The organism is Neobacillus massiliamazoniensis (assembly GCF_001048695.1).
In the GTDB taxonomy this organism is placed as follows: Bacteria; Bacillota; Bacilli; order Bacillales; family Cytobacillaceae; genus Neobacillus; species Neobacillus massiliamazoniensis.
The window spans coordinates 230,687-314,173 of the sequence record NZ_CVRB01000005.1 but is presented as its reverse complement, the minus strand read 5'-3'; the positions used below and the strand labels follow the sequence as shown (position 1 = coordinate 314,173).

74 protein-coding genes, 2 tRNA genes, 1 rRNA gene and 9 pseudogenes are annotated in these 83,487 nt (G+C 35.4%); 69 read left to right on the top strand and 17 right to left on the bottom strand.

Translation table 11 applies throughout. From position 1 onward, the window contains the following. Positions 1–5 precede the first annotated feature (5 nt). The 3 genes from rrf (at position 6) to BN1082_RS23800 (ending at position 325) form a co-directional block, all read left to right on the top strand. Positions 6–122 (top strand): 5S ribosomal RNA (rrf, locus tag BN1082_RS23810). Positions 123–171: 49 nt separating this feature from the next. After that, positions 172–245, top strand: a tRNA-Met gene (locus tag BN1082_RS23805). A gap of 9 nt (positions 246–254) precedes the next feature. After that, positions 255–325, top strand: a tRNA-Ile gene (locus BN1082_RS23800). A 223-nt stretch (positions 326–548) separates the two neighbouring features. Here the strand turns inward: BN1082_RS23800 and BN1082_RS23795 are convergent. After that, positions 549–728 (bottom strand): annotated as a pseudogene (locus BN1082_RS23795) (helix-turn-helix domain-containing protein); the annotation flags it as partial. Between the two features lie 97 nt (positions 729–825). Between BN1082_RS23795 and BN1082_RS23790 the strand changes: the two are divergent. Then, the gene (locus BN1082_RS23790) at positions 826–1,362 is read left to right on the top strand and encodes a sugar O-acetyltransferase (RefSeq protein ID WP_090639172.1); all 537 of its coding nucleotides are present in this window, start codon (positions 826–828) and stop codon (positions 1,360–1,362) included. Positions 1,363–1,497: 135 nt separating this feature from the next. Here BN1082_RS23790 and hcp read toward each other — a convergent pair whose 3' ends face one another. After that, positions 1,498–2,607 carry a hydroxylamine reductase gene (gene hcp, locus BN1082_RS23785; protein ID WP_090639169.1) on the bottom strand — a complete coding sequence of 370 codons (1,110 nt, stop codon included), beginning with the start codon at positions 2,605–2,607 and terminating at the stop codon, positions 1,498–1,500. A gap of 640 nt (positions 2,608–3,247) precedes the next feature. Between hcp and BN1082_RS23780 the strand changes: the two genes are divergently transcribed. Continuing rightward, positions 3,248–4,867 (top strand): ABC1 kinase family protein, encoded by a 1,620-nt coding sequence (locus tag BN1082_RS23780; RefSeq protein WP_090639167.1) that lies wholly within the window; start codon positions 3,248–3,250, stop codon positions 4,865–4,867. A gap of 386 nt (positions 4,868–5,253) precedes the next feature. Here the strand turns inward: BN1082_RS23780 and BN1082_RS23775 are convergent. Further along, positions 5,254–6,996, bottom strand: a pseudogene (locus BN1082_RS23775) (ABC transporter ATP-binding protein). A gap of 374 nt (positions 6,997–7,370) precedes the next feature. Between BN1082_RS23775 and BN1082_RS23770 the strand changes: the two are divergent. The 5 genes and pseudogenes from BN1082_RS23770 to BN1082_RS27880 all read left to right on the top strand — a co-directional run bounded on the left by BN1082_RS23770 (position 7,371) and on the right by BN1082_RS27880 (position 10,537). Continuing rightward, on the top strand, positions 7,371–7,787 hold the full coding sequence (locus BN1082_RS23770; protein WP_090639165.1) for a hypothetical protein: 417 nt from the start codon (positions 7,371–7,373) through the stop codon (positions 7,785–7,787). Between the two features lie 99 nt (positions 7,788–7,886). Then, a complete protein-coding gene (locus BN1082_RS23765) occupies positions 7,887–8,426 on the top strand; it encodes a P-loop nucleotide/nucleoside kinase family protein (RefSeq protein ID WP_090639163.1) in 540 nt (179 codons plus the stop codon). Between the two features lie 197 nt (positions 8,427–8,623). Beyond that, positions 8,624–8,947: pseudogene (locus BN1082_RS23760) on the top strand (NUDIX hydrolase); the annotation flags it as partial. Positions 8,948–9,098: 151 nt separating this feature from the next. Continuing rightward, positions 9,099–9,566 (top strand): DUF3291 domain-containing protein, encoded by a 468-nt coding sequence (locus BN1082_RS23755; protein WP_090639158.1) that lies wholly within the window; start codon positions 9,099–9,101, stop codon positions 9,564–9,566. Between the two features lie 575 nt (positions 9,567–10,141). Further along, positions 10,142–10,537 (top strand): hypothetical protein, encoded by a 396-nt coding sequence (locus BN1082_RS27880; RefSeq protein ID WP_090639156.1) that lies wholly within the window; start codon positions 10,142–10,144, stop codon positions 10,535–10,537. Between the two features lie 286 nt (positions 10,538–10,823). On the opposite strand, the gene BN1082_RS23745 is transcribed toward BN1082_RS27880, so the two are convergent. Next, the gene (locus BN1082_RS23745; protein WP_245640543.1) at positions 10,824–11,300 is read right to left on the bottom strand and encodes an ECF transporter S component; all 477 of its coding nucleotides are present in this window, start codon (positions 11,298–11,300) and stop codon (positions 10,824–10,826) included. Here BN1082_RS23745 and BN1082_RS28630 point away from each other — a divergent pair. Then, the gene (locus tag BN1082_RS28630) at positions 11,248–11,376 is read left to right on the top strand and encodes a hypothetical protein (RefSeq protein ID WP_281177057.1); all 129 of its coding nucleotides are present in this window, start codon (positions 11,248–11,250) and stop codon (positions 11,374–11,376) included. The two genes, BN1082_RS23745 and BN1082_RS28630, sit on opposite strands and share 53 nt — an antisense overlap. Positions 11,377–11,915: 539 nt before the next feature. Further along, positions 11,916–12,251 (top strand): hypothetical protein, encoded by a 336-nt coding sequence (locus tag BN1082_RS23740; protein ID WP_245640535.1) that lies wholly within the window; start codon positions 11,916–11,918, stop codon positions 12,249–12,251. A gap of 171 nt (positions 12,252–12,422) precedes the next feature. Here the strand turns inward: BN1082_RS23740 and BN1082_RS23735 are convergent, their stop codons facing one another. Continuing rightward, on the bottom strand, positions 12,423–13,727 hold the full coding sequence (locus tag BN1082_RS23735) for a glycosyltransferase family 2 protein (RefSeq protein ID WP_090639150.1): 1,305 nt from the start codon (positions 13,725–13,727) through the stop codon (positions 12,423–12,425). Between the two features lie 467 nt (positions 13,728–14,194). Between BN1082_RS23735 and BN1082_RS23730 the strand changes: the two genes are divergently transcribed. Continuing rightward, entirely contained in the window at positions 14,195–16,117 is a 1,923-nt protein-coding gene (locus BN1082_RS23730) for an LTA synthase family protein (protein ID WP_090639147.1), read from the top strand. 24 nt (positions 16,118–16,141) lie between these two features. On the opposite strand, the gene BN1082_RS23725 is transcribed toward BN1082_RS23730, so the two are convergent. Both BN1082_RS23725 and BN1082_RS23720 read right to left on the bottom strand, forming a co-directional pair. Continuing rightward, a complete protein-coding gene (locus tag BN1082_RS23725) occupies positions 16,142–16,420 on the bottom strand; it encodes a hypothetical protein (RefSeq protein WP_090639145.1) in 279 nt (92 codons plus the stop codon). A gap of 302 nt (positions 16,421–16,722) precedes the next feature. Continuing rightward, a complete protein-coding gene (locus BN1082_RS23720; protein WP_090639142.1) occupies positions 16,723–18,396 on the bottom strand; it encodes an alpha-keto acid decarboxylase family protein in 1,674 nt (557 codons plus the stop codon). A 166-nt stretch (positions 18,397–18,562) separates the two neighbouring features. Between BN1082_RS23720 and BN1082_RS23715 the strand changes: the two genes are divergently transcribed. The 3 genes from BN1082_RS23715 (at position 18,563) to BN1082_RS28975 (ending at position 20,002) form a co-directional block, all read left to right on the top strand. Further along, positions 18,563–18,994: a MarR family winged helix-turn-helix transcriptional regulator gene (locus tag BN1082_RS23715; RefSeq protein ID WP_090639140.1), complete on the top strand. Its 432-nt coding sequence runs from the start codon at positions 18,563–18,565 to the stop codon at positions 18,992–18,994. Positions 18,995–19,108: 114 nt separating this feature from the next. Further along, positions 19,109–19,366 (top strand): DUF3291 domain-containing protein, encoded by a 258-nt coding sequence (locus tag BN1082_RS28765; protein ID WP_342666676.1) that lies wholly within the window; start codon positions 19,109–19,111, stop codon positions 19,364–19,366. A gap of 576 nt (positions 19,367–19,942) precedes the next feature. Beyond that, on the top strand, positions 19,943–20,002 hold the full coding sequence (locus BN1082_RS28975) for a hypothetical protein (protein ID WP_425412215.1): 60 nt from the start codon (positions 19,943–19,945) through the stop codon (positions 20,000–20,002). A gap of 121 nt (positions 20,003–20,123) precedes the next feature. On the opposite strand, the gene BN1082_RS23705 is transcribed toward BN1082_RS28975, so the two are convergent. Beyond that, positions 20,124–20,927: a CsxC family protein gene (locus BN1082_RS23705; protein ID WP_090639137.1), complete on the bottom strand. Its 804-nt coding sequence runs from the start codon at positions 20,925–20,927 to the stop codon at positions 20,124–20,126. 468 nt (positions 20,928–21,395) lie between these two features. Between BN1082_RS23705 and BN1082_RS28970 the strand changes: the two are divergent. Both BN1082_RS28970 and BN1082_RS23690 read left to right on the top strand, forming a co-directional pair. Beyond that, positions 21,396–21,989, top strand: a pseudogene (locus BN1082_RS28970) (DUF3885 domain-containing protein). Between the two features lie 174 nt (positions 21,990–22,163). After that, positions 22,164–22,730, top strand: coding sequence for an MOSC domain-containing protein (locus BN1082_RS23690; protein WP_090639132.1), 567 nt, complete (start codon positions 22,164–22,166; stop codon positions 22,728–22,730). A gap of 160 nt (positions 22,731–22,890) precedes the next feature. Here the strand turns inward: BN1082_RS23690 and BN1082_RS23685 are convergent, their stop codons facing one another. Continuing rightward, the gene (locus tag BN1082_RS23685; protein ID WP_090639130.1) at positions 22,891–23,307 is read right to left on the bottom strand and encodes a VOC family protein; all 417 of its coding nucleotides are present in this window, start codon (positions 23,305–23,307) and stop codon (positions 22,891–22,893) included. 469 nt (positions 23,308–23,776) lie between these two features. Between BN1082_RS23685 and BN1082_RS23680 the strand changes: the two genes are divergently transcribed. Then, positions 23,777–24,190, top strand: coding sequence for a VOC family protein (locus tag BN1082_RS23680; protein WP_090639127.1), 414 nt, complete (start codon positions 23,777–23,779; stop codon positions 24,188–24,190). A gap of 126 nt (positions 24,191–24,316) precedes the next feature. Here BN1082_RS23680 and BN1082_RS23675 read toward each other — a convergent pair whose 3' ends face one another. Beyond that, entirely contained in the window at positions 24,317–25,429 is a 1,113-nt protein-coding gene (locus BN1082_RS23675; RefSeq protein ID WP_090639124.1) for a site-2 protease family protein, read from the bottom strand. A gap of 493 nt (positions 25,430–25,922) precedes the next feature. On the opposite strand from BN1082_RS23675, the gene BN1082_RS23670 reads away from it, so the two are divergent. From BN1082_RS23670 to BN1082_RS23650, 6 genes are all read left to right on the top strand, one after another. Beyond that, positions 25,923–26,414 (top strand): hypothetical protein, encoded by a 492-nt coding sequence (locus BN1082_RS23670; protein WP_090639122.1) that lies wholly within the window; start codon positions 25,923–25,925, stop codon positions 26,412–26,414. 448 nt (positions 26,415–26,862) lie between these two features. Next, on the top strand, positions 26,863–27,228 hold the full coding sequence (locus BN1082_RS23665; RefSeq protein ID WP_090639120.1) for a putative zinc-binding protein: 366 nt from the start codon (positions 26,863–26,865) through the stop codon (positions 27,226–27,228). Positions 27,229–27,581: 353 nt separating this feature from the next. Beyond that, complete coding sequence (locus tag BN1082_RS23660; protein WP_090639117.1) at positions 27,582–28,691, top strand: lactonase family protein; 1,110 nt, start codon at positions 27,582–27,584, stop codon at positions 28,689–28,691. Positions 28,692–29,021: 330 nt separating this feature from the next. Next, the gene (locus BN1082_RS23655) at positions 29,022–29,732 is read left to right on the top strand and encodes a DUF3159 domain-containing protein (protein WP_176699926.1); all 711 of its coding nucleotides are present in this window, start codon (positions 29,022–29,024) and stop codon (positions 29,730–29,732) included. 186 nt (positions 29,733–29,918) lie between these two features. Next, entirely contained in the window at positions 29,919–30,083 is a 165-nt protein-coding gene (locus BN1082_RS28430) for a DUF2935 domain-containing protein (RefSeq protein ID WP_245640534.1), read from the top strand. A gap of 15 nt (positions 30,084–30,098) precedes the next feature. Next, positions 30,099–30,728 carry a DUF2935 domain-containing protein gene (locus BN1082_RS23650; protein ID WP_245640533.1) on the top strand — a complete coding sequence of 210 codons (630 nt, stop codon included), beginning with the start codon at positions 30,099–30,101 and terminating at the stop codon, positions 30,726–30,728. Between the two features lie 262 nt (positions 30,729–30,990). Here the strand turns inward: BN1082_RS23650 and BN1082_RS23645 are convergent, their stop codons facing one another. Further along, positions 30,991–31,740 carry a M15 family metallopeptidase gene (locus BN1082_RS23645; RefSeq protein ID WP_090639113.1) on the bottom strand — a complete coding sequence of 250 codons (750 nt, stop codon included), beginning with the start codon at positions 31,738–31,740 and terminating at the stop codon, positions 30,991–30,993. Between the two features lie 390 nt (positions 31,741–32,130). On the opposite strand from BN1082_RS23645, the gene BN1082_RS27875 reads away from it, so the two are divergent. From BN1082_RS27875 to BN1082_RS23625, 5 genes are all read left to right on the top strand, one after another. Next, positions 32,131–32,301, top strand: a complete 171-nt coding sequence (locus BN1082_RS27875; RefSeq protein ID WP_176699925.1) for a hypothetical protein — start codon at positions 32,131–32,133, stop codon at positions 32,299–32,301. Between the two features lie 427 nt (positions 32,302–32,728). Beyond that, positions 32,729–35,044 (top strand): xanthine dehydrogenase family protein molybdopterin-binding subunit, encoded by a 2,316-nt coding sequence (locus BN1082_RS23640; RefSeq protein ID WP_245640532.1) that lies wholly within the window; start codon positions 32,729–32,731, stop codon positions 35,042–35,044. A gap of 145 nt (positions 35,045–35,189) precedes the next feature. Continuing rightward, a complete protein-coding gene (locus tag BN1082_RS23635; RefSeq protein ID WP_090639107.1) occupies positions 35,190–36,017 on the top strand; it encodes an alpha/beta fold hydrolase in 828 nt (275 codons plus the stop codon). A 224-nt stretch (positions 36,018–36,241) separates the two neighbouring features. Continuing rightward, positions 36,242–37,015 carry a DUF2935 domain-containing protein gene (locus BN1082_RS23630; RefSeq protein ID WP_090639105.1) on the top strand — a complete coding sequence of 258 codons (774 nt, stop codon included), beginning with the start codon at positions 36,242–36,244 and terminating at the stop codon, positions 37,013–37,015. A gap of 237 nt (positions 37,016–37,252) precedes the next feature. After that, entirely contained in the window at positions 37,253–37,483 is a 231-nt protein-coding gene (locus tag BN1082_RS23625) for a Rieske 2Fe-2S domain-containing protein (RefSeq protein WP_090639203.1), read from the top strand. A 558-nt stretch (positions 37,484–38,041) separates the two neighbouring features. Here BN1082_RS23625 and BN1082_RS23620 read toward each other — a convergent pair. Beyond that, positions 38,042–38,182 (bottom strand): YjcZ family sporulation protein, encoded by a 141-nt coding sequence (locus tag BN1082_RS23620; RefSeq protein WP_090639102.1) that lies wholly within the window; start codon positions 38,180–38,182, stop codon positions 38,042–38,044. A gap of 23 nt (positions 38,183–38,205) precedes the next feature. Then, the gene (locus tag BN1082_RS23615) at positions 38,206–38,760 is read right to left on the bottom strand and encodes a hypothetical protein (RefSeq protein ID WP_090639100.1); all 555 of its coding nucleotides are present in this window, start codon (positions 38,758–38,760) and stop codon (positions 38,206–38,208) included. Positions 38,761–39,360: 600 nt separating this feature from the next. Between BN1082_RS23615 and BN1082_RS28420 the strand changes: the two genes are divergently transcribed. The 8 genes and pseudogenes from BN1082_RS28420 to BN1082_RS23575 all read left to right on the top strand — a co-directional run bounded on the left by BN1082_RS28420 (position 39,361) and on the right by BN1082_RS23575 (position 45,585). Beyond that, positions 39,361–39,576 (top strand): hypothetical protein, encoded by a 216-nt coding sequence (locus BN1082_RS28420; RefSeq protein WP_245640531.1) that lies wholly within the window; start codon positions 39,361–39,363, stop codon positions 39,574–39,576. A gap of 29 nt (positions 39,577–39,605) precedes the next feature. After that, complete coding sequence (gene speC / locus BN1082_RS23605) at positions 39,606–41,813, top strand: ornithine decarboxylase (protein ID WP_090639096.1); 2,208 nt, start codon at positions 39,606–39,608, stop codon at positions 41,811–41,813. A gap of 87 nt (positions 41,814–41,900) precedes the next feature. Continuing rightward, positions 41,901–42,152, top strand: a pseudogene (locus BN1082_RS28415) (SunI/YnzG family protein). A 459-nt stretch (positions 42,153–42,611) separates the two neighbouring features. Beyond that, the gene (locus BN1082_RS23595; protein WP_090639094.1) at positions 42,612–43,106 is read left to right on the top strand and encodes a DUF1572 family protein; all 495 of its coding nucleotides are present in this window, start codon (positions 42,612–42,614) and stop codon (positions 43,104–43,106) included. 72 nt (positions 43,107–43,178) lie between these two features. Next, on the top strand, positions 43,179–43,376 hold the full coding sequence (locus tag BN1082_RS23590) for a DUF5320 domain-containing protein (RefSeq protein WP_090639091.1): 198 nt from the start codon (positions 43,179–43,181) through the stop codon (positions 43,374–43,376). Between the two features lie 296 nt (positions 43,377–43,672). After that, positions 43,673–44,029 (top strand): annotated as a pseudogene (locus BN1082_RS23585) (MarR family transcriptional regulator). 195 nt (positions 44,030–44,224) lie between these two features. Further along, positions 44,225–44,641: pseudogene (locus tag BN1082_RS23580) on the top strand (DUF7832 domain-containing protein); the annotation flags it as partial. A 476-nt stretch (positions 44,642–45,117) separates the two neighbouring features. Beyond that, positions 45,118–45,585 (top strand): UPF0158 family protein, encoded by a 468-nt coding sequence (locus BN1082_RS23575; RefSeq protein ID WP_090639201.1) that lies wholly within the window; start codon positions 45,118–45,120, stop codon positions 45,583–45,585. A 186-nt stretch (positions 45,586–45,771) separates the two neighbouring features. On the opposite strand, the gene BN1082_RS23570 is transcribed toward BN1082_RS23575, so the two are convergent. Together BN1082_RS23570 and BN1082_RS23565 are read right to left on the bottom strand one after the other, a co-directional pair. After that, on the bottom strand, positions 45,772–46,167 hold the full coding sequence (locus BN1082_RS23570; protein WP_090639089.1) for a DUF3224 domain-containing protein: 396 nt from the start codon (positions 46,165–46,167) through the stop codon (positions 45,772–45,774). Between the two features lie 445 nt (positions 46,168–46,612). Further along, positions 46,613–47,398: a GDSL-type esterase/lipase family protein gene (locus BN1082_RS23565; protein ID WP_176699924.1), complete on the bottom strand. Its 786-nt coding sequence runs from the start codon at positions 47,396–47,398 to the stop codon at positions 46,613–46,615. Positions 47,399–47,661: 263 nt separating this feature from the next. Between BN1082_RS23565 and BN1082_RS23560 the strand changes: the two genes are divergently transcribed. The 7 genes from BN1082_RS23560 to BN1082_RS23535 all read left to right on the top strand — a co-directional run bounded on the left by BN1082_RS23560 (position 47,662) and on the right by BN1082_RS23535 (position 55,277). Then, positions 47,662–48,066 carry a hypothetical protein gene (locus BN1082_RS23560; protein ID WP_176699923.1) on the top strand — a complete coding sequence of 135 codons (405 nt, stop codon included), beginning with the start codon at positions 47,662–47,664 and terminating at the stop codon, positions 48,064–48,066. A 159-nt stretch (positions 48,067–48,225) separates the two neighbouring features. Then, positions 48,226–48,759, top strand: coding sequence for a prephenate dehydratase domain-containing protein (locus BN1082_RS23555; protein WP_090639082.1), 534 nt, complete (start codon positions 48,226–48,228; stop codon positions 48,757–48,759). Positions 48,760–49,310: 551 nt separating this feature from the next. Further along, positions 49,311–50,501, top strand: coding sequence for a cytochrome P450 (locus BN1082_RS23550; RefSeq protein ID WP_090639079.1), 1,191 nt, complete (start codon positions 49,311–49,313; stop codon positions 50,499–50,501). Between the two features lie 511 nt (positions 50,502–51,012). Continuing rightward, complete coding sequence (locus BN1082_RS23545) at positions 51,013–52,302, top strand: spore germination protein (RefSeq protein ID WP_090639077.1); 1,290 nt, start codon at positions 51,013–51,015, stop codon at positions 52,300–52,302. Positions 52,303–52,308: 6 nt separating this feature from the next. Continuing rightward, positions 52,309–53,382, top strand: coding sequence for an SLC5/6 family protein (locus tag BN1082_RS27870; protein ID WP_176699922.1), 1,074 nt, complete (start codon positions 52,309–52,311; stop codon positions 53,380–53,382). 26 nt (positions 53,383–53,408) lie between these two features. After that, complete coding sequence (locus BN1082_RS23540; protein ID WP_176699921.1) at positions 53,409–54,470, top strand: Ger(x)C family spore germination protein; 1,062 nt, start codon at positions 53,409–53,411, stop codon at positions 54,468–54,470. A gap of 363 nt (positions 54,471–54,833) precedes the next feature. Beyond that, entirely contained in the window at positions 54,834–55,277 is a 444-nt protein-coding gene (locus BN1082_RS23535; RefSeq protein WP_090639070.1) for an SRPBCC family protein, read from the top strand. A 317-nt stretch (positions 55,278–55,594) separates the two neighbouring features. On the opposite strand, the gene BN1082_RS27865 is transcribed toward BN1082_RS23535, so the two are convergent. Then, positions 55,595–55,762, bottom strand: a complete 168-nt coding sequence (locus BN1082_RS27865) for a hypothetical protein (protein ID WP_176699920.1) — start codon at positions 55,760–55,762, stop codon at positions 55,595–55,597. Positions 55,763–56,064: 302 nt separating this feature from the next. Here BN1082_RS27865 and BN1082_RS23530 point away from each other — a divergent pair, with 302 nt between their 5' ends. The 4 genes from BN1082_RS23530 (at position 56,065) to BN1082_RS27860 (ending at position 60,055) form a co-directional block, all read left to right on the top strand. After that, positions 56,065–56,619 (top strand): MarR family winged helix-turn-helix transcriptional regulator, encoded by a 555-nt coding sequence (locus BN1082_RS23530; protein ID WP_090639067.1) that lies wholly within the window; start codon positions 56,065–56,067, stop codon positions 56,617–56,619. A 279-nt stretch (positions 56,620–56,898) separates the two neighbouring features. Continuing rightward, positions 56,899–57,915 (top strand): serine hydrolase domain-containing protein, encoded by a 1,017-nt coding sequence (locus BN1082_RS23525; protein ID WP_090639064.1) that lies wholly within the window; start codon positions 56,899–56,901, stop codon positions 57,913–57,915. Between the two features lie 215 nt (positions 57,916–58,130). Further along, complete coding sequence (locus BN1082_RS23520; RefSeq protein WP_090639062.1) at positions 58,131–59,603, top strand: C39 family peptidase; 1,473 nt, start codon at positions 58,131–58,133, stop codon at positions 59,601–59,603. 302 nt (positions 59,604–59,905) lie between these two features. Then, complete coding sequence (locus BN1082_RS27860; protein WP_176699919.1) at positions 59,906–60,055, top strand: hypothetical protein; 150 nt, start codon at positions 59,906–59,908, stop codon at positions 60,053–60,055. A gap of 136 nt (positions 60,056–60,191) precedes the next feature. Here the strand turns inward: BN1082_RS27860 and BN1082_RS23515 are convergent, their stop codons facing one another. Continuing rightward, positions 60,192–61,679 carry an amino acid permease gene (locus BN1082_RS23515; RefSeq protein ID WP_090639060.1) on the bottom strand — a complete coding sequence of 496 codons (1,488 nt, stop codon included), beginning with the start codon at positions 61,677–61,679 and terminating at the stop codon, positions 60,192–60,194. 583 nt (positions 61,680–62,262) lie between these two features. Here BN1082_RS23515 and BN1082_RS23510 point away from each other — a divergent pair. From BN1082_RS23510 to BN1082_RS23415, 20 genes and pseudogenes are all read left to right on the top strand, one after another. Further along, positions 62,263–62,922, top strand: coding sequence for an ArsR/SmtB family transcription factor (locus tag BN1082_RS23510; protein WP_090639057.1), 660 nt, complete (start codon positions 62,263–62,265; stop codon positions 62,920–62,922). Between the two features lie 20 nt (positions 62,923–62,942). Beyond that, positions 62,943–63,263, top strand: a complete 321-nt coding sequence (locus tag BN1082_RS23505) for a DsrE/DsrF/TusD sulfur relay family protein (protein WP_090639055.1) — start codon at positions 62,943–62,945, stop codon at positions 63,261–63,263. A 42-nt stretch (positions 63,264–63,305) separates the two neighbouring features. Further along, positions 63,306–64,256 carry a thioredoxin-disulfide reductase gene (trxB, locus tag BN1082_RS23500; protein ID WP_090639053.1) on the top strand — a complete coding sequence of 317 codons (951 nt, stop codon included), beginning with the start codon at positions 63,306–63,308 and terminating at the stop codon, positions 64,254–64,256. Positions 64,257–64,540: 284 nt separating this feature from the next. Next, entirely contained in the window at positions 64,541–65,851 is a 1,311-nt protein-coding gene (locus BN1082_RS23495) for an MFS transporter (protein ID WP_090639051.1), read from the top strand. Positions 65,852–66,078: 227 nt separating this feature from the next. After that, a pseudogene (locus BN1082_RS23490) lies at positions 66,079–66,272 on the top strand (hypothetical protein); the annotation flags it as partial. 136 nt (positions 66,273–66,408) lie between these two features. Further along, positions 66,409–66,546, top strand: a complete 138-nt coding sequence (locus BN1082_RS27855) for a hypothetical protein (RefSeq protein ID WP_176699918.1) — start codon at positions 66,409–66,411, stop codon at positions 66,544–66,546. 216 nt (positions 66,547–66,762) lie between these two features. Further along, entirely contained in the window at positions 66,763–67,188 is a 426-nt protein-coding gene (locus BN1082_RS23485; protein ID WP_090639048.1) for a hypothetical protein, read from the top strand. An 89-nt stretch (positions 67,189–67,277) separates the two neighbouring features. After that, a complete protein-coding gene (locus BN1082_RS23480) occupies positions 67,278–70,547 on the top strand; it encodes a DUF5724 domain-containing protein (protein WP_090639045.1) in 3,270 nt (1,089 codons plus the stop codon). Then, on the top strand, positions 70,471–72,198 hold the full coding sequence (locus tag BN1082_RS23475) for a DUF4132 domain-containing protein (RefSeq protein ID WP_176699917.1): 1,728 nt from the start codon (positions 70,471–70,473) through the stop codon (positions 72,196–72,198). The genes BN1082_RS23480 and BN1082_RS23475 overlap by 77 nt, the downstream gene beginning before the upstream one ends. A gap of 638 nt (positions 72,199–72,836) precedes the next feature. After that, positions 72,837–72,968 (top strand): annotated as a pseudogene (locus BN1082_RS28755) (SDR family NAD(P)-dependent oxidoreductase); the annotation flags it as partial. A gap of 208 nt (positions 72,969–73,176) precedes the next feature. After that, on the top strand, positions 73,177–73,539 hold the full coding sequence (locus BN1082_RS23465) for an iron chaperone (protein ID WP_090639039.1): 363 nt from the start codon (positions 73,177–73,179) through the stop codon (positions 73,537–73,539). Positions 73,540–73,948: 409 nt separating this feature from the next. Next, entirely contained in the window at positions 73,949–74,365 is a 417-nt protein-coding gene (locus BN1082_RS23460; protein ID WP_090639036.1) for a VOC family protein, read from the top strand. Between the two features lie 522 nt (positions 74,366–74,887). Further along, the gene (gene opuFA / locus BN1082_RS23455) at positions 74,888–75,844 is read left to right on the top strand and encodes an osmoprotectant update ABC transporter ATP-binding subunit OpuFA (RefSeq protein ID WP_090639033.1); all 957 of its coding nucleotides are present in this window, start codon (positions 74,888–74,890) and stop codon (positions 75,842–75,844) included. After that, positions 75,837–77,372, top strand: coding sequence for an osmoprotectant update ABC transporter permease/substrate-binding subunit OpuFB (gene opuFB / locus BN1082_RS23450; protein ID WP_090639031.1), 1,536 nt, complete (start codon positions 75,837–75,839; stop codon positions 77,370–77,372). Before opuFA ends, opuFB begins: the two co-directional genes overlap by 8 nt. Before the next feature lie 221 nt (positions 77,373–77,593). Then, positions 77,594–78,190 carry a class I SAM-dependent methyltransferase gene (locus BN1082_RS23445; protein ID WP_090639028.1) on the top strand — a complete coding sequence of 199 codons (597 nt, stop codon included), beginning with the start codon at positions 77,594–77,596 and terminating at the stop codon, positions 78,188–78,190. 827 nt (positions 78,191–79,017) lie between these two features. Next, positions 79,018–79,506 (top strand): DinB family protein, encoded by a 489-nt coding sequence (locus tag BN1082_RS23435; RefSeq protein ID WP_245640542.1) that lies wholly within the window; start codon positions 79,018–79,020, stop codon positions 79,504–79,506. 166 nt (positions 79,507–79,672) lie between these two features. Beyond that, positions 79,673–80,038, top strand: coding sequence for a VOC family protein (locus BN1082_RS23430; protein ID WP_090639022.1), 366 nt, complete (start codon positions 79,673–79,675; stop codon positions 80,036–80,038). Positions 80,039–80,684: 646 nt separating this feature from the next. Continuing rightward, positions 80,685–81,305, top strand: a complete 621-nt coding sequence (locus BN1082_RS23425) for a class I SAM-dependent methyltransferase (protein WP_090639020.1) — start codon at positions 80,685–80,687, stop codon at positions 81,303–81,305. Between the two features lie 299 nt (positions 81,306–81,604). Continuing rightward, positions 81,605–82,099 carry a hypothetical protein gene (locus BN1082_RS23420; RefSeq protein WP_141650908.1) on the top strand — a complete coding sequence of 165 codons (495 nt, stop codon included), beginning with the start codon at positions 81,605–81,607 and terminating at the stop codon, positions 82,097–82,099. A 191-nt stretch (positions 82,100–82,290) separates the two neighbouring features. Continuing rightward, entirely contained in the window at positions 82,291–83,085 is a 795-nt protein-coding gene (locus tag BN1082_RS23415; RefSeq protein WP_090639015.1) for a DUF6560 family protein, read from the top strand. Positions 83,086–83,487 lie beyond the last annotated feature (402 nt).

Genomic DNA, 83,487 nt, shown 5'->3' with positions numbered 1-83,487 from the left:
AATAGTCTGGTGGCGATAGCGAGAAGGTCACACCCGTTCCCATACCGAACACGGAAGTTAAGCTTCTCAGCGCCGATGGTAGTTGGGGGCTATCCCCCTGTGAGAGTAGGACGTTGCCAGGCTGTTAGTTTATTTTTCTTGTTATTGTCAATAGACAATACTTATTATCGTCGCGGGGTGGAGCAGTCTGGTAGCTCGTCGGGCTCATAACCCGAAGGTCGCAGGTTCAAATCCTGCCTCCGCAATTTGGTTTGGTAGTTCAGTTGGTTAGAGCGCACGCCTGATAATCGTGAGGTCGATGGTTCGAGTCCATTTAGGACCACCATATTTTTATAACTATAATCCGCCTTATTTTTGGATTTATTGGATTAATCGTTATTTTTAGCAATTAGGTCAGAAAACGAAAAACAAGCCCACTCGTTAATGAGTGGGCTTTTATTGCTTTAATGCAACTGTTTGCAACTATTTTTTACGTTTTAGGCCCAGTACAGCGTTCCTGTAACCAGAGGCAAAGTAGACATTGCACAAGTACCTCTTACCCCTAGATCCTAGTTAGTCTCATTATTGTTTTGTATCTTACGATACAGAGTCATTCTAGAGATACCAGCTTTCTCTGCAGCATCCGTACGATTTATCCCTTGTTCCAGAAGATACAATGCATAATTAACCTTTTCCTCATCGGTTTTCGGTCTTCCAGGATGTTTCCCTCGTTTCCTTGCAGCCTGAATCCAAGACTGTTTATGAAGTGTTTCACTTAAACTGACTGGGCAGGTTACTTGAAGAAAATGTGATATTTTATAAATAACTGAAGAAAGGAGACTAGATATGGAGGATAAAGAGAAAATCTACTACGAACAAGGTACGGATGAACTAAGGTTGAAAAATATCATTGCCCATAAACTTGTTCAAGAGTTTAACAATTGTCCAATCGAAGATTCAGAAAGAAAAGATGAAATTATAAGGGAAATATTCGGAAGTGTCGTAGTAAATCCGAGTATTGAGCATAATTTCCACTGTGACTTAGGATACAACATCCACATTGGAGACAACTTCTATGCTGGATATAACTGTACTGTATTAGATATGGCAGAAGTAAGGATTGGTGACAACTGTATGATTGGTCCTAATGTTGGACTATACACGGCGGGTCATTCAATTGAACCTAAAGATAGAAACAAGAGTGGTTATGCGATTCCAATAACAATAGGAAATGATGTGTGGATTGGGGGCAGTTGTGTTATCTTACCTGGAATCACTATTGGTAATAATTCAATTATTGCTGCTGGTTCTGTTGTTACGAAAGATGTACCTACTAATTCAATAGTGGCGGGGAATCCAGCGAAGATACTGAAAAGTATATAAAGTTCTAATGTTCCAAGAAAGATTGTGAAATATTGTACTTAAAGTAACGGGTGCAAGAGTTGAAGATCACCAGCTGCTTCGGCGGCTTTTTTGCTTGTTCCACTAACGAGGCAGTTTTGTTCAACAAACTCATTATTAAGTGTTTTTAAATATAAATAAAAAAACCACATTCCTTGATGCTTCGTTAAGAATGGGTTTAACACCGCTAAATCTATTGTCAGTTGTTTTAGGAATATAGGTTACACCCTCAACAGCAGTTGCCCCAGTTGTATACATTCTTCCTTTATAAGATTCCTTTGGTGGTACAATACAGTTTGTTGTCATTAAAATCGGACCGTTAAAGCTCTCGAATTCACGAGTTTGTTCCCACCATGCATTTCCGTAGTTACCGACAAAGTGATCATATTTTTTGAATGCTGGATAATAGTGCGCTGGAAGCATTTCACTATGTGTATACACATCTACTCCCGTGCCTTCCGTTTGTTTTAATAACTCTTCCATATCTTTCAGGTCATGACCGCTAACTAAAATTCCCGGATTTTGACGTACACCAATGTTTACTTTCGTCATTTCAGGATGACCATATGTTGATGTATTTGCTGTATCTAAAAGCTCCATAGCATGAACGCCGTACTTTCCACATTCCATTGAAAGTTCAATCAATTGTTCCATACTTACTGAATCATCTGTGATCTTTGCAAGTGCTTTTTGCATAAACGCAGATAGCTCTTCATTTTCATAGCTAAGATTTGCCGCATGCTCTAAATATGCAGCCATTCCTTTCAAACCGTAAGTCACTAACTCTCTTAATGAACGAATATCTTCATCTCTTGTAGCTAAAATACTAACTTCTTGAGAAGCAGATTTCATTTCAAGCTGATTATTTGTTTCACCATACCAAGTGACAAAATCGCTATTGTTGTCTAAAGTGTACCCTGCATTTCTGATTGCCGCTTTAATTTCTTCCCGGAGCTTTAATCCTTCTCTTACTGTATTAAAAAATTCATTTTTATCCCAATTTGCATTTGTAATCGTCATAAAAAGACCATTTATGATAAACTGATCTGTTTTCTTTTGATTAATCCCGATTTCACGAGCCATTGTATTCACAATCGCTACTCCCTTAATCGTGTAAATCAATAAATCTTGCATATTTGCTAAATCATCTTTTTTTCCACATACTCCAACAACAGTACATCCTGTTCCTTTTGAGGTTTCTTGACATTGAAAACAAAACATACTCATTTATAATTTCCTCCAGTGAATGATTTTTGATTTCTAATTTTTCTACAATAAACACTTTCTCTTATTTAATGTGAATTATTGAATAAGTATCATAAGCAATTAACAATATAATCAACTAATTTACATTGTTATTATAAATTCATTAATTTTAAATTTGGAGTTCTTTATGAATCTGTTCATAAACAAGTCAAAAAGATTTGAACACTTCTTGACAAAAAGGACAAGTGGATACGGTTTGAATTAAACACCTAGTTGAATACAAAATATTTGGTTTAAATTGAGCTATCAGTAAGATTTAGGACCTTATTTGAATATAAATTTGAGCTTGTGAAAATTTGTACTTAAAGTAACGTGGCAGTTTAATTGAATAATCGTCATTAGTTTTTTTTAACAATCAGGCCATTTAACGGAATAACTTATTGCACGAATAAAGTTAATTTGAAATAATTGGTATTAACGCTAAGAAGGGAGATGAACTTTTGATTAGCTTTTTGGAAAACATATATGAGGCATCAAATGCAATCCTACTTTCATGTTCATTTTTTTATGTTTGACTGTTGAAAAAACTGAAGCGAGAAAGGAAACTTTGTATTTTTGAATTAACGATAGCAGAATAGTTAAAAAAATGAGAGGATTAATAATGAAAATAAAAAATAAGCTGGTTCGAATGTCAAAGGTGCTTTCTGTGTTCTTTATTATTTTCCTTCAAATTTATTGGTATAAAATTCGAAGGAAACCTAAAGCTGAGTGGGAAAAACTTTGGGAGGAAATAGGAGATCGGTTTCGAAAAACACTGTTTGAATTAGAAGGTTTGCTAATCAAAATCGGACAGATTCTGAGCACTCGTGCCGATTTGCTGCCTAATGCGTTTATACGTCAAATCGAAGATCTTACAGATAAAGTTCCCCCTTCTAACTGGAATGAGATACAGGAAATTCTTGAAACTGAATGGGGAAAGTCTCTTCATCAACACTTTCTATCTATTGAAAAAACCGCAATTGCTTCCGCATCTATTGGTGAAGTATATAAAGGTGTGATGCAAGATGGAACAGAGGTTGCGATTAAAGTAAAGCGTCCTAATATTGATTCGATTGTACAAACGGATTTCCGTATTTTAAGTATCATTATTTGGTTTGCTGATCACCTAGTTCCTATTCCTAAAGGGTTTATTAATTTTAAAGTCCTATTTAAGGAACTAAAACAAGTGATTGAACGAGAACTTGACTATTCAAAGGAACTAAATACCATACTTTTTTTTAGAGATCGATTTAGAGATATGGATGTCGTACAAATTCCTTCTGTGTATTCTGAACTTAGTACTTCAAATGTACTGGTGATGGAGTGGGTAGAAGGAATACGGCTCACTAATATGGAGGCATTAGATCAGTTAGCAGTGAGTCGGCAGGAGCTGGCTCAAAGGCTTTTCAAAGTGTTCCTTCCCCAATGGATTGAGCCTGGTATGTTCCATGCTGACCCGCATCCAGGAAACGTTCTTATATCAAAGGAAGGAAAAATCATTTTACTTGATTTCGGAATGATAGGGGAAATCACCAAAAAAGATTCAGCTTATATTCAAGGGTTAATTGAAAGCTTTCTTTCTAAAAATTATGCTAAAGCCGTTGATTGCATGTCTCATTTAGGATTTTTGCTCCCTGAAGCTGAGTCAAGAACGATTGAACGGCTGTTAGCTGAATACATGTTATTCCAACCTACTCAATTAAAGGAAATGGATTTGATTGCATTAAAAGTGGAAATGAATGATATGATTCGAGCCCTACCCATTCAGGTCCCAACAAGATTTGTCTTTTTAGCCCGTTCTATCGTAACAATGGAAGGGAATATCCGCAATCTGGCTCCAGAGTGGGAACTCGTGGACTTAGGAAAACCAGTTTTCATGGAGTGGTTGAGCAAACAAGGAAATAAATGGTCATTCGTGTGGCAATGGATTCAATCACAACCTGTCTTTAAGATCATTCATTCTGTTACAGAATTTTTAAATGCACCACAAAAAATAGAACATTTAAAGGAAATCGAACAAAGAAGACAATTTCAATTTATGATTTATGAAAATACTAAAAAGCAGTTATTTCAATTAACACTACTTGGATTTATAGGAATAGCAGCAGGTATCTATACCTCTCAATCACTCATTTCGACCCTGTCAGTTGGAGTAACAGTCGTCACTTTTATTGGGTATTTTATTTGTAGTTATAAACTGAAAAAATGGATGAAGTTCATGCATGAAAAACGTAGAGAATAGGATAAATGTAAAGCTATCCTTAACATTTCGACTTTGTATGATAGATTTTTGACAAGGTGAAATAAGCAATTGTTCAGTAGCTTATTCAAGAATCGGGCGCTTTTCTTGAATAAGAAGGCGTCTTTTTGTATTGTACAGGATTCTGGAACAACACTTATTAGGGATTGGAGTAATATTAAGGTGTAGAAAAGACTGTGAAGGATTCCACTTAAACTATCGGGTGGCGTTACTTGAAGATCCAGCTGCCATAATTGGTGGCTTTTTTGTTACAGTTTAGTTCAACAGTGAAATAGTAAATATAAAATATTATGGATTATAGGATAGTCACGGAAGAAATAAAAAAACGGCTCCACCTTTAGGAGGGGGCCGATTTTCATTTATAGTGTTTATACTTGTAAATCAAACTGTTTCGCATACAGTTTAGCATATGTTCCGGCGTGTTTAAGTAGAGTATCGTGTGTTCCTTGTTCTACAATACCATTCTCTGTTAAAACGAGTATTCTCTCAGCATTGCGGATTGTAGAAAGGCGATGGGCAATGACGATGGTTGTTCGTCTTTTAGCTAACATTTCTATTGACTCCTTCACAATACTTTCACTCTCGTTATCTAATGAGCTTGTTGCTTCATCTAGAATGAGAATTGGTGGATTCTTCAAAAATACACGTGCGATACTTAGTCTTTGCTTTTGCCCACCCGATAGTCTGACACCTCGTTGCCCAATTTCTGAATGATAGCCGTTTGGCAAACTCATGATAAACTCATGCGCGTTTGCATGCTTAGCTGCAGCAATAATTTCTTCATCACTTGCACTTAGGTATCCGTAGCGGATATTTTCCATCACGGTGCCTGCAAAAAGGTAAACATCTTGCTGGACAATCCCAATCGCTTTTCTTAATGACTGAAGATCGATATCCCGTACATTGATGCCGTCAATTAACAATTCCCCCTCTGTTACATCATAAAAGCGAGGGATTAGCGAACATAATGAAGTTTTTCCGACACCGGACGGACCAATTAGGGCAATGTACTTACCTGGTTCTACTCGAAGCGATAAGTTTGTAAATACATCTTTCGAATGCTCTTCATAACGAAAAGAGACATGCTTGAACTCTAGTTCTCCATGTATCTCTTGTAAGGTCACGGCGTTTGGTTAGTTTTCAATTGCAGGTTTCACATTCATGATTTCAATAAAACGCTGGAATCCCGTGAATCCGTCTTGATACATCGTGCTCACTTGAATCAGTTTTTGAATTGGTTCGATCAAATGGTTGATATACAATAAAAAAGTTATTAAATCTGCTAAATCTAATTTGTTACCTGCGATGCTAGCACTACCGAAGATGATTACGGTGATTGTAATCAATTGGATAATGGTTTCTAGACTATTATAAAAGTATGCTTCAGCTTTATATGTTTTCTTTCTGCTTTCAAAGAAACGATCATTTTCGCTGTTAAACTTCTCGATCTCTACCGATTCATTTGCAAATGATTTTACTACTCGGATTCCTGATAGATTATCCTCTATTTGTCCGTTTACGTCCGCAATTCTCTCTTTGTTTCTTGTATAAGCTTTATTCAATACCTGGTTAAAATACAACCCGAAAACAGCCAAGAGTGGTACAAAGCAAAATACTGTATTTGTTAACGGTGCATTAATAAAGAACAAAATGATAAATGCCCCAATTATGCGAACGAAATGTTTGATAAGGTCTTCAGGCCCGTGATGGTACAGTTCAGAAAGCCAAAGTAGATCGGTTGTTAATCTTGACATGAGTTGACCTGTCTTTTCCTTATCGAAAAAGCTAAAAGAAAGCTTTTGTATATGCATAAACAGATCTCTTCGCAAATCACTTTCCATTCGAGCGCCAAGTTCATGCCCTTTGTAGTCGGCATAAAAGTTCCCTATATTCTGGATAGCGACTAAAACGAGCATTAGCCCACCAATCCAATATACTTCAGTAAGCGCATTGGACAAGTCATCAATAAGAATATCTTTTGTAATGTACCGAACAAGTAACGGATACACCAAAGATATCATTGATGCGATTAAAGCGCATGCCAATATCGAAACAAACAATCCTAAATACGGTTTATAATAGGATAGAAATTTTTTAAATGAGAAACTCATGATTTACCCCTTTATTGTGTTATTTAAATAAACACATACAAGGGCGACACTGGTTATTTTATAACTCTATTCCACCCTTATATGTTTTTGTGGTTTTATTTGTCATGTTTTTCATGTAATTACCTCCTCATATTTGATATATATATTGTAAACTATTTCCAATATATTGAGCAGTGTTTTTAGTAATAAATCAGTAATTAATTTTTTATAAAAGTTTGTGAACTAATGTACTTAAAGTAACGGGTGCAAGAGTTTAAGATTGGTATGGCTGCCGCGATACTTTTTCTTGTTGAGCTAACGTGGCAGTTTTGTTTAACAAGGATTCCCCCAAAATATGTTTCCTTTGGTAAAGTTAAGGTATAGGAGGGGTTGGGATGAACAAAGAAATTGAAGAAGCTATTGTTAAATCCTTTTTTAATAAAAATAAACAACAAAGGGTTTTATTTGAGCTTTTTTCGCCCCAAAAAAGAAGGGATGCTTTGTGTCGATTAAATCATAATTATTCAATGATGCTCCGTAAGGAATTTATGATTCAAATACCCAAGTCAAACTTAGATCGGAATGAAATCGAAAGATTATTAACTGAGAAAGGTGCTGGTAATATTTGCTATGTCATGTCGATAAATGAAGATATCGATGGTAAAGAGATGGCTTTAAAGACAGCCATAGATCAAGTATATGGTTATGGTTTGTCTTCAATTATTTCTTGCATAAATGGAAAATTAGCCTATTTCCAAGCTGAACAAGAATACGGAGCACCACCACGATTTATCATAAAACGAACTTTATAACAGTCCTTCTTCAGCTAACGGATCAGATTAGTGTAAGGAGGATTTATCACCAATACATTGAATTAATTATAGGTACTTATTTTCTGGAGGATCTACAAAATGAAAAATTATGAAGAGAATAAGGTTTATATATTATCGGGTCCAGCAGGAGTTGGTAAATCAACAATTTCAAAAGAACTTGTCAATATATTACCTCAAAGTGCTTATATTTCTGGTGACTATATAAGTCATATGCATATTAATGGAAGAAAAAAACCTTGGGAAAGCAGGGAGGAAGTGGCTTTGATTTGGGATAATATTTTAAGTCTTACAAAGAATTTCCTTAAGTATGGCAGTGATGTTGTTGTGGATTATATAACCTTCCCACAAGAAGCAAAATGGTTTAGTGAAAAACTAAATGAATTAAATATAGAAGTTATTTATGCGGTTCTATGGACTGATAATGAAACATTAATTAAAAGAGATAATATGAGAAAGCCTGAGTATAGAATGGGAGAAAGATGTTTAATCTTAGTCAATGAGTTTAAGGAATCAAAATTAGATGAAAAGCATTTTTTGGATATAAGTAAAAATACAACTCATGATATTCCTCATGTGTTAAATGAAATAATAAACAATCCAAAATATAAAATATTATAATTTCGTCTTTAACGAACGGGTGCAAGAGTTAAAGATGGGGACGCTGCGGCGATCTCCTTTCTTATTGAACGTGGCAGTTTAGCTTAATACGGGATAGTATCAGTATCCACTTCCATTTATAATAAAATTAGGTATTTTCTACAAAGGAGTTAAATAGATTGTATCCTATTTTTCAATTGGAAAAATAACTGTGAACCAGAGGTTGGGAAATGCCTGGTGGACAAGTTGAAGAAGGAGAATCCTTAAAAGATGCTGCGATAAGGGAAACTAAAGAGGAAACAGGTATAGATATTGAGGTAATAAAGTTTTGTGGAATATTCCAAAATGTGAACAATTCAATATGTAATACGTTGTTCCTAGCTAAGCCAGTTGGAGGCAAATTAACAACTTCACCAGAGAGTTTGGAAGTAGGATTCTATCCGATTGAGCAAGTCTTGGAAATGGTAACTTTTATGAATTTCAGACAAAGAATCGAATACAGTTTGGATGAAGACACCCAACCATTTTATATAGAATTTTAGAGATTTAGTGTTCCGTAAAAAGGTGCGTTTCTTCAAAGCTGTAAGATAAGTATATGCAAATACTTTGTAACAATTGCTTGACCAAGATTAGTTATGAGAACCCATCTTACTTGAATATAAATAGGTAAAAACTATAAATGGAGGGCTGTTTATGGCTTTAGTTTCAATCTATACGGTTGGTAGGCTAAATCACCCCTATGACCACCCTGCCTCTCGTGATTTTTTTAAAGTTGGAAATGAAGTATATCGGCAAGCAACTAAATCAGGACAACTTATAGAGGCGTTTTCACCTGATGGAGTCCCTTTTCCTGAAGAAGCCATAAAGGGGGATGGTTTTCCTATTCTTACACTAACGGTATGGAAAAGCCTTCAATCCTTATATCGTTTTACGTATTCAGGTCAGCATATGCAAGCGTTAAGAGATAGGAGTAAATGGATAGAGCCTTATCAAGAGAAACACCTTTCATATGTAGTATGGTGGACTGAGAAGCTGAAGGATGTTTCATGGGAGGAGGCTTTCAAGAGATACAGATATTATATTCAGTATGGACCCACGCCTTTTGCGTTTGATTTTAAGCACGCGTTTGATGAAATAGGGGAGACGTGCTTGGTTAAGTAGCAGTGAGGTCTCTTGGGTATTGTGAAATTATCATTTAAACAAAAGATGGCGTTGATCCATGAAGGATTGACGGCTTTTTTTATGTACCTTATTAAGCTCTAAAGGGGCAGGGTAATTGAAAAAAGATTTGTGAAAAATTGGAACTTTGTGCATCATTAATCGTATTTAAAATAAGAAATGAATTTGGAATAAAATAGCTTGGAAATTCATCCTATTAAAATTGTAAAAGGAGGAGTGTATATAGAAGGGGTTCACTAAAATTAAAAAGGAATAACAAGTATACTTGGTGGATATTTATTGCCCATATAATTTTAATCCCTTTAACATATATAGTTACCTTTTATTTAATTGTGTCTTTTTATATGTAAGTGCACCACAAGGGTAAATTAATTCCAAGATAATAGCTTATCTCCTTGAATGCTATTAACCTAGTTCAATAAAAGATAGCGTTAAATTCGACTTTAACTAACGAGTGAGGTAATCCAATAGCAAAGGAGAGGGAAATGACGAAGAGCAAAAAAGAAATTTTGGAAGAGATATAAAAACTCTATCGAATTAAGCCGATAACTGCGGTTATGGTTTTAATTGTAATTACTTTCATCTTCTTGACAATTATTGGTTCGGTTAACGAATTCGGAAGAAAACTAACTTCAGATTTTTTTAGCGCTTTATTAAGTTTGTTCTTCGCATGGAATTTGGGATTTGGGCTCTATCAAGGAATTTGGCAATTTTCGAATTCTCGAAAGATAAACAAAGTGCTTTTTCCCAAACTTGAGCAGTTTATAAATGAAAGTGAAGACAAAAGTTATGATGAAACTGAAACAGAAGCTTATGAAAAGGTCAAATTGGCATATGCGGTCTACACAGAGAAGTATAATAAGCTCAATAAAATTTACTGGACAAGCATCAAAATAAGTATTGCTTTCCCACTTATTACACTCGTTATTTCGTTTGTTTACCATCAGCTTTAGTAGGAGCAAAAGGAAGTTAGACTTGCCAATACAAATTTTTAGTGTGCTATTTAACTGAATGGGCATTACTAGAAAAAGGGTAATACTTTTAGACCTGGTTGTTGTTGAATAGGCGTCTTTAGACGGAAAAATGCAATTTCCTCTTGAAGAAAGGGTCAATAAGAGATAACTCTTTTATCTCCATAAATGAAAAAAAGAGAGGAAATATCCTCTCTTCGTGATTTATCTTGAATAGAAACTTCTCTTAATATTTTTATAATAAAAAATCACTTTTTATTTTTATCTATCAAACTCTTTTCTGTAAACGTCCTACAAGAGGTACTACAATTATACCTGCTATAACTACCTGTAAAATGTTTCCGGGGATGGAGCCGAATGGCTGTATCCAGTTACCGTAAAGGATCACTTCGGCAAAATAGTAGCCAACAACTTTTATTATTAGTGCAGTTGCAATTGCTAGAGAGTTAACAAGGTATCTATTACCGGGTACTTTTTCCGCAATAAGTCCCACTACAAAGCCCATTGTACCTACGATGATAAATGTAAACGGTGCCCATACTGCCCAGCCAGAGATAAGATCGAATAAGCCCATTCCGAAGGCACCTGCTATTGCCCCTGTTTTTTTGCCGTAAACCAAGGCTGCTATAAAAAGAGGAACGTTACCCAGATGGATTAGACCTCCGTTACCCATTATTGGGAGCCTTATGTTGATGAACATCGTGGCTACGAAGGTTAATGCGATAAAAAGTGCATTGATGACTATGGATCTTGTTTTAGTTGTTTCTGTTGTGGATGAGAATGTTGAATTCAATTTAATAACCTCTTCTGTTTTTTTTTAATAATATCATAGAATCAGGGACTTAATAAATACGTAATTCTATTTATTACCGTGATACAGATAAATATTATGTTATCACAAAAGAAATACCGTGTTTTGTAGAAAGTATGAACAGAATTCTACATTTAGATTGAGGAGACATATTTGCATTTTTATACCCTTATGTACTACGAACGGTTAGGTTAGTAAGTAAGGGTATTTTTATTATTACTGTTGGTGTAATTAGCGTGTTGTCACTTTTGATCTTAAGCCAGGGATTTGCTGCATCAGTTGCTCAGCATTGAGAGAGAAAGAGCATATCTAAGATTCGAAGGAGAGGGAAGTTCTTCATTCTCTTTATTTTTGGTAAAGGCTGTATGGAAAGTCCTTAATTTTGTAATTAATGTTAGTTTAAAGTCATTTTGGTAAAGTGTGTACATTCCCTTTTTTCCATTATAATGATGGCAGAAAGATAGTTCATGGTAACAAATATTGATGAAGATAAATTAGAGCTGAAAGAAGAAATTAAAGTGTCTTTAAGAAAACTAAGTTCCCAAACCCTTGTACAAAAAAAATGGAGATTACTTTATCTTCCTTACAGATGATGAACAAGACATTAATCGAGAAATAAAAGCAATCAATATTGATGAAGATTTAATAAAAAGAGAGCTTGCAAATTATATTTTCCAAGATCTTCATGATGAAAAGAAATATCGCTATTCCAATGTTTATTCATTTTCCTATAATCAAAAAATGGATGAAAAGAATTATGGAAATCAAACAGCAAGCATAGGAATCAATATTCTTTCGCCATTATTTGATCACTACACAAAATCTGAACAAGAATTGATGATGATGTCGTCTGGAAATGATGAATTAATCATAAGACTATTATAATTGCTATGTTTAAATTGTTTAATTTGAAAAATGAGAGGTTCGAATCCTGGCAACATTTCGATACATCGGGATGATGGCAGGAATTAAAAAGGATACCCTTATTTCTGAAGTTTCATTAAAAGCAAACGTAAGGGCAGTCCCAAAAAGGGACTGCCCTGCCTATTTAAGTTTTCAAGTTATATCATTGTCGAATCGAAAATCGTCAATCGACTTCGCCACTGTATGAGTAATTGGTTTCCATTCAACATTCTTAAATAGGGCTACGACAGAAATAGGTATATAGGTAATCATAAACAACGGAAAAGTAAGTGTATATAAGATTTTTTTCCAGCCAGAGCAATGAATTTTTTTCCACTCCGTCAAGGTTGTAATCAAGCCACGAATAAATAGTACACTATAATTCCAACCAAAGGATTTTAACAATGTCATCGTTATTGCATAAAAAGTAACTTTCCCATAATTTGTTTCAAATAAACCCGCTAAATAAAATAATACATTTACCATAATACTCATTACTGAAACGAGCATGACTGGCATGATCGTCATTGTCATATCATAGCAGGAAAACTTGTTACGTTTTCCATGGAGAAAACCTTTAATCAATTCCCAACCATATTTAGCGAACACTTGATAAAATCCCTTCGCCCAACGTAATCTCTGATGCCAAGACTGGTTGAAGGTGACTGGCTGCTCGTCATAGAACATCGCGCTTCGGCAGTATCCGATCTTTTCGCCATTAATGATATTAGAAACGGAAAACTCTATGTCTTCTGTAAGGAGATGATGGATCCACCCCCCATTTTTTTTGATTAAATCAGCATGTACCAAAAATCCTGTTCCAGAAATGGCACAACTAGAATGAAGGAACATTCTTGGTAAGTTAAGAAATTCAGCTTCATGAAGGAACCAAAGTCCATAACCTGCAGAAATCCAATTTTGGTCGTAGTTCTTTGAGTTTCTATAACCCGTAATAATCCTGTATCCTTGATTGAATGTTTTATTCATCTCCAATAAATAATTCTCATCAAGGAGATTGTCGGCATCAAAAATAAAATATCCTTCATAATTTCTTGATGAATATTCCTTTTGAATGATTTTTAACATAAAATCGAGAGCATACCCTTTTCCAATTTGAGTCTTATTGATGCGCTCCCTCACAATAGCGCCCGCTTCCCCCGCAACCCGAGCTGTATTGTCAGTACAATTATCCGCTACAACAAAAATATCAATCAATCCCTGGGGATACTTCTGGTTTTTTATACTTTTGATTAATTTTTCGATTACGAGTTCTTCATTTCTAGCTGCGATTATCACTGCGTATTTGCGAGGGTGAACGATCTTCATATCTTGCATATTGTTCTTTTTTGCCTTAAATGCAACAAATATGTATACAATCTGATACGAATACATTAATGCAAGAAATATAAATAAGAAAATATTAAAATCATTAATAAAAGTTGATATGGTTAAGTCCACGCTGACACCCCTACGATTTTATCAATTTTTGGATCACATTCTTCCACAGCTTTCACATAACCTGCATGAGTCAGTTTATGATATATTGCCTATACTATAACCTCAAAAGAAGTAAATCTTGCCTCCCTTTGGCCTATCAAATAGATAAAGACTTCAGTTTAAGTCTCTAATAATTAATTATATAAATAATATCTAAATAATTTATTAAGATTTAGTTAAGCCAATATAAATTTTTATACCAAATTACAGCAAATGCATTAGAAAAAAAAAAAACTTCGTTTGCAACAATAAATGAAGAGGGGCGAAGTTTGGTGATTACATCCACAAAGCCGGCTACTGAATCAAAGAAATCCTGTTTTTTTTTAATAAATATAGATTAGCTTATTAGTCAAAAGTGATAAGTCGAGTATTTTCTTATAAAAACCATCATGATATATTTATTGTGTTCGGCTTGTAAGGAGAATAATATGAAAAAAAATGCTTACAACCATTTTGTTTTTTTTGTCATTGCTGTGTTATTGTTTTGGTTCAAAACGTATATCGCTTATCACCTAGATTTTAGATTGGGAACAGACAATAATCTTCAAAGGTTTTTATTATTTATTAATCCATTGAGCTCCGCTCTTTTCTTTTTAGGGTTTGCTCTCCTTTCGAAAAAGTATTTTAAGCGTGTATTAATCGGTATCCACTTTATCTTGTCATTTTTATTGTATGCCAATATTGTTTATTACCGTTTCTTCAACGATTTTATTACTGTTCCTGATTTGCTTCAGGCAAAATCCAATGCTGGAGGATTAGGGGATAGTGTTGTAGGTTTGATGGCTTTTTCTGATATTTTTTATTTTACGGACACGATCATCTTGATTGTTCTTGCTTGTACCTTATTTAAACAGGCAACTGTCAAAACCTGGAAATTATATAAATTTGTTTTTTTGATTTCAATCATTATTTTTTTAATGAATTTAAGTCTAGCGGAAAAAGACAGGCCTAACCTTTTATCCCTCAACTTTGACAGGAGCTATATTGTTAAATATTTGGGCGTTTACAATTTTACTATCTTTGACATTATTCAAAGTATTCAATCATCAAGTGAGCGTGCCTTCGCGTCCAGCAACAATCTTACAAAAGTAGAGAATTACCGAAAAGCAACCTATACCACTCCTGATCCAGTTCTTTTTGGAAAAGCGAAGGGGATGAACGTCATATTTGTCTCAATGGAATCATTCCAAAACTTCATGATTGATTTAAAAATGCCGAACGGAGAACTTGTTACACCTTTTTTGGATTCATTGGCACATGATGGCGACACCTTTTATTTTGATCATTTTTATCATCAAACCGGACAAGGCAAAACGTCAGATGCGGAGTTTTTAATGGAAAATTCGCTTTATCCCTTAAATCAAGGATCTGTGTTCATCAGCAAAGCTCAAAACACCTATCAAGCAACTCCTGGGATTTTAAAAGGATATGGTTACAATTCGGCTGTTTTCCACGGAAACTATAAGACTTTTTGGAACCGGAATGTTATGTACAAGTCATTGGGCTACGACCAGTTTTTTGACGCTTCGTATTACAACCTGACGCCACCAAATATAAAGAACTTTGGAATGAAGGATAAGCCGTTTTTTGCTGAAAGTATGCCAATGCTCGAAAATTTAAAACAACCTTTTTATACGAAATTCATCACCCTATCTAACCATTTTCCATTTGAGATAGATCAAGGCGATACAAATTTTCCAAAAGGAAATACTGGAGACTGGGCTGTCGATCAGTATATGCAATCTGCCCACTATATGGATGAGGCACTGCAACAATTCTTTGATTCCCTTAAAAAGGATGGATTGTACGACAAATCGGTGATTATTCTTTATGGTGATCATTACGGACTTTCCAGTAACAATTATCCTGCAATGGCAAAAATGCTGGGAGTGAAACAAATTACTCCTGTAATGGACTCAAATCTTCAGCAGGTACCATTGTTCATCCATGTTCCGGGCGTTAAAGGCGGAGTAGAGCATCAAGTCGGCGGGGAAGTTGACGTTCGTCCTACTCTTCTTCATCTTCTTGGAATTGATACAAAAGATTACATTGAATTTGGTTCCGATCTTTTATCGCCACAGCATCGGAATTGGGTTGCATTTAGGAATGGAGATTACGTTTCAACTGATTTGATTATGTCCAGTGGCAAATGCTATAGCGTCACTACAAGGAATCTCGCTACTGATCAAAAGGCTTGCAATAACTTAAGTAATAAAGTGAAAAATGACCTGCAGATGTCTGATACGGTCGTGAACCAAGATCTGCTTCGCTTTTATCATCCAAATGGTTTTAAACCAATCAATCCAAGTGATTATCAATATTTAGGTCCGACAAAGAAAAAGGGAGCATAGCTCCCTTTTTTTTATTTTCTTCTCTTATACCATTTCTTCTACCTGTGATTGAGCATCTTCTCTTTTATTAAGGCGGTAGTTAACCTCAGCATAGCTACCTAAATATGGTCCCTTATAGGCACGTTTTGCGAACGTATAATACAGCAGGGCAACAGCTGCAATAATCACTAAAAAAGCTTTTCCTGTTGTATAGTGCATCGTATAGCTACCAAATGTAACATCGAGTACAATCAAAATATCAAAAAAGACGATCCATAATAAGGAAATAATGTTTACAGGAACACTCCACTTCCCTAAATGCAATGGTCATTTATCCTCATCTGTCCAGACACCCCGTGAAATCGCACGAAGCTTATAAGTAATCGGAAGAAGATAGGAAGTGTGCAGGGAGCTTGACTTGGAGAAACTGATCAAACGCCTATTAAAAATTAAATCAATTGTGGGATAATACTGAGGGAGCAAGTTTCAATTCGGAACAGCTCCTCATTTCTTTTTGTATATGTGTTGCAAAATATAAATAGTTTGTTTACTAATGTGTCACCCTCTTTGTGCGACTAGAAGATAGAAAGACTAAAAGGTTGCCACGAAGGCAACCTTTTTATTTATTAATAAGCGTTTTGTTTAGCAAATATTTTTCCAAGGGCACCAAGTAATTCTGGAACATCTAACCGATCCATTATCACTTCAATAAAAATAAGCTTATCTTGACTATTAGCTAGATTGAATGCATCATCTAATTCCTTTTCATTTGTAGCTACTATGCTTATGCTGTTTTCTTCCATATCAAGAACTTTAGGTAATTGACTATATTTCCACATGTTAATATCATTATATTCCTCATTTGGTCCATGAATAGCACGTTCTACAGAATAACCATCATTGTTAATAAGAATAATGATTGGTTTTAATTTATTTTTTAGTATGGTTGATAGTTCTTGTGCAGTTAGTTGAAATGACCCATCACCGATAATTAAAACATTACGACGATTTGGATTCGCGATTTGCGTCCCAAGTAGAGATGGTAATGTATAACCGATTGACCCCCATAATGGTTGTCCTACAAAAGTTGTCTTTTCAGGAAGAAGCATATTAGATGCGCCGAAGAAGGAAGTTCCTTGTTCTACTATAAGGACATCCTCTTGATTTAAAAAACAGTTAATTTGCTTCCAAAATCGTTCCTGGCTAAGCGCTTGAGTCGTTGGAACCAAATTTATATCTTCTTTTCTTTTATAGAAAGGTTTAATGTTCTGTGTTTCATTGTCTCGATGTTCAACACTTTCACTTAATAGTTCCAATATATCACTCATAGAAACCGTATTATAGGTTTCTTGATTTATTTTTGCATAAGAAGAATGAATCTCAATTAACTTACTTTCATCTAGATGATGACTAAAGCCTCCCGTAATAGAATCAGTTAGCTTTACCCCGATACTTAATATACAGTCCGCCTCTTCAATCCGACTTTTAACATATGGATCACTCAATGAACCAGTATAAACACCAATAAATTGAGGATGAGTCTCATCTATTACACCTTTTCCCATGCTTAAGGAAGCAATAGGGAATCCGGATTTATTAACAAGATTTCCCAACTTTTCATTTAGGTGATAACGATTAACCTCGTAATCTGCTAAAATAACAGGAAACTTTGCTTGATTTATTTTCTTTAATGTATGGTTGAGAAATGTGTTCAATTGATTGATTTCACTTTTAAACTCAGGCAATTGTATTGGGCTTTTTGGAGCTTTAATTTCTTTGTAGCTTATATCAGAAGGAAGATTGATGTAAACCGGCCTTTTATATAGCCAACATTCTTTAAGCACGCGATCAATTTCATCAGCTGCATTCTCTTCTGTTAAGGTTGTTTGAGCCACAGTTACTTCTTTAAATATTCTACTAAAATGTTCAAAGTCGCCATCACCAAGCGTATGGTGAACATAAGCACCTGAATTGGCAACACTTGTTGCTGGCGAACCAGTAATTTTGATAACAGGTAATTGTTCTGCATAAGAACCTGCAATCCCATTAATTGCACTTAATTCTCCAACACCAAAAGTCGTTACCAATGCCGCAATACCATTGATACGTGCATAACCATCTGCTGCATATGCGGCATTTAATTCGTTACAGTTACCTATCCATTCCAATTGATCCATTGCTTCGATTTGATCTAGAAATCCAAGGTTAAAATCACCAGGTACACCGAAAATATGTTTAACACCCATTTCTTTTAGGCGTAAAAGTAAGTAATCACCAACTGTACATGTTGTTGAATTCATGATGTAACACTCCTTAAAAATATTAGGTCAATAAACTTGACCTTTATTAATATATAACACCAAATAATAAAATAGGTCAATATAGTTTACCTATTTTTAATTTTTTACTACTGATTTTAAAAATGCTGATACTTTGATATTCTTTTATTAGGGGGTCATAAACCAAATGGATAAAAAGCGTGAAGAACAATTAAATGATATACACGTCCTTTTTTATTTTGCTTACCGTGCGTTCATAAAAGAACCTGATCGTATTCTTGAAAAACATGGTATTCAGCGCGTTCATCATCGGATATTATTTTTCATTGCACGAAAACCGGGTTTAAGTGTTAACGAACTTTTGACAAGTTTAGAAGTAACTAAGCAGGCTATAAATGTTCCGATGCGGCAATTGATTGAAATGGGATTTATTATTAGTAAACCTGCGGAATACGATCGCCGTGTCCGGGAATTGTATTTAACAGAAAAAGGCCAAAATCTTGAAAGGCAATTAAGTGGCGTTCAACGAGGTAAATTGAATCCGATTTTTGAAGAGGTTGGATCCAAAAACGAAGAGATTTGGAAAGTGATTATGAAAAAAATCATTGATAGTGAATAATTAAGAAAGGATGTCTTTATTATTGAAGAGCATCCTGTTTTTTATTATTAAAGTTATGATATCGAAACTTACTTGAATATAACTAGGTAAAAAATTATGGATGGAGGGCTGTTTATGGCTTTAGTTTCAATCTATACGGTTGGTAGGTTAAATCACCCTTATGACCACCCTGCCTCTCGTGAATTTTTTAAAGTTGGAAATGAAGTATATCGTCAGGCAAATATATTAGGACAACTTATAGAGGCGTTTTCACCTGATGGAGTCCCTTTTTCTGAAGAAGCCCTAAAAGGGGATGGTTTCCCTATTCTTACACTAACGGTATGGAAAAGCCTTTCAATCCTTATATCGTTTTACATATTCAGGTCAGCATAGGCAAGTGTTAAGAGATAGGAGCAAATGGATAGAGCATTATCAAGAGAACACCTTTCCTATATAGTGTGGTGGACAGAGAAGTTGAAGGATGTCTCATGGGAGGAGGCTTTCAAGAGATACAGCTATTATATTCAGAATGGACCCACGCCTTTTGTGTTTGATTTTAAGCACGCGTTTGATGAAAAAGGGGAGACGTGCTTGGTTAAGTAGCAGTGAGGTCTCTTGGTTAATGTGAAATTATCATTTAAACAAAAGATGGCGTAAATCCAGAAAGGATTGACGGTCTTTTTTTATGTACCTTATTCTCTAACATGTGCGATTCTTCAATAACGAAGGATCGCCTTTTCCTTGTTCAACTAAAGGTTCAGGTTGAAGAAGGACTATTTTTATGGACTAAAAAAAGCTAAGATTTAATCCCCTAGCTTTTTGTGCGTAAGAATATCATTTAAATAAAACGAACATCTCTATAAATAAAATCACCGTTTGGATTTGTTTCATAATCAAAACAGATTAACTGAAAAGGAATACTGTCTTTTGTTTGAATTGAACCTAATATTTTTATCCCATTTTTAAAAAATATTTCTTCAACTTGTTGAAGCGTTTTACCTTCTTCAGAAAAATTTAATTCGATTATGATTTCTTCTTTATCCTGTGCATCTTTAGGACTATTTGAGTGTTATACAAGGATTGAATTGGAGGAACGGCTCTGTTTACAAGAAACAGAACCCTTTTTCTTATATATGCTGAAGAACATCCATTAAAGTGGAGGAGTAAGACCAGGAAGCACAGGAACTACTGAAGTTGCAGCAATTGCAAGTTGCTGAGTTTGTAATACTTTCACTGTAAGTTCCAAGACGATTTTTTCAGTAAACGTGGAAAAAGTAAAAGTTGCCTCAGGTGCTGGTTCCGGTGACGCAAAATCAAGTTCAAAGAAGTTTGCTGCTACTAACTCACCAAATGGCTGTTCATTGAATTTGACAAGATTGTTGAAGAAGAATTTATCCAAGCGAGCATTTAAGTTGTTTGTATCACTATGGAAACTAGACTCGGAAGTTTCATTGATACCGAGGATTGGTAAATTAATAAGCGTTCCAGCCGTTGTACTAAGTTCTGTAAATCCAGTGAATGGAATATCGACAACTTGATCTATAAGCGATACAGTACATCCCACAATCGAAGACCCAGCCGAAGTATATTCAATATTTTTGCGAATATGCCCTGCTATAAATAATTTAGCTCTTGAAAAGGTAAAAAAGTCAGTGCCGTCAACACGCGTAAATGGTGCAACCGGAACAAGTTTCACTTGATCCAAAAATACATTTTTTTTCACTCGTTTAATTTCAGTTGCTAAAGCTCCAAGCGTAATTGTTGTCTCTATAGGAATTTGGATCGTTGGCTCTGCTAGGACAACAGGAACTTTAATCCTATTAACAAGTGGTCCAGCTACTGTTGCGGTATTTGCACTCGTAAATGAACTCAGTGGTGTTGGTGTTACTGGACAAGGACCTGGGGGGTCGGATTGACTTGCTTGATTGGGTTGAAGATTATCATTACATCCCATTAAAAACACCTCATTTCATTATTATTTTTTTAGGTTTTACTTTATTAAAGTATTCTTTGTACAAGTTAAAGAATGGACAAGCATAATGGTCATTCACATATTTTTATAGAAATGGGCTTTTTGGGCGAGTAGCCAAGTCAAACGGAACAACCAAAAGAGAAAGATACGATTAATAGAGAACTGATAGCCACTACAATCCAAGAGAAAACACGAAATGGGAGGATTTCGTTCGTTACCAACGGCATGTATCCTTACCGTTCTATCATTTTACACATCACTTATCACAATTAAATGGACTCGAGTAAAGTCAAGAATTGTGAAGAATTGTACTTAAACGAACGGGTGCTAGAGTTCAATAATGGATAACTCAGTTAGCTCGTTTTTCCCATTCAGCAAAAGAATGTTGTTTAGAGAATTTGAAGAAAAATAAAGAGAGTTAGGTACTTACTATTGAATATTGATGAATATATGATGAAAAACTTTCCTAGTTTATCTCTTGAGCCTCCATTATTTTATAACTGGAATATTGGAATTCGTTTCGAGTTAGGGGATCCCAATGAGGAAAATGATGAAATATATATGGATCGCGTTTTAAAAAGAGGTAAAACTCTTTTACATACTTTGCATAAAAAAGGTGATGAAATTTTTATTGTATGCTTTTTTGATCAACTCCATCGAAAACCATTTAAGTAATTAAATGTTTTTACTCCATTCCTAACTAGGAAAAATATCAAGTACCAAATAAAACATCACCTATTTCCGTTTCGTGACCCCGAAGAGGATGAAGTAAATGAGTGGAGAACTCAAAGGTTATTATTAAAATGTGAGGTAGCTGACATCAATCTTACAAAAATAATCCGGGCATTTTTTTATAGCGATATGCCTCGCCTCTATTTTATTAATATAAAAAAGGAAACAATTTTTAGTATTTACGATGGTCGAGGCTGTGATTTAGTAGCAACTAATAAAGAATCTATAGAAGAGATTAATCACTTTTTTAATGATTGGATTTTGGATTATGATAGGTCCCGTATAAATCAGTTATTCAATGTAAAAGGATAAGTCAACTTTATCGGATTCACAATCACCAAATGGAAATGGTATGCTGATTCTCTTATATCGTCGCGGTTTCTGGCGGATTTTTATTGTGCTAACGGGGAGTGGAGGAAGGAATAATTAATCCTTGATTGAATATGAACAAACAGGGAGTTAAAAAAGGAAGGCTGTGAGGATTGAATGTTTGATGAAAAAAAAGAGAGTTTAATTTTAGGGACAGTTATAGCAGTTAGTTTAAGTAAGAAGCATACGTTTAGTAAGGAAAATCAAGAGACTATAAAATTAGTGAAGGGTTTAGGGGTCGAAGGCGATGCACACTTTGGTTCAACGGTTAAACATCGCTCCAGAGTGGCACAAAATCCAAACCAACCGAACCTAAGACAAGTGCATTTAATTCAAAATGAGTTATTCGAAGAGTTAACAGACCGTTTTAACATTAAACCTGGACAATTGGGTGAAAATATTACAACTGTCGGAATAAATCTTCTTGAATTACCAACTGACACGATATTATCTATAGGTGAGTCTGCAATTATTAAAGTAACAGGCTTACGAAATCCTTGTACTCAAATTGATAATTTTAAACCGGGTCTTTTAAAGGCTGTTTTGGATAAGGATTCGGATGGAAATCTAATAAGAAAAGCAGGAATAATGGGAGTTATATTGCAGAGTGGAGAAGTGAAACCAGGTGATACCATCCGTACTGAATTACCTCACAGACCATTTAAAAAGCTTGAACGTGTTTAAACTAGCTGGATGCGAATTTGTACCTTTAGCAATCTTGTTTGTGAATAAACGTATTTAAACTATAGAGTGCGTTAGTTACATAAGAAGCAAAAAAGGATCTTCAATTGAAGATCCTTTTTTTATTCCCGATAACGGGGATTATTGTATCTTGTAGCAATTACTAAAGATGAGTGTCATTGAGTTTTGAAACTTTTTTACCATCTCTATAGTCAATGCAAGAAACTTCAATTAATAAACCATTAAATACTGTGAAATAAAAACCATAACTATTACCTCTCAATGTATAAGGTTCCTTGTCTATTTCAATGCCACCAGCTACTAAACGATCATATGCTTGATCAACCTCACTTGAAGTTTCCACCAAAAAACCAATATGAAAAGCTTCAGGATATCTAATATCCTTTTTTCCCTTAAATGCTTTTGGATCACTTAACACGAGAATAAATCCATTCTCATCACTCAGCACTACAAGAGCTTTTCCTTTTTGTTCCAAAAATTGAAAATCAAAATATGTTTCAAAAAAATGTCTAGCTTCTGATAAATCATCAACAAATAGATTTAAATGATTCAACCTCATTCACTAATCTCCTTTTTAACAATGATTATTCAGAAATAAACGTTTTGACCTATATCTATAACACTTGTGTGTTTTCTTCTATCGTGCAAATATTACTGATATGGGTTTCTTGTTCCTTTTCGTTAGGTCAACCAGATTATTTATATGCCACATAACATCACAATTATTCTTTTCTTACCTTTTGATATTTATCGGTAAAACCAAACAATTAAATATTTTCTTGCGTTAGTTGTTCAATGAAAATTGAATTCAAAAAGAATGAGTGGGCAGATTCTCTTATTTTTTTCTTTTTCAACTGAACGAACTACAACTATGGATTCTTTTTTTGAACAATTCTGGGAATCCAAGTTGTCTGCTCATTGGAAGCCGATAATGAATAGTACTTCGTTTTTAGGTAAATTCATGGATACAGACAAACCGAATAAAGAATTGTATAATTTTCAAATAGAATAACAGGAGGAATACTTGTATGATACGAAAAATGGGAAATATCACGATTCTGGTAGAGGACCAGGACGCAGCCATTAAATTTTACACGGAAAAACTGGGATTTGAGCTTACTGCAGACAATCAGTTTGGGGACTTCCGCTGGGTAACGGTCGCACTTTCGAGTCAACCTGATATAGGCATCGTATTTGTTAAAGCCGATACGGAAAACAAACGAAATCGTGTAGGTTCCCAAGTCGCAGATCACGTTTTCATTACACTTGAAACCGACGATGTTGACCGCGATTACAAGACCATGAAAGAAAAAGGTGTCGTATTTTACGGCGAACCGAAGGATATGCCATATGGACGAGAGGTCGTATTCGAAGATTTGTATGGTAACCGCTTTGACCTGATTACAGTTCGGCAGATGCCATCTGATTGGAACAAAAACTAAGGGGTGTAGAATAAACCTCCTATTCCATGTTCGACATGAAATAGGAGGTTTTTACTTATTATTTGTTGTCTATAGTTCTATAAAAATCCTCTGTTACCTAGGAAAAACAATGATTAGGTTATGTTTTTATCTATTCATGACTTTTTGTATTTCTGGATGGTTCATGAGAATTTCATTGCCATAATAATAACTAATTGATAGTGCAATGACTAGGCCAATATAAATTAAAAATAATTGCACTTTCGTATTTCTATCCGTTTTATAGTAGGTTTCCGTTGTCTGTACTTCTTTTTTTAAATCTGATAGTTTTTCATCTAAATTGTTGAGAATACCTGCAATAACTTTTTGATGGTTATTCTTATCTTCTTCACTCAATGTATGGCCACCTGATAATTGCTGAAGATAAAGATCTTTTTTCATTTTTTCAATTTCCGAATTCAGTGTATTTAATATTTCAGTTATTTCTCGGTTTGTGATTTCCCATTTTGCCTTTCTAGTCATTTCTTGAACTGAATCTAAATCAGGTGATTCTTGTTTTAATTTTAATATCAAGTGTTCAAGTTCTTTGATTTCCATTTTATCATCATTTAATCTTTTTTGTTTTTTAAACAATTTGTACCATTCATTTGAACCTAGGATGACAATTAAAAAACCTATAAAACTAAGTTTTATTACAGAATACGCAAACAATAATACAATCCCTAACCCCCATAGCTTAGTACTGATCCCTGCTGCAATTCTTCCACCATCTAATGGAGTAATTGGAATTAAATTAAATAAATTAATCATCCCGCCCAAAATAATCAGAAGTGCCCAGAATGGTTCATGTGTATATAGATACAGTGGAAAGGCAGGCAAAAAGGATAACAATCCAAATAAGGGACCCATATATGCTACAAATCCCTCATCTTTTGCACTTTTAGGCATTTCTTTAAGGCCAATAACCGCACCAACAAAAGGAATAAATATAGCAGGGCCAACAGGCAGTTTAATCCTTTTAGCAGCATACGTATGTCCCATTTCGTGTACAAACAATAGATAGACTAGAGCTACTGCAAACTTCCATCCAAAAATAGAGGCATAGGTTGCTAGAAAAATAAACATGCTTAAAAGTGTATGAAGTTTAAGGAATTTAAAAACTACTAAAACATATTTTAATTTACCAATTAATACCAATCCAATTGCACCTAATACTCCCCAGGAGGTCTTCTTGCCACCCTCTATTATCTTTTTTTCCAAATAAACATCCCCTTTATAAAACAACATCTTTTGTAAAAGAAAAAAATTAGTCGTATATCTATTATACAAGAAATAATTGGAAAATAACTTAAGAAATAAGTAAATATACATAATTTTCAAAATTTGTGAGGGAATTTACATAATATTCCTGATGGTGTTGTAACTATTACTAAGTTGTTTTAATGGAAAAATGAGGTTGTCGGAATATACACAAATCAAGTGTCAGGCACCATAATTGGATTATGAAAATATTACTTTTGTCACCTGATATTTGTGACAATGCTTACTAAAATCTTAACCTTCTAAAACCGTACAATGAAAAGGAATAAAAATGAATGTTGTAGTTGTTACCAACGAGAAGGAAGAGCAATGAAAATGGAACGTGTAAAGGAACCAAAATTACGGTAAAAGTAGGTTTGGGAGGGTTAGACGTTTTTGATTGGTCAACCATTCATTAAATTGCTTTACATAAATCAATGAAGGAGAAGGAAATATGTCTATAATCATATTAGTTTGCGGTCTTGTTTTAATGAGTTTGTTAATTGCAATAAAAAACGATGTAATAAAAAACGTATCTTTTCGTGATGTCAGAGGGAAAAAGCGATTAGACCGAATTTTAAAGTTTGTGAGATTAGCTCCTTTTCTTGCCATCGTAGTGATTGGGATTCTAATCGTGACTTACTTAAAGACAAAGTATTATATCCGTTTATCTCACGCCTGGTTAGTTGTCCAATTTTGGATGCTTAGTGCGATTTATTACTATTTATTTATGATTTCAAATAGAAAATCAAAATTATCAATTATAGGGTTGGTTCTATCTTTTGCAATCGCTTTTTATATTACACCATTAAATCATTATGAATCTGTTTTTAACCATATCTACACTTTGATCCCGAATATTTTTGCTTTGATAATGTTGTCGATTTCATATATTATAATTGGAGATTTATTAAACACAGATACGAAAGAAAAAAACAAGACATAGCTAATGAGGTAACAGATACAAACGATAATGATGGCGTTGCTAAAGTTTTGGAAAGAATTATTTAACCCTAGACAACTAATTTAGTAGTCAAATAAAAAAGTTTAAGAAAACCGTAATTGTTATCTAAATATATAGAATCAAAATGTATTCAACGCTTGTTTTTAAACAATAGGTTTCTTATAAATATTCTTCTTCAAAGGAGGCGTTTCCGTAAAAGAAGAAACGCTTTTTTATTGCGCTAAACCGGGTAGGTTAATAGAATAAAGAATTGATCAAAGGAGAAGGGAAATTCTTTTCCTTTCCTATTTTTTAAATTAATAGAAAAGTGACATTATTCACGGAATTTAAATAACAATTAAATTAAAATGAATTTTAGTTATTCAGCTTAGGCTGTTTCAATATAAACACATATTTTAGTTAATCAAAAGAAGAATAGGGGGATAGAACGGTGAAAAAAAATGACTTACCTATTGTATATTCATGCTCTGGATGTTCATCAGCTGCACAAACTGCTAACATGATTGCTATAAAAATGGATCGAGAAAAATTAGCTGAAATGTCCTGTATCGCTGGTGTTGGAGGTGATGTCAAATCACTTGTCAGAACAGCAAAATCAGGAAGAGAGATTATTGCAATTGATGGTTGTCCCTTATCCTGTTGCAAAAGTTCTTTAGCTAGACATGAAGTTCAGCCCAAATATCATTTTGTACTTTCTGACTTTGATGTACCAAAGATAAATGGTAAAGATCCTGACCCTAATCTTTATATAAGTGCATACAATCGTATTTTGGAACTCATTAATAATCATTTTTAATCGTTGATTTTATTTCTGAACAACATTATGGGGTCAAGAGAGAACTGCATCGCTATTTAGCCATTGCCCTTATTTACTTGTTAGTTAATTTTATAAAAAACAAATCATTCTTTAGTAGGAATTTTTAATATCTGTCCTTATTGCTCCTTTTTCTGTTTCAAAAGCAATCTTGTGAAATGATGAACGTACGGACTGTTTCGACAGTCCTTTTTCATTATCGCTATTTAACTTACGAAAGGTTAGTGAGATAAGTGGATGAAAATCCATCTTTCTTTTAAATCATCTTACATCAATTTGGGGAATTGAATTGACAAAAGCACCATATAAAATTATGAAAGGAGGAGAGTCATAAAATGCAGATAATGAACAAATATTTTCGTGCGCGTACGAGTATGGTTTACATTATGACCAACAATGATTTAATGAATCAAGTCGTTGCCTTTAATAGGGACATGAATGGAATGCTCACCTTTGTCGGTTCCTACCCAACTTATGGTATAGGTACTGGTACAAAGGAAGTCTCCACGGCAACGGCAAACGATGGTGTCGATCCCCTTACGTCACAAGGAGCCCTAACTATTTCCCGTGATGGACGTTTCCTTCTTGCAGTGAACGCAGGCAGCCATAGTATCAGTAGTTTTATCATTACCGACAGCGGAGTACCTGTTTTCGTGGATGTAAAGCCATCAGAAGGTACTCAGCCCAATAGTATCGATATGTTTGGTAATCTTGTTTATGTCTGCAATGTAGGAAATGCCGCAAACAATTTTTCATCCAATATCACTGGTTTTCACATCGATGATAACGGACGCCTTACTCTTATTCCTGGATCCTCCCGTTCTCTCAGCACTTTCAATGCTCAGCCCGCTCAGGTTCTTTTCACTCGTGATGGTAGTAAAATCCTTGTATCCGAGCTTACTTCAAATCATCTCAGTGTATTCCATGTAAATCAAAATGGTACGGTTACAGAACCAATCGTTAATAATTCTTATGGCAAAAGCCCATTGGGTGTTTATTTTCTATCCACTGGAATCCTCCTAGTTACTGAAGCAGAATCAAATGCACTGTCATCCTATTCAATGAGCAATGACGGGATCCTTCACGTGATCAGCGGTTCTATACCAAACGGATATAAGACAGCTTGTTGGGTTATACCAACGAGGGATGAACGGTTTGCATACGTTACCAATACTTTAAGCGGCACCATCTCCACCTACCGAATTGATCCCAATGGAGCACTATCAGTGGTAAGACATATTACCAGTACACCGCCAGGTACAGCACCAGGTTTGCCGATGGATGTTGGAGTTAGTAAAGATGGACGGCATTTTTACACCCTTAACGGAAATCAGGGCACAGTCTCAGTGTTTAACATCCAAGATGATGGTATTCTGGTTAGATTGCAGGTTGCTGCTTGGACCAACTTTCCTTATTTCGGATCGCAAGGTTTAGCTGTTCTTTGATTCTATTGAGTTCGCTATATTTGGTAGAATATCACATTTTAATTACAAAATTTAGGTAATATATGCAAGCAGGAGTGTTGAATAGAGGAAAGGAGGCTGGGGGGAATCCTGCCGAAGCGATAGCCAAATAAGATACATACCACTATGGACAAGTACTTCTAATGCCAATCTTAATGAAATGTTGGAAGTTTTGTCATAGCGATTAGTTCGCATAAGAACCGGACGCACATGACGTTGCAGAGGGTTGTAAGGTTGTTCTTTTTATTCAGGTTGGGCCATATATATTGAATGATTGAAGAAAGTACGGTGAAAAATTTGAGTCCAACCTTAATGCTGATAGTAGATTTTGTACTGTTTTTTATCTTCCCTTTGGTATTTTGGGAGCTGTGTCGGGAGGTTGTAGGTGACTATCCCGCCATGATTCTCACCACTATACCGGGGATCATTTATAGCTTTTACCGATTCAAAAATAATGCAAGTCTTAATTATACAGGAATATGGATCATCCTAAATTTAACTGCTGGATTATTAGTGGATTTTTTGTCTGGGTCTGCCTTGCAGCTGTTATGGAATAATGTTTTTTACTCAGCCGCCTTATTATTTATATATTCTTTAAGCGTTGCAGCCAAAAAGCCGCTTTATTTATACTTTACATTGGATCTGATGGCGATGGACAGATACGACAGAAAAATAACAAAAGAGTTGTTTTTTGAAAAGAAGACATACAAGTTTTTTCAACTGATAACGCTAATTTACTGTGCAAATGAACTTATATATATTGTGTGTTTATCAAGATGGATCATGAAATACGGAGTAGAGGCATACCGTCTTGATATTATACTGGATAAGTCCCTTGATATTGTTTTATCGGGAATCTCATTGGCAATCTTCTTTTTAATCCATCAGGCAGTAAACGAAATAACTACCGTAAAAATAAATGCTATAGCAAAGCCAAGAAGAAAATTGCAGTCTAAATCATCATACAGGACTTCCTATCATTTTGAACGGGCATACTTTTATTTTAGCACCCATAAGCGATAGCAGGAGTATTTTTTTTGGGCTTAAATGCCTGGCTTTTCCATCGTACGACAAATAAACATCGGAGCGACGGAACGTTTTTTATCGATCCGAGAAAGGACGCCGTGCATTAGATAGGCATCTGAGAAGGCGACACCCACATATAGTGATAAAAGAATCGGATGTCATCTGAAAAGGGAGCTGTGTAAAATGGTGGGAATTAGCTTTGAGGAAGGCGCGCTCTTTGAGCTCCGATTTTGGCTGCAGATTTTGGGCGATCATGCGATGTTAATTCGGGATGACATTGCTCCAGGAGAGGCAGCGGAAATATCCAGAGCAGAGCAGTTCATTCAAGCCTTTGACAAATTGTTGTAATCAGCACGGCTGGACTTGGATGACGAGAGCATCGCTGCCTTGCTTCAATCTGTAAATCCTTGGACTTCACAATTGCGCACCTATACGCTTCATTTGCTGCAACGGTCGCTAACGGAGGATATTATCTTGACCCCGACGTTTTTTAATCATATGGTCAATGAGACCGAGGAAGCGATGCGCGTTTTTGCTGCACTCACAAGTAGCCAACTGCCTTCCCCGGGACCAACGATTCACCAGCATTTATTATGGCTTCAAACCGCATACGGCCATGCAGCCGGCTTAACAGACGAATTTGATCTGGTAGAGAAGAGCTGGAAAAATAAGAGCTCGGAATTCGAATGGTATTTTCAGACCTTTTATATCAAAGCTGTCGGGCTTGCGGGATATATGCGTACTCAATTGGCGGAGTTCCCTGCTTTGAGACGGTTTAATCAAGAAGTTAATACCATTTTGCTCCTCTTCATGAAATTTCTGTCCGAAGTAGAGGAGCTCTTTGCCGGTAAAGAATTGCAGGCAACGTTTTCACAGCTGATTCTCGATCATATGTACCGGGAAGAGTGCTATTATTTGACCAAACTCTCTCAAGCTGCTGCAGGCGTGCCCTGCCCTAATTGCGACCCTACCAAACCTAGAGCCGGTTACTAATTTAACTATGCTTCCCGATAGTTCAACAATACGCCATCCGTCGAAGTCTAGCATTCGTATCCTTCACAGAAAACAGGCCTGAAGACACCAACATGTTTTTTTATTCAACGTTGTGTTCTCATAGTCCTTGCTGTCGATATAGCTGAACCACGCCAGGAAATGCTCCAAATACTTAGTTGCTTCCCCGTTGAAGCGGTCCATCCATTTCTCCAGTCGGCTCTGTTGTCGTTCTGAATATGGTAAACGCTTTTGACGCAAAAGGTTAATGAAAATCTTTTTTGTATTTTGATACGTCGGAAACAGGAACAACGTGTAAGTATTCTTCTAGCGTTATCCCACGACTTTGAATGGCTTTCGAATCACTACTACCAACATAACGTATATGCCACGGTTCATATTTATAACCTGTAATGTTTTCTTTTCCTAACGGATAGCGAACGATAAAGCCGTAGTTGGAAGCATTTTTCTTTAACCAAGCAGCCTCTTTCGAATTGGCAAAACAAGATTCAGCAGCACATATTCCGTTTATTCCGCTAACATCAATTGCTAAGCCTGTCTGATGTTCACTGGTACCGGGAATCGCACTATAGGTTCTCGCTTTTGCAAAACCGTCTCGTTTTACATATTGGTTAAATAAAGCTTCTTGTGTAGCATAGGATCGATAGGCAGAAACTCCGCTTAAATAAATTCCATCGTTTTTAGCAGCGGCGAATAGTTTTTCTAATGCTTGTGCCGCTTCCATTCTCATTTCACGTTTTTCAATTTTTTCTTTAAATAAAAAAGGGACATTAGGATAGACTAAATCTTTTGGTACATAGTTAACAGGCATATAATATTTCTTATTCACCACAACTGCTATCGACGTAGGATAGGGCGTTAAAGTAACTGCACTTATCTTGGTAACATTCGAGATATCAATTTTATTTAATTTGTTTAAACTTCTGTTACAACCAGAAATGTTTATCAGCAAAAGAGCAAAAAGAAATGCATAAACGGTATATAATTTAAACATTCACTAATCCTCCTTTTTCTAATGCTTTTATATTTTCCTTTTAGATTAGGGGCTTTATTCATGAATTAAATACCAAGATTTCCTAAAAAATGATACTAAAAGTGATTGTAAATTGTAAAACATTACACTTATAGTATTTGGGGCATGAGTTGAACAATGGGGTTGCCGTAGCAATCCCTTTATTTATTAAACTAACTGGCAGTTGAAGAAGGATTTCCTTTTTTTGTTGGAGAAGTAAATAAGAAATACTGGGGATTTATTGATAATAAAAATTACTTTAAATAATTTTATCTAATAAAGTGAAGTTGTGAATGCTTTCACTTAAGTAATGTGGGCTTTTCTACAATAAGTGGAGACGCGGTACTATAAAGAAGAGACGGGGGTGAGTTTATGAATACATTTAAAGAGAAAAGAAAAGCCCGAAGAGAAAAGAGAAAAGAGGAAGGGAAGGAATCCAAATGGTGGGACATCCTTGATATCTTTTTGGATATAGCAGAATTAGTTGGACCAAGTCTTGTTAGGTCTATTCGGACAGCAATTAAATTCCTTGAACATCATTAGTTATATACTTGAAAGTTCTTAAAAGGTGGATGGCTAACGGATGCTAATATTGGAGATTCAGCTGCCATTGAGGCAGCTTTTCTTTTTTACGAGGGCATTACTTCAATAATGGAGTAATGCCATTTTCGTATTATAGTAATGTCTTAGTTCAGTGAATCAAGGATTAGCAATTGATATAAAGAATTTAGTAGCCAGGCAGACAAAAGCGAATGATTGCTGGAGATGACAATGTGGTTGTCCATAGTCATTTTACAACAATTCTCAACAACCCCATTTTTATAAGGTACGAGCCAATCTTGCAAACTTCATCTACATAATTATTCATTTGTTTTATTTCTACGTAGCTGTATTTATCTTTATGTACACGAATATTAATATACTGGGAATCGAAAGGTTATATGAAAACCGAGAGTTAGGAGTGAACGACTTGGATGTAATCGGAAAAAGTGTCATTCGTAAAGACGCGTGGGATAAAGTGACAGGCAGGGCGAAATACACAGATGATTACCAATCAGTCGGGATGCTTTCTTGCATTAAGGTCATCAGTCCTTATGGGCATGCCAGGATCACTGCGATTGACACGACAGAGGCGCTAAAAATTCCAGGAGTTAGGGCGATTATCGCGGGAGAACATTTTCCACTCACAGGTGAGTCCATCCGCGACCGACCGCCGATTGCTGTAGATAAGGTCCGTTATCATGGAGAAGTAGTTGCATTAGTTGTCGCTGATACTCCAGCACAGGCTAAGAAAGCAGCTAACCTGGTTCATGTCCACTATGAACTATTGCCAGTAGTAAATTCACCTACACAAGCGTTCCAAAAGAATGCTCCCCTCGTCCATGAAAGGTTAGACGAATACAAAAAGGAGAAAGATTCACACCCGGTTCCGGGAACAAACATTGCAACCCTTACGAAAATTCGCAAGGGCAATATGGAAAAAGGATGGTCTGACAGTGAGGTAACAGTAGAAGCTAGTTATTCCTTTGCACCTTCGGACCATGCCGCAATGGAAACAAGATGTTCATCGTGTGAGATTTTACCAGATGGAACAATCAATATAACGACCTCGTCTCAGGCGCCTTTTATGGTCAAAACACTTATAGGTAATTACTTTGGTGAGGATATTGGGAAAATTGTTGTTCACACGCCGTTTGTTGGAGGAGGCTACGGTGGAAAGGCACCCGTTCAGCTTGAAATACTTGCCTACTTGGCATCAAAGGCTGTTGGCGGCCGACTTGTAAGGGTTTTCAATACACGTGAAGAGGATATCATTACATCTCCATGTCACATTGGTTTGGATGCAACAGTTAAAATTGGGGCCGATCGTAACGGAAAAATTAAAGTGATGGAAATCCTTTATTTGTGGGATGGGGGTGCCTATTCCGATAAAGCCATTGATGTAACAAGATCAGGGGCAGTCGACTGTACAGGTCCCTATAATGTTGAGAATGTCTGGTGTGATTCATACTGTATGTATACCAATCATCCGTATGCATCCCCATTTAGAGGATTTTCTCATTCTGAGCTTTCCTTTGTGATTGAAAGGACATTGGACTTACTATCACAAAAACTGCAAATGGATCCCCTTCAACTCCGTTATATAAATGCCATCAGACTAGGAAATACAACACCGACAAGGGTTCCTTTAAATAAAAGCAATTTAGGAGACTTACCACATTGTATTGAGAAAGTAAGACATTTAATCAAATGGGACGAAGGGGCGATTAAAGAGATAAATGAACGCTTTGTTAGAGTAAAAGGCGTAAGCTGTAGCTGGAAAACGTCAACGATTGATGCCAACTCACCCTCAGGCGTTATTTTAACATTTAATCGGGATGGAAGTATCAATTTAATGTCAGGTCTTATCGAAATTGGAACTGGGACTAAGACTGTGCTAGCTCAAATTCTCGCCGAGAGACTTAAAATGGACGTCGATAAAATTCATGTACGAATGGAAGTCGATACCCAGACCACGCCAGAACATTGGAAAACCGTTGCAAGCCGGGGAACGTTTATGGCAGGTAGGGCTACCTTAAATGCCGCTGAAGATGTCATTACCCAATTAAAAGAAGTGGCATCATGTGTGTTAAGAGCACCAAAGGAAGATCTTGAAGTGGCAAATAGTCGGGTATTTTTGAGGGATGATCCATCCATTGGGCTTGATTTTAAAGATATTGGATATGGTTATAAGTATCCAAATGGTAACGCTATTGGGGGTCAAATCATTGGCAGAGGAAATTATATATTACGTCATATAACGAATTTGGATCCTGAAACAGGAGCTGGGAAGCCTGGTCCAGAGTGGTCTGTTGCGGCATATGGAGTAGAGGTAGAATTCGATCGCAGAAATTATACTTATCGACTTGTTAATGCTGCATGCGTGGTGGATGCAGGCAGGGTGATGAATGAAAAAACAGCATTAGGTCAAGTTATGGGGGCAATGAGTATGGGGTTAGCATTCGCAGGGAGAGAAACATTTTATTTTGATGATTTAGGGAGGGTTTTGAATCCGCAGCTTCGGACGTATCGCCCGCTCCACTATGGGGAGAATCCTAATTACTTGGTTGGTTTTGTTGAAAATCCACAGATTGATGCACCATACGGAGCCCGTGGAATAGGAGAACTAGGGTTAATGGGAATGCCTGGGGCTCTCGGAAATGCATTGTCCGTGGCCGCTGGTGTTTCGCTTCATAATCTTCCCTTAATTCCAGAATTAATTTGGAGAGCAAAGGAGAGGCAATAAAGGATATCTGGTAGAAAGGAATAACGGGTGTGATTGTAGAATTAAGCAATTGCTTTTTTTCTTCTTGAGCTAAGGTTCAGGTAAGTTCAGAAATATAGTGTAATTTTATATCTAAAAAGGTTAAACCAGAAAATAGGAGGGTACTATGTCGTCACAAAAAATTTTTTCAATAGGGAATATAACCTCTAATGATGGAACCATGCTCGGTTTTCGTAGAATCGGTATGGGGCCATCCCTCGTCATTGTTCCTGGCACTGCCCGAACTTCCGCACATTACATCCGACTTGCTGAAAGTCTTGCTGATCAATTTACCGTATATATTATAGATCGTCGAGGCCGGGGAAATAGTGGACCGCAAAGTACGAACTACAGTTTGAAAAAGGAGCAGGAAGATGTTGCTGCCGTTCTAAAAAAGGCAGAAGCTACTTTTCTTTTTGGACACAGCTACGGTGGATTGGTAGCACTTGATGTCGCCCTTGAGTATCCTCTTATGAAGCTTGCCATCTATGAACCGGGTGTTTCTATCAATGACTCACTTCCAATCATTTGGATATCTGATTACGAGGACGCGCTTGTACAAAAAAATTACTGTGAAGCTCATAAGATATTTCTTAAAGCTATGGGAGTAGATATTCCTGATGAACAGTTAGAGGAAATTATTCAAGCGATGTCCCAAAGCCCTGAATGGGAAGAAACCGTCATGCTTATGCCAACAATTGCAAATGAATTCAAAGAGGCTCATCGAGTAGACTCTACTTTCGAGAAATACAAAGGAATTGAGGCTGAAACGTTAATGTTGACTGGCACCTTGGGTACCGAAGGCTTTATTTTTTTCAATAAGATGGCCACTCAAGCATTGGAATCCGTCATTCCGAATCTAAACACCTTGACCCTACAAGGTCTCGACCATAATGCACCAGATATTCATGCACCGGATCAGGTAGCTCAGGTACTTAAAGATTTCTTTTTATAAAGCCTATTTATTATTCGTTGATATTCCTATAAAGGATTTCCTACCAAGTAGATATTAAAGTTGGACTATGAAAATGAATTAAAAGTATTTTTGAAAAGTAATTGGACCTTAAATTTAGAGTCTTTTTTTTCTTAATTGCATTATCTTCATTTCAACACTTGTCATATTCAAATTATCTAAATAATATATTTATCTTGGTGAGAATAATCGAAAGGGGTGTAATTATGGGGTATACGGATAAATACGAAAGGGATGCCTATGGGATAGTAGCCTTTTGGTTGCGAAATAATTTAGAGCATGGTCAATTTTTTGACAGGGAAATAAGTCATCATGAACTGGAATTAGCCCGTGCAAACCAGAGTATGGTTCAGAGTTTGGGAGGGATATGGCAGAGGGCGGAAGCGAAACAGGGGGATCTTGGTATTTTAATTAATGAATCTTCGCAAGCTATAAGCGAATTTCGTAATTTCCTTATAGGTGGAATGAATAAGGCATTACACTGTGAATTGATTGTTTCGACGCAAGTAGCACTTATGGATCATATGATAAGAGAAGCCGAGGAGTCACAGAAAGTATTTAATTTAATACAAAGTGGCAGTCAAGTTTTCGTAGCGGATGCGGTCATACATGAAAGTACGTTTTGGTTAAGACAAATGGCTGATCATCTTGCTTTTGTTCAGCATTATTTAGATACATCAAATTATGAACTACAAGATAGGGTTAGAAGAATGACACAAAAGTTTGAACGATTTTTACTCCAAGCAAATGCACTTAGAACAATAGTACGAAAACCACGTACTGAGATGCTACCAGTTTTAAATGCTTTTAGGCAAATGATTATTCGCGAAGCTAAGGATTTAGAAGCATTTAAATTAGAATTAGACACTCTAATCAAGCAGTGTGCCGCTATTACAACTGCACCGCCAGATTTATTAGAGCATCTTGCCAGAGAAGCCCATCACCTATGGAGAAACTTAGAAGAGGGAATTATAACATAACTCCACTTTGGAGATTGTAATAGCGGAAAAGTCTTGATTTAATAGGGAAGCCCGATTACCTTAACATATTTATGGCGTCTCTTTATTATTAGAAAAGCGTTGGGTAAATATTATTGCCATAATTGTCATATAATTCTTTTTGAACTAAAGGGGGCGATGCTTAAATAAGGCGACGCCTTTTTCTAGTTCGACTAACGAAGCAAATTGTGAAGAATTGAAATACACCCTTAAGGTTCAATCGTTAAGTATAAAGGGAAAACAGCAGGTGCATACAAGGATGAGATTGGCAACCTATATATTGTAGATACAACCTGTACCCACTGTGGTTGTGAATGTCTATGGAATGAAGCTGAAAAGTCATGGGATTACCCATGCCATGGTTCCCGTTATACTTATGAAGGTGATGTGATTGATGGTCCTGGTGTTCATGGATTAAATAAATTGGTGCCAACACTAGAATTAATCTGAAAAACCGTAGAGTTTCTATGATAGAGGAATTGGGAAGCAGCATTTAACCCTATTTCTGTATTTCACTAACGAGGAGCAATAATAAATATAAATGGATATGAAGGATCTTATAGATGAGTGCATTATTTCAACAATGAACTAATCTGAATTTTTATGGGATTGTGAAGAAGTGTACTTAAAGTAACGGGTACTTTTCTTAAATAACTAGCTTGCGAATGCGGCAGCTTTTTTCTTATGCAGCTTTCTTATTTAGCCGATGATTCAGTAGCGTTTTCCGCTGGTTTAGGCTATTTTTTACATTTTTCTTTTATCATTAAGCTTTTTCTATTTTGGAGGCAAGAAACAAATGTTTAGTTTTCAAAAAGAAAAAGAAGGTTGGGCGGTCCCTTCTTTTCTGGAGGTTATGTGTAACTGCATAATATGGCTTCACAATAACATATGGCTTGCCTTATTTTTTGGCATGGGCATTCTTTACTTTTAGTAAAAATAAGGAAGTATCCTATATAAAAAGAAAAAGCCTATGAAAGTCTTTTTTTCGTAAAAATTTGTGTGAATTATTTAATACCAAGGTGTTCCTACAATGATAAGCAGGATAAATAACACAACAATCAAAACGAAAGCGCTACCGCCATAGAAAACGCCGCCGTAGCCAAAGCCGCAGTCACCCCATCCCCAAAATCCAAGGTATCCCCAAAACATCATAGCTGCCGTTTTAGTTTGCCTTAAAAAGCGGCGACATCTGGATCAGCAGTATGAGATTGTTTTGGGAATAGGAATCCTGTGGTGTAGGGTGACGATTGACCTTTTAATCGAAAAGCTTTTTCAATTTCAACCGCAGCACGTCGTGCATCTTCTACGGTTCGCTTACCAGTAACAATTTCGTTCATCAAGTTTAAAGCCATAAAATTCGCCGCTTCTTGATCGCATTTAGCTGTAGCTTCACCAGCCGTTCGGTCTGGATATAAACTACCATCAAACTCTGCTAATTCATCAAAAAATTGAACAGGAACTTTATAATCAATGGTTTGTTCTAAATAATCAAGATGGGGTGTTGGAGAGTTATGAGGTACTGTATCAAGGTGAACAATCGTACGCTTCCAAGGACCATTGTTATACCAGATAATTCTTCTTGAACTTGCTTCATTAGGTAAACCATATTTATTGATTAACAAATAAACTGTATTTTTTGGTTCCCCAGTCCAACTCTCCAAAATTTGATCTAAAATTGGATGAATACTGGGATGTTGACGATAAAAACCGCTAAGTCTATAATCCATATAAAATCCCTCCTGACCTATTTTATACTGGTAATTTGTCTATTGTTACAGTGGGCAGATTTATTCCCTCCCACCATCGAACTGTTGTCATCCTATAGTTTTTAAATATTCCCCGTACTATGACTCTTAAAATTAACACTAAATTAAAGAGTGATGATTCCCTAGTTGTTTTCTATTTAAATCGAATTGTGAGAATTTTCACTTAAACTACCATGGAAGTACAAAACAGTGAAAATCTAAAAATGATAATGCTAAAGTAGACCCAGCTAAGATAGGATCTAAACAAAAAGCTATGGAAGAAGAAATCGAGTCTCTAAAAACTAGATTTATAGAAATTGAAAAGAAATTAAATTTATTATCTTAAATAGGGTTTGAAATCATTAAATTTCAAACCCTATTTACATTGAAATTTAAAGTATGGACCCATTAAGGTTTTTGTTTTTTTATCAAAATCAACAGTATCATTAACATTGCGTTAAAAATATAAAAAGTGTGTGAATAAATTCACTTAAAGAAATGCCATTTTCTTTTTCAAATAACTGATCAGGAAGAAGGAATTCCAATCTTTTTATTGAATTATTATAAAAATCAAATTTCAAAATGAGTATCGAAGCTAAAAAATCATTATGGAAAAATTGTTTTTTAATTAAACCATTTATTCCTCCAATGGTTAACGGAAACAAAATGGAAGAGTTCGATACAGTGGAAATTGCTAATAAACTAGAATTCTTCAAGTTCCATCCAGGTGAAAATGGCATTCATTTGAAGGCTATGGCGAGAATCAATATTTTGTTGACCCAAAAAAACTCTTGTTAACTACTCCACAGAAAGAAAGGGGAAAAATTATGAAACAATTAAAGATTGCTTGCAACCCTGAATCAATGAATTTCTTTTCAACAACTCGAGAAACTATTGGATTAGGATGCACTGATTATACAGATGTAGCTGCAGTGGTTGTAACTGATGAAGAAACAAGCTTCATTAATGAAGTAGATAGCACAAAATTTGGTATTCCAGTATTTGTGATTAAATCAAGTTTAACTAAACTTGCAGATGACCTCGTTGGTAAAGTTTACCGCATTATGGATGGCAATCATTTTGACACAAACCTTTATAGCAGACAAATTGAAGAAGCAGCATCCCAGTATGAAGCAAATTTACTGCCACCATTTTTTAAATCATTAACAAGTTATGTGGATCAAGGAAATGTTCAATTTGCCACCCCAGGACACCAAGGTGGACAATTTTTCCGTAAACACCCTACTGGACGAGCTTTCTATGAATATTATGGAGAAAACCTATTCCGTTCAGATCTTTGCTGCTCCGATGTGGCATTAGGAGATTTATTAATTCATGAAGGTCCTCCAGTGGATGCTGAACAACATGCTGCAAAGGTGTTTAATGCTGATAAAACATACTTCGTTATGAATGGTACTAGTACTGCAAATGCCGTTGTGGCGAATGCTGTCGTAGCACCTGGCGATTTAGTATTGTTTGACAGAAACAACCATAAATCAGTTTATAATAGCGCTTTAGTGCAAGCAGGTGGTATTCCTGTTTATTTAGAAACTGCCCGCAACCCATTTGGATTTATCGGCGGGATTAATGACCACTGCTTCGATGAAGATTATTTAAGATTACAAATTGCTAATGTTGCACAAGACAAAGTAGACGCAAAAAGACCATTTAGGTTAGCCGTTATTCAATTAGGAACTTACGATGGTACCATTTATAACGCACGTCAAGTTGTCGATCGAATTGGACATCTTTGCGATTATATCTTATTTGACTCTGCATGGGTTGGTTATGAACAATTTATTCCAATGATGAAAGACTGTTCACCACTATTGTTAGAACTTAATGAAAATGACCCTGGAATTTTTGTTACACAGTCTGTTCACAAACAACTAGCTGCATTGTCACAAGCATCACAAATTCATAAAAAAGATAGTCATATTAAAGGACAAAAACGTTATGTAGATCATAAACGTTTCAACAATTCCTTTATGATGTATGCTTCAACAAGTCCGTTATATCCATTGTATGCAAGTATGGATGTAAACGCTAGAATGCACGATGGCGAGGCAGGAATTAAGATATGGGCAGACTGCGTTAAGCTTGGCGTTGAAACAAGAAAATCAGTATTAAAAAATTGTTCTTTAATTAAACCATTTTTTCCACAAGTAATTAACGGTAAGAAATGGGAAGAACATGACACAGAAGAAATTGCTAATAATCTAGAATTCTTCAAATTCCATCCAGGTGAAAAATGGCATTCATTTGAAGGCTATGGCGAGAACCAATATTTTGTTGACCCAAATAAATTGTTGTTAACTACTCCTGGTATCAATGCTGAAACAGGTGAATATGAAGATTCTGGTATCCCAGCTACTATTCTTTGCAACTTCTTAAGAGAAAATGGAATTATTCCTGAGAAAAATGATTTGAATTCCATTGTATTCTTACTAACTCCTGCTTCAACTGAAACAAAAATGCAAAACCTAGTATCACAATTTGTCCGTTTTGAACAATATGTAAGGGAAGATGCACCTTTAATTGTTGTACTTCCAAAAATTTATAACAAGAATAGAGATCGTTATAAAGGCTATACGATTGGAATGCTATGTCAAGAAATGCATGACTTCTATAAAACTAGAAATGTTAAAAAATATCAAAGACAATTATTTAGTAAAGCTACATTACCAGAATCAGCAATGCTCCCTCAACAAGCTAGATATGAGTTAATCCGCAACAACTCTAAATTGGTGCCATTAACTGACATTGTAGGAAAGGTAGCTTTAGAAGGTGCCCTACCTTATCCTCCAGGAATCTTCTGTGTTGTTCCTGGTGAAAGATGGAATGAGACAGTACAACAATATTTCTTAGCTTTAGAAGAAGGAATTAATAATTTCCCTGGTTTCTCTCCTGAAATTCAAGGCGTTTACCTTGAAGAACAAGAAGATGGCAAAGTTAAAGCTTTTGGATATGTTTTAGACAAAGAACCTGCGTCTGAACAAACCAGTCAAGAGGAGAAAGTAACAGCACGAGTATAAAGATTAAAAAAAGATCAAATTTGGATAATCTTAAGTGAAAAATTCATGCGATTTTATTGATTGAGGAGAGAAAAGTGATGTTGGGAAATAAATGTAGAAAGATTAAATGAAAATATCGTTATTAAATAACAATTAGCTAAGGTTGAAATTCCTATTTCTGATATTCTAGAAGTAACTTTAGATGATACATATGGTGGAAGAGATAAGGAAGCTATAAGAATCGGTACTCCATTTGGGACTACTGACAGAGTTTTTATTAAAACGAAAACGATCAACTACATCTTGTTCACGACAAATTATATTTCTATTATGAATAAAATAAATTCAGCTATTGCGTAATTTGATTAGTAACGAGTGTTTTAAATTGGTTAAATAGGGGTTGTCATACAACTCCTTTTTTATTGTTTGGCTGTGTTAAAGGTCATTGTTGATTTTTGAAACTATGTTGATTGGAGCGGAAGGCGCGAGATCCTCGAAAATGCTATCGCATTTCCTTCGTGAGGTGTTGATTCAAGGATGCTGATTCAACGTCCTGCGGGAGTACGGGGCAGGGGAGACCCCACAGGCGCTAAAGCGCCGAGGAGGCTCCCCGGAACGCCCGCGGAAAGCGAAGCGCCTGGAGCGCAAATCAACAGACAAGTTTAACACAGCCTATTGTTTAATAGGATAATATTGCAGAATTAAAAAAACTCTTTTTACGCTAACGGTTCAAGAAAGTTAAACAAATATCTGAAATAAAGGGATTCACTAATAATCTAAAGAAATAAATAAAAAATACTTTATGATGAGCTGAATTGAATGAACATAGGTGGAGAGTACTTGAAAACAGTTATCCAACGGTTTAGAGAAACAAAAATAACAGCTGAAAAGGCAATACAACAATTAACCGAAAGTGAATTATTTTGGTCTCCGAATGAAGAATCCAATAGTGTCGCTATTATTGTAAAACACATGAGTGGTAATATGGTCTCTCGCTGGACAGATTTCTTCACTACAGATGGCGAAAAACTATTTCGAAATCGGGATGATGAATTTGGGGGAGATATACAAACCAAAGAACAAGTTATGGAATTGTGGGAGCTGGGGTGGGAAACTTTTTTAACTGCATTGAAAGATATTCACGAAGACGATCTCTTAAAAACAATTATCATCCGAAATGAACTCCATACAGTTATAGAAGCGATTGAACGCCAAATGTACCATTATTCCTATCATGTTGGTCAAATCGTTTATATAGCGAAAAATTTAAAATCAAGTAATTGGAACACACTAACTATTCCTCGGAAAAAGTAACGAATGTGTTGTTTATTAAACTACGAACGGGGGATTTCTTAACTATGGGGGTCCTAAAGGTGGTGGATGCATTTGGATATAGCAGTGTTCTTTTTGGTTTTAGTAGTTTTATTATTACTCATATTGGCTATTTGGATGATATTTCGTGGAATTAAAGGAGGATATTCAATTTACCAAGATATGAAAGGCTCTAAACAAAAAGCTGTGGAAGAAGAAATCGAGTCTCTAAAAAATAGATTGGAAGAAATTGAAAAGAAATTAAATTTATAATTTTTAATAGGGTTTATAATCTTAAATTTCAAACCCCATTTACATTGAAATTTAAAGTATTGTTCCATTAAGTTTTTTGTTTTTTATCAAAATCTACAGTTTCATTTACATAGCCTTAAAATTATAAAATGTGTGTGAATAAATTCACTTAATGTACGAACGGGGGGCATTACTTCAACAAGGAGGTAATGCCATTTTCTTTTTTAAATAACGGATCAGGTCAATGGAAAAAGGAAATTCCAATCTTTTTATTGAATTATTATAAAAAGTAAATTTGAAAATTAAGGAGTGTTAGTGTGGGTGCTTGGGGAACAGGATTATTTGATGATGATACGACTTGTGATGTGAGAGATAGTTTTATTGACTACTTGGATGAAGGAAATACACCTGAAGAAGCTACGCAGTTAATCTTAGAGGAATATTTGGACTAGTTTGATCCCGAAGATGATTTGGAGGTAATGTCTTTAGTTTATATCGGTCTTTCATCCATACAAATGAAGAAAAAATGCCTTCAAGAACAAGTGCGTAAAACAGCTATAGACTTAATTGAACGTGGTGCAGACCTTGAGCTTTGGGAAGAGGCTGATACCAAAGACTATGAAAAACGGAAGAAAATTTTAAGAGAATTTAAGGAAAAACTAATTAACTTTTAAAGCCGGTTATTCAATAGACAGGTGCTTTACAAGAATATATGACTGCCAAAAATGGTAGTCTTTTTCTTATATTTTTCTTATAAAGCTAATGAGGATGATAATTAAAGAAGGTGAGTAGTCTTTGTTTATTGAAATAATAAGGCAAGAATGTAAAGTGAAAATTACCAAAAAACCACAGAAAAGGAGTGGGATTTATTGTTAAAAGTAATTGCTTATGATAAAGCAAAATACCACTATGAAGGTGATTTCCCAAAAAAATTATCAATTAATTAAGCATTTGTACATACAGGAATGTTCTTAGGGTGGATAATTGATAATAATTTATTCAGTAAAGAGTTTGAAGAAGAAACTATAATGGTGATAAAAAGGTTTAAACATAGAGAACTAACTGGTACTCAAATATATATGAATTGGGATGGTGTTTTAGCTAGTGATATGTTAAATGATGAAGGAAATGAGTTTGCAAAAAATTATTTTGATTTTGATACTGGATTATTTCTACAGGATTATGAAGAAACATTTCCTGAAATAGAAACAATTTATCATGTGGAAGACACGTGGGAGAACTACAATAAAATTAAAAACGTAATTGATAAAAGATATTTGGAATGGGTTAATCAACGACCAAAGTTTGGTTCAGGGAAGAGAAGTATTATCTTTGAATACGAATTTAATAATGAATCAAAGAAACTTGAAAATCCAACTCTTGAAATGATTTTGGAAAACCTAAACGAAATCAATCCTCGTATTAAGTCATTTTTCATCCTCACTAATGAATCAGGTGACTTTATTCAATGTGCTGGTGCGAAATCAAGACTTACCATAGAATATAAGCATTCGAACATTATTTCGATATTGGGTTTAGAAAAAGAGAATAAGGAAATAATTTCAATAAATTATAGTTGAGGACCAATTACTATTCAAAGAAACGAAGTTTTAACTATTATTGATGCAATTAAAACTTTTAAGTCTTTTTATCAACCTGGAAAAATCCCTAATGGCTATATACTACGTCATTTAATTGATAAGCAGGGGTAGTTATGCAACTAAAGGGTGAATTTGTAAAAATATCAAAAGGTGATCAAATAATGAGTATACAAGTTAAACTGAAAGATATCATTGAGGAAATGGAAATACAGTTTGAAGAGTCACGTTCGTTACTAAATATTATAACTGGTGAAATCGTGTTAGTAACATCGGAGGACCTGAGAGCTGCTGAAGACGAAAAACCATTTGATCATTTACCTGAATGGGAACAGGAAAATAGAATGATCGCAATGGATGTGGTTGAAAACTTTGAAAATTATATTGAGTTACCAACTATATATGAAGTGAATGAATATGAAATTATGGAAAACTTCTGTCTTACAGTAAGTGATCAACGAAAGCAAGAGTCCTTATTAAGGGCAATTAAGGGAAAGGGTGCCTTTAGAAGATTTAAGGATAAAATTATCGATTTAGAATTGGAAGAACAATGGTATTCATACCGAGATGAGCAATTTAAACAAATTGCGATTGAATGGTGTCAGGAAAATAACGTAAATTATATTGAATAGAAAAGCAGGGGCGATTACTGAACAAAGGGTAATCGCTTTTGTGCGACGGGCAGTCGCACCTTTACAAGAATGAATTTACCGTTAAAGGTTGGGGTATGTTACTTCGTTAATAACATACCCCGAATCCAGGGAAAAGGACATTCCTGGTATTTCTGTATGCCCTTTTTACTCAACAGGGGTATTTTGTTAGAAATTAAAATCTAGAATCATCTTACTGGTTTGACCTGTAAATTTATAATAATAGGACCCTTTTAAGCTTTCCAAGTCACCGGTAGCTTTAATGATTGTTCCGGGAGAATCTAGATTTCCTTTATCAAATATTCCTTGCTCTATTGCTGTAAATGTCCCTTTTTTTCCCTTATAAGTACCTTCGAAATGTAGAAATCCGGAAATTTTAGAAGTGGCCAAGTGACCATCATCAACGCTTGACTCTACATAATATAATAAATATTCAACAAAAGCTTTTCCATTTAATTCACCCTCAATATCATATTCGACATGGGCAATATTAATAGGGAAATCTTTTCTACTGTCATCAACTGGCTTTTCAGCCCATTTGCTTACTGTAAATGTTACCTCCATACGCGTAAAACTCCCTTCATTATTAGATAGTAATTCACTTCTAGTATATCACCCAAAAAATGCCATTAATAGTAATGTTGGAATGTTTTTATTTTATTGTTCTTTACTAACTTTGTGAAGTATTACACTTAAGGACGGGGAGTGAGTTGAACAATGGGGTTGTCGTAGCAATCCCTCTAATAAACTAAATGGCAGTATAGTTGAAGAAGTAGGAGTCTGTAATTCTAGGTAATAACTATACAACTAGAGGAAATTTTAAAAAGAAAGATATACTTTACATATATTTGAATTATTAATGATATTAATCAATTGATGTCCATGTGTGAGTTTCCCAAGGTGGATTGCTTATCCGCTTTTACGAAGGGGTGGCTTAGGGTATACCTATCTATAGAGAGACCGTCCCATAGAATAAGGGACGGTCTTATAATGCTAATCATTTAAACCTTTAGTCACTACTTTCATCGCAGAACTCGTTGTTGCTTTCGTCATTGCATTGGTCATCATCATCTACAAGGCATAGCTTGTCCGGATGATTTTTAAGGAATTTTAATTCATGCAAGCAAGCAATCTCTAAATGACCTGCGTCGGTAGGATGTACATCAGGTGGCACTTCACAGAAATGTGTCCACGTACAAACCTTCCACTGAGTGGTGTTAGTAAACTGTCCAAGAAAATCCGCATGAACATCAACCACTTTATAATGAAACTTGAAACGGTTTGTTTTAATTACATTATTTATTTGCTGAATAAATAACTCTGCCGTATTGAAATTTGGGTCATTGCCTTTGAAAGGGTTGTAAACGGTCATTACAAAAATTTCAGCATGGGAACGAATACTTTTTCGAATTTCCTTCATAATCAGGGGCCAGTTTTGGGCAAAAGTAGCGACGGCATTTGGCAAACAGTTAGGTGTTGGATGAAGTAAGCAATTAAATAAATCGGCGCCACCACTGCTAATGGTAATTAAATCCGCTTTTTTGACTGCTTCTCGTGTGACTGCATCGGTTTGCAACTGCTGAAGTAAAAGAGTGCTCGTAAAAGCAGGAGTAGCGCGATTAGTTAAATTCACACATGGGAATATTGTCGCCAAGAAGTCACGAAAGTAATACACGTATCCGTATCTTTTAGGAGGATCGACTACAAATGAAGCACCAATTCCTGCTGCAATAGAATTTCCAAGAGCGGTATATTGAAAACAGTCGTGGTGATGGTGTTCTTGTAAATCAGACACATAATCACCTCCTTTCAATAAATTCAATAGTATACTATTATTCAAGATTAGAATTATGAACGGCAGTAGTCTATTTGTTAGCGAAAATGATGTACCTCAATTTATTTTATTTATTCTTTCAATTATTAAGCTAACGAGGGATGACTTCAATAATGGGGTAATGCCATTTTCTAAATTATAGTAACTGGCAGAATAGTTTAATAAGAAATGGTTTAATTATCCTTATAACTTAACAAGAAATAAGAATGATATTTCAAAAGGAGATGATAGTCCTGTCATTAGCAAAATCAATAGAATTTCTTGAGAATCTTTGCAAGTATAAATTTGACTATCACTATTACGATTTGCACAATGACTTTGATTGTGAAAGTGTATCATTAAAAGATAATGTTTTATTCATAAACTTTAAACAAGAAGCAAACGGGAAAAGTCTAAGCTTAATATTTACTGACGTTGAAGTAAAAGGATTTGATTTTTTTAATGTAAGTGATTCAAAAATCCTAACAATTGATAATGTATATCGTGGAAAAGTGGAAATTGATGGTGAGTTAAAAGAATTTTTAGGAGAAAAAGGATACTTTTTCTTAGAGTTTTACGAGGGGCAGAGGTTAGAATTTTGGGCAAAGTGCGTAGGAATTGAGAAAAGTAATACGAGTGCAAAGGAATGATAATTTAAAACGCTATAATTTTTATATTGTAAAGAAATACACTTAAACGGGAGCGATCCTTCCATAATGAAGATCGCTTCTTTTTTCTTCAAGTAACGGTTCAGTTCAAGAAGGTATGGGCAATTAATGAAGGGTAAATAACGACGAAAGGAGGAAAAAATGATTGTTTCTATTTGTGGTATAAAAGGCTGCTACGCTGAAACGGCAGCAGTCGAAGTGTTGGGGGAAGGAATATCACTAGTGTACTTTAATAGTTTTCAAAGTGCTTTAGATTCCGTTAAAAACCAACGGTCAGAATATGCTGTATTACCCGTGAAAACATCAAATTCTGGATATGTTTCAGAGGTGAATGACTTGCTATCCACTGATAATTGGATAGTAAAGCAAAAAATTGACCTTAATACTCATCATTGTCTAATGGCTTTAAAAGGTGAAAAATTAATTAGTATTAAAACAGTCTATTCTCATCCAAAGGCACTTCAAGAGTGTGAACTATATCTAAGAAAGTTAAATGTCTCATTGCAAGAGTTTTTTAATACAGCAGCAAGTGCAAAGCACGTTGCAGAGAATAATTTATTAAAATCGGCAGCGATTGCTTCTAAGCAAGCTGCTAATCTTTATGGTTTAGAAATACTAGCGGAAAACATTGAAAATAACAATGATGTCACGACGTTTTATGTAATAGGTTATTAGATGGCACAAATATTCGTACAATAAAATCTTCAACGAACGGTTGATTTTGTTTATTAATGGGGGGTCCAGAGGCGATCCCCTTTTTATTGTAATAACGCTGCCTTGTTAGGTGAGGCTCCTATACAAAAATAGGCCACTGCCCGGAAGTCTTTTAACGATCCTTTTTGGTGGAATAAACATATTCGCCAAAATGTTTATTCAAGGATGTAAATTGTGAAAGAATGTACTTAAACTAACGTGGCACTAAAAGATGGAAAGTTTACAGATTATGAGGCATATATTTCTAGGACTCAAAAGAAAGATTTAATTATTGAAACGTGTAATACAAGCGTAGAAGTAACAGCTAAGGCTGGACACCGACATACTGTTCCTCCTGAATAAAAAAAGCCTCAGTCCGCTAAACGGAATGGGACTTTATAGTAAATTCTCCTAGAGAACTTCGATTAGCCTAATAATTTTCTACAAAAAAGGTGGATTGCCAACATTTTAAGAAAAAACATACGCTAGTAATATTAGACAATATCACGAATGGGTATAAGGAGGTAATTTTAATGGATCAACGTGATATTTTAAGGGTTGTAACTAATGAATTTTCAGGGCTCCATACCAAGGAGGAAAAATACAACCCATTTCCTTGGTACAAAAATATGAGAGAGAAGCATCCTGTCTATTATGACTCCAAACAAGGGGTGTGGAATGTATTTTTATATGAAGATGCAAAAAGAGTTATATCAGATAAAGATGCTTTCTCTAGCAAAAAGTCTAAGGAGCTACCATTACAGAATATTACTAACATAGATCCTCCAGACCATACGCGTTTACGCTCCCTTGTTAGCAAAGCCTTTACTCCTAAAATTGTTGCTAATTGGGAACCAAGGATTCAAGATTTTACCAAGGGGCTCTTAGACCAGATTAGTAAAAAAAATACAATCGATATTGTAGAAGATTTGGCTTATCCTCTACCAGTGATGGTTATTGCTGAGTTATTAGGTATTCCTACTAGTGACAGAAACCAATTTAAAGAGTGGTCAAACTCGCTTGTAGCCGGGCCATCTTCAACAGAAGACATTCAAGAAACGATCAATCAAAAGAACAAAGCAACTTCGGAGTTGAAAGAGTATTTTTCTCATATTATTCAAGAAAAACGAAAAAAATCATTAGAGGATATCATTTCCGTTTTAATCCAAGCAGAAGAAAATGAAGGGAAACTGTCGGCAGAAGAACTTTTAAGTTTCTGCATTGTGTTATTAGTTGCTGGAAATGAAACGACAACCAACCTCATTAGTAATGCCGTGTATTCTTTTGTGGAAAATAAAACTGTTTGGGAAACGTTAAAACAAGACCCAACCCTCATTCCAAATGCCGTGGAAGAGACCTTACGCTATCGCTCACCAGTACAAGTATTACCTCGAAGAGTAAAAATGGATACGGAAATTAGTGGGTACAAACTAACATCGGGGCAACTGGTATTTGCTTGGATTGGGTCCGCTAACCGAGATGAAAACAAATTTAGTAATCCGGAATATTTTGATCTTAAACGGAACCCTAATGACCATCTAACCTTTGGAAAAGGAATCCATTTTTGCTTGGGTGCTCCGTTAGCGCGACTCGAAGCAAAAATCGCCTTATCTGAGTTGATCAAACGTTATTCGACGATCTCAATTAAAGAAGGCTATCAAATTGACCCAATTGAAAGTAGTTTTATGAACGGTTTGAAAAGTCTACCAGTCATAGTAGAATAAGTGGATATGTAGCAATCGAAGGGAGAGAGGATACTCCTTCCATTTTACAAAACCCAGAATGAGTGCTTATCTTCAATAAGACAACATAATGATCTTCCAAAATCGGGAGCTTTTCTTTAAGAAGGAGAAATGCCCGTTTTGTTGTAATTCTGTATAGAAGGTAAATTAAAAGGAACGTTAATATGCAATTAGATACCTATTAAAGCTAGTTCTTATACTGCCTTTTTATTCAATAATCAGGTGCTTATGTTAAAGAGGGGGTTGCTGTTGCAATTCCCCTCTTCATATTGTAATAGTGGTTCAGGTTAGCTTATCTCCAGGACTAATATTTTTACTTTCTGGGCAACGATTAAAAGTTAAGAAAAAGGAAGGTTTTTTTGGTTCTGGTATCATTGACTTTAAACCATTTCTACTTTAGCTAACGGAGCGATTGATCAATTAAAGGGAACGCACTCTGGTTTGGAGTGTATAAATTTGTATTTTAGGGGATAATTTCTCTGAGGTGACTTTAATGTATCTTAAGGACTTGAAAGATAATCATGATTTTATTCACCGTGAAGTTAAAAAGGGAAATCTAAAAATTACTCTTTTTTATTTGAAGTCACTATGTGACGAAGAAAAAATTACTTGTAATGTAATCTCACCTTTTTATGATACAGATGAAATCCTTGAGTTTGAAGAATATATACGCTCCTTTGAAGAATGGTCAATGATTATAGAGGAAAAAGAAGCTGTGGAAAAAATTTTTAGCGGATGCATTATAATTTTACAAAAAAATAAAATGTACTCTGTTAAACTGGACAATTTTGAATCACGCCCTGTATATGAATCAACAGAAGAAAGTATTTTGCAAGGTCCTAAAGACAGCTTAAATGAAAAAATAAGTATATCATTAAACATTATTCGCAATCGATATCGAAAAGAAACTTTAAGGGCTAAAAACCACATATTAGGACAAAATTCCAAGACGAATATTATTTTACTGTACGATGAAAAGCTCTGTGATAAAAAAGCTCTACAACACTTGAATAATAAACTAAAAGGTTTAAAAGTTGATTTATTACAATCTGCAGGTCAGTTGCAAAAATTATTGGTGGAGGATAAATGGTGTCCTTTTCCTTTATATATGACAACAGAGCGACCTGACAGAGTTGTAACAAATCTGTCTCAAGGGAAAATTGTATTTCTTATTGAAGGATCTTCATGGGTTTTACTAGGACCAGCTAATTTCTTTGATTTTTTTAAATCTATGGATGATCATGTTGAATTAGCCATCGTAGGAAAATTTCTTATTTTTATTCGATACATAGCACTTATGATTTCTCTTTTTCTTCCCGCTTTATACGTCGCCGTAATTTCTTATTCTCCAGAAATTTTAAAAGTACAATTTGCTCTTCTAATTGCAGGTAGCAGAATAGCTGTTCCTTTTCCTTCCTACATTGAAATTATCTTTATGATGCTGATGGTAGAATTTTTATGTGAAGCTAGTATTCGTTTACCAAGAACAATTAGCCCATCCGCAACAACTGTGGGTGGCTTAATCCTCGGTCAGACAGCATCCCAAGCAGGACTAATAGGCAATGTTATGATTATTGTCATTTCTGCTGTTGCCATTTCTATTTTTGTTATTCCAGTTAATGCCATGCATCAAGCTATCCGACTTATACGATATCCCTTAATTGTACTTGGAAGTTTATTTGGTACTATAGGTGTATTAATAGGAGCTTTTGCTCTTATCGCATATCTATGTAGTCTACGTAGCCTAGGTAAACCGTATATGCAGCTATTTGCTAAAAACTGATTGTGGGTGGATTTTATGCTAGGACAGCGTTATTACGTTTATTTATTTTATATCAATGCACTGGTGAACGTAACTGCTTTTATCCCACAAATCCTTTACAAAAATCGATTTAACGGGAGCTTATTTAGTTTAGCTCTATCAACCCTAATAGGAACGTTTCTTATTTTTTTATTTCAAGCTCAAATAAAAAAATTCCCAGGACAAAATATTACTCAAATTATGGATAGGATTTTTCCAAAATGGTTTCAGAAGACTTTTCTGTTTTTTAATTTCACTCTACAAATTTTTGCAGGAACTTTATTTCTTATCTCAAACACACAAATTGTAAGCCATTTTTTAACCCCGAACTCAATTATCGTATTTTATACTTTTCTCTTGTTAATCGTATTTTCAATAATGAATCAAACAAATTCCATATTGTTTATGCTAGAAATTATTGTGTTATTAGCTACGCCATTCTATCTTTTTATAATGCTGAGGTTTTTTACAGATCATTTAGTAATGATTGATTTCATCAAACAATCTTGGACTTACCTAATGCATTTTCCAAAAATGAATTCGATTGCTTCTGGATTATTCGTTTTTACAGGATTCACAAATTTTTTTATTTATGGTGAACATATTCTTCCTATTGGTAAGAAACAATTATTAATTGCTTTAGGAATTATTTGTTTCGTACTTTTTTCTTCATATTTCGTACCAATTGGATACTTTGGACTTAATGGTGTAGGAAAGGAAAGCTATGTCTGGGTAACTACAGTTGACAGTATGCACTTTGATTACTTTTTTTTAGAAAGAATGCTAACAATTTTTATTTTAGTCCAAATTGGCATAACGTTGATGTATATAATATTATCCTATCACTCGTCACTGCAATATCTTCAGTTAATGGCAAAAAATGTTGGAGGACGTTCAAAATGGGTCGGCATATTTGTCGTAGTGATATCAGCTTTAATTACTCAGCATTTTACAGACGAATTCAAGTTGTTAATACTTTTCAATTGTTTTTTTATTTCACGAATTATTTTAGATCTATTTTTAATGTTAATTTTAGTTTTTGCTTCAAAAAGGCAAATGTAAAAATAGTATTTGTTTTTTGGGTATTATTGTTAATTCCTTTTTTGGTTAATGGGTGCTCATTTAAGGATATTGATAAACGTTCATTTGTTACATCAATTGGTATTGATAAGTCTGAATTATCGGGAAAAAAATTTAAAGTGATCCTCAAAATTTCACTTTCAAAGGGAGACCCAGCTACAATTGGAGCCGATTTTACTTTGCTATCCTTTGATGCCAATTCCATTTCTGAAGCTCTAAGACGAATGAAGTCGATGACAGATAAAGAATTGTTTTACGGTCATACAAAAACAATTCTCATAGGAGAAAAAGTTGCTATTGGGGATATTCGCCCTTTATTAGATTATTTCGTAAGAAGACCCGAAATACACAAGACTGCGTATTTAAGTGTTGCTACTCCATCAGCATATCAGGTACTACAGTACAAACCAAAAGAAGAACGAGTTGCAGGTAGTTATTTATTTTCAATGTTTGAAGAAAGCAGCTCTGATTCGCCATTTGTTAAAGCGTTAACACTATTTGATGCGTATAGAAGGGAAACAGAAACGGGAATTAACATCGCTATGCCTGTAATTGAAGTTCAAAACAATAAAATTCTAGTTGATACAATTGCCCTTTTTAGCAAAAAGAGAATGGAAACTAAGCTTAATCCTAAAGAATCTGCCTTATTTAGACTCCTGACTGTGGGGATTAAGGATGGAATTACAAATATTAAGACCAAAGATGGTACATATGCAATTAATATTTCAAAAGGAAATGCCAGCTTCAAAATTAAAGAGGACAAAAACCACATGTTATCTGCCTTTTTTTTAATAAAATTGAATGCAATTGTAGAAGAAAAAATGGACAATCAAAATAATCTTTCAGATGATCAAATAAAAAAAATACAGGATGAAACTGAAAAGAAAATAAAAAAAGAGGTCAATGTACTTTTAGATAATATACAGAAAACAAAACTAGACCCCATTGGATTAGGTCTTAAATTCAACTCAAAAAATTTTTACCATAGGAATTGGGATAATTTTTACCCTAACCTCAAGTTTAAAGTAAATGTGGCTTGTAAAATAAATGGAGCTGGTATTGTTGAATAAAATTGATTCTATACATAAGCAAAAATTGTGAAGGATTGTACTTAAAGTAACAGCTGCTTTAGTTTAACAAAGAGTTGCGGACAGCAGCTCATTTTTTTGTTGAACTGACGATCTTAAAAAGGATTTAACGTTACTTTATAGAATTAATACATTTACATACTTGCACGTTACCTAACGTCATGCTTTATAGTTAAATTACCGGTAAATAAATAGCTAGCACAAATAAAGGAGTTGGTTATGAAACGAAATTGGAAAGTGGGGGACCTCGCCAAGTTATCGGGGGGCACCATTCGAACTCGAGAATATGGAACGAATGCTATGCTAGATGAATTAGGAAAGTTATTCTAATGGGAGGGATATATAATGACTGAGAGTATAAGAGCAAATGAAATTATATCATCGCGTGTTTTCGAAGCCCCGGTTGAAATCGTGTTTCAGGCGTGGACAAATCCTGAATTTTTAGCTAGATGGTGGGGTCCTAAAGGATTCACCAATACTTTTCATGAGTTCGATTTAAGACCAGGTGGTAATTGGAGATTTGATATGCACGGTCCAAATGGCGCTACTTATCCTAACCAAAGTATTTTCGTTGAAATTTTACCTTTAAAGCGGATCGTTTTCAATCATGTGTCACCTGAATTTCTGGTTACTGCCACTTTTGATGACTTGGGCAGCAGTACAAGAGTCACATACAGTCAGCTCTTTAAGAAAGCTTCAGAGTTCGAGAAAATAAAGTCAATATGCATAGAAGGCAATGAACAGAATTTTGATCGGCTCGCTGAATTGTTATATGGAATGACCATCTAGTTTTGTTAAGGTTTTTTTTGCTAAAAGTAGCTTTTTTCATTTAAAGAATTGTTACTTGTTCCTTAGATAGGGGGAGGTAAATAACTTATTTGAAAATAGGCTTGAAAATACGAAATTAAGTTTATAAACATTTTGCGACTTTTCTTATTTGTAGACAAAAATGGTGATAACACTGAAATGTGAAGAAGTGCATTTAAAATAAGAACGGGTGCTTATCTTCAATAAGATCTTCCATAATCGGGCACGATTCTGCAACAAGAATTGTGCTCTTTCTTTATATTTAGGGCCACTTAACGGAAGAAGGTATTCTTAATATTTCATTTTCTCTTCTCAGGATTCTTATCTAATTCATCCCAATATAAAAAGACATACTCTGGTTCATGCTCTTTTTTCATCTCATCAATACTTGCGATTATATCTGAAGTTTTCTGTTTATTCGAATGTAAAGTGTTATTTGCGTTCTGTTTTAAGTCCTTTTCATCCATGGTATACACTCTCCTTTTTAGCATAGTTTGTACTCTGCCCCTCTTCTTATTCTTGTTTTTACAAGGAATGTAATCAGGTAAAATATCCAAATAACCCCTTTTTATTGTATACCTTTATCAATGGGGTAAAAGTTCAGTTTACTTGAAGAGGAATAATTTTAAGTGTATTTTGAAATTTGCGGAGATTAATTACGTAATAAGGAGCTTTTATTAATTTAATTTAGACAGTATATTGATTACTTGTGAATTATTTGATATTTTTATGATAAAAATCAAATTAAAAAATAAAAAGGACGATTTTAATGGATGTTATTAAAGAACTGTTTTTAATGCAGCAAGCCTACGCAACATTATTTTCACTTACTAATAAAGTACAAATTGCAGGCGATAATTACTTTGAAGGACTAACCGTAAGGCAGTATATGACCATGCTAGCAATGGCACATCTAGAAGAGGATGAAAGAACTATAAATAATATTGCCAGAAAGCTAGGCACAACAAAGCAAAGTGTAAAACAGCTCATTAATATAATTGAGAAAAAAGGTTATATAAAAACTGTACCTAGTCCTAAGGATAAAAGAGCTGTGAATGTTAGGGTTACAGAAGAAGGAATTAAGGTGATGATTAAGTGCGGTGAAATTGGAATTTATTTATTGGCTGATCTCTTTAAAGAATTCTCTTCAAGTGAAATAGAAACACTATGGAGATTGCTAAAAAAGCTGTATCGTTTTGATGGTGAAGAGCAAGATGGCTTTGAGGCAGAGGGAGTTTTAGAAACTGATGAAGATTTAAGTGGTGTACAGGAAAGAGTATTAAAAGAATTTGAAAGGCTTAGAAATTTAAAAAAGGAGTTATAACTAATGATTATGGTTTTTTTTCGGTAATGTAAAGAATTAGAAAATTATTTAGACATTATATTGATTATATAAAAAGAATTTAGTATCATTCATTTAGACAGTATAATGCCAAAATTAAGGCGAGAACATCATGCGAAACTAAATTGTCAAACTTTATTTCGAATCCACAACTTACTGAAGAAAATTATTACTCGCAGCTAATTGCAAAATAGTAGTTTGCGAGTAAAAAAATATATTAATGGACAATATAATGACTATTTGTAAAGGAGAGTAATAACTATGTTTGAAATCAGTGATAAAATATTACGATTAATTAAAAAGACTTGTAAAGGAAAAAAGCATTTAAAATTAACTGTTGGCTATTTAACAGGTAATGATTCTGCAATAAAAATTTATAATGAAAACGGCGAACTTGATTCATTTAAAAAATACCATTATGAAATTGGCTCTATTACAAAGACCTTTACCACATCTTTGCTGTCAAAATATGTATTTGAAAACAAGATGTCAATAAACGATTCAATACAAAAATATATTGAAGAACTTAGGGAAGACCAGTATTATCCTACAATACTCCGTCTTGCTACTCACTCTTCTGGATATACAGAAAGTCTGCTATTTAATAAACGGGAATATTTCAAGATATTTTTAGGTTTGATAAGCGGCGGCGGTGATATGAAAAAGAATAATCCGTTAAATATGGATTTTAATAAAATGAAAATGCTTATTGAAAAAAATAAATTGAAAGATGCGGATTATTCATGGAAATATTCAAATTTTGGTTTGTCACTGATTGGATATGGGTTGGGAATTGTATCAGGCAAAGGATACTGGGATACGATGAATGACTTTCTACAAAATGACCTGGGATTAAACGATACATATTTAGGAACAACAAATAATAATTTACATGGTTATGACAATAAAAATAATGATTGTGGAAACTGGGAATGGAACAAAAATAATCTTATATCACCATCTGGTGCAATAAGTTCAACAGCTGAGGATTTACTTAAATATGCAAAAATAAATATTTATGGAGATAAACCATATTTGTCTCTTTGTCAAAAAAAACATGGAAATGGAAAAAAGAAGTATGATATGGGTCTTGGATGGTGGCTTTTAAAGAAAAACAATAATGTTAGTTTGCATGGTGGTGGAACAGGATGCTTTAGTTCATTTTTAGGGATTGATAAAGACAAAAAAGTCGCCGCTGTAGTTTTAGCTAATTATAGGTTAGGTATGAATGATGATGAAAATATAGGATTTTCTTTATTAGAAAGCCTGCAGAAATGAAGATATGAATAAGACCTGCCAACATATCAATAATTAATTTAAGATTAATAATGTATGTTGCAATAAATTGTTTTATTACAAAATTACTGTATTTACCATTTTTGCAATAAAGTTTGTATGTGTATAAATACTGAAAATAATTTAATTATTCCCCCTATAATGGGAAAATAGTGTAATATTATTGTGGGAAAATTAAATTAATAGGAGGTATATTTTTGAAGCAGATTTTAAAAAAAGGGTTAATTCTTATTGTAGTAGTTACCTTTTTTACTATAATAATAGGTTGGACCAATCAGGTGAATACATATAATGAAACAGAGAAATTGGTAAAGAATGCAGAAAATCTTTCCTCATCTTTAAAAAATGAAATAGACTACACAAAACGGCTCAAAATGGACAAAGAAAAAGCCTTTGCAATCCCTGACCAAGAATTGGTGACTAAGACTGAATCTGCTTATGATAAAGCAAAAAAGTCCGTTAATAACATCAAAGATAAAAAAGATAAAGAGAAAATGGATAAACGATTAAAATCGGTTCAATTGGTGTTATCCAATGCTTCCGCTATCGACACAGCGTTAAAAAAGGGAAATGAATTTAATCAGGCGGAAAAAGATTTGGTTGCTTTTTATACCCAAAATCCTCTTTCTGCCGATTTAGAAGTAAAAGTAGGCGAATTTGAAAAAACTTCTTCCGAAAAAGACAACCTTCAAAAGTCACTGCCTACCGATTGGAAAAAGCCTTTTGAAGAAAATGTCTTGAAGGATGGCTCTACGGTTCTTCAAACTGCAAAAGATCTGGTAGCTGTTCAGAAAAATTTGGACAGCCTTAATACCTTTATTACAAATCAAGGCGAAAAGACAGAAATTGATAAGAAAATTACCGAAATCAAAACCGCTATCTCCAACATTTCGGTTGAGCCTGCTAAAACGGCATTGAATGCCAAATTAGCCGAAGTTTCAAAACCATATCTTGATAAAATCGCCCAAGAAGCTCAAAAAGAACAGGAAGCCCAAAAAGAACAGGAAGCCCAAAAAGCTGCTGCAAGTGCTCCAACTGGAACAACAGCTTCCAAGACTTCGTCATCAAGTACAGAGACAGCAAAAGCCACACAACCGACAACAGTAACACTAGATGTGCCATATGTAAGCCAATTAACACCAACATATGCACCAATGGGTTGTGAAGGAGCCAGTTTGTTAATGGGTTTAAAATATAAAGGCTATACAAACGAAAGTTTAAAAACTTTTCTAGATAAGATGCCTAAAGATCCAAACAATCCATATAGTGCATTTTCAGGATCACCATACCAAATTATAGACGGTATATTCCAATCAATTTTTCCAGGACCTTTAACAGCTTTTGGTCAAAGCTATAGTAGTTATGTTGCTAACGCAACAGGATATTCTACTACTCAATTAAAACAAGAATTAGATAAAGGAAACCCAGTAGTCGTATATGTCACATTAGATTTCGCTAAACCAATTTGGGCAAAGTATAATATGGGAAGTGCGGGGGATGTTAATATCGTTGACAATATGCACGTTATGACTTTGATTGGTTATAACAATACTGGTAGTTACTATGTTGCTGACCCAGACAGTAGAAGTTCAAACAATAAATATTGGGTGAGTCAAAGTGCTTTTGAAACAGCATATAACGCTTTGAAATATGCAGTTGTAGTAAGATAGGTTCAGAAAAAAAATTGTTAAAAAGAAATAAGATCTTGGAGAGAAATGTACATAAAATGGGGAAGAGAAACTCTTGGATTTGATATATATCTTTTTAGGAATGTTTGAACTTCAACTTCCATAAAAATAACATTTATGTGAATTGTAGAATTGTGAAGAATTGTACTTAAAGTAAAGTTTACAAGAGTTTAAGATGGAGTTGCTGCGGCAGCTCTTTTCTTGTCATTTAGGAAATTATAAATTTCTAGACGTGTGAATAACTGTTCGATAAAATGTTCGTATATTGCTATTGGAGTTTGAGTATGAATCAGCCTAGAAGTGGAATTATTAAACGAATATTGAAAGACCATTTTGATGGCTTTTGGAAGATGCACTCCGATCGATTCCCTGAATCCTATCGTGAGGATATAAAGGAAAACGAAGCTAAAAGAAGGAACGGAATTAATCGTTAAACTTTAAAACACTACTCAAAGTTAATGGAGTAGTGTTTTTTTTTATTTTTATCTCTATTTTATGTAAAAAATTTTTGCGGAAAATATAAAAAAGAGGATGACACTTTTGTTTTAGGACATCCTCTTAACTTATAAATTAATTAAAATCACATTTATCTAATGGTACAATTTTCGTTTTTTTAATGAATTTATAGCCAAACCATAAAATAAAGAACAATGGCAATCCGATGTAGGCAACTAAAGCGCCATACCAATCAATATGAGATCCCGTGAATGCTGAATAGTTTTGACCTAGAACGACAAATGCACAAACCACAAAGGCAAAGATAGGACCAAATGGAAAGAATTTTGATCTATAAGGTAATAAGTTTAGATCCTTTCCTTGGGCAACATAGGCTTTACGGAAACGATAATGACAAACAGCAATTCCGAGCCAAGCGATGAATCCGGACATTCCGGAAGCATTAAGCAGCCAGTTATAAACGGTACCTTCCCCAAATAATGAAGCAAGGAAAGTAAGAGTGCCAACTAATGATGTTACTATAAGAGCATTAACAGGAACACCGCGCTTGTTTAATTTTCCAAGAAATTTAGGTGCTTTTCCATCTCTAGCTAAGTCCCAAAGCATCCTTGTTGATGCGTACATACCAGAATTACCCGCAGAAAGGACAGCGGTTAAAATAACGGCATTCATAACCGCAGCAGCAAAAGCAATTCCTGCTTTTTGGAAAACAAGGGTAAAAGGACTTACTGTAACATCACCGCTTGCTAAATTAGGATTTGTATAAGGGATTAGAAGCCCAATGACAAGGATCGCTAAAATATAGAATAAAAGTATCCGCCAAAAAACTGATTTTATCGCACGAGGTATTGATTTTGCTGGATCATCGGTCTCGCCAGCAGCGACACCTAAAAGTTCCGTTCCTTGGAAAGAGAATCCAGCTGCCATAAAGATACCCAGCATGGACATAAATCCGCCGTGGAATGGAGCATCGCCAATGGTGAAGTTTTTAAAGCCAATATATTGACCGCCCAAAATTCCAAAAATCATCAAAGTACCAGTAATAATAAAAATAATAACGGCTACGACTTTAATTAAGGAGAACCAATATTCAGCTTCACCAAAGCCTTTTACAGATAGAAAATTTAATAAAAACATAATTACTAAAAATAAAGCGCTCCAAATAATGGAAGGGGTATGAGGAAACCAGAATTTCATAATCACGGTTACAGCAGATAACTCAGCTGCAATAGTAATGGCCCAGTTATACCAATAGTTCCAGCCAAGGGCAAAGCCTAAGGAAGGATCGATAAATTTAGTTGCATACGTACTAAAACTCCCCGCAACGGGCATATAGGCACCCATTTCCGCTAAACTGGTCATTAAGAAGAATACCATAACACCTATTAGGAGATAGGAGAGAAGAGCTCCTCCTGGACCTGCAGTGTGAATAGCACCACCGCTTGCTAGAAAAAGACCTGTACCAATTGTACCGCCGAGAGAAATCATCGCAAGGTGACGTGATTTTAGACTGCGTTTTAATTGATCTGCTTCAGGAATATTGTGTGGAAAAATGGTTGGATCGTCATAATCTTTTCTTACTTCTACTGTTTGTCTTTGCATTTTTCATTACTCCTTTAAATTGTCTTTTCAGCTCCATGACGAATTATAATACTGAGCTTCCTCCTTTGATTTTGAACTATAATATAATTTTTCGAATGAATAATTGAAAAATAATATTATTTTACTAAATATTATTGCAATAAATGTGCCAAATTTAAAACTGTTTGTCCTCTTTATATTCCCAATTCATTTTATATTGTGAATATTTCATTTTTAAAATTACAATTCAAAATTGAAATCATAATATGTCCACTTGTTTTTGTTATTTATAATTTCAAAAATGAAATTTCAATTCAAATATGAAATAATTTTTCTGGCTAATCCGATTGTTTTAACTATAGATAAGAGAGTGTTATATGGATGGGGGCCATTAAAAACTTGACCATACAAAAAACCCCCTAAGCTGGATTTATTAGTCCAACTAAAGGGGGGGCAATTCAATACACCTTGCGTTTTTTATGTGTTAATAAGTATTTGAATTTAAATACCATTGGGGGTAAGTTAAACTAATTGACTTTTAGATAAAAAGGATTTACAATTTAACTATTCAATAAAACAATTGAATAGTTGAGGTGAACGTTAATTGTCTGATGAAAGAGCATTAAAGGATGTGCTATATCAGGAATTTGCTCGTATTGGTAAATGTCTTTCAAGTCCAAAAAGATTAGAAATACTTGATCTTTTATCACAAAGCCCAAAATCAGTTGAGGGAATAGCTAAAAATACTGGGATGACTGTAGCCAATGTGTCACAACATTTACAAACTCTCCACAATGCGAGGTTAGTTAATTTCAAGAAACAAGGTAATTTTGTTTTTTATGAACTAGCTGATTCTACTGTTTCAGATTTTATGACAACTTTCCATAATTTATCTGAGAAACAATTGGTTCAAGTCCAACAAATTAAAAAAGAATTTTTAAATAATAATTTTGAAATGGATGGATTGTCGCTACCAGAACTAAAAAAACGAATGGATAATGGAGAAGTTTTACTGTTAGATGTTAGACCTAGAGAGGAATATGAAGAGGCTCATATTCCTGATGCAGTATCTATTCCAATTGAAGAATTAGAAGAAAAATTATCTTCTTTACCAGCGAATATTGATGTCGTTGCTTATTGCAGAGGTCCTTATTGCTTAATCTCTGTAGATGCTGTTGAATTATTAAAATCAAAAGGGATTAATGCTTTTCGATTAGAAAAGAGTGTTAAAGATTGGATGCAGTTTATTAACCAAGAAAGTTAGAAATCGAATGGGGGGTTACGATGAAATTAGGAATTATATTAGAAACCAAAGAACCAGAAAAAGCTTGGAATGCATTCCGCTTTGCTAACACTGCTCTAAAAAAGAAACATGAAGTGAAGTTCTTTTTAATGGGAGAAGCTGTTGAGTGTGAAAATATTCAGCATCCTAAATATAAAGTTGTTGATGAAATGAAAAAATTTGAAGAATTACATGGCGGTTTATTAGCATGTGGTACTTGTCTGAAATCAAGAATGATGGATGAATTCGCAGCTTGCCCGATTTCAACCATGAATGACTGTGTTGAAATGGTAGAATGGGCTGACAAGACAGTAACTTTTTAAAGTAAATAAAGTATTGGATTTATTAAATTTGGAGGGAATAGCATGTCAGAAGAAAAAATTTATGATGTTATCATTGTTGGTGCCGGTCCTGCTGGTATGACAGCAGCCGTATATACATCACGCGCAAATTTGTCAACATTAATGATTGAACGCGGGATTCCAGGAGGTCAAATGGCTAACACTGAAGAAGTTGAGAATTATCCTGGTTACGAAAGTATACTAGGCCCAGATTTATCTTCAAAAATGTTTGAACATGCCAAAAAGTTTGGTGCTGAATATGCTTATGGCGATATAAAGGAAATTATTGATAATGGTGACACAAAAACGGTAGTTGCCGGTACAAAAGAATACAAAGCTTATTCTGTTATCATTGCAACTGGTGCTGAATATAAGAAGCTAGGGGTTCTAGGTGAAAAAGAACTTGGTGGTCGAGGTGTATCCTATTGCGCTGTCTGTGATGGAGCCTTTTTTAAAGGAAAAGAGCTAGTCGTGGTGGGAGGTGGAGACTCTGCTGTTGAGGAGGGAGTCTATTTAACAAGGTTCGCCTCAAAAGTAACGATCGTCCATCGTCGTGATCAGCTACGTGCGCAAAAAATTCTTCAAGAACGTGCATTTGCTAATGAAAAGGTTGATTTTATTTGGAATCATACTGTTAAGGAAATTCATGAGAAAGATGGCAAGGTCGGTAGTCTTACCCTAGTTTCAACAATAGACGGAACTGAAAAGGAATTTAAAGCAGACGGTGTATTCATTTATGTTGGGATGTTGCCGTTGTCTAAGCCATTTGAAAGCATAGGTATTACCAATGAAAATGGATATATTGAAACAAATGACCAGATGGAAACAAGATTATCGGGAATTTTTGTTGCAGGTGATATCCGTGAGAAAACGTTACGGCAAATTGTAACAGCAACCGGCGATGGTAGTATTGCTGCTCAAGCCGCACAACATTATGTTGAGGAATTAAAGGAAGAATTGAAGATTAAACAATAATTACATTAACCGATAAGTAATGTCTAGGTCACTTAAAATATATGGTTGCGATAGTGGAAAAACTCAAGCCAAATATCTCAGTGTTGTAAAGAGAAATTTGGCTTTTTTATTTAAAATTTTCCTTATAGTTATAAATCTCATTTCCTGATGTTACTCGTGTTTACTCGCAGTATAATCTGATTGGACACTTTTCGTCCGTTTATTTCAAAATTTCGGAATTATAAGAGAACACCAATAAAAAAAGAACAAAATGCAAGTAATTACTTGGAAAGGCGGACTAAATGATGTCTAGTAAAGCTGACTTACAAATTTTAACAAGTCCAGCATGGTTACAAGGTTACATTGATTCCCCAGAAAAGCAACGACAGTTATATAAAAGGACATTAATGATCGTTGTCATTTCACAAATTTTCGGAGGTGCCGGACTTGCAGCAGGTGTAACTGTAGGAGCACTTCTTGCACAAAACATGTTAGGGACAGATAGTTTTGCAGGAGTTCCAGCAGCATTGTTGACCTTGGGCTCTGCTGGTGCAGCGCTACTTGTAGGGCGTTTTTCCCAACAATTCGGAAGACGTTTAGGGCTTGCCACAGGATTCCTAGCCGGAGGTATTGGTGCATTAGGTGTAGTAATCTCAGCATTATCTAATAATATTTTTCTTCTTTTTGCTTCACTATTAATCTATGGTGCTGGAACAGCTACAAATTTACAAGCACGCTATGCAGGTACAGACCTAGCAACTTCTAAACAACGAGCAACAGCTGTCAGTATCGCAATGGTATCAACCACTTTCGGCGCTGTAGCAGGTCCAAACATGGTTGATATGATGGGTCGATTCGCATTAGCAATCGGAGTCCCTGCTCTAGCGGGCCCGTTTATTCTAGCAGCCTTAGCCTATATCCTAGCTGGTTTGGTACTTCTAGCTTTTCTACGCCCTGACCCTTTCATTGTTGCGAGAGCAATTGCGGTTGAGACGAGAATGAGAACAGAAGAAAGTAAACGATTAGACGAGAATCCTAGCAAACTAGCAATTAATAACCGAGGAGTCGTAGTTGGAGCCACAATTATGGTTTTAACTCAGATTGTTATGGTTGCTATTATGACAATGACACCTGTACATATGAGGCATCACGGACATAGCCTGAAAGAGGTAGGTATGGTAATAGGATTTCATATTGGAGCAATGTACCTGCCCTCACTCGTAACTGGTATCCTTGTAGATAAGATTGGACGTACTGCAATTGCGATTGCTTCTGGTGCCACTCTACTTGTTGCTGGTGTAATGGCTGCAATTGCACCTGCAAATTCCATGATGATGCTGATCACGGCCCTTTCTCTACTTGGTCTTGGTTGGAACTTTGGTTTAATTAGTGGAACTGCGCTTATCGTAGATTCATCTCATCCATCCAAGCGTGCTAAGACCCAGGGGACTGTAGATGTCCTAATCGCTTTGGGTGGGGCATCTGGGGGAGCACTTTCGGGGATGGTTGTAGCACAATCGAGTTACGCAACACTTTCTCTTGCTGGAGGCATTCTTTCAATACTACTAATCCCTGTCATTTTCTGGTCCCGTAGAAATAGAGGGGATATAAACTAAAGGTTCTAGAAGGGGTATCGACTGTAAATCAAATTTGTGAAAAAATACAAATGTAACTAGAGCTTCATTATACAGAAAGCTATCGGAAGGGAACAAATAATCATTCCTTATTCCATTAAAGGGCCATTTAATGGAATAAGGATTCCGGAAAAATTGGATATTTATGTTGAAATTGCTGGAGATTGTGAAAGAATGTACTAACGGTGGCAGTATTGTATAAGAAGAGTTTAAAAAGTGGAGAGTTATTTCTGAAACATTGCTATGAGGTTATTGAGCTTGATCTGAAATAATTGGAAAAAGTGTTACCATATCTTCATCAACTTTGGGGAAGACCAGTTCATATGGAAACAGTGATGGAAATAAGCATGTTGTATTTATGTATGATGGAAAGGGAGTTCATAGGAGTATTTATAAACTGTGAGAGGATGCAATAGTTTAGCACCTTCTTTTTTTTTGGATTTACTGCATAATGAACCCTATTATCTTCTTTAATAATCCATTTAATCTAGTTATTTACTTGTGTGGTGGGGGACCGCCCCAGTGGCCTTGCAACAGAATTGCCAGTTGAAAAAATAGTCAAAGCGAAAGATTATCTCAAACTTGAAAGAAAATTGGTCAAAGTTGAAAAGATTACTCACCCAGCAACCCCCTTTTTATTTGGCAAGGCTGTTTTCACAAAGATTGTTTCTTTATGAATTACTTAACTTTAAATATATTGCTCTTTCCTCATTAATATATTTTAGAACTGGAATTATAAATGCATAAATACAAAAAAAAATCTTACTGTCGATTTTTTCTATTTAGCTAAAGCAACAAACGTTAACAAAAGAGCCTTTAGAAAAAATCACCGTAATACACCCAAACCATATTATAATATGTTAAGACTATCAAAAATAATGAGGTAATTGCTTATGAACATTTACATTTCACTAAAATCCCTAGCAAAACGCAAAAACTTTATCACAAAACAACCATACGAGCTGCAAAAAAAACCAAACACACTAAGAGAACTCATTACCCAAGTCGTAACGCAAAACTTCGAACAGTTCAACAACAAAGCTAGCAATCCAGAAACACCACTTATAAACTTTCTTTCCCACTCAGACATCGAGCAGCAAATCCAAGCCGGAAAAGTAGGGTTCCAAACACTATATAATGACAAGCAAGCAAATCTAGCGAGAGCAATCGAAATCGCCATCCAAGCCTTTGAAGACGGCTTATACCGAATGTTCATAAATGACGAAGAAGCTGAGCAGCTAGATACCCCACTAGAGGTAACAGAAGACGCTGAAGTCGTGTTCATACGCCTGACAATGCTTACGGGCCTGATGTGGTAGGCTGACTGCACCAAACCAGAGGGACGGGTTCCTGTGTTTAAATGAACCAGGAGAACCGTCCCCCAGGTCCACCCAAAGGAGGATACGAAATGACGTTAGAATCAAGCGAAAATTATTTGATAGATTATGAAGCAAAGATTGCAACACTCAATGAACAGGATCAAAAGCTAGCTAGACACATCCTAAAGTTCATGCAAACGGATTACTATAACCAGGACCGACATATTCGTCGCTTCACCAAGACGCTCAACGAGCAAGCAGAAACTGACCAAGACAAGCTCAACCGACTAGTGGACTTAACGCGGAATTTACTCGGCGATTACCACGCCACTGTCATGCAATACATCATCAATCACGCAACCGAGTATTCCTACTCAACAGGCTATGACCGGAGACCATTCCGCACCAAAAACATAACAGCCCACTTAAACAGAATCATCGAAAAGTGCGCATCACTCCATGATCTAGCAAAGCACCGCTTAACCATCATGGACATTCTTACAAACCTACACCTTGACCTAAACAACCAGGTGATCAGCGACATTATCGCCTACGAGCTAGACCAGCAAAACGACGGCGTGCTAAGCGCACTTAAAGAAGTCATCTATGGTGACAACAACACTGCCCTCCTCACAAGAGAGATGATAAAGGGCATGCTGCTCTGCCATCGTGAGGAAGCCTTTACCATCATCGGTGAGATCCTTGTGGCAGCGAGACTTCAAGAGGGTCTCCGCCAAAGCATCGTCGAAACAATGGATGAAGGCACATTAGCGGCAACAACGCACCTACTTAACGTTATCCTTGACAACAACCTAATCCGATACAGCTCAGTTGTTAGAGCAATCGACGTGTGGACAGGCTTAACCCTTGAGGCAGAGCAAGCCCGCGTCACCAAGCAAATGATTCAATACATCCATGAATGCCTAACAAATCCTGACCTCCGCAAGCGGTGGTTGCAGAGTGAGGATATGAACAAGCTGTACACAAGTCTATGGGCAAGTGCAGTAATCGAGGAGGAGGACCTCAAGCACCAGGTAAACGCGCTTATGGATAACGGTGAAACCTATCAGAAGATTGTCGCCCAATATATGCTCGCCCAGAGTCAGAACGACCTACTCAAGTACACGATTGCCTCCAAGCATCTAGACGAAACCGATCGTGAGCTCCAAGTCTTTCTGCTCACTAACTATACGTACGAGTGCTATTCTTCGTGGAACTGGAACCGTAAGACTAATCAGTATATTCATAAAATCAAGTTCGAACGCATTCCGGCACTTGAAGAAAGGTCCGAGCGACTACGTCAGTTCACTCTTTTAAAAGCAATGCTAGACACTGCTCCGAAAAAAGAAATAACAATCAAATCCAGGGTTTTCAGTGGCTTAGAGGTAGTGTATTCTGCTGACTCCATCGTAAAAAAGATGCTTTACCTGATTGCCTATGATATGGACCAGGGACTCATCACGCAAATCATCGAGAAAAAAGACATGTACAACTCAGACACGAGAGGATATTTACTCGATTGCTTTACAATAGATCAATCCAACCCTGCTCAACGCGAGTATATTTTTGCATGCTTATCTGATAAAAGCATGACCAATCGTGAAAAAGCGATGACACGAATCCTAGAATTAACGCTAGTACCTGACGAAATAGACAAAGTTGAAGCAATCCTGAAATTAAAAACAGGAAACCTCCGTCAAAATGCTATCAAGCTTTTACTAAAGCTAGAAGACGAAAAACTAGAAGAATCACTGGACCAACTTTTAACAAGCAATAGTGAACTGCAACGGGTTGGCGGACTTGAAATGATCTCAGAGTTAAAAGAAGCATCACCGGAAAAATTCAAAAAGGTAAAAGACAAATGGAAGGTTATCAAGGCTCCGACTGAAAAAGAAAAGCTATTAATCGACAAGCTTTCAACAAAAGAGGAATATAGCCTAAAGAACGGTTTCAGTCTATACGACCCAGAAAAACAATGCCAGTTGCCAACTGACAATTTCCAAAAAGTCGAAACCAGTAACGTGTTCTCGACCGATTTTACAAGAATCCAAGAGATCCTAACTGGCCTTTCCGAGTTAATTCACGAGCATCGCGAGCACGAATATGAAGTCGATTGGTATGGTTATAAGGAAACGCACTTATTGGGTGCAACTCTAAAACGAGGTCGGAACGTTGACATGCAGGACAAGCGAGAGGGAATCGATGACCTGCCACTAGCTGAGGTTTGGAAGGACTATTTTAAAACAACAAAAATCACTACACCTGAGCTTATCGAGCTTAATATCATGTTCAGTTTAGACCTAGTGTATCGCTATCGCTATAAAAAGATTAACAACTGGGAAATGGATGACTATAAGAAGCCGAATGATTGGCGCAAGGAGTTTCTTGATAGCGTTTATCCATTAGAGAAGGTAAAGGCCTTCTATACCTTTGCACCTGAGCTTCTTTATTTTAGGCAGATGAACAAAATTGTATCGTCTTATTTCCAGGACCTAAACAAGGAAGACGTATTCGAAACAGCAAGTGGGATGCTTCATACGATGATTGAGGCTATCCCTGAGGAGAAGCGGAAGTCAGAGCGTCAGATGTATCAGTTTATTGCATTCCCGTGGCTAGATTGGGCAAAGGAAAATGTGTATAATGATGCATCCTACAAAAACTACTTCCTTCTATTATATAAATTATACACTATGAATAACTTTAAAAGCTTTGGCCCAGACCTTGAAGAGCTAGTCCGATCCTATGATCTACTGCTTATCGACGAGAATGAACTGACAAAAGAGCTATTAGGAAGAGAGAATAGTAGAGATCACATTTTAGAGCTAACAAATGCGAAGAAGGGCTTCACGAAAGTGCACCCTTCAATTGAGCCGATAAAAGAAAAGGTCATCGCTCGTATCCTTGATATTGAACTAAAGCGTGGTGACCTCCAAACAGAGGCCACTCCACATGCAACAGGTATCATGTATTATGAGGGCATGGAGTATTTGATAACCTTATTATCAGGACTCGATAAGGAATCGTTCGTCCGTGGCTATTTCTATTACTATGGCAATATGAATGTGACAAAGAAGGAAGCGTTGAGCCACTTACTACAAGTCTGTTACCCGAAGGCGGGCGAGAACGAGGAGCTACTGGCACAGCTTGTAAAAGAAAAGAAGATCGCTGACAAACGTTTACTTGAGGCTGCGATGTATGCACCACAATGGCTAGATATTGTAGCAGCATATTTAAAATGGGATGGACTAAAGAGTGCAGCCTGGTATTTCCATGCGCATACGAATGAATCCTTCTCTGCTGAAAAAGAAACAAACAATAGTTGCGCACTATTCACCGATCACACCAGAGGAATTCCATGATGGTGCCTTTGATATTGATTGGTTCAAAGAGGCTTACGAGCAATTAGGTGAGGAGCGCTTCAATATTTTATATGATTGTGCAAAATATATTTCAGCAGGTGCCAACCATCGCCGTGCCCAGCTTTTTGCTGATGCGACACTTGGTAAGCTAGCCTTAGAGGATATGAAAACCTCCGTTGAAACGAAGCGAAACAAGGATCACTTGCTGAGCTATAGCTTGATCCCAATTGAATCAGCAAACACGAATGATGTGCTAGAGCGCTACGAGTTCATACAAAAATTTTTAAAAGAAAGCAAGCAATTTGGAGCACAGCGACGTGCAAGTGAAGCAAAGATTGTTGCGATTGCACTAGATAACCTCGCTCGAAATGCAGGGTATAAGGATGTAACAAGACTACGCTGGGATATGGAAGCGCGGAAAATGGAAGAGGTCATGCACGTCCTTGAGCCAGTGGAAATTGACGATATGACGGTTCAGCTAGTGATTGATTTAAATGGGAAGGGTGACATCAAAGTCATCAAAAACAACAAAGAGCTGAAATCCGTCCCACCAAAATACAAAAAGCATGAATACATCTTAGAACTAAAAGAAGTAAACACAGGACTGAAGGAGCAATATAGCCGAGCAAAAGCAGAGCTTGAACGCTCCATGGAGCTAGAAACACCATTCACATTACAGGAACTAGTCAACATGATGAAAAATCCAGTTGTTGCTCCACTTGTGAAAATGCTTGTGTTTAAGGCTGGTAAAAAATTAGGCTTCTTCACTGGAGAAGAGCTTCAAACTCCAACTGGGGAAAGCTATCAGCTTCAGTCAGACGATAAAGTTACAATTGCTCACCCTGTTCACTTATATGAAAGTGACAGCTGGAGTGACTACCAGCGTTATCTATTTGATCAGCAAATCAAGCAGCCATTCAAACAGGTATTTCGTGAGCTATACCGACTAAATGCAGACGAAGAAGCAGCAGGAACAGAATCCAGACGCTATGCAGGACACCAAATTCAGCCAAAGAAAGCTGTTGCCCTATTAAAAAATCGCATGTGGACCGTTAACTATGAAGAAGGACTGCAAAAGGTCTATCACAAGGAAAACATCATTGCAAAAATCTATGCAATTGCAGACTGGTTCTCACCTTCTGACGTAGAAAGCCCAACCCTTGAAACGGTAGAATTCTTTGACCGAAACACCTATAAAAGCATAGAGTTTAGTAAAATTCCAAAAATCATCTTCTCTGAAACAATGAGAGATGTGGACCTAGTCGTAAGTGTCGCCCATGTTGGTATCGTTGACCCAGAAGCAAGCCTAACAACAATTGAAATGAGAGCAGCCATCCTACAGGAATCTCTGAGACTGATGAAAATTAACAATGTAAGAATAGAAGGAAACTTCGCACTGATAAAAGGAAATCTCGGGGAATACGGTGTCCACTTAGGAAGTACCATGGCCTACAAGCAAGCAAGTGGAAACCTGAACATCCTAGCAGTTCACTCGCAGCATAGAGGAAAGCTCTTCCTACCATTCCTAGATGAAGATCCAAAAACAGCGGAGATCCTCTCAAAGGTCATAATGCTTGCGGATGATAAGAAAATCAAGGATCCAAGTGTGTTGGAGCAGTTAAGACATACGAAGGGTGCGAATATTCAATAAGGTAATGGAGTAGTTGAGGCTATTCTTTTTTCTGTCTAGGTTGAGGATTGTTTAAGAATGAGGTGAGAGAATGACTGACTTAGATAAGATGATTTTACGGACATTCATTTACAAAGAAAATACAATTCTTCACTTAGAAAATCTTCTGAAAAGTAATGGAATAACGAACTAAGAAAAGAAATAAAGTCTAGACTATCTACATTACTTCATAATGGCTTAGTAAAACAATACGATGCTCTATCGAATGGAAATATGGATTTTAATGTTGTTACAGATAAAAAATCCAACGATATTTCCTTTGTTGATTCATCAACTTGTCTCGCTCAAGCCGTTGTACATAGATATTTATCATTAACGGACAGAGGTTAATCTGTCATGTAAGATGAAAGTTTTTTGTTCCCTACTTTTCTACTAACTGACGCTTATCTCAAATAATATTTAGGCAAAGCTCTTCAACAATCGGGCGCAATGATTCAATAAGCATTGTGATCTTTATTTATGTATAAGGCGCGTTTCTTTAAGAACCAGCTGCCAAATTTGGCAGCTTTTTTTAATAAATTAACGGCGGTTATTTAAAAAGGTAAAGGGTTAGGATCATGTTACAATTGGTTTCATGATAGTATTTGAGGTTATATAGAATTGAAACGGAGAAAAAAATAATAATAACAGGTGCAGCTTCTGGAATTGGAAAAGAAATTGTTAAACATTGCTTAAGTGAAGGTGCTACTGTAATTGCATTCGATATTAATGAGTATTCCTTAAATGATTTAAAATTTTACCCGAAAAAGAGACAATGGAGCATTTTGCCGATGAAATCGTCCAATCTGGCTACAGCGCTTCTTCACGCTTATTCCGAATTCAATGGACTGAAACAGTTAATTACAAATTGCTAGAGAAGATAATTGAATTTAATATAAAGGATAAAGGCAGAGAATTCGAATTTTTGGCGGTAATAGTATAATATCGAAGGAGGAAGATATGGAAGTTTTTGTGAAATATTTAGCAAGTATCGATAATCCCGACCACCGCGACCGAACAGAGGAAATTTTGGCGTGGGTTGCTAATAAATTCCCAAATTTGGAACCGCAAATCAAGTGGAATACGCCAATGTTTTCCGATCACGGCACATTTATTATCGGCTTTTCCACAGCAAAGCATCATTTGAGCGTTTCACCCGAAGAAGTAGGCATTGCGCACTTTGCCGATGACATTGCACAAGCTGGCTACGGTGCTACCAAAGGCTTGTTTCGAATTCCGTGGAATGAGCAGGTAAATTTTGAATTGCTTGAGAAAATGATTGAATTTAATATTCAGGATAAAGCAGAATATACGAATTTTTAGCGGAAATAATACATCACGCTTTATCAAAAAACGCATGACGAAAAAATGTCAAGGGTTCCGTTTTGAGGTGCAAAACGTTAAATTGACACTAGAAATGGCATAAGAATTGACTATGCCATTTTTCTTTTTATTTAAAGGTTTTTTTAATTTTTTATAGAGAATTGACAGCCTAAATGACTAAATTATTTTAAAGGACAATGATTGTTGTACGCTTAAAAAGAGTTGTCAATTGTCGTGTCAAATGAGATGTCAATTTAACTGACATTTTGATGTTAAATCTATAAAAATTATTCAACGGTTCAGGTTACTTTAATAAAGATTTTTTTCTAAAAAAGGAGGTAAAATAGTAATAAGCATCGAATTTATCGGAGTAAGTTCACTGCATCTCTTTATCAGGAGGTTGTTAGGTATGTCGAGAGAATTATGGTTGAACCTGCCAGTGCGAGAACCAGAACGGGCAAAGGAGTTTTATAAGCAGCTTGGTTTTCGGTTGAATGAACAGTATGTTAGTCAAGATGGCTCATTCAGCTTTTTCGTCGGCGACAATCAGGTAGTTTTGATGCTTTTTCCAGAATCCACTTTCCGCGGTTTTACTGGTAATGCTGTTGCGGATTCGGCGCAGGGCACTGAAGTGTTATTCTCTCTGGGGGCGAACTCCCGGGATGAAGTTGATGATCTCGCTTTGAAAGCCGAACGTGCCGGGGGCACTATATTCAGCAAGCCTAGCGAACAGGGTGGCTGGTTGTACGGTTGTGGTTTTGCCGATCCGGACGGTCATCGATGGAACGCGTTGTATATGGATATGAGCAAAATGCCGCAAGGCTAAAAGCCTGATTCGCGATTTCGAGACAAGTGTTTAAAACAGAAAGTAAAATAAAGTTACTTAACTAAACGGGTGCTTTGAAGAAGACATTTATATTGTATACCGTCAAAAAGACTATATAAACCAGAAAATGGCTTGCCAAAACTTTCGTCAGTTAGCAAGCCATTTTTATTGTCATTTATATGATATGCACCTCAAAACGGAACCCTTTAGAAAAAATGTCATGCGTTTTTTAGAAAATGGATAGGATATCACTTTAAAAATAAATCAATTAATTGCGTAAGTTACGTTTATTATCAATTAAAAGACACATAAAAGGGATGCTGCAGCAACTCTTTTCTTGTTTACTAAAAGTCAGGTTACATAAGTATCATTCATTTGAAAACATATAGACATCTATTTATAATGGTAAACATGATAAAATATGGTACAGTTTCAATGGTTAGAAAGATTAGAGACGCCGTATACAATATGATTTTGTCGGAGCTTGGAAAACACGGAGTGAATAATTAAAGGAGAAGTAAAATGATTCGATTTGAACAAGTATCGAAAAAATTCCCTAATGGGACCTTTGCCGTAAAGTCTGTAAATTTAGAGATAAAGAAAGGTGAATTTTTTGTTTTAATCGGTCCAAGTGGCTCTGGAAAGACCACCACATTAAAAATGATCAACCGACTCATTGAATTATCAGAAGGTTGGGTTTGGATTAATGGAAAGAAAATAAGTGACTATGATATCAATGAACTTCGTTGGAATATTGGATATGTTCTTCAGCAAATTGCGCTTTTTCCACATATGACAATTGCTGAAAATATCGCAGTTGTACCGGAACTTAAAAATTGGGACAAAGAAAAAATTGCTGCACGAGTGGATGAATTGCTTAAAATGGTAGGTCTTGACCCTAGCATTTATCGAAACCGTAAACCTAGTGAACTTTCAGGTGGACAACAGCAACGAGTAGGTGTAATAAGAGCTTTAGCAGCTGACCCAGAAATCCTCTTGATGGACGAACCGTTTAGTGCGCTTGATCCATTTAGCCGGGAAAAATTGCAAGATGATATGCTTGAAATTCAACGAAAACTTAAAAAAACAATTGTTTTTGTCACCCATGATATGAAAGAAGCCATGAAGCTAGGAGACCGTATTTGTCTGATGAAAGAAGGAGAAATCGTTCAAGTCAGTACACCAAACCAGTTTTTAACGAACCCAGCAAATGATTTTGTACGTGAATTTGTTGGCAGCCGGAAATTTGCGATTAATTTGAATGAACTTATCACTCCCGCTCCAGCAGGACAAGTATTATTATCTGATACGAAAACCATTTCCTTATCTACTCCTTTAAGTGAAGTATTGGAAAAGTTAGCATTGTTCGAACACATTTCTGTAATGGAAGGTGGAAAAACAATAGGGATCATTAATCGACAAAACGCATTAAAGGTTATGTCTCAATATTTGAGAGAAGGAGGGCAAAGTTATGAATAATTTTTTAAGTGTATTTTCATCCAGGAAGTCTCAGCTTTTAACTGCCCTCTTACAACATATAGAGATATCACTAATCGCTCTCTTTTTCTCATTAATCATTGCAATACCATTAGGAATTTATTTAACTCGAAAACAAAGAATTGCCGAATATATCATTGGCTTTACCGGAGTATTGCAAACCATTCCTTCTTTAGCTTTATTAGGTCTTCTCATTCCGATATTTGGAATAGGAACGGTTCCTGCTGTTATTGCACTGGTCGCTTATGCGCTACTTCCCCTATTACGGAATACGTATACAGGAATTAAAGAGGTAGATCCTTCATTACTGGAAGCTGCAAGCGCCATGGGTATGAATAGAAGAAAAAGACTATTAAAAGTCGAGCTTCCTTTAGCAATGCCTGTAATCATGGCAGGTATCCGAACAGCTACTATTTTCATTATTGGAACTGCAACAATTGCAGCACTGATTGGTGCAGGCGGATTAGGGGATATTATTCTGTTGGGAATTTCCCGTAATGATTATTCTCTTGTGATCCTGGGAGCCGTGCCAGCCGCACTTTTAGCCATTATTTTTGACCTTTTACTGCGAAAACTCGAAAGAATTTCCTTTAAAAAGATAATGGTCGCCACTGGGGCCTTTGCACTGATTATCGTTCTAATTATGGGTTCGATGATTGGTCCAACCATTTTTCATCAAGGCGGACAAAAGACAATTGTTATCTCTGGTAAGCTGGGGTCAGAGCCGGAAATTCTAGATTATATGTATAAATTACTTATAGAAGATAATACAGACTTGAAAGTGAAGCTGAGGACAGGATTAGGCGATACGACCTTTGTTTTTAATGCATTAAAATCAAAGGATATTGATGTTTATCCCGAATTTTCGGGAACTGTCATTTCCGATTTACTGAAAGAAAACCCTGTTAGTACAAACAGTAAGGAAGTTTACACACAGGCAAAAGAAGGGATTGCTAAAAAATACAACATGGTAATGTTAGACCCAATGCAATTTAATGATACCTATGCAATAGCCGTCCCGCAAAGTTTCGCTGATGAATATCATCTGAAAAAAATATCAGATCTAGTTAATGTCGAGCAGAATGTGACAGCTGGATTTGATCCTGAGTTTTCCGACAGAAAAGATGGATATCCTGGGTTGGCTCAAAAATATGGATTACAGTTTAGCGTTGTTACGATGGACCCGTCTGTTCGGTATCATGCCATTGAAACGGGTAAAGTGAATCTGATGGATGCTTTTTCAACAGATGGTCAACTGCAAAAGTACCATCTAGTTGCTCTTGAAGATGATCAGCATTTCTTCCCGCCATATCAAGGGGCTCCTTTATTGCGGAAAGAAACCATTCAAAAATATCCAGAGATTGTACCAGCATTGAATAAACTAGCTGGAAAGATTACAGACAGCCAAATGCAAAGAATGAATTATGAGGTCGGGGTCAAAGGCATGAGTGCTGAAGCTGTTGCTAGAGACTTCTTAACAAAGGAAGGTCTCTTGAAAGGGAAAAAATAATGTTGTGGGGGATTTTAAAAATTTAAAATAGGGGAGAGAAACCCTTGGGTTTGGTATATCTTTTTAGGAATGTCTAAACTAGTGGTCGAATTAACTGTTGGAAAAAAGGTATAGGCAAAATTGATTGAGCCGAATGCAATTGGGTATTGGAAAAAGGGATCAACAAAATCCAGAATTGAATGAGCAATTTTATAAAAATGGTAAATTTAGGAGACTGAGAAATGACAAGTGCTTCATTTCCGAAATGGTATGATTTTTTCATGAAACCCCTAGAGAAAAAAAGATTTAAAAGGATTCGCCAAGACCTGATCCAAAAAGCGTATGGAAACGTTCTTGAAATAGGATCGGGTACAGGAATTAATTTTTGTTTTTATAAAGATGTTGATCAGGTTACAGCTACGGAACCGAGCGAATTTATGATTCAAAAATCAGAACCAAGAATAAAGCAGTCGGGGGTTCCTATTCGATTGGTACAGGCAAGTGCAGAGAATCTTCCGTTTGAAGAGAATACATTTGACACTGTGGTCGCGACTCTTGTCTTTTGTACTATTCCAAACGTAGAAAAAGCGATTGCCGAAATGAAACGAGTGTGCAAGCCGGATGGAAAAATCCTTCTATTTGAACATGTGAGGATGGAAAACTCCTTTTTAGCCACACTTCAGGACAGACTTACTCCCTTCTGGAAAAAAATTTGTGATGGCTGCTCTTTAAACCGGGAAACGATGTCTGCCATTCAATCAAATGATGTATCTATTATCCATACAAATGAATATTATAAGGGTTTATTTGTATCCGCCGAAGCTGTGAACAAAAAATAATATCTTGTTCTGTTTTATTAAAGCGGGAGAGGGGATTACGATTTTAGTTTAAATTTTCTAAAGGAGCAGTGATTAGGGACTCAATAGTAAGAAAATATGTTATTGATAGAAATAAATATGTAAAAAAATGTTTTCATATGTTTTAAAAAGAAGGGGCGGCATTATGAGTCTCATTACAGAACTTATCATTAGAGTGATCATTATTGTTTCACTAATTGACGGGATTGTATTTTATTTAATAAATAAACATTCTGGGGTAATATCAGTACCTTTTGCTATTGGTATTATTGCAGTGACAATAATATCATTACTGATTAATATTTTGTTTTGTCTTTATAGAAGAGGAATTAAATAGACTTAATTCAATAACATAATTTTTATTTCTAATATTAGAGGATTTGGAACTAAAATAGTAAAGACGGAACCTTCATATAATGTTCATTTATGAAGTCCTAATTAACATCCATTAAAAATTATTAAAACCACTATTTTTTAACGCAGCCTTATAAAAAACTTTTATAAAGAATGATGCTAGGTATTTTGTATAATCAGCACTATTTAGATGTTCTAAGCTCGTCCAAAAAAGCCTGAACCATTACATCAGCATTCGGTAACTTGGTATTCACTAGCTTCAAATGCATCATTGCTTTTAGTAGAAAATTGTAATTTTATAAAATTTGAAAGCCTAGTTTCTTAGTATTTTTAGTAGGAAATTAGGCTTTTTATAATGGCTAAATTCGTATTAATTGACCACACTGTTTAATAATTTGCTTACATAATTAATACAATTTAATAGAAGTTATATAGGGGAGGTAAGAACATTGAATGTGATTAATCTATTACTTTATGAAATAGAACATACTTACAGTCAAGATGACTGGTATTCACCCTTAAACTTAGTATTAAAAGACTTGACTTTTGAACAGGCACTGTGGAAACCACAAAACAAAGAAATTAATTCGATTTGGGAAATTACATCACACTTACTATATTACAAAGAAAGGTTGTTGTTGAGATTAAAAGGAAAAAATGCTGAATATACTGCAAACAATAAAGAAACATTTAAATTTGAAGGGAATACCCAAGAAGAATGGGATTTGACAGTTGAAAAGATGAAACAACTAAATCAAGAAATTTATGAGCATATTCAAAAATTAAGTATGACAGATATTGAAAATGATACGTCTAAACTGCCTTTATGGAAACATATAAATGGAGTAATTCGTCACGATGCCCATCATATGGGTCAAATCATAGTAAATAGAAAATTACAAGATATATGGCCAGTTTATGAGGAGGAGATTAGAAATAGTTAAACAGGTTATCCAACTAACGAGGGCAATACTTTAATAACAAGTGCCGGCTTGTATTAAGGAAGAGATCGTTATCCTAATTTTTGTAGACAGGTATATCTACTATTATCAGAAATATAATTAAGAAGGAGAATTTATTGTTTAGAACATACTAAGAAAGGGTGGAAGAATGAAACTCAAACACCTTAACCTAACTGTTACGGATGTCTCAGTTGCACGGAATTTTTTAGAGAAATATTTCGGTCTAACGTGTGGAGCTAGCCGTGGGAACGGATTTGCTACAATGTTTGATGAAGCTGGTTTCGTCTTAACTTTAATGAGGGGTAGTGAAGTCCATTATCCAAATTCGTTTCATATTGGATTTCCCCAGGAAAGTAAAGAAAGAGTGGACAAAATAAATCAAAGTTTGAAAGAGGATGGATTTGATGTACAGCCTCCTCAACAGTTACATAGTTATACATTTTATGTTGAGGCACCTGGAGGATTTACAATCGAAGTGTTTTGTCATATAGAAAGGGAATTATCAGAGAATTGAAGGAATGAGTAATGAAGAAAGAAAAGTAATTTCATCAAGTAATTTACTTATTTTTAGAATTCTTTGCTATTTCAGTTGAACATTTCTTATGCTTTTTGGTTAGATATTAAAGAAAAATCTTTTACGAACGGGTGCAAGAGTTGAGCAGCCAGCTACCATAATTGGTGGCTTTTTTAAATGTATTAACGGTGCAGGCTGAATAGTGCATCTTCATTTTTCACTTCATATTTTAGAAAAGGAAATACTAATATTATATAATCAGTGGGAGAAACAAACATGTATAAAAACCCGCAAGAAATCGGTGCAATTCACCAAATAATTAGCGAAATGGAGTCTGGATTTAATCAACATGAATAAACAGGGGAAATAAAAAAGAAGAAATAATTTAATTGCAATTCTTTAAGAACTCTTAATTAGTAGAATTGAATATGAGTAAATTCACAAAAAGCTTCACCACATTGATTGTTTTTAGAACTGTTTGATAGGATCGGTGATTTAGGCATTAATCTATTTGAATTCTCACCATGTTTTTTGCTATCAATACCTCGTTCGTTTCTTAAGTAAATAGTGGAATGTGGAAAAAGCATTAAATTGGTATAATAATAGATAATTCGAAATTTATTAGTATCAGGAAGTGAATTGCTTTATGAAGAAAGAGCAATTAATACAAAAGTTTAATAAACAAGCTGCCAAATATTCGAAAATGAGTAAAAAACAAGGGCAAAATAAATGGAGAAAACAAATTTTCCAATCGGTTAAAGGAAAGACTTTAGAAGTGGCTGTTGGGGCTGGAATGAATTTTTCCTTCTATCCTAAAGATATAGAGTATTTAGGAGTAGATTTCAGCCCCAAAATGATTGAATCTGCTAAAGAATCTGCAAAAAAATATGGAGTAAAAGCCAATTTTATTGTATCTGATGTTGAATGCCTCGATTTTCCTGATAATTCCTTTGATACAATTGTTTCATCCGGCTCTTTTTGCGTTTATAAAAATCCAGTCCATATTTTAAACCTTTTTAATAAATGGTGTAAAGAAGATGGACAGATATTACTTTTAGAACATGGGCTATTTTCCGTCCCAACCTTGGCTTGGATTCAAAAGAAACTTGATAAGCTTGCAGTTAATACTATCGGATGTCATCAAAATCGAGATATTTTAGAAATAGTTAAGCAATCCAATTTAATAATTAAGAAGCATGAACGTGGGATTTTAGGATATCTCTATTTAATCTGGGCAAAACCACAAAAGTTAGAACAATTTAACTAGTAAAAATACGAATAGACTAAGTTTATCATTTTATTTTATTTGAAATAAAAGAAGGCGATGCCTTAAATAAAGTATTGCTTTTTCCTAATTCGACTTTTAAAGAAGATTGTGAAGAATTGTACTTAAAGTAAAAGGGGCTTTCGTTGAACAAAGGGTTGCTGCGGCAGCCTTTTCTTATTGAGTTAAAGAGCAGGATAGTTACAAAGGAAAAGTTCTAACACTTGTCGAATATAAAGGTAACAAGTATAAAGGAATTGAATTGAGAAATGGAATTTTTTAAGAGACGTAGAAGAAATATATTGAATATTGAAGATAAACTTTGTGCAGAAGTTGCACTAAAACAGATGTTTATTGGCAGTGTCGTAGATGGTATAAAGTTTGGGCATGGCCCAGGTTCAACATTGTTTTTTTTTATGCACTACTCTGACAATCCACTTGATTTTGATTTTATATGGTTAAATATAGAGGATCCTATATGGGGTGTGTATGATAGTCCAGATAAAATTCCAAAATATCCAGATGATATGATAAGGCTTACTGAAGAAGAAGGCTTTTTTTCTATCTTTAATATAAGACGAGAAAAAGTAATCGACGTAAAGTTAGGCGAAATTTCTCCACATTTGTATATCACTTTAAAATCAGGAAAAGTGTTATTTGTTAATGGATACCACCAAAAGTATGAATCCTGGCAAGCAAGTGATGGAATCCACGAAAGCGGTGAGTGGCTAATTGTTGCTGGTCCAGCAAATCGGATTGCCTCTTGGACACCGAATCCACGAAATAATAATTGCTAACTCCTAATAAACTAGGGGGGCTACCATAACCGGTAGCCTTTCGCTGTTAAACTAACGTGGCCGGTTGAAGAAGATAATTGTACATTTAGTCAAAATAATTAGTTGATGATATGGAAACCATTGCTGAATACTTACCAAATTTAGCTACCATCAAAATGAAAGTAGCCAATTGGTAAATGGAGTTGTTAAGGATGCCTGTGGAAGCCTTTATGTCTATTTCAGTCATTTGTTATTTATTAGGTTTTATCGTAAACCGTCAACACGATCAAGTATTTTCGCGTTTTTCTCTTCACATTAGGTGGTGGTTCTCAGCTTTAACGATAGTATTTATAATGATCTGCTTAGGTAACTATTGGGACGGCATACAGAATGTAAAAATGGCTATTCGTGGTTTGCTTTCATCAATCGTATTTTTGTTCCTGTCTTGGAAGACAAGAAGAGGTAACGAAGCAATTGGAGTATTGCCAGAAACAATCATTTTTGGACTATTTAAATGGATCCGAAACAAATTGAGTATTTTTCGGGTTCAGCAAGAAGATGTCAGGAAGAATGAGGTGCTTTTTTCTAGGGGAAGAAGTGCTATTGTAAGCATACATAATTTATTTAAATGGATAGCCTTCCTTTTTACATTAGTATTTATGGCTATCGCTATAGGATCTATTCCAAATAATGCTGAAGAATTTAACTTAATGGTTATTATATTCGTATCTTCACTCCTCTTAATTGGTGGTTTTGTGACTATGAGAGGATTTTTATGGAGAATTGAAGTAAGTAAAGATTCGGATACTTTCGTTTATAGAACATCTTTTGGACGGTCGTACCAAATTCCTTACAATGAAATCACGTATTACAAAACACGGAAGTACATATTAACATTCAAGTACAGGAGAAAAATTTTTATTGTCAATACGCAAGCTATAAATTATAGTTTTTTCATAAGAATCCTTATAGAAAAAGATGTAAAAAAGATCTTCAAAAAAATCTAGAAAAACCTATCCTTATTTTTGAACGAACGGGTCCTTGAGTTGATGATGGAGTTGCATCGGCAGCTCTTTTTTCTTGTTGATCAACTAGCGGACAGTATAAGAAGGAAATCTATTCGCTCAACTAGAATATATGGTTAACAGCTTTTTAAAGTAAATGCATTAGGGGAGCTTTTATTGGAATCATATCGATTTTTTATGTCAATTTCTTTGACTTTCTTCGGAATAATAGGATTTACAGGATTTTATATGTTTCTAAAAACAATAAGAAAATTTGTCCTAAACAAAGTTACCGAAGAGGTTGAACTAGAAAAAACATTAATAAAATTTTCATCAAAAATTAAATTGTGTATTTTTTTAGGGATTGCTTTCTATCTTATTGCTATATTTTCTTTATTTTTTCAC

Excerpts from the sequence above, each read along its gene's own strand:
- BN1082_RS23790 (WP_090639172.1), top strand. The coding sequence starts at position 826 with ATGGAGGATAAAGAGAAAATCTACTACGAACAAGGTACGGATGAACTA.
- hcp (WP_090639169.1), bottom strand. The coding sequence starts at position 2,607 with ATGAGTATGTTTTGTTTTCAATGTCAAGAAACCTCAAAAGGAACAGGA.
- BN1082_RS23780 (WP_090639167.1), top strand. The coding sequence starts at position 3,248 with ATGAAAATAAAAAATAAGCTGGTTCGAATGTCAAAGGTGCTTTCTGTG.
- BN1082_RS23770 (WP_090639165.1), top strand. The coding sequence starts at position 7,371 with ATGAACAAAGAAATTGAAGAAGCTATTGTTAAATCCTTTTTTAATAAA.
- BN1082_RS23765 (WP_090639163.1), top strand. The coding sequence starts at position 7,887 with ATGAAAAATTATGAAGAGAATAAGGTTTATATATTATCGGGTCCAGCA.
- BN1082_RS23755 (WP_090639158.1), top strand. The coding sequence starts at position 9,099 with ATGGCTTTAGTTTCAATCTATACGGTTGGTAGGCTAAATCACCCCTAT.
- BN1082_RS27880 (WP_090639156.1), top strand. The coding sequence starts at position 10,142 with ATGGTTTTAATTGTAATTACTTTCATCTTCTTGACAATTATTGGTTCG.
- BN1082_RS28630 (WP_281177057.1), top strand. The coding sequence starts at position 11,248 with ATGAACATCGTGGCTACGAAGGTTAATGCGATAAAAAGTGCATTGATG.
- BN1082_RS23730 (WP_090639147.1), top strand. The coding sequence starts at position 14,195 with ATGAAAAAAAATGCTTACAACCATTTTGTTTTTTTTGTCATTGCTGTG.
- BN1082_RS23720 (WP_090639142.1), bottom strand. The coding sequence starts at position 18,396 with ATGAATTCAACAACATGTACAGTTGGTGATTACTTACTTTTACGCCTA.
- BN1082_RS23715 (WP_090639140.1), top strand. The coding sequence starts at position 18,563 with ATGGATAAAAAGCGTGAAGAACAATTAAATGATATACACGTCCTTTTT.
- BN1082_RS28765 (WP_342666676.1), top strand. The coding sequence starts at position 19,109 with ATGGCTTTAGTTTCAATCTATACGGTTGGTAGGTTAAATCACCCTTAT.
- BN1082_RS23705 (WP_090639137.1), bottom strand. The coding sequence starts at position 20,927 with ATGGGATGTAATGATAATCTTCAACCCAATCAAGCAAGTCAATCCGAC.
- BN1082_RS23690 (WP_090639132.1), top strand. The coding sequence starts at position 22,164 with ATGTTTGATGAAAAAAAAGAGAGTTTAATTTTAGGGACAGTTATAGCA.
- BN1082_RS23685 (WP_090639130.1), bottom strand. The coding sequence starts at position 23,307 with ATGAGGTTGAATCATTTAAATCTATTTGTTGATGATTTATCAGAAGCT.
- BN1082_RS23680 (WP_090639127.1), top strand. The coding sequence starts at position 23,777 with ATGATACGAAAAATGGGAAATATCACGATTCTGGTAGAGGACCAGGAC.
- BN1082_RS23670 (WP_090639122.1), top strand. The coding sequence starts at position 25,923 with ATGTCTATAATCATATTAGTTTGCGGTCTTGTTTTAATGAGTTTGTTA.
- BN1082_RS23660 (WP_090639117.1), top strand. The coding sequence starts at position 27,582 with ATGCAGATAATGAACAAATATTTTCGTGCGCGTACGAGTATGGTTTAC.
- BN1082_RS23655 (WP_176699926.1), top strand. The coding sequence starts at position 29,022 with ATGCTGATAGTAGATTTTGTACTGTTTTTTATCTTCCCTTTGGTATTT.
- BN1082_RS28430 (WP_245640534.1), top strand. The coding sequence starts at position 29,919 with ATGGTGGGAATTAGCTTTGAGGAAGGCGCGCTCTTTGAGCTCCGATTT.
- BN1082_RS23645 (WP_090639113.1), bottom strand. The coding sequence starts at position 31,740 with ATGTTTAAATTATATACCGTTTATGCATTTCTTTTTGCTCTTTTGCTG.
- BN1082_RS27875 (WP_176699925.1), top strand. The coding sequence starts at position 32,131 with ATGAATACATTTAAAGAGAAAAGAAAAGCCCGAAGAGAAAAGAGAAAA.
- BN1082_RS23635 (WP_090639107.1), top strand. The coding sequence starts at position 35,190 with ATGTCGTCACAAAAAATTTTTTCAATAGGGAATATAACCTCTAATGAT.
- BN1082_RS23630 (WP_090639105.1), top strand. The coding sequence starts at position 36,242 with ATGGGGTATACGGATAAATACGAAAGGGATGCCTATGGGATAGTAGCC.
- BN1082_RS23620 (WP_090639102.1), bottom strand. The coding sequence starts at position 38,182 with ATGTTTTGGGGATACCTTGGATTTTGGGGATGGGGTGACTGCGGCTTT.
- BN1082_RS23615 (WP_090639100.1), bottom strand. The coding sequence starts at position 38,760 with ATGGATTATAGACTTAGCGGTTTTTATCGTCAACATCCCAGTATTCAT.
- BN1082_RS28420 (WP_245640531.1), top strand. The coding sequence starts at position 39,361 with ATGAGTATCGAAGCTAAAAAATCATTATGGAAAAATTGTTTTTTAATT.
- speC (WP_090639096.1), top strand. The coding sequence starts at position 39,606 with ATGAAACAATTAAAGATTGCTTGCAACCCTGAATCAATGAATTTCTTT.
- BN1082_RS23595 (WP_090639094.1), top strand. The coding sequence starts at position 42,612 with ATGAACATAGGTGGAGAGTACTTGAAAACAGTTATCCAACGGTTTAGA.
- BN1082_RS23575 (WP_090639201.1), top strand. The coding sequence starts at position 45,118 with ATGAGTATACAAGTTAAACTGAAAGATATCATTGAGGAAATGGAAATA.
- BN1082_RS23570 (WP_090639089.1), bottom strand. The coding sequence starts at position 46,167 with ATGGAGGTAACATTTACAGTAAGCAAATGGGCTGAAAAGCCAGTTGAT.
- BN1082_RS23560 (WP_176699923.1), top strand. The coding sequence starts at position 47,662 with ATGATAGTCCTGTCATTAGCAAAATCAATAGAATTTCTTGAGAATCTT.
- BN1082_RS23555 (WP_090639082.1), top strand. The coding sequence starts at position 48,226 with ATGATTGTTTCTATTTGTGGTATAAAAGGCTGCTACGCTGAAACGGCA.
- BN1082_RS23550 (WP_090639079.1), top strand. The coding sequence starts at position 49,311 with ATGGATCAACGTGATATTTTAAGGGTTGTAACTAATGAATTTTCAGGG.
- BN1082_RS23545 (WP_090639077.1), top strand. The coding sequence starts at position 51,013 with ATGTATCTTAAGGACTTGAAAGATAATCATGATTTTATTCACCGTGAA.
- BN1082_RS23535 (WP_090639070.1), top strand. The coding sequence starts at position 54,834 with ATGACTGAGAGTATAAGAGCAAATGAAATTATATCATCGCGTGTTTTC.
- BN1082_RS27865 (WP_176699920.1), bottom strand. The coding sequence starts at position 55,762 with ATGGATGAAAAGGACTTAAAACAGAACGCAAATAACACTTTACATTCG.
- BN1082_RS23530 (WP_090639067.1), top strand. The coding sequence starts at position 56,065 with ATGGATGTTATTAAAGAACTGTTTTTAATGCAGCAAGCCTACGCAACA.
- BN1082_RS23525 (WP_090639064.1), top strand. The coding sequence starts at position 56,899 with ATGTTTGAAATCAGTGATAAAATATTACGATTAATTAAAAAGACTTGT.
- BN1082_RS27860 (WP_176699919.1), top strand. The coding sequence starts at position 59,906 with ATGAATCAGCCTAGAAGTGGAATTATTAAACGAATATTGAAAGACCAT.
- BN1082_RS23515 (WP_090639060.1), bottom strand. The coding sequence starts at position 61,679 with ATGCAAAGACAAACAGTAGAAGTAAGAAAAGATTATGACGATCCAACC.
- BN1082_RS23505 (WP_090639055.1), top strand. The coding sequence starts at position 62,943 with ATGAAATTAGGAATTATATTAGAAACCAAAGAACCAGAAAAAGCTTGG.
- trxB (WP_090639053.1), top strand. The coding sequence starts at position 63,306 with ATGTCAGAAGAAAAAATTTATGATGTTATCATTGTTGGTGCCGGTCCT.
- BN1082_RS23495 (WP_090639051.1), top strand. The coding sequence starts at position 64,541 with ATGTCTAGTAAAGCTGACTTACAAATTTTAACAAGTCCAGCATGGTTA.
- BN1082_RS23485 (WP_090639048.1), top strand. The coding sequence starts at position 66,763 with ATGAACATTTACATTTCACTAAAATCCCTAGCAAAACGCAAAAACTTT.
- BN1082_RS23480 (WP_090639045.1), top strand. The coding sequence starts at position 67,278 with ATGACGTTAGAATCAAGCGAAAATTATTTGATAGATTATGAAGCAAAG.
- BN1082_RS23475 (WP_176699917.1), top strand. The coding sequence starts at position 70,471 with ATGAATCCTTCTCTGCTGAAAAAGAAACAAACAATAGTTGCGCACTAT.
- BN1082_RS23465 (WP_090639039.1), top strand. The coding sequence starts at position 73,177 with ATGGAAGTTTTTGTGAAATATTTAGCAAGTATCGATAATCCCGACCAC.
- BN1082_RS23460 (WP_090639036.1), top strand. The coding sequence starts at position 73,949 with ATGTCGAGAGAATTATGGTTGAACCTGCCAGTGCGAGAACCAGAACGG.
- opuFA (WP_090639033.1), top strand. The coding sequence starts at position 74,888 with ATGATTCGATTTGAACAAGTATCGAAAAAATTCCCTAATGGGACCTTT.
- opuFB (WP_090639031.1), top strand. The coding sequence starts at position 75,837 with ATGAATAATTTTTTAAGTGTATTTTCATCCAGGAAGTCTCAGCTTTTA.
- BN1082_RS23445 (WP_090639028.1), top strand. The coding sequence starts at position 77,594 with ATGACAAGTGCTTCATTTCCGAAATGGTATGATTTTTTCATGAAACCC.
- BN1082_RS23430 (WP_090639022.1), top strand. The coding sequence starts at position 79,673 with ATGAAACTCAAACACCTTAACCTAACTGTTACGGATGTCTCAGTTGCA.
- BN1082_RS23425 (WP_090639020.1), top strand. The coding sequence starts at position 80,685 with ATGAAGAAAGAGCAATTAATACAAAAGTTTAATAAACAAGCTGCCAAA.
- BN1082_RS23415 (WP_090639015.1), top strand. The coding sequence starts at position 82,291 with ATGCCTGTGGAAGCCTTTATGTCTATTTCAGTCATTTGTTATTTATTA.